Here is a 115,343-nt window from a genome sequence, read left to right as displayed (position 1 = left end):
TGACATTCGCTACTACGGAGACCCAACTGCCGTTTCGGTAAAAGATGGAGTTTCTGGAAGCGTACGAAAAATGTAATTACGAGAAGGAAACAACCCAACCAATAAAAAAGGACTAACCACCCTTTATAAAACCCCTTAGTGGAGTCCATAGCGCTTTGGGGTTTTCCCTTTTTTAAAACTGAATATTATGAGAAGACATTATATCATGGTCTTAGCCTTGCTATTGACCTCCCTATCCCTCCATGCCCAACGTGAAGTTTCGGAAGAACTGAAACAAACCTTTATGAAAAAGGACAGCATCCTGTTTGATGAGGGCTTTAATAAATGCAACCTGAAATTATTGGAAACGCAGCTTACCGACGATTTGGAGTTTTATCACGACATCGGTGGTCTTTCCGACAAACAAGGTTTCATGGATGCCATGGCCAAAAACATTTGTGGAAACCCACAACGTACCTACAAAAGAAAGTTGATTCCCGAGACCCATGAATTATTTCCTTTATACAATAATGGTAAACTTTATGGAATGATTCAACGAGGAAAGCATGAGTTCTTTGAGGCAGAAAAAGGCGGTACAGAATTCCGGAGAACCGGTTCTGCCCTTTTTACCTCCCTTTGGATAAAGATAGAAGACAAGTGGTTGTTAAAGCGGGCCTATAGTTTTGATCATGGCCCCAATTAAAAAAAGCCGAAGCAAATGCTTCGGCTTTTTCTTTATTTCAAATCACCAGACTTTAATTAAGCGTCTACCGGTTCTTTACTTTCTACAGCTGCCAAATAACGCTCAGCATCCAAGGCTGCCATACAACCGGTTCCTGCAGCGGTAACGGCTTGACGGTATTCCTTATCCTGAACATCTCCACTGGCAAAAACACCGGGCTTGTTGGTCTTGGTCGACTTTCCTTCGGTGATAATGTATCCCGTGTCGTCCATGTCTATCTGTCCTTTAAAAATATCGGTATTGGGTTTGTGACCAATCGCGATAAATAATCCGGTAATTTCTATTTCCTCCTTTTCACCTGTTGCATTGTTCTTCATGCGAAGTCCTTCCACAACCATATCTCCGATTACCTCATCTACTTCGGTATTGTATCTAAGGTCGATATTCTTCATAGCGTTTACCCTGTGCTGCATAGCTTTAGAAGCTCTCATTTCATCACGACGCACTAACATAGTTACCTTGTTACAAATATTGGCAAGATAAGTGGCCTCTTCGGCTGCGGTATCTCCTCCTCCTACAATGGCAACATCTTGTCCCTTGTAAAAGAATCCATCGCAAACAGCGCAGGCAGAAACACCTCCACCACGCAGTCGTTGTTCACTTTCCAATCCTAAGTACTTCGCAGTAGCTCCCGTGGAAATGATCACAGTTTCAGCTTCGATTTCGGTTTTACCGTCTACGGTCACTTTATGGATCCCTCCCATTTCATCGCTCAAATCAACGGAAGTTACCATTCCTATGCGTACTTCGGTACCGAAGCGCTCTGCTTGTTGTTGCAACTGTACCATCATGGTAGGACCATCGATCCCCTCGGGGTATCCCGGGAAGTTATCTACCTCTGTAGTAGTGGTTAACTGTCCACCTGGCTCCATTCCCGTGTACATAATAGGTTTAAGATCTGCTCGGGCGGCATAAATAGCAGCTGTATATCCAGCGGGTCCCGAACCTATAATCAAACATTTTATTCTTTCGATTGTATCTGACATAACATTAAATTCTTCAGTAAAATATTACGATGTAAAAGTAGTAACTTTAGGCAAAACCTTACACGAAAGTTATTAAGAAAAACAATGGGGTTATTAATAATTGCTATGACCTTCTTTTCGGAAAAAACCGGCCCGTAGATTTCATATAATCCTTATAATCGACAAAACGTTCATTGAGCAAGCGTTCCTCGAAACTACTTTTAAAATATAGCACTACCCAAAGGATCGCCGTCACCAACAATTTAAAAACAGAAATAAGATATATAGCATACGCCATCATGGACAATAGTATTCCGGCGTAAATGGGGTGTCGAATGTATTTGTAGATCCCCGAGGATATCATGGTAGAATTCGATTTGGGTGAGGGAAACGGGGTAAGGTTTTCATTCAAATTGAGGATTCCAAAAAAGAGAATAACGATTCCCAATGCAATGACACCAATGAGAATATAACACACCCAAGAGGGCCAATAGGCAAAGAAAAGAGGCCATTCGATCCCAAAATAGGCAGCAAAAAGCAGGAACTGGGTGATAACGAAAAGGATATCCTTTTTCAACGATTTCAAAATTTGAAAAACCAAAAATAACCAAATTTGTTAAAATTTAAGTGCGGTATCCCCTCACATTCAATTCTTCCCAATAACTCTATAGTTTCTATGGGTTTACGCGGCTTAGATTTCTTTACCCCATATAACTACCACTTATCGAAAACACAAATACGGCGGGTACAGCCTGCCGGATATCTACGGATATTGATTTCCGATAAAAAGTAACTCCAAAAAGTGACTTTTATTGGAAGACTTGTGTCTAAACTAGAATAATGGAAAGAAAGACCCTTTGAGATTGCCCTATGCAGATACGTCCATAACCGATGAAGAACTGGTATCGAAAATCGTGGCTACCAAGGACTCCGAACTATTTGCAGTCCTTTACGATAGATATGCCAAGCTGGTTTATAATAAATGCCTCAGTTTTTCGAAATCCAAGGAAGAAGCCCATGACCTTACACATGACATTTTTGTGCTGCTCTTTGTGAAGTTGAAGACATTCAAGGGAAAATCGAAGTTTTCCACTTGGCTTTATTCCATGACCTATAATTTCTGTGTGAACTATGTACAAAGGGAAAAAAAGAAAAGAGAAGAAAAAATCTTGGTTACCGATTCCATTGGGGACTACGAAAAGGCTCAAGTGAGCGATTTAGAATTGTTTTCGGTTCCTGCGGAAACCTTGGAAAAGGCATTGAATCTATGCAAACCGGAAGACAAAATGATTTTACTGTTGAAGTACCAAGACGAATTGCCCATTAAAGAAATAGCAACGGCGTTAGGATTGGGAGAAAGCGCGGTTAAAATGAGAATTAATCGAGCCAAAGCCCGAATTATCGAAATATATAAATCCCTCTAAAATGACAAACCCCTTCAAAAAATTAATACGCAACGAGGAACTTCCAGAATTCCTGAAGCAGAAAGTCATGGACGATTTAGAGTTCATTAAGCTGTCCATGGAATTTGCGGATCTCTTCGCTATTAAGTACCCAGAAACCATTAATAGCATTCTGAAGACGACCCGAAATAATCCGAACAATCAATAACCATCCCATTATGAAAGACCTGTTTAATGTAGAATCATTGGACAAATTGATGTCCCAATTAAAAGAAATACTTCCGTTGATCCTTGGTGCCCTCCTTTTCTTCATTGGCTCTTGGATCCTTTTAAAAATCATCCTCTTTATCGTGCGAAAATCACTGAAGATAGCGAAGATCGACACCCTCACTTCCCGAATCATAGAGAACGAAAACCTATTCGGCTCCTCTTTGCAGTTTAGCCCTTCCACGATCATTTTGGGATTTGTGAAATGGTTTATGATTTTGGTTCTTATCATTTTGGGTTCCGATCTGCTAGGGCTTACGATGGTATCGCAAGAAGTGGGAAAATTGGTAAGTTATCTACCTAGAATATTCAGTGCTTTTGTCATTTTAGGCTTTGGCTTATACCTTGCGACTTTGGCAAAAAGATCCATTCAAGGGATTATGAAGTCCTTCGATCTAAGTGGTTCCCGAATTGTGAGTGCTCTTATATTCTATGTTATTGTAATCATTACTGGGATTACGTCCTTAAATCAGGCAGGGATAAATACCGAAATCATTACCAAGAACCTTTCCATCATTTTAGGAGCCATTCTGGCTACGTTTACCATCGCTATGGGATTGGGTTCCCGCGATATCGTAACACGTCTCATCCTTGGTTTCTACACCCGCAAAAACTTTACTGTAGGCCAGCATATTAAAATCGATGGATTTGTAGGCAAGATAGAATCAATAGACAATATCTGTATTACCCTTTCTAATGGGGAAGAAAGAAAAATTTACCCCATTAAAATGGTAGCGAACAAGAAGATTGAAGTGTTGAACAGACAGGAACAGAAAAAAAATTTGGAGTAGTATGTGACTTTTGGGTAAACCCCGTGTCACAATAATTAAAGAGCTTAACCTACGGAGTTGAATATGGTGTTGACGATTATTCTGATATGTTTTCAATTTGTTGCAATGATCATTCTTATTGTGTGGTTGGTGGGAATAGGAAAGCAAAATGTTGCTTTTAAGAAAGACCTCAATGAAGAGCCTACCGCATTTAAGGATACTACCGTAAACAAGACGAATAATGACTTTTCATAGTCACTCTACTTTTTAGGTTAATTACTTCTTTTCATGGGTCAAGTTAAGAAGTGTGTGAGAGGATCCGGCACCCAGCTGGATCCTTTTTTTATTTATATCATTAGTTATATTGCCGAACTCCATAAAATGATTATTTTTGCTGACGTTTTTCACAAACTGGGGATCGAAGATTCCTTAGTGAAAATTAATTTTTTCGGGATGTGGCGCAGCCCGGTTAGCGCACACGCCTGGGGGGCGTGGGGTCGCAGGTTCAAATCCTGTCATCCCGACCAATAAAAGTCGAGCATAATGCTCGACTTTTTTATTTCCACGAACTACGAAAGCTCGCTTTCTAAACTGAGTTGGAATAAAAATGCTGAAAAACAAAGTTCTTCTGCTTTTGTTAAGCAACAATCCACTATTGTACCCCTGACAAACGCACCATTTCCTTCAAATTTTGCTCAATGGATTCTTCTTCCATAGCGTTCAATATGGTTGTGATATAAAACCGTCTACGAGCTATCATATTCAAAAAACGAAGGTCCTTGCAAAGGGCTATATTTTTAGGATTCGATGGATCTGTAAAATCCCCATGGGTAATGATGAAAGGTTCTACTTGATTTTTCCAAAGGGTACGGGAGTTATCCTCCTCTTCCTTAAAATCTTTCAATACATCCCTCCAAGTAATAATGTAATTGCGCAAGGAATCATTCCGTATGAGTTGAATCTCCCCTGTACTTAAAAGAGATGCTACCACACCATTGGAAGGGTCGAACGTAATACCGCGAAACATCCCAGGGCCGTACCTCATGATAGAATCAAGAGAAGCTTTCTCTTCCATCGTATCAACATTGCGCAACACTACCCTGCATGCGTTCAAAGATTGCAGGTAGGCCTGTTTGTTTTCTTCGAATTGTTTGAGGTTTTCTTTGGATTCCTTATGAAGTTCGGCCAACAAAGCCCTTTCCTTGGATCTGTTTTTCCGTTCTTCATTCCATCCATTAATTTGTATGGCAATGAGAATACCGATAACAACAAGGACAATTTCACCCAAAGCATAGAGAACATACCTATTAAACTTGTTCTTGGACAACAAACCTCTTCTAATTTTTCGAAAAAAAGCAATCATAACACTTCAAAATAGAGCCTCCAAAATACAACTCTTGAAATTAGCAAGCCTAGCGAAACTCCAAAAGATCCCGATAAATAACACTTAGAAAAATAACGAATCTGAAATCCGACTTGTAAGTTTTTACGTACATGATCATGTAACCCTATCGAAAACATGTACAAAATGGAAACAAATGCAACAAAGTTTATTTACGTACTTATCGCTTTATTCATTACATGCTCCTCCCTATTTGCACAGGTAGGTATAGGTACCACAATGCCTGATGCAAGTTCTGCCTTAGACATTAACGTGGCTAACAAAGGATTACTCATACCCCGTATTGCTTTAACGGGAACAGATGATACCACGACCATTGTTAGTCCAGCCACTTCACTACTGGTTTACAATACAGTTACTTCAGGAAGTGGTGCTACGGCTGTGTCACCCGGTTTTTATTTCTTCGATGGAACGGAATGGAGTTCTTTTTCCAATGCGACCACCAATGAGGATTGGAGCCTTAACGGAAATGCAGGAACGAATGTAAATACAAACTATTTGGGCACCTCGGACGATCAAGAACTTAACCTTGCGACCAATGCCACTCCCAGACTGCGTATAGACAACAATAATTTTCAGGTAAAGGCGATGGGAAATGGTTCCCAAAACCGTCCTTTCTATACATGGTTCAATGATGTGAATACAGGAATATGGCGGAAAGGGGTCGATCAACTTGCGTTGGGTGCAGGAAACTTGGAGTTCATCACACTTTCCGAAAGTAATAGTAACCCTAGTGAATTGATCATTAACGAAAACAGTGATTCCGATTTCGATGTAAACATAAAAGGCGCTACCGAAGACAACCTATTTGTCGTTGATGGTTCTGCTAACACAATCGGAATTGGCAAATCGAACCCTACAAGCCGATTGGATGTATATTCCGACTCTGGGTTTGCGATTAACAGCAGTGGCCGCATTAAAGGGATTTTCTCCAGATCCCAAACCGCGAATATCGGATCCTCGGGAGGCTCTTTTATTTTGGACACAGATGCCAGTACCAGTAATGGCCATCTTGCCGAAGGAGTCATGGCGGGGGTATTGGTAGATGGCAGTATAGTAGGCGCCTACGGAAGGGTATACCGTCCAGACAACAACTGGGGCGTATATACCGTAAACAATTCGGTTGCCTTGCAATACTTCACCTTTTCCGATAGAAGACTGAAAACCAATATTGCTTCCCTAGAGAATGCTACAGAAAAAATTATGTCCCTGCGGCCGGTAACCTACCTGTGGGACTCGAAAAAGCATCCTTCCTTTGGAGGGGATACCCGAAAACAAATAGGGTTCATTGCCCAGGAAATGGAAGAAGTGTTCCCGGAGTTGATCAATAAATCTTCTGTAGTGCTGCCCGATGAAAATGGTAATCACACCGAAGAAAAATTCGATGCCGTAAGCTATGATGGGCTTATTCCGGTGCTAACCAAAGCTCTTCAGGAGCAGCAAAAGTTAATCGAAGAGCTTACCGCTCGTATCGAAGCATTGGAAAAGTAACGATCACCCTTTTTTGCCCTTTTTGCCCGTTGGTCCTTGCCAACGGGTTTTCTTTTCAGAAAAACTTAACAGCGCATTGTCCTTTCAACAAGGGCATATTTGTTACTTTTAGGTGATACAATAAAAACCACAATGAAATCCCTTTCCTTGTTTTTGCTTTTGGCCTTTGCACTTCAGGGCTGTGCCCAACCGAAAAAGAACGAATCGGTGGCCATATCTTCAGAAAACATTCAAAAATACACCATAGAGACTGTGGTTAGTGGGCTGAACAATCCTTGGGGCATGACATGGCTCCCGGATGGCAGTATGCTTATTACCGAAAAAAGCGGTTCCCTGATTCACTTTGAAAACGGCACCAAAACAAAAATTGAAAACGTACCGGATATCTATGTACGAGGACAGGGCGGATTTATGGATGTAGAGTTGCATCCCAACTACGCCGAAAATGGATGGATCTATTTTACCCATGCTTCTTCGGAAGGTAGCGGACAAGGAGGGAATACCAAGGTCATTCGCGCACAATTGAACAATAATCAACTTACCAATATAGAAAGCCTTTACAAAGCCGAACCCAATAGCCGAAGGGGGCAGCACTTTGGCTCACGGATTGAATTCGACAATGAAGGATACCTTTATTTCTCTGTCGGGGATCGTGGCAATCGGGATGTAAATCCGCAAGACATTACTCGCGACAATGGGAAAATCTATCGTCTAAATGATGATGGAAGCATTCCCAACGACAATCCCTTTGTGGACGAAGCCAATGCCGTAAAAGCCATTTACTCCTATGGACATAGAAATCCGCAGGGAATGGCCAAACATCCCAAAACAGGAAAAATATGGACGCATGAACATGGGCCTAAAGGTGGTGATGAAATCAATGTGATAAAGAAAGGTGCCAATTTTGGATGGCCGGTTATTTCTTATGGCGTGAACTATAGTGGCTCCAAATTTACCGAAGAAACCGCTCGGCCGGGCATGGAACAGCCCGTATATTACTGGACACCTTCTATCGCTCCATGCGGAATGGACTTCGTAACAGGTGGAAAGTATCCCGAATGGGAAGGTCATCTCTTGGTGGGATCGCTTAAGTTCAACTATGTGGAATTGGTAAAACTGAACGGGGAAACCGTTACGGGCCGTGAAAAAATCGCCGACGGTGTGGGGCGTGTTCGGAATGTAAAAATGGGACCCGATGGTTTTGTGTACATTGCAATAGAAGGGCAGGGAATTGTTCGACTCCTTCCAAAATAGAATTCATGAAATTACTACTTATCATAGGGCTACCCATAACACTGTTGGCCTGCAAATTTAATAGTGAAGACACTTCGCAAACGACCACTTCCACTACCCCTATATCGAATATTCAGAACCCTTCACTAAAAGAGAGTATGGAGCGCGGCGGATTGGTCTACACGGACTTTTGCATGCAATGCCACCTGGCCAATGGTTATGGCGTACCGGGAAGCTTTCCTCCTTTGGCACAATCGGATTGGCTTACCGAAAAAAGAACCGAAAGCATTCATGCGGTAAAGTATGGACAGCAGGGGGAAATCACCGTAAATGGAAAAAAGTACAACAGTTACATGGCACCCATGGGATTGACCGATGAAGAGGTGGCCGACGTAATGAACTACATCATGAATTCGTGGGGCAATACCCAAACAAAAATGGTGACTCCAGCGGAGGTAAAAGCTGTTGAAAAATAAGAAATGCGGGCATAGGCATACATTTGCAAATCTCATTACCTTTGCACAAACGAATAATCTATGCTCATTATTGGTATAGCGGGTGGAACGGGAAGCGGAAAGACGACGGTTGTAGAACAAATTGTTGAAGAGTTCCCAAAAAATGAAGTCTGTGTTATTTCTCAGGATTCTTACTACCGAGACACTTCTCACCTTACGTATGACGAACGGGTACGTATCAATTTCGATCACCCGCAATCCATCGACTTCGAATTGCTGGTACAGCATTTAAGGGATCTAAAGAAAGGGAACGCCGTAGAGCAACCCGTGTATTCTTTTGTGGAACACAATAGAACAGGGGAAACAGTTACCTTCGAGCCTAAGAAAGTAGTCATCGTAGAAGGCATCCTAATTCTAACAAATAAAGATTTGAGAGAACTTTGCGATGTCAAGTTATACGTCCACGCCGATAGTGACGAGCGCTTAATACGACGCTTACGAAGGGACATGGCAGAAAGAGGAAGGGATTTAAACGAAGTGCTAAACCGTTACCAGAGCACACTAAAACCTATGCACGAGCAGTTTATAGAACCAACCAAGGAGTTTGCCGATATTATCATTCCGACGAATCGATACAATACGGTGGCCGTGCAGTTGTTGCGTAACATTATTCATCAAAAATTGGTGTAGCAAACAGTGAAGTTTTCCAAAATCTCAAAAAACAAATGGTTCAAGGTGCTAAGCGGCACTTATATTATTGTGGCCATTCTTTTTTTGGTTTGGAATTTTTACTTCGACGCCAACTCCTATTTCCTTCATAAAGAATTGCGGGAAGAGATTAATTCTTTGGAAGAGACCAAGGAATTCTATGAGGAAGAGATTAAGAAAGATAGAGCTTTTATAGAAAAAATGAAGGATAGTAATGAAGTGGAGAAATATGCGCGGGAAAAGTACTATCTGAAACGTGAAAATGAGGATATTTACATCATTGAACACGAAGACAGCCTAAAATTGAAATCGAAAAATGAGTAATTCGCTATTTCAGGAATTCGATGCAGTTTCTGCCAAGGCGTGGAAACAGAAAATACAGGTAGACTTAAAGGGTGCCGATTATAACGAAACCCTTATCTGGCAAAGCTTGGAAGGTATCCATGTAAAGCCCTTCTACCATGCCGATGAAGCCGAAACCCCAACCACTGGGATACCCGGACATCCCGGACATTGGGACATCGGGCAATCCATCTTTATAGATAAAGAGGAAGTCGCCTGCACTTTGGCATTAGATGCTGTTGCCAGAGGTGCAGAAGCCATTATTTTCCATGCAGACAAGGAGTTCCAAGTAGAAAAAGTATTGAAAGGATTCCCTTTTCAAGAAACCTCCCTTCATTTTCAGCTCAATTTCCTGAACAAGGACTTCTTTGCTTCCTTGATCAGTTACCTCACAAAAAACAAGGCGAAGGCTTTTTACCATGTGGATATTCTTGGGAATTTGGCACGAAGTGGTAATTGGTTTCATAACCTTACACAGGATCATGAAATCGTGGGAGCACTCCTAACGCAGTTTCCGGATGAAGCCTTGCTATCCATCGATACCTCCTTGTATCAAAATGCGGGAGCAAATAGGGTTCAGCAATTGGCCTATGGTATAGCCCATCTTAATGAATACCTGAATCATTATTTTGGAACGGGTTCCACGAATAACAATTTGAAAGTAACCTTCAACCTAGCCATTGGTCCCAATTACTTTTTTGAAATTGCCAAGATTAGGGCCCTTAGAAAACTGGTCTCCCTATTGGCTGCTGAATATGGGATTGCCATAGATTGTCATGTGGTTGCTATTCCGTCCAAACGGAATAAAACCCTGTATGACTACAATGTAAATATGCTACGTACCACCACCGAATGCATGAGTGCGGTCTTAGGCGGTGCCGATACAGTAAGCAATTTACCTTATGACGCTATCTATCATAAAAGCAACGAATTTGGAGAGCGCATTTCCCGCAATCAGTTGCTCATTCTAAAGGCCGAAAGCTATTTCGATATGGTAAGCAACGTGGCGGATGGTAGTTATTATGTGGAAAGCCTTACCGATCAGTTGGGCGAAAAAGCATTGGAACTGTTCAAGGAAATTGAAAAGAACGGAGGGCTTTTTCAGCAATTAAAGGCGGGAACCCTTCAGAAAAAAATAAAGGAAAGCGGCCAAAAAGAAGCACAACTGTTCGAAGATGGAACGTTGGTATTGGTAGGAACCAATAAGTACGAAAACCCCAACGACCGAATGGGCAATGACTTAGAATTGTTCCCTTTTGTAAAAACCAATCCCCGAAAGACACTCATCGAACCCATAATTGAAAGACGAATCCCCGAAACTCTGGAAAAACAACGACTGGAAAATGAATAAACTGCAATTCTGCCTAGTACTATTGGCAGCCCTATTTCTATTCCCCCAATGCGAAGAGCCATTGGAATACAAATACAAGGAAAGGCCCCTAAACATAAGCTGCGCCTCTGTAGATAATGACTTATTGCGTGAAGCCCTATATAGCTTTCAAGATGACATGGCCAAGAAATATAACGATCCCGACATCATTCTGGGAACAAAGAGTTCCTATATTCACTCCTACAGGCAGTACATTTATCGTGGAATGAATGGCCAAGCCCCTTACAAAGAAATGGCTTCTCCGTACACCCTTGAAATATTGGAAAAGTTGAAGAACGTGGAAGGCCTATGGGATATGGAACGTGAAGGTTCCCATCTTGATTATACAGGCGAATTCATGTCCTGTATTTTTGAAAATATTAAAGACGAAGAATTAAGAACAAGAATTAATAGCCTCGTAGAGGTAAATTACTTAACCCCTAAGAATGTAGCAGAAATAATGCGCCAAAATGTGAACAAAGCTTTTAACGATGAATATCTTGCTATTTACATTGCATTAGACGGCTACTACCAATACTTATTAGATATACCTACAGAAAATGAATAAACGAATATTACAAATCGCTAGTGGATTAATGATCCTTCTTTTTGCAAGTTCATGTCAGAACTTGGATAAAGAAATGAAGAACCTATGGGAAGAAGACGAAAAAGGAGAAGTGGTAGGCACCTACCACTATCTGGATGACCGCGGTATCAAACTATTTTTACCCGAAGCCTTTAAAAAGACTTCCATTTCAGAATACCAAACCATCCTCGACACTATTTTGGACAAAGAGTCGTATCGCTATGAAATTAAGCGCATCAACAAACTACAGGACATGGAAGGTGGATTTCACTTGTTTTTCGACAAGTACAGCAACTCTACCCTTTCAGTTAACAGTGTAGATTTTATGCCGCTGTCCAAAGATGAAGCCCAGCAATTTTTGAGCATCATGCGAAAGTCGCTGGAACAAGGTTTCGAGCATAAGAAGTTCAGCATTGAGAAAAAAAGTGCCAAATACAACGGAAACAGTAAAGAGCACATTTTCAAGGGAATTTATTTGGTCGAGGATAAGAAAATGAAAAGGGAGTTTTATAGCACTACCTACATTGTTACCTCGAATGAAAAAACTGTGATCTTCCAAATAACAACACCATATAAGGGTAACTTCGATCCGTTTATCACCAAAATCAATATGTAATGGGCAGAAAAGACCTGCAACACATACATTGGGAAAAGAATACCGATACTGCCAAATCCAACAATACTGTTGAAACTTTTAATACGGCAGAGGATATAGCGGTAAAATCTAAATATGAGGCAACGGACCTATCGTCTTTGGAACACCTCAACTTCGTAGCGGGAATTGCTCCCAATTTACGGGGACCCTATTCTACCATGTACGTGCGCAGGCCTTGGACCATTAGGCAATACGCTGGGTTCTCAACGGCAGAAGACAGTAACGCTTTCTACCGAAGAAATCTTGCCGCTGGGCAGAAAGGACTCTCTGTGGCCTTCGATTTGGCCACGCACCGCGGATATGATAGTGATCATCCGCGTGTGGTTGGCGATGTGGGAAAAGCCGGGGTTGCTATAGATAGTGTAGAGGACATGAAGATTTTGTTCGATCAGATTCCATTGGACAAAATGAGCGTTTCCATGACCATGAACGGAGCGGTTTTGCCCATCATGGCTTTTTATATCGTCGCTGCGGAAGAACAAGGGGTACCACATGAAGCCTTAGCGGGGACCATTCAGAATGACATTTTGAAGGAATTCATGGTGCGGAACACGTACATCTACCCACCTACACCTTCCATGAAGATCATCAGTGATATTTTCGAGTTCACCTCTCAAAATATGCCCAAGTTCAATTCCATATCCATTTCAGGATATCATATGCAGGAAGCTGGGGCTACCTGCGATATTGAATTGGCTTATACCCTAGCCGATGGATTGGAGTACATACGCACTGGAATTGCTGCAGGCATGGACATTGACAGCTTCGCGCCAAGACTATCCTTCTTTTGGGCCATAGGAATGAATCATTTCATGGAAATTGCAAAAATGAGAGCGGCACGTATGCTTTGGGCCAAATTGGTGAAACAATTCAATCCCAAGAATCCGAAGTCCCTTTCCCTAAGAACGCATTGCCAAACCAGTGGATGGAGTCTTACCGAGCAGGACCCTTTCAACAATGTGGCGCGGACGTGTATAGAAGCAGCGGCGGCGGCTTTTGGAGGTACCCAATCCTTGCATACCAATGCTTTGGATGAGGCCATTGCGCTTCCAACGGACTTTTCGGCACGAATCGCAAGAAATACGCAGATTTATCTTCAGGAGGAAACCCACATTACACGTACGGTAGACCCTTGGGCAGGTAGCTATTATATAGAATCCCTTACCCACGAAATAGCGGAAAAAGCTTGGAAGCTCATACAGGAGGTGGAAGAATTGGGCGGAATGACCAAGGCAATTGAAGCTGGTATTCCCAAATTGCGAATTGAAGAAGCTGCCGCCAGAAAACAGGCGCGTATCGATAGTGGACAGGATATCATTGTGGGGGTAAATCAATATCGTCTTGAAAAGGAAGATCCTTTACAGATTTTGGATGTGGACAACCAAAAGGTGCGTAAAGGACAAATGGAGCGATTGGAGCGTATCAAAGCCGAAAGAAACAGTGAAAAAGTAACGGAATGTTTGGCCCGTCTCACCGAATGTGCCAAGACAGGTGAAGGAAATTTACTAGCTTTAGCGGTAGATGCAGCCCGAGAACGGGCTACCTTAGGTGAAATAAGTGATGCCTTAGAAAGTGTTTTCGGCAGGTACAAGGCACAAATAAAATCATTTAGCGGCGTGTATAGCAAAGAAATAAAGAAGGACCCCTCATTTGAAAAGGCACGGGAATTGGCCAATAAATTTGCCGAACTGGAAGGCCGTCGTCCCCGTATCATGATTGCCAAAATGGGACAGGACGGACATGACCGTGGCGCCAAAGTAGTGGCTACTGGCTATGCCGATGTTGGATTCGATGTAGACATAGGCCCCTTATTCCAAACCCCTGCAGAAGCTGCACAACAAGCCATAGAGAATGACGTTCACATTCTAGGGGTGTCTTCGCTAGCAGCGGGACATAAGACCTTGGTTCCACAGGTGATTGCAGAAATGAAGAAATTGGGCCGTGAGGACATCATGGTGATCGTGGGTGGCGTGATTCCTGTTCAGGATTATGAATTCCTTTTCGAAGCAGGAGCCGTGGCCGTGTATGGCCCAGGAACCAAGATTAGCGATGCCGCTATCGAAATGTTAGAAATTTTAATCGATTCCGTAGCTTAAATCCGAGCAACCTTTTTCAATAACAAGAATCTCCTACGCAGTACGGAGACAAAACCGCATGTATGAATAATCCCAAAATAAACATCACCAAAACAGAGGTGCTATCGGATAATTGGTATACCCTTCGAAAAGTCACTTATGAATACCAAAAGGACGATGGAACGGTAGAAACACACGCACGTGAAGCCTACGATCGTGGAAATGGAGCTGTTATTCTACTTTACAACAAAGAAAAAGGAACCGTGATCCTTACCCGACAGTTTAGAATGCCTACCTATGTAAATGGAAACGAAAATGGCATGATGATCGAGGCTTGTGCCGGACTATTGGACGAGGACAATCCCGAAGATTGCATAAAAAAAGAGACCCAAGAAGAGACCGGATATCAGATCAAGGAAGTGCAAAAAGTGTTCGAATCGTATATGTCTCCCGGTTCGGTTACCGAAATCCTTTACTTCTTCGTAGCCGAATACACCGACGACATGAAAACGAGTGAAGGGGGCGGCTTGGCCGAAGAAGAGGAGAATATTGAAGTCTTGGAGTTGGCATTCGAAGAAGCCCTTAAAATGATGGATAATGGGGAGATTAGGGACGCCAAGACCATTATGTTACTTCAATATGCCCAAATCCATAACTTGCTGTAAGGAATTCAAGATTTAAGACTTATATCGATCAACCGTTTCATAATAAATAAATTACACTCTCCGTTTTCATAGCAACACTAACGTTTAGCTATGAAAAAATTTCGCATTCACCATCAACTACTTATTGTTTTATTGTTCCTAACTGCTTGTTCCAGCGATGACTCTAGTAGCGCGTCATCAGAACAAGAACAGAACCTTCCTCCGACGATTACCTCTTATACTGCAAGTGTGTTATTTGAACCCGATGATCCAGAAATTGCGGTACGGGAGCTGGTATCCACTGGAATTTTTGAAGAAAATAAGTTGACGGCGCTATCCGAGCAGTTATTTATTGAAGGAGAACCCCAAGAGGCAAGAATTAGTAGAAAGCTTACGTACACCAATGGATTGGTCACCCTATTCGAAAGAAGGGATCAAGACATCCTAGAAATGATTTATGATGAATTGGGTAATATGACAGCCATTAATTGGTCCATACAGGGCTCCGAGCGCTTTTTTAGGTTCGTACATCTTTCGGACACAGAAGTATATTTTGAAGTGATCAGCTTACCTCATGACGATCCGCAAACAGAAGTCGGTCAACGTATTATTTTGCGGTTTGATGCAAGCGACAATGTCATTGCCGCAGGGAAAGATTTGGATTTAGACGGCATCATGGATGCTGAAAATCAATTTTCCTATACCAATAATAGTCTGACCCAAATCACTTTAGCTTCGGGAGAAACCTTTAACTATGAATATACAGAGATCCTAGATTCCTTTGTGTACATGTACGATCAAGCGATTGGCAAAAAAATAAATAGAATTCTTTGTGCAGAGTTATATGCCGGTGCAAGTGCCGATGGGATTTTTGCTTGTCAAAATTCTGAATTTATTTCCACTATTGCATTAACCGAAAATGACTATGAAACTGGGAGTAACAACTTCTTCACCAAGCGTACTAATGTGTCTGCTATGCAGAATAATACCGGTACCCAAACAGAAGTAGTAGAGTTTACATTCGAATAGGACTCGCAAAATTTGAAGCAACAAACTATTTATTATGCTTGCATAACAAATAAAGGGACTGTACCTTTACAGAAATCAAAACTGTACTATGGATTTAAAGGCCAAAATGCTTCGCGATAATGCCCTAGAGGGCAAGACCATTGTTGTTACCGGTGGTGGTAGTGGATTAGGAAAATCGATGACCACCTATTTCTTGGAACTAGGGGCCAAAGTTGTGATCACTTCCCGAAACCTGGAAAAACTGCAAACCACAGCCAAAGAGTTGGAGGCGCAAACCGGAGGCACCGTTTTACCTCTTCAATGTGATGTTCGTCATTACGATCAGGTTGAGGCAATGTTAAAAGCTTCCGTAGAGGCATTCGGCACCGTAGATGTACTTTTGAACAACGCTGCAGGAAACTTTATTTCCCCTACCGAGCGCTTATCGGCCAATGCTTTCGATACCATCATTGATATCGTATTGAAGGGGACCAAAAACTGTACGTTAGCCTTTGGAAAACATTGGATCGACAATAATGAAACCAATAAAACGGTCTTGAATATCGTAACGACCTACGCATGGACGGGTTCTGCATATGTGGTACCAAGTGCCACGGCCAAAGCAGGGGTGTTGGCCATGACGAGATCCCTTGCCGTAGAATGGGCCAAGTATGGGATGCGATTTAATGCCATTGCTCCAGGCCCCTTTCCCACCAAAGGTGCTTGGGACCGATTACTACCAGGAGATCTTAAGGAGAAGTTTGATATGGCCAAGAAAGTGCCTTTGGGCCGTGTGGGAGATCATCAGGAATTGGCCAATCTGGCCGCCTATCTGGTTTCCGATTTCTCTGGATACATCAATGGAGAGGTCATTACCTTAGATGGTGGTGAATGGTTAAAGGGTGCCGGGCAGTTCAATCTATTGGAACAAGTCCCAGAGCAAATGTGGGATATGTTGGAAATGATGATCCGTTCCAAGAAAAAGTAATCCCTGTATTTCAGACACATACTAGCTAGGTATTGATTTAATTCTTATATTAGCGATATACGATTTATAAATAAATTGTTCGCTATGAAAAGACTAACCCTCCTCCTATTGCTGCTATCTACATGGGTATCGGCACAGGAATTTTATGTGATCGATGCTACGAATCGGCTGTACACCGTAGATCCTCAAAACAATTTTTCGAAAACCGAACTCTTCCAGATCGATGTGAACGATGTGGGTGGCATCGTGGCCGAAATTGCCTTCTCTTCCGAAGGTTTACTATATGGCATTACTTTCGAATCCAAACGGATCATTGAAATCGATTTAGTGAATGAAACAGCCGCTCCTATTGGCGATCAGCCGTTTATTTGGGAAAAGTACCGAACCTTGGTAGGTACCGACGACAACCGCTTACTGTTTGGCTCGTACACCAGTGGGGAATTGTACTCCTTCGATATTCCCAGTGGTACCATCACTACGGTAGCCAGCGGAATATTCTCTTCGGCAGATTTCACATTCTACAAAGGAAATTTAATTTTCCCCTTCGTTTCCGATCCATACGTAATGAAGGCATTCGATGGGTCTTCCATAGTAACCATAGGCTGCGATGGAACCGACGGAAATGGATCCCTTAACGGTTTTATTAACTACTTTGACTCTTGCAACTCCGATCTTGTCTATGCGATTGCCAACAATGGAGTGGTTTATGAATTCAATTTTGAAACAGAAGCTTTGGACGAAGTGGGACAAATACCGGATATCATCGTAGTAAACGGTGCTGCTTTCCCTTCAGAATACATGGCAGATTCCTGTCTATTGGAAAATCTATCCATTTCCGATTGTGATATTCTCAGTACTGATGACCTGAATGCCCCTAGAATTTCGATAGCACCTAATCCTGCTGCATTCGAGGTACGGCTATCGAGCTCCCTTCCCCTACCCGATTCGTCCTACATGTTATTTGATATAAATGGACGGAAATTACTTTCTGGCTCGGTGGCACAAGAACAAGCACTTCCACTAGGCACACTGCATTCTGGAATGTACTTTTTACGGGTGTTCGATGGGGAAAACAAGACAATCTTTCAAGAGAAAATCATTAAAAACTAACCCTTTACCTACATTCGTTATTGGGTTGTACAATATTCGGAAAAGCTTTGAGGTTTATTACATATGCTGGTAAAAGTCTTAAAGCTTTTTCTTCATATTGTTCTTATACTCCTACTCACTGCTATTACGCAAGTAGGCGGTTTGCTGTATCTGTGTTGTTTGTTGATTTTTAGAAAAAAAGGAAAGTACAAGTATCTTTATTTTGCTGGAATATATCTGTTCTTCACCTTTCTCGTTGTCCCTTGGCTGGCTCCACTTAACGGTAGGGAACGAATTGAGAATTCGGATACCATTCGGCCTTGTAATTATTTTTATGTGCTTGCCAATCGCAATTACGTTAGCCCGCAGATGAACGAGACATTGCAAACAGTATCCCACCAGCTTAACTTAACCTACCCTGGATTGGAATTGGTGTATCTGGATGCTAATTTTCCATTTTTCGACGGTTTTCCCTTGCCTCCGCACCTAAGCCATAGCGATGGTAAGAAAATAGATATCAATTTCATTTATCAAAAAGAGGGAACCCTTAGCAATAAGAAACCTTCCCTTAGTGGATATGGTGTATACGAAGCACCTAAAAGCAATGAATGGGACCAGCCTTCCCATTGCGAAGAAAAAGGGCATTGGCAGTATAGTTTTCCACAGTTTTTGACCTTCGGCACGTGGAATGAGGAGCTGCAATTCGCTGATGCTGCTACCAAAGACCTATTGAATACCATGTTACGGCATCCCAACACACAGAAAGTATTTATAGAACCACATTTGAAACAACGATTGCGATTGGAACACAAACGGCTTCGGTACCATGGATGCCAGGCTGTAAGACACGACGATCACATTCATTTACAGGTTCATTAACTGTTTTACTATGATTCTAGGGTATAAATGTTCACTTTCTGTTAACAAATTACATTTTCTATCCGCATAATTAATCGTATTTTTAGTCCTTAAAATTGTAGGAAAATTAATGGGTAAAATTATTGCTATTGCCAACCAAAAAGGAGGTGTTGGAAAGACTACCACTTCCGTAAATCTTGCAGCATCGTTGGGCGTACTTGAGAAGAAAGTCCTTTTAATCGATGCCGATCCCCAAGCAAATGCAACTTCTGGTCTAGGAATAGATGTAGAAAGTGTTGAGCAGGGCACCTACCAACTATTGGAACATACCGTGGGAGCTAGAGAGTCTATTATAGAAACTACCTCTCCCAATGTTTCCCTTATTCCGGCCCACATCGATCTGGTGGCCATCGAAATAGAACTGGTAGACAAGGAACAGCGTGAGTACATGCTCAAGAACGCTATTGCCGACCTAAAAAACGATTACGATTTCATTCTTATAGATTGTGCACCGTCCCTAGGGCTTCTTACCCTAAATGCCTTAACGGCAGCAGACAGTGTGATGATCCCCATTCAGTGTGAATATTTTGCTTTGGAAGGATTGGGTAAACTGCTCAATACCATAAAAAGCGTACAGAAAATACACAATGAGAGTCTCGATATCGAGGGGCTATTGCTTACCATGTACGATTCCCGCTTGCGACTTTCCAATCAGGTAGTGGAAGAGGTGAAAAAACACTTTGATGAGATGGTTTTTGAGACCATAATTCAGAGAAATGTACGTTTAAGTGAGGCACCCAGTTACGGAGAAAGTATTATTAGTTACGACGCGGGTAGTAAAGGAGCCAATAATTACTTAAGTTTGGCAAATGAATTAATTGAGAAAAACGCGTAGGATTTATGGCGAAAGCAACAAAAAAACAAGCATTGGGACGTGGGCTTTCAGCATTGCTGAAGGATCCGGACAATGATATTAAATCGGTTGAAGATAAAAATGCCGACAAAGTAGTTGGTAATATCGTGGAATTGGAACTCGATACCATCGAGATGAACCCTTTTCAGCCACGAACCAGTTTTAATGAGGAAACTCTTCGTGAATTGGCTTCCTCCATTCGTGAATTGGGCGTTATTCAGCCTATAACAGTTCGTAAACTTGGTTTCAACAAATACCAATTGGTTAGTGGGGAACGTAGGTACCGAGCTTCAAAATTAATCGGATTAAAAACCATTCCTGCTTACATTCGTATCGCGAACGATCAAGAATCGTTAGAGATGGCGCTGGTAGAGAACATCCAACGACAGGACTTAGATCCTATCGAAATTGCACTCTCCTATCAAAGACTTATCGAAGAGATTAAGGTAACGCAGGAAGAACTGAGCGATCGCGTAGGTAAAAATCGTAGTACGGTAACCAACTATTTACGCCTATTAAAGTTAGATCCCATTGTACAGACTGGCATGCGTGATGGTTTCATTTCTATGGGACACGGTCGTGCTTTGATCAATGTGGAGAATACAAGCGATCAATTGGATATCTACGAAAAAATTGTTTCGGATTCCCTATCGGTACGGGAAACAGAAGCCGCTGTTCGCAAATACAAAAACCCTGAGGCACCTAAAGAAACCCCTAAAAAGACAACGCCTCATTTTGCCAACAAAGGCAGTCGTGAACTTTCAGATTTTTTGGATGTAAAGGTGACTATTAAGACCAATGCCAAAGGAAAAGGACAATTGGTCGTTCCTTTTCACGATGAAGACGACTTTAAACGCATACTGAACCTCATAAAAAGTGAAAAGTAAGCTTTTCCATATTTTTTTCCTCTTTAGCGGTATCCTCTTTGCGCAAACTACAGATTCCTTAACGGTAGAACAGGAACGCATTATTGTTGCCAAAGACACAGTTACCGTTGCCTATGATCCCCTTGCCCCGTCGCGAGCTGCATTTTATTCGGCAGTACTTCCAGGATTGGGACAGGCTTACAATAAGCGCTATTGGAAGATTCCCTTGGTATATGCTGGTATCGGTACCGGGGTCTATTTTTACCTTCAAAACACAGACGATTACAATCGGTTCCGGGATGCTTATAAAAGGCGCTTGGCCGGATTTACAGATGATGAGTTCCAAGGAATTTCGGATGATCGACTCATCGATGCTCAGCGAACCGCCAGTAGAAACAGGGACGTGAGTATTATTGTTTCCATCGTATTCTATATCCTGAATATCATAGACGCCAATGTAGATGCCCATTTACGGCAATACAACGTAAGTGAAGATTTATCCATTCAGCCCGGTATCCTTCGGGATCCGACTTCCTTTAATTCGCAAGGGAATTACGGTTTGTCATTAAAATTGAACTTAAAATGAAAATCGCATTGCTAGGATATGGTAAGATGGGAAAGACCATTGAACGATTGGCTTTGCAGAAAGGCCATACCATAGTCTATACGCTTTCCAGCACCGGTGAAACGGGAAATTTGGCAGACGCCGACTGTGCTATCGAATTCTCGGTTCCTACTACAGCTGTTGCCAATATAAGCAAGTGTTTCGAACTTAATATTCCCGTGGTAAGTGGGACTACTGGCTGGTTAGATCATTACCAGGAAGTGCTAAAGTTATGTGAAACCAGTAACGGAAGTTTTATCTACGCGTCCAATTTCAGCATTGGAGTGAACCTATTTTTTACGATGAATGAATATCTTGCGAAGCTCATGCGGCCCTGGAAGGAATATGAGCCTTCCATAGAAGAGATTCATCATACCCAAAAATTGGATGCCCCCAGTGGCACTGCGATTTCCATTGCTAAGGGCATTTTGAAACATTCGGATAAAACCCAATGGAAACTGGATAGTGATGATAAGAACGATCTTAACATTACTGCCAAACGGATTGATGATGTGAAAGGAACGCACAGTATTGATTATACCTCTGCTATAGATACCATTACCCTAAAACACGAAGCTCATACAAGGGATGGTTTCGCTATGGGAGCGATTTTAGCTGCCGAATGGCTGGTAGGCAAAAAGGGCGTTTTTAGCATGAAAGACGTTTTAAATTTGAAATAAACTAACACAAAACGCCAAAGACATAGATTTTGGCCGATAAAATATAGAATCATGACTTGGACCGATTTACTTCTTTTAATACTCGTAGTACAAGTAATTCATTTTGCAGGAACCTGGAAGTTATATGTGGCGGCAGGCCGTAAAGCTTGGGAAGCAGCAGTACCTGTTTATAATGCCGTAGTGTTAATGAAGATCATTAACCGTCCATGGTGGTGGGTTTTCCTATTGTTCATCCCCATTGTTCACTTAATTATGTTCCCAGTACTTTGGGTGGAGACCCTACGAAGTTTTGGAAGAAACAATGCCAAGGAAACTTTCTTGGTGCTCTTTACTTTAGGATTCTATCTATACTATGTAAACTATACTCAAAAGGTAACCCATATCCCAGACCGTGATTTAAAACCACGCACGTCGACCGGAGAATGGGTAAGCTCTATTTTGTTTGCTGTGGTGGCGGCGACCATTGTACACAACTATTTCATGCAGCCGTACACCATCCCCACCTCCTCGTTGGAAAAGACCTTATTGGTGGGTGATTATCTCTTTGTGAGTAAATTTCATTATGGGGCTAAAGCACCTATGACTGCCGTTTCCTTGCCCATGGTACACGATACCCTGCCTGGCCCAAGGGTAAAGTCATATTACAAAGGCATTCAATACCCCTTTTTACGTATTCCCGGAATTCAGAAAATAAAGCAGAATGATATTGTGGTTTTCGGATGGCCTGTGGATACGCTTACGAAAATTACAGATCCAAGCAGTAAGGTAGACATTAAGCCTATGGACAAGAAGTCCAACTACGTTAAGCGTTGTGTAGGACTGCCAGGGGATTCATTAGAGATAAGAGATGGCTACGTTTGGGTGAATGGCGCTAAAAACGATTTACCCGATCGAGCGAAATTACAGTTTGCCTATGACTTCACTTCTAAAAACGTGTTGGTGAAGCGAACGCAAGATGGCAATTACACAAACATTCCTACAGACTCATTCCACGAAAGATATCAAATATCCGACATGGGAATTACGGGGATGAATGCCGATAGAAGCGCCTATACCTATCGCGTTTTCACCACAGATGAAACCATTGAAAAACTCAAAAACCTTCCGGGAATCGAAAACGTGACTAGAGTTACTAAGGAACCCGGCGCACCGGAATCCAATATCTTCCCACACGATCCGAGATATCCTTGGAATACAAGAAATTTTGGTCCTATTTACATTCCACAAGCAGGCGCTACGGTAGAAATCAATAGTGCGACAATCCCGTTCTACGAGCGTATTATCGAAGTATATGAGGGAAGCGAGTTAGGCATTGAAAATAATATTACCCAATCCGGAACCCAAGTATTGCTCAACGGACAACCCATAACCCAATACACCTTTAAACAGGATTACTACTGGATGATGGGAGATAACCGCGACAATTCTCAAGATGCGAGAATGTGGGGATATGTGCCGTTTAATCATGTGGTAGGGAAGCCTGTATTTATCTGGATGAGTTTCGATAAGTTCAAGAAGTTCCCGTCCAACATCCGTTGGGACCGTGTATTCACTACCGTAGGTGGAAGCGGAGAACCAGTTTCCTATTTCCGTTACTTCCTGATCGTTTTAGTAGGTTGGATTGGTTTTAATTACTTCAGAAAGAGACGGAAGGGGAAGAAGAAAGCTGTGTAGACCGGTTTAATCGTTTAACTGTTTAATAGTTTAAGCGATAGCTCGTGCTTGATAAAGCCCTTTAAAGTTCGTATATGGCTTTTTTTAGAAAATATAGGATCCCCATTTTAGTTGTACTTGGGGCCATTGTAGCCATCTTTGTATTTAGAATGCAATACTTGGCCAAGTTGTATTCTATTCCGACCACATCTAATGAGCCAGCCTTGAAATTGCACTCATCTCAATTTGCTTCAAGTCTCTACAAACATGAAATAAACGATTTTATCATTTTTAAAAGATATGATTCCATATTTCTAAAAGATGAGGCACATTTCGTTTATCGGCTCATCGCACAAGAAGGAGACACTGTTCATATTGACAAAGGCATTACCTATGTAAACGGAGTGAATGTAGACAAACGGATGATTTTAAAACATGCCTATTTGGTATCTAGGGATGAATTTGCCAAACATTTTCAAAATGAGAATCACGAATGCTATCCCATGGGCAATGACAGTCATCTATGTCATATAGAAGACCGAATTGCTAGGGAACTCGGGCTTACTAGGAGAATGGAAGAACCAGATGCACGCAACGATGAGATCTTTGCTACGTACAAAGCCCGTTGGAACGCCAATTATTTTGGCCCCCTTGTAATTCAAAAAGGCCATGTTTTTGTTATGGGCGATAATCGTGACAATGCCCATGATTCAAGATATATAGGTACCATCCCTGTTTCGGATATAGTCGGCGTCATAAAAAACAAATAACAACTCATCAGTTAAACGATTAAACATCTAAACAGTTAAACCCAGAACCCATGTCCATCCTCATTCATCCCAGCTATTTTCCTTCCATCGCGCAAATGATTGCCACGGTACAGGCAGATCAGGTGGTATTCGAAGTAGAGGATAACTATCAGAAACAGACCTACCGAAATAGGGCACATATCGCCCATGCCAATGGGAAGCTCTTATTGAATGTGCCTATTAAACATTCCAAAAGCAAGGAACGCCAGAAAACCAAGGAAGTTGTCGTAGAAGATAATTTTCAATGGCAAGTGCAACATTGGAAATCCTTACAAAGTGCCTATCGTACCTCTCCCTTCTTCGAATATTACGAAGATGATATCTATCCCCTTTTTCACAATTCCGTTTCTGGACTTATGGATCATAATTTGGCCATTTTCGAAATGATATGTGAACTTCTGGGAGCGGACATTTCAATCCAAACAACTTCAAAATATGAGAAAGAGACTCCGCTCAAAGACCTACGGTTTATGATTGAGTCCAAAAAGGAAAAAGAATATCCTTTGGCAACCTATACCCAGGTACATGAAAAGAACCATGGGTTTCTTCCCAATCTTTCCATTTTAGATTTACTCTTTAATGAAGGGCCGAATGCACTTACTTACTTAGAGAGTCAGCAGCTTGAATTTTAACGCTCGCCCCAACCCAATTGTGCGCTTATTGGATAGTGATCTGAGAACGTTTCGTCTAGGGTTTTAAATCGGATAACATCCATTCCCTTGGACGCCATAATGTAGTCAATACGCATGGGGTAGCCTTGAAAAGAATAGGTGCTTCCTAATCCATTACCACGCTCCAAAAATGCATCTTGCATTTCCTTTTTCAGCTTTCTGTACACATAGGAAAAAGAAGTGTTATTGAAATCGCCCGCCAATATTACCGGATAAGGAGACTGTTCCTTATGTCCCAATATTTTACGCATTTGGGACTCCTGTTGTACGAAACGTTCGGAAAAGCGTTCTTTTAATTGTTCTGTTCCCCGGTCCTGAAGGAAATCGACCGTAGGAAGTATGCCGATGGATTGTAAATGAAGATTGTATACGCGAATGGTATCGTTCCCTACAACGGCATCGGCATAAATACTGTTGTTGTACGACTTTTCGAAATCAAAACCTCCCTTATTCAATAAAGGATACTTTGAGAATATCGCATGCCCCAAGTTATGATCGGAGTCCTGAAAGTGAATAAATGTATGAGGGTATTTTGAGAAGTCTACTTTATGGTCGGCATAGTACTCCTGAATGAAAAGCATATCAGGATCGTCAGCACTTAAAATTTCATTCATTTTTTGCGACACAGCATCTGCATTGTTCTCTTTTTCATAGGCATTGAACAGACGAACGTTATACGATAAAACCGATAGCGTGGTGTTGTACTTTGATGCATCCCCTTCCGAAGATATTTCGAAAAAAGGATTAAAGTGAAAAAAAGCGATGATCAAAACGATCAATGAGACCCAAACCTGCTTTCGGAGGCGAAGCAACCAATACAATGCAAATAGGATGTTAATGAATAACAGAGGTGAAACCGCTAAACTAAGAATAGAAAGTGTGGGAAAGGTAGAAGGTGGCAAATAGGGCAATACAAAGGAAATGACCAGTAATAATGCTACTAGCACATTGCCCCAATAGATAAGTTTCCCCAAAAACCTGAGCTTCTTCAAAATGCTTGTGTACGTATTGGTTAGTTGTCGTTACCCGCCTTGAAAAGGAAATCCTTCTCGGCCTTTGTAAGGCTTTCGTAACCACTCTTACTAATCTTATCCAGAATAGCATCGACTTTCTTCTGGTGGTCACTCTTGCTGTCGACAGGTTTAGAACGTTTAGTTTTGGATTGTGTTGCCTTGTTCCTATGTACTTTTTTAAACGGCTTTTGTTTTCTTGTTTTGAAGAGATCGGCCACCCAATCCATGAATCTTTCGAACCAAGCACCAATGTCATTTCCTTTGGCCATTTGTCGGGCATATACATACCCAAAAATAGCACCTCCTAAATGTGTTAATAACCCACCCGCATTGTCTGAGAGAGGTAGTTGAATTAAATCTTTCAGGACGAAAAACACGGCAATCCACCAGATTTTCAGATTGAACATAAAAATCCGAACCACCGTATTGGGTGTATAGGTGGCAATAAAAACCATAATGGCCGTCACCGCCCCAGAAGCACCTAAAAGGTAGCCCTTAGAACTGGCAAAGGCTGGGAAGATATTATAGCTAAGAACAAATAGTAACCCTCCCGCGAGTGCACCAAGCAAGTAAATTGCAAGAAATCGTTTTTCACTAAATAAATTGAGGATGATCCTTCCGAACATATACAAAAAGATCATATTAAAGAGAATATGGAAAATCCCTGAATGTAAAAAGCTGTATGAGAAAAAGGACCAAGGTTGCCATATGACCTCACTTATGCTATCGGGAAGTACAAACCATCGGGTGAGATAAGAAGGCTCCATTTGCATGAGGAATGCGACAATATTGACCCCAATGAAAACAACTGCATTGATCACAATGAGCTTTACGACGACACTGGCCGTTTTAAACTGATATGATAAGCTTCCTCCTGTCATAGTTAATTCAATCGATGACTATTAAAACTGTTCTTCTTCCAGTACCAAGCGCAAATAAGCCCAATGATTCCTCCGCCTATATGTGCCCAGAATCCTGTACTGGGATCTCCAATGATGGCAATACCCGAAAAGGCAGATATTACGTTTAAAGCGAAATAACCTCCAATTAAGTATTTGGCCTTAATAGGTATAGGCAAGAAAAGCAAAAATATTTGCAAATTGGGAAAATAGACCGCAAAAGCCATTAGTATTCCAAAAATGGCACCTGAAGCCCCAGCTGCTGAAGTATGGAAGGAGTTGAACATTCGCTGAATCGTGCTTTCATCCGCAACCTCCCAAACCCGGGTATTGTATTGTCCTTCGTTCATAAATTGAAGAATCTCGGCCTTTGAAAATCCAGATACACTGAAGGCTTCATATCCGGGAAAGTACCCCAAATACAATATTAAAAAGTGCAAAGCCGTTGCGCCCAAACCAGCCGAAAAATAAATAAACAAAAACTTCTTCTGTCCTAAATAGGCCTCTAACTGGCTCCCGAACATAAATAGCATGAGCATATTGAACAAAATATGTCCAATAGACCTCATATCATGCATCCACATACTTGTTAAAATCTGCCACACCCTGAAATTAGGATGTTCGGGAAATTGTAAAGCGAATAATTTATACGCCCCTTCTCCTAAGGTCAATGCCCCTACATAAAAGAGGACATTGGTGATAATTAATACCTTGACAGTCTCTGTTATTCGAAACATTTACATAAACTTTTTATCCAAATCATTGGCATTCAACATTACAAGTACAGGCCTATTGTCTGGGGAAACACTGGGTTCCTTGCAAGCAAACAATTGGTGTATGAGATGCTCTTGCTCTTCTTTCTCTAAAGCCGTACCTGTTTTTATGGCCATACTTTTGGCCAAGGACTTCGCCAACAGATCGTTCTGGCTAAATCCAGCCTCTGGCACCTGATGTTCCAAATCGCTCAATACCTGCTCCAAAATCCCTTCTACATTGCTTTCCTTTACACCGGCAGGGATGCCATTAATGCCTATTTCTTCCTCTTCCCAAGAGGAAAATACAAATCCTGTATGTTCCAGTTGTTCTCGTATCGTCTCCAACAATTCAATCTTGGGTTTGGAAAAGGTTACCTGAACAGGAAATAACAACTGTTGGCTCACCGCTTCCTGCACGGTCATATTCTTCAGTAATTCTTCGTACATGATTCGCTGATGCGCCAAATGTTGATGTACGATCATCATCCCGCTCTTTACGGCACTTACGATGTACTTATTTTGTATTTGAAAGGTAATCTGTCCGGCATGCACCTTTTCTTCGGTAAAGAGATTACCCGTAAACTCGTCGCTTTCAACCTGCATCTCACCGAAGGGTTCGGCTTCGATTGAAGGGTTATCATCATCCTTCAAACCTACATATAACGACTCCCATGCCGTTGTCGACTCTTTTTTAAAGGATACCTTACTGGGTTTAGAAGTACTCCCTTCCTTAAAAGGATTGAAGGTCCTATCTACTTCGATGGTAGGAACCACGGGGTCCTTCTTACTGTACTCATAGGGGGTGTCGAAACTAGAGTCCTTATTGAAATCCAATACTGGAGCAATACTGAATTGCCCTAAACTGTGCTTTATGGTAGCCCGCAACATAGCGTAAATGGAATGCTCGTCGTCGAACTTTATTTCGGTCTTCGTTGGGTGAATATTGATATCTATAGACTTAGACGGCACGTCCAAATACAGAAAATAGCCTGGATGCGTGCCATCCTTAACAAGGCCTTCGAAAGCCGATACTACCGCATGGTTCAAATAAGGACTTTTAATGAACCTATCGTTCACAAAAAAGAACTGCTCTCCCCTACTCTTTTTGGCAAATTCGGGTTTCAGTACAAACCCATCTACCTTTACGATCTCCGTTTCCTCAGTAACAGGCACCAACTTCTCATTGGATTTCGTACCGAAAATATTCACGATACGCTGTCGTACGTTACTCTCGGGGAGGTCGAACACATCACTACCATTGTGAATCATTTTAAAAGCTACTTGCGGATGTGCTAGTGCTACTCTATGAAATTCATCAATAATATGCCGGGTTTCTACCGGATTGCTTTTTAAGAAATTACGTCGGGCGGGAATATTATAGAAGAGGTTCTTTACCGATAAAGTGGTTCCCTTGGGAACCACAGCTACTTCTTGCGAAATCACTTTGCTTCCTTCTATGGTTACATGCGTCCCAATTTCGGCCTCTTCGGTTTTGGTTTTAAGCTCCACATGGGCAATAGCCGCAATGGAAGCCAAAGCTTCCCCACGAAATCCTTTGGTATGTAGATTGAAGAGATCGTCCGCACTTTGAATTTTGGAAGTCGCATGACGGTCAAAACAAAGTCGTGCATCGATATCGGACATTCCTTTTCCGTTATCAATTACCTGTATCAGGGTTTTCCCTGCGTCCTTTACGACTAATTTTATGGAAGTTGCCTCAGCATCAATCGCGTTTTCCAAGAGTTCCTTCACTACAGAAGCGGGTCGCTGTACCACCTCTCCTGCTGCAATTTGGTTGGCAACGTGATCGGGTAATAACTTAATAATATTAGACATTCACTAAGTCTGGGTAAAAATGGTTAGGTCAAAATCTATTAACCAAAGGAATACAAATGCAAGAATAGCTGCTATAATGAGTACGGTCTTGTTCAACTCATAATTTCCCCGGTTTCGCTTGGCTTTTCTAGCCTCACTCCAATGCGATCCGAAATCATTCTTATTGTAACTCTCATTGTACGCATCCAATCTCGTGGCAAACTTACCTTCCTCAACATCTTCCTTTCCTTTGTAATAGCGGGGGGTGTAGTTAAACCGGTTGTTGGTTTTAAGTTTCTTTATTATTGTGAATTTAATCGGTCCCATAAGCTAACTTTTCAAAGTTAGTTAAAATCAAAAACAATGCCGAGTGTGTCCCGTTAATTTTTTGCAAAAGGGATTTACCGAAAATCGACTGTTTTTTAATGTATTAGAACCGAGCGTCCTTTCGTAGTTGTGCCATTTTTATGGCAGCTATGGCAGCTTCGGTCCCTTTGTTTCCATGCTTGCCCCCACTTCGTTCTTTGGCTTGCTGCCAATTGTTGTCGGTAAGCACACAGAAAATGACTGGGATATCGCCTTGTATGTTTAGGTCCTTAATTCCCTGAGAAACGGCCTCGCAAACGTAATCGAAATGTTTGGTTTCTCCTTGAATGACACTACCAATGACAATAACCGCATCTAACATATCGAAAGCTTGGGTCATTTTCTTGGCTCCGTAGATGAGTTCGAAACTACCGGGAACATTCCAACGTACGATATTTTCCTTGATTCCCCCGCAATCTATAATTGCGTCGAAAGCACCTTGGAACATGCCTTGGGTGATCTCTTCATTCCATTCAGAAACAACAATCCCAAACCGAAAGTCCTTCGCATTTGGGATTGTACTTTTATCGTAGGCCGATAAATTTGTATTTGCTGTCGCCATATTTATTGCATTGCTTCAGCCTGTCCTTTATATAGCTTAGCCTTTTCGGCTTCTTCAGAATCTTTGTAATCTTCTGCAATGATGTTGAAATACTCCAAAGCCTTCACAGACTGTCCTAATTGAAGGGCTGTAATTCCTGCCTTCAAATAGAAACGTGGCGAAGTAACGTCATTGGTTTTCATGGTAGCTGCATCTACATAGTACTTCAATGCTTGGTCGGGCTGGTTCAACTGAACAAACGCATCTCCAATAGCTCCTTTGGCCAAAGGCCCCGTAGCTTCGTCCTTCCCCTTGTAGTCATCTAGGTAGTTGATGGCTTCTTGGTAATTGTTAAGGTTTAAATACGCCATCCCTGCATAGTACTTTGCAATATTCCCAGCTGCAGTTCCGCTGTATTTGTCCGCAATGTCTACCAAACCATATTTCCCTGCAGACCCCATTAATGCAAGGTTGTACAAGGAATCTTTTTGTGTAGTTGCATTCAATGCAGCTGCGTAATGCGATTGTGCTTGGAACATCTCGCTAGTCGCTTCTGCTTGTTTAGGCTCCTGGATAAAGTTTTGATATGCCAAGAATCCTAGGATACTAAGCGCTACAATTCCAACAAATCCTATAATATATTTTTGGTTCTTCTCTACCCAAGCCTCAGTCTTGGAAGCTCCTTCGTCTAAGGTCTTAAATACCTCTGCCGTTGCACTTCCGTCTTCGATTTCTACTTCCTTCTCTGCTTTTGTTTTGGGTTTATAACCTCTTTTCTTGTAGGTTGCCATATTCTATGGTTTAATGAAGCGCAAAAATAAAATTTTTATTACAATTTAAAAGGGAAAAATCAATATTTTGCACTATGAAAAGCACCCAAATAAGCGCGCATGTTTTTCATTTCAAGCCATCCTCAACACTTTAATTTTGATGCAGTTACAAACACTATCCTTACTCAATTACAAAAACTTCGATTCCCGAACGTTCGATTTTGATTCAAGGATTAACTGCTTTGTGGGTCTAAATGGAGTAGGAAAAACCAATGTGTTGGATGCGATCTATCATCTTTCCTACGGCAAAAGCTACTTCAATCCCATCACCACACAAAATATTAAACATGGGGAAGAATTTTTCGTGATCGAAGGGCAATATGAAAAACAGGAACGCCCAGAAAAAATCGTGGTAAGCGCCAAACGTGGACAGAAAAAAATCATTAAACGAAATGGGAAGGCCTATGAAAAATTCAGTGAACATATTGGGTTCCTCCCGCTTGTCATTATTTCCCCTAGCGATCGCGATCTTATCGTAGAAGGAAGCGATACCCGTCGTAAATTTATGGATGGGGTCATCTCTCAAGGAGATTCCGAATACCTGCGTGCGCTCATCGCCTATAAAAAAGTGCTTGAGCAACGTAATTCGCTGTTGAAGTATTTCGCAGCCAACCAAACCTTCAATCAAGATACCCTGGATATCTACAATATGCAATTGGAGGAATATGGCTCTTTGATCCATGCAAGGCGGGTTGACTTTATTGCAGAATTCTCGCCAATTTTCTTGAAACGCTACGAAGTGATAAGCAATAGCAAGGAAGAGGTTCAGCTCGTTTACAAAAGTCAATTGCACGATACCAAACTGCTGGATTTGCTGCAACAAAACCTTCAGAAAGATAAAATAACCCAGTATACCAACTTCGGAACGCACAAGGATGATTTGCTGTTTCAAATAGATGGACATCCCATTAAAAAATTTGGCTCGCAAGGCCAACAAAAGTCGTTTTTAATCGCCCTGAAATTGGCTCAATTCGACTTCCTGAAAGCTCAGAGCAAAGAACAACCCATCTTGCTTTTGGACGATATATTCGACAAATTGGATGAAGACCGCGTGGCACAGATCATTAGTCTGGTAGATAATGAAGATTTTGGTCAATTATTTATAAGCGACACCCATGCCTCCCGCACGGAGGCGGTGGTGAAAGAAGTGAGTAAATCCTATAAAATGTTTGCCCTATGAGATTTGTGTATGTAGCCCTTCTTCTTATCTGTATTTCCTGTGGAAGGCAATCTCCAGAGGAACACATTCCTCGTTTATCGGGCTATTGGGAAATAGACCAGGTGACTTTACCCGATGGAACTGTTAAAGATTTTCAGATAAACACACTTATTGACTATATTGAAGTGCTTGGCGATAGTGGAACCCGAAAGAAATTAGCACCCAAATTGGATGGCACCTTTCAAACCACAAAAGCAGCAGAACAATTCCTTTTGAAAATTGAAAAGGATCACCTTCATTTGTACTACAAAACGCCTTATGCGCAATGGAAGGAAACCGTTATACAAAGTAGCGACAGTCTTTTAACGGTGCAAAATGAAGATGGAAACACATATACCTACAAACGATTTAAACCTCTTAACCTCAACCTATAATCATGGCCAAACGAAATAGGGAACACAGTACCTTGGGCGATGTCCTGAAAGATTTTATTGCGTCGAGCCGAAAGCTACAAAAGGGAATGGACAAAGTTTCCGCCCAACAGGCTTGGTATTCGGTCATGGGAGAGGCTATTTCCAAATACACAGACAATGTCTTATTGGATCGTGATACGCTGTATGTTCAGCTAACCTCTTCGGTATTGCGGGAGGAATTGAGCTACGGAAAAGAAAAAATAATTCGCCTACTCAATGAAGAATTGGGAAGTGACCTCATTAAGAAAGTAGTCCTACGATAAATAAAAAAGCCGTGTTCCTTCGACAAGCTTAGGATAACACGGCTTACTTTCTAAATATCTTTGGTCGATTAGAAAATCTCTCTTCCGGCGAAATGGAATTGACTTTCAATCTCAGCGTTTTCGTCGCTATCACTTCCGTGAACTGCATTTTCACCAATAGACGCAGCATACAGCTTACGAATGGTTCCCTCTGCAGCCTCTGCTGGGTTCGTAGCACCAATTAAGGTACGGAAATCTTCAACAGCGTTATCTTTTTCAAGAACAGCAGCCACAATAGGACCTCTTGTCATGTATTCTACCAACTCTCCAAAGAACGGACGCTCCTTGTGGATTGCATAGAAAGCCTCGGCATCTGCCTTGGTCATTTGAGTTAATTTCATGGCAGCAATTCTGAATCCAGCTGCAGTGATTTTTTCAAGAATAGGCCCTACGTTTCCTTTTTCAACGCTATCAGGCTTTAACATGGTAAAAGTTCTATCTGTTCTCATAGATGTTTTTAATTTGGGTGCAAAAGTAGCATTTTGGAAAGCAAAAAACAATCCTTAACCATTCTTTAATAGTGGACATCATGCCGTTCGTACAAAAAGTTGTCTTCCCCACGAATCTCGAAAGCCACCTTTTGGGCGTCCAGATCAAACCGAATCACTCCAAAGTTAAGACGCTTCACCACATTGCTTATTCTATATGGATTGGACTCAGTAGTATTTGTAATCCAAGTATGGGTCATGCCACTGGTAGTAAAATCGATTAAAGGATAGGAAAGTCCATGAGTGTTTTTTCTAGACACTTCTGCCATGTGTCGATCTCCGCTAAGCAGGAAGATATTTTTGGCCTTGGCATTGTATATGAGATGCTCCAACTTTTTCGCTTCGGCTGGCATATTTCCCCAGCGCTCCCAGCCATGTCTATCGTTCAGGTATTGTATACTGGTTACGATGATGGTAAAATCTGCCGTTTCATCTGCTAACTCCCCTTTCAGCCATTGCCATTGGGCTTCTCCCAAAATGGTTTTTGTAGTATCCTCTATTGGCCAAGCTTCGTATCGTCTGCCCTTAACCGTACTTTTTAGCAAGGAGTCGCGAAAGGTTCGGGTATCGAGAAGAATGAATTTTAACTTCTTACCCTGTGCTTCGGTACTATAAGAGGAATATACTCCTTCCCGCTGGTAACGGTCATCGTCTTCCGGTACTTTCAGAAAATCCAAAAATAACTGCTTCGCCTCTTCCTTTTTGGGCCATTCACTACCCGCATCGTTTTTACCATAATCATGGTCATCCCAGGTTCCGATAATGGTGGTCGATTCCATTAGTTTTTGATATCCCGGATGGGCCAAAACCTTATCGTAATCGGCCTTCATTTTATCCATATCCTTCGTATCTGCATAGATATTGTCGCCTCCCCAAATGAAAAGATCGGGCGAATGGCTTACAATAGGCTCCCAAAGGGGTTGCGGACGATCTTGATCACTACAACTGGCAAAAACCAAGGTGAAATCCCAAGTACTTTCTGAAGGGATTTCCGAAGTACTTCCCTGAGCGGTTTTCGCTTGTTTACAGGAAAGTCCTACAAACGGCAGTAGTAGGAATAATAGGTATTTCATAATACACGTGTTAGATTGTTCAAATTTAGTTAAAGCCACATTACTGAACTATTAAGAAATCGTATCTTCGCATCGCTTATGAATAAAGATACCCTAGAAACGGTAAATACCTTGCTTGCCAACCCTAAAAACATAGTGGTGATTGGCCATAAAAACCCAGATGGTGACGCCGTGGGTTCCTGTTTGGGACTCTCTTTTTTTCTAAAACAACGCGGACATACGACCCAAGTGATCATGCCCAATGATTTCCCGGAGTTCCTGAAATGGATTCCAGGATGCTCCGATATTCTGAATTTCGACAAACATACAGATCAGGTGACCAAGGCGATAGAAGCCGCGGATATTGTATTTACGCTAGACTTTAATGCCTTGAACCGTACGGGTAATCTTACCGAAACGTTGGAAAACGTAAAGGCTCCTTTTGTGATGATAGACCATCACCTTTCGCCAGATGATTATGCGGTCGCGACCTATAGTGATACTTCCATGAGTTCTACAGCGCAAATGGTGTTTCACTTTATTGAAGCATTGAAGGGTGTGGATGAAATTTCACCGGAAATCGCCACCCAATTGTATGTGGGGATCATGACCGATACTGGATCGTTCCGATTTCCAGCCACCACAGCTACAACACACAGAGTCATCGCGTCCCTTATTGAAAAAGGGGCAAAGAACAGCTCCATACACCAGAACATCTACGATACCAACAGTCAGGATCGGATGAAGCTATTAGGGACCGCACTGAATAATCTACATGTGCTTCCCGAATATCGTACAGCCTATATCTCCCTGTCCCAGCAGGAACTGGATGATAACAATTTCAAGAAGGGAGATACCGAAGGATTTGTAAACTATGCCCTCTCCTTAAAGGACATTGTTTTCGCCATTATTTTTATTGAAAATAAGCAGGAAGGCATTACCAAAATCTCCTTTAGAAGCACGGGGTCTTTCTCCGTAAATGAGTTTGCCCGTGCACATTTCAATGGTGGCGGCCACACCAATGCGGCTGGTGGAAGAAGCGAAAAACCGTTACAAAAAGCGATACAACATTTTATTAGTATATTGCCAGCCTATAAAAATGCCCTAAACCATGACGCGTAATCTACTCCTTTTGAGTATTGCTGCATTGTCTTTGTTCGCCTGTAAGGGACCAGAGGCAAGAAGGCCCGTAAGGACCACTTCGGGCACATTCATTAAGGAGTCTGCCGAAAGGAACAAAATCCTACTGGAACAGGAGGAAAAAATGATCGCTACTATTATAGAGCAGGATACGGCTAAGACCTATTTAACCTCAGATAGTGGTTTTTGGTATTACTACAATGTGAAGGACTCCTTACCATCTAATCCGCCTAAGTTTGGGGACGATGTTACCTTCACGTATGATATCAAAACCCTAAACGGGAAACTGATCCTGTCCGAATCGGATAATGGAGTTCAGAACTATAAGATCGATCAATCCAACCAAGAATTAATCTCTGGTATCCGTGATGGGTTAAAACTGATGAAAGTTGGCGAAACGGTCACCTTTCTTTTCCCTTCATACAAGGCCTATGGATACTACGGTATAGAAAATAAATTGGGTACCAACGTACCTGTACGAAGCACTGTAACCTTAAAAACGATAACAACTCAAGAAAATGAATAATACCATGAAAAATCTGACACTTTTGGCGGTTTTCCTGATCGCTGTTTCTTTTACTTCCTGTAAAAGCAAATACCCAGATCTCGACAAGGGATTGTACGCAGAATTTATAACCAATAAAGGGACGTTTGTAGCCAAGTTCTATGAAAAGGCTACCCCGCTTACCGTTGCCAATTTTGTGGAATTGGCCGAAGGTTCCCACGAAATGGTCGACTCTGTATATAAAGGAAAGCCTTATTTCAACAACCTTACCTTCCACAGGGTAATTAAGGATTTCATGATTCAAGGAGGAGATCCTAAAGGAGATGGCACTGGAAATCCAGGATACCGTTTCCCTGATGAGTTTGTAGACTCCTTAAAGCACGACAGGAAAGGGCTTCTTTCTATGGCTAATTCTGGAGCTGCTACCAATGGAAGTCAGTTTTTCATCACATTAAAGGAAACACCTTGGTTGGACGGAAAGCACACAGTTTTTGGTGAAATCGTAGTAGGACAGCAAATTGTTGACACTATTGGAAGTGTGGAGACTAGTAAGCCTGGAGACAAGCCAGTAGAGCCTGTAATCATTCAAGAAGTAAACATCATCAACAAAGGAGCTACCGTACCTTCTTTTGCTGCTGAAATGGAGAACATTGAAAAAGCTAAGAAAGAAAAAGAAGAGCGTCTTGCGAAAGTTGCCGAGACGACCATGGCCGAATTGAACGAGCTGAAAACCAAATCAGAAACTACGGAGTCTGGACTTCAGATTCATTGGAACAACAAAGCGGGTGGAGCAAGACCAACCGAAGCTGACCAAGTAAAATTAAACTACGTAGGATACTTTGCAGACGGAAGACTTTTGGATACCAACGTACTTGAGGTGGCTGAAAAATATGAAAGAGTAGATCAAAGAAGATTGGCTGCTGGACAGTATGCGCCAATTCAGAGCCCTTACAATACACAAGCAACTTTCATCGCCGGATTCGAGGAAGGAATGCTACAAATGTCTGTAGGAGATAAAGTAACCTTATTCATTCCATCACACTTGGCTTGGGGTGAGCAAGGAGCACCTAGAGGTGGTATTCCACCCAACACAGATGTGATCTTTGAATTGGAATTGACCGAGATCGTAAATAATGCTGAATAAGTAAAAAATACAAGCTAAAAAAAACCTCCGTTTAAACGGAGGTTTTTTTATTGAAGCCATTCGTAATAACTTACTCTTTTCTTGCCATCAATGATCTCGAAGGAACGGCCTTTCATAAACTGCTCGCCTTCATAAGACATGGTGTCTACTTGTACTTCCAAAGGCAGGTCATACTCCAAACTGAATGAATAATCAGGAAGAAAACCATCGTAATCATAACTATAGGAAATACGACTAGCCGCCTCGGGAACTTCTGGAAACCAATTCAACTCGGTGATATACATGTATTCTTCGTATGTAAGATTCTCTGCTTTATGTCCATTGGCCAAACCACCCTCTACCTCTGTAATCTTGTTGTTAAGGCTTTCCCGCACCTCGACATTTACAATCTTATTTTCGTATACTTTCCCCAAATAGCGGTAATACAAAGAACTACTCGCCAATAATGTTACCAAAACACTGATGATCATTTTCTTTCTAAGGGAACCAAATTTTCGCCATCGAAAAAAGGATACCAATAATCGTAGTACCACTAAATTGGAAAGCGTATAGAGAAATAGCCAAAATAAATCAATAAAGACCTGCCATTCGTCGAAGGTTATCTCTATTAAATCCACCCAATAAAATAGCAAAAACAAAAGCATCCCAGCATTTAGAAAGGTAATAACGAAGTACTTTAGCGACTTTCTAAGAGTGGTGATCATGTATGCAATAAACGGCTATTGTTTCGGAATGCTCTTCAGTATTTCAACAACATATTTCCAATACTTCTGGGTTGAGGAAATACTCGCTCTTTCGTCAGGGGAATGTGCTCCTTTAATGGTAGGGCCAAAAGAAATCATATCCATTTCGGGATAGTTTTGCCCCAGGATACCACATTCCAGACCTGCGTGACAAGCAGCCACATGTGGTTTTTCATTATTGAGCTCTTCATAAAGTTGCTCCATCACTTTCAGGATAGGACTGTCCATATTGGGTGCCCAACCAGGATAGGCGCCAGAAAGGCTAACGGTGTATCCTGCCATTTCAAATACTGCTCTTAGGGTATTGGCAACATCGTCCTTGGAAGATTCCACCGAAGAACGGGTAAGGCATTCAACTTTTATGTTGCCTTCAGCTACCGTAACCTTAGCAATATTATTGGAGGCTTCCACCAACCCTTCGATCGCTGGGCTCATTCTGTACACGCCATTGTGAGCGGCATAGATAGCATTGATCAATTTTGTTTGATCTTCCTTGCCCATTACTGAAGCAGGCATAGCAGTCTTTTCAGTTTCAATGGAAAGCTCTGGTTCCAACAACTTGTACTCTTCAACAATACTAAATTGTGCTGCCTCTACCTTAGAAACAAAATCGGACACCTTTTCCATAGGCACTACCACAGTAGCAACGCTTTCCCTTGGGATCGCATTCCTAAGACTTCCTCCGGCTATTTCAGCAATATGACATTCGTTATTTACAGCGGCTAAGATGCGGTTCATTAACTTATTGGCATTTCCCAATCCTTTAATGATATCCATTCCACTGTGTCCGCCTTGCAATCCTTTTAAGGTAATGGTATAGGCTTGGCTATTTTCAGGAACTTCAACCACAGCATAAGTCCCTTCGGCAGTCACATCTACCCCACCAGCACATCCCACGCCAATTTCGTCGTCTTCTTCCGTATCGAGGTTAAGCAGTATGCCTCCTTTCAGTAAACCACCTTTCAGCCCCATGGCACCCGTCATCCCCGTTTCTTCGTCGATGGTAAACAAGGCTTCCAAATCGGGATGAGCAATTTCCTTACTCGCCAAAACAGCCATGATCGTAGCTACACCCAAGCCATTATCGGCTCCAAGCGTAGTTCCGTTGGCTTTCACCCAATCCCCATCGATAAACATATCGATTCCCTGTGTGTCGAAATCGAATACGGTGTCGTTATTCTTTTGGTGCACCATGTCTAAATGCGACTGCATTACGATGGGCGTTCTATCTTCCATTCCTGTGGTTGCGGGCTTACGGATAATGACATTTCCTACTTCATCTTCATAGGTTTCCAGCCCCAATCCCGCTCCGAAATCTTTCATGAATTGAATGACTCTCTCTTCTTTTTTAGATGCTCGGGGTACTGCGTTTAAATCTGCAAAATGGTTCCAAAGTGCTTTGGGTTCTAGGGCTCTTACTGCTTCGCTCATATGCTTTTTTGAATTAATTTTTCAAAAATAAGGCTTCTCCTGCTTTCGATAAACGAATGATCGAATAATTCTTTGTATGTTTGATTCATGCGAAAAAGAACCAAAGTAATTTTAGCCCTGTTACTGCCCGTTCAATACTTTTCGCTCCTTATCTTAAGGAACTTCCCCGCGTTTATCGAAAAGTACTATAGTCAAGGCATTTACCCAATCCTTTCGAAGATATCGAGAACCGTTTTTGGGTGGATTCCCTTTTCCTTTGGGGATCTTATCTATCTATTCTTAGTGCTTTTCCTCATTCGCTGGTTGTACAAAAACTTTCTGCGCATACGCACCGAACCCGTTCTGTTCGTGGTAGACATCATGGCGTCACTTTCTGTTATTTATTTGGTGTTCAATCTAATTTGGGGGCTTAATTACCTAAGGACCCCGTTGCATGAAACCTTGCAATTGGATCGGGATTATACCACCGAGGAACTCATTGAAACCACCAAACGCCTTATCGACAAATCCAACGAACTGCACCGCCAACTCGGTTTTGCAGACAGTACAAAAATAGATTTACCTTATTCCCAGAAGGAAATATTCGATAAATCCGTGAACGGCTACAAAAATCTAGAAAAAGAATATCCCAACCTCCGCTATTCGCCAAAGAGTATTAAAAAGAGTGGTTGGAGCCTTGGACTTACGTATATGGGATATAGTGGGTATTACAATCCGCTAACAGGAGAAGCACAGGTTAATAATCTCATCAAAACCTATAAGTTTCCTGTGGTGAGTTGCCACGAACAGGCGCATCAAATTGGGTATGCCGCAGAGAACGAAGCAAATTTTATCGCGACGCTGGCTACCCTTCACAATGACGATCCTTTCATACAATACACGGGCTATATCTTCGCCTTACGCTATTGCATTAATGAGATTGCCCGAAGGGACATGGATATGTACAAGGCCATGTTGCCGACCATAAATTATGGTATCCTTGAAAGTTATCGTGAAATGCGAGATTTCTGGGAGAGCTATGAAAACCCGTTCGAGGACCTTTCAAAAGCTTTCTGGGATCAATTCTTAAAAGCCAACAATCAATCCAAAGGCATCATGAGTTATAGTTACATGGTTGCCCTGGTGGTGAATTACTTCGAAGACAGACCCCTTTAAGGTTTTCTTAACAGCGTGTTAAACTCAGGGTTACATTCGCGCATAACCAACGTAACCACTATCTTTAAAAAAGATAAATAACCAATTATTCACTAATGAAAAAATCCCTTTTTTTTCTGCTATGCTTAAGCATGGTAGGATTCGTTCATGGCCAAGATTATTTTCCGAAAAATGACGGTGTCAAGGAAGAAAATAACAATTACACGGCCTTCACCAATGCAACCCTGCACATTAGCCCAGGAAATGTCGTAAAAAAAGGAACACTGCTTATCCAGAACGGAAAAGTAGTCGAGGCCGGAAAAAAGGTCACGGTTCCTGCCAATTCGGTAACCGTCGATATGGATGGGAAACACATTTACCCCTCTTTCATTGAAAGCTACTCTGGTTTCGGTCTCAAGAAGCCCGAAAGAAAACCAAGCAATGGTCGTGGACCGCAATACGATGCTTCTCGTGAAGGATTCTATTGGAATGACCACATCATGCCTGAAACCCATAGTATCGAAAAATTTAAGTACGATAAAAAGAAAGCGAAAGAATTCCGTAAGGCTGGTTTTGGGACCGTAAATACACATCTTATGGATGGTATTGCACGAGGAACAGGAGTTCTGGTAGCACTTAATGATAAGGGAGGCGATCAAGATCGTATTCTGGAAGATGCTTCCGGACAGTTCTTTAGCTTTTCCAAAAGTGTTGCCAGTAGGCAGTCCTACCCTACTTCCCTAATGGGATCTATGGCCTTGCTTCGACAGATGTACAGCGATATGGATTGGTACGCTAAGGGAAATTCCAAAACGAAGGACCGTTCACTAGAAGCCATGATCGAAAACAAAGATTTGATTCCGTTTTTCTATGCCGGGAACAAAGGAAACAATCTTCGAGCTGATAAAATTGGTGATCAATTTGGGATCAATTATGTTATCGTAGGTGGTGGTGATGAATTTGAAGCCATTGAGAGTATCAAGGCCACAAACGCTCGATACATCATTCCATTGGACTTCCCTGCCGCTTTCGACGTAAGTGATCCATTCCACGCCAAGTATGTCGCCCTAGAAGATATGCGTGAGTGGAATCAGGCACCTACCAATCCGAAGGTATTGGCCGAAAACGGTGTGACCTTTTCTCTAACCACGCACGATCTGGATAAAATGTCGGAGTTTAAAACCAACCTTATGAAAGCCATTAAATATGGTCTTTCAGAAACCAAGGCATTAGAAGCTTTAACTACGGTTCCCGCTCAACTACTTGGAAAAAGCAATGTGTTGGGTACTTTGGAAAAAGGAAAATATGCCAACTTCCTAATCACTTCGGGAAATATATTCGAAAAGGAAACCACCCTTTATGAAAACTGGGTACAAGGACATAAGCACGTAATTAACGACATGACCCAAAGGGACATTCGAGGGAAATACTCCCTTTCTGCCAATGGAGTTACGTATGAAATGATTTTGAAAGGGGAAGCAACCAAGCCTAAATTAGAAATGAAGCAAGGCGCTACCAAGTTAAAGGCAAAGGCAACGTATAAAAACGATTGGATCACTTTTTCCTTTACGGATGAAGACAAAAATGAAACCCACACCGCCGCTGCACTAATACCTGCTTCAGGAACTACTTTCTCTGGGAAATTAGTTCAGCCCAATGGAACCGAAAGCACCTTTACCGCGACACGTGCGGGAGATGCCGATAAGGAAGATAAAGACAAGAAGGATAAAGACAAAAAGCCCGAAATCGTCCCCACTACCTACCCTAACGTAGGGTACGGTTTTGCCAGCAAACCCAAATCCCAGAATATGCTATTCCAAAATGCAACGGTTTGGACCAGTGAAGACGCTGGGATCTTAGAAAATACCGATGTATTGGTAAAAGACGGTAAGATCGTAGCCATTGGCAAAGGACTAAGCGCTAGTGGAGCCAAGAAAATTGATGCTACAGGAAAACACCTTACCGCAGGAATTATTGATGAGCACTCACATATTGCAGCTTTCTCCATTAACGAAGCGGGACATAATTCATCTGCCGAAGTTTCCATTGAAGATGTAGTGAATCCAGAGGATATCGACATCTACCGAAATATTGCGGGTGGAGTTACCACCATTCAGATATTACACGGTTCGGCCAATCCCATAGGTGGAAGGTCGGCCATCTTGAAGCTGAAATGGGGCGAAGATGTGGATGGTCTTATTTATGATAACAGTCCGAAGTTCATCAAGTTTGCTTTGGGGGAAAATGTAAAGCAGTCTAACTGGCAAAGTTTCGCCCGTTTCCCACAAACCCGTATGGGAGTAGAGCAAGTGTACGTGAATTATTTCAACCGTGCGAAAGAATACGACGCCAAAAAGAAAAGCGGACAACCTTTCCGATATGACGAAGAACTGGAAGTATTGGCGGAAATTCTTAATGGAGAACGTTTCATTAGCTGCCATAGTTATGTGCAGAGTGAGATCAATATGCTGATGAAAGTAGCAGAACAATTCAATTTTAAGGTAAACACATTCACACATATTTTGGAAGGATACAAGGTAGCCGACAAAATGGCCGAACATGGCGCGGGTGGATCTACCTTTAGCGATTGGTGGGCGTACAAATACGAGGTAAATGATGCTATTCCCCATAACGCAGCCATTATGGCGAGCCAAGGAGTGGTGACGGCCATTAATAGTGACGACAACGAGATGTCCCGTAGATTGAACCAAGAAGCTGCTAAGGGAATTAAGTATGGTGGCATGAGCGAAGAAGAGGCTTGGAAAATGGTAACGATTAACCCAGCTATTCTGCTTCATTTAGATGATCGTACCGGGAGTATTAAAGAGGGGAAAGATGCCGACTTGGTATTGTGGTCGGACAATCCGCTTTCCGTTTACGCCAAGGCTGAGAAGACTATTATCGATGGTACTGTCTATTTCGATATAGATGCAGATAAAGCGAAACGTGAAGCCATTAAAGAGGAGCGCAACAAGCTGATGAATTTAATGCGTGATGAGAAAAATGGCGGTGGAAAAACCACCCCACCCAAAAAGAAAGAGAAGATCCATATGCATTGTGACACCGTAAACTAATCCAACCATGAAGACTTTAAAAAACATATTACTAGCTACAATTATCAGTGTTGGATTACAAGCTTGGGCACAACAAACGCCCGCTCCAGCACAATCGGAAACCATAACCATTACAGGTGCAACGGCCCATTTAGGAAATGGTTCGGTCATAGAAAACAGTGTCATCGTATTCAGTGACGGAAAGATAACCGCCATTGGCGATGCCAGTACCCCAACCCAGGGAAATGTAGTGAATGCCAATGGAAAGCATATATATCCTGGATTCATTGCTCCCGTAAGTACTTTAGGATTGGGAGAAGTAGATGCCCTAAGACAAACCCGTGATTTTGATGAGATCGGGGAATTCATTCCCAACATTAGAAGTATTATAGCCTATAATTCTGAAAGCAAGGTGGTAGAATCCCTGCGTCCCAATGGAGTATTATTGGCTCAGGTAACGCCACAAGGCGGACGTATTTCGGGAACTTCCTCTATCGTACAATTGGATGCCTGGAACTGGGAAGATGCGGCCATTAAAACCGATGACGGTATTCACCTAAGATGGCCCAATAGTTTCAAGCGTGGCCGCTGGTGGTTGGGCGAAGACCCCGCTTGGAAACCAGATGAAAAATACAATGAGCGTATTGAAGAAGTTCGATCGTATTTGAACGAAGCAAAGGCTTACGGAAAGGCCAGTGCATCTTCCAAGAACGAAGGGTTTGCTGCCATGCAAGGACTTTACAACGGAAGCAAAAAACTGTATTTATATGCACAGGGCGAACGTGAAATCGTTGATGCGATCACTACGGCTAAAGAGGCCGGGATTAACCAGGTGGTGCTTGTAGGAGGTTATGAAGCCTATAAGGTTATTCCTTTCCTTAAAAAACACAATATTCCCGTATTGGTAAATCGCGTACATACGACTCCCATGGGTGATGACGACGACTACGATCTGCCTTATAAACTACCAAAGCTTTTAGCTGAGGGAGGTTTATTGGTAGGATTGAATGCCAAAGGACAGATGGAACGCATGAACACCCGTAACCTTCCCTTTTATGCCGGGCATTTAGTAGGCCAAGGGGTAGATAAGGAAACCGCCTTGCAAATGATCACCCTAAATACGGCAAAGATCTTGGGGATCGACTCCAACTACGGAAGCTTGGAAGTAGGTAAAAGTGCCACTTTCTTTGTGAGTGAAGGCGATGCCTTGGATATGCGTGGCAATATGTTGACACATGCTTTTATCGATGGTCGGAAGATTTCGTTAGAAACCCACCAAACCAAGCTCTGGAAGCGGTATATGGACAAGTATTCAGGAAATTAACGAAAGAGGGGTTGCTTTGAAAGCAGCCCCTTTTTGTATACGCATATTATGAATTCGAATAAAGAATATTCCATTTATCATGACCTCGTTATTTTGGGCACTCCAAAACGGGTATATGATGCCGTAAGCCTTCCTGAACACCTCAATAATTGGTGGACACTTAAATGTACGGGAACCCCAAAACAAGGGACCGTTTACAACCTTTACTTTGCTCCGGAATATGATTGGATGGCAGAAGTGGTTTCTGCAACGTCCAATGAATCCTTTCACCTTAGAATGACCCGATCCAGTGAGGATTGGAGCACCACTACTTTTGGCTTTGATCTGGAAGAAAAGAACGAAGGGGTTTTACTTAAATTCTCACATCTAGGATGGTTGCACTGTAATAACGAATTCCGAAATTCCTCTTTCTGTTGGGCTATGCTTCTCAATGGCCTAAAGCAATATGTGGAGAACGGGCATATAGTCCCTTTTGAGGAAAGGAATTAAATTAACCCTTCGACTGCGCTCAGGGTGACATTTTCTGGGGTGATCGAGTGATTTTCGAAGAAAATTGTATCGAGAGCACCTAAGTACGTGCCATCTTGTTCATGCCTCAGGATTCGTTAGACTTCTCGATACATTCCGCCTGAGGCGGAACACTCGAAGTCCGTTTATTACCAATCAAGAAGCCTTACGTCATGACTAAATCATCGCTCCACCACTTCAGCTCCTTCCGGCATAGCAAACACACTTTCTTGTGGCATAGTAGTATATAGTTTTGCATTTTGGAATTCCATACTGCTTCGTACGTCTTTAGGACTGTTCTCTTCAGAAGTATACCAAGTAAGCTTTTTGGGGAGCAATACATCATTCACAGTCTCCCATTTTTCGTAGTGGATAAAACTCCATCGATCGCTTTTTTCATTGCTTCGATAGGTTACCGTATACGCCAACCATTCCATTTTGTGCGTCGTCGGATCAAAATAGAGGATGTATTCATCCTTGGGCGAATCTCCAATACCGTCGTCATAGGAAACTTTAATCCCTTCGTATTCTTTGCCTAACAACTTAGTGTTAGGGATGAGCTCATATTGAATTCCATCATCCCCCAGAACAAAGGGCATGGCGTAGAAATAAAAATATAAGTTGTGGTAAAAACGGGCATTCCCTTCATAGGCATCTTCCATGTTTTGTAAGAGCCAAACTTGGGTCCCATCGTATCCTATGGACCAATCGGGTTGATTTATCCTCACACGTCGGTCCTTTAAAGAAACCGTATGTAATTCTGGAGTCTCCCCTTTCATGACCTCATAAGAAAGGGTATTCATTTGGTTCCATTGTTCCATGCCTCCATGGGCTTCAAAAACTTGGGATACTTTATCAGGATAGGTAACCAAAGCTACATTTTCAACTTCTTCCGGGGGAAGGGCCGTATCTTCAACTTCTGGATTCGATGTGGTATTCTTGCAGGAAATGAAAAAGATTGAAGCAAGAATGGAAAGGACAAATAGTTTTTTCATGATGGTTTGTTTTTAATGTGTATTGGACGAAGGAATTTGCAATCCTTACATTCTGAATCACAGAGATTGGCACTTTACTTCAAAAAACTTATTTTTAAGCTACCAACAAATATACGATCGTGAAAAAAGCCTTTCTCCTAATCTGTTTATTGCCCTTTATTAGTTGTCAAAATTCCGAAGAAAAACCCCTAAGCTTTGCTGAGCTTTCCGAAGGGAGCCCTTCCATTACGGGAAAGGAGTCGTACCTCGAATCGCCTTACGTTACGGCAGGGGATCGGGTATATATCGTAGGACATCAAGACGGGTCTTTCCCCGATCTGGGATGGCACATTAAAGGGGAAATGGGAGGTATTTGGAACCATCCCATTAAGCTGATGGATGGGTTCGAAATTTCATTACAGCTAGAGGACTCAAATCATGTATTAAAAAAAGCCGATTCGTTCTCAAATTATCCCTATGCCAATAAAATGAACTATTCCTTAAATGAAGACTTGTCCGTGGAACGTTGGCAATTTGTACCTGACGGAAAAGAAGGTGTGGTGATACAACTTCATATTACCAATCGAGGATCAAAAGGGAAGGGCGTAGTAAATTTTACGGCACAATCAGACCTTCGCCCAACCTGGTTAGGAGAGCGAACCCAAATGATAGATGGACCCGATTTGGCGAGCTACGATAGTACCAAAGGACTACTTACTTTCAAGGATAGTCTTAACCCCTGGTATTCCATCATAGGAATGGACGCAAGGGTAACAGGGTATTCGGAAGCTGAGAAAGAAGCTAGTGCTAGCAATGCCAAAACTTTAAGCTATGAAATTGAATTACCGGAAAATGGATCTACCCTTGTGAATTTTGTGATTGCTGGCTCTTATCTTTCCGAAGAATCAGCCTTGGAGAATCATAGATCGATTAGACAAAATCTTTACAACGATTTTACAGCGAAAAAAGAACGCTACGAAGCCCTTTCCGAAAAAACCAAATTAACGGTCCCAGACAAAGACATTGAAGAAGCTTTTGAATGGGTAAAGTACAACTGTGATTGGCTGGTTCGTACGGTTCCAGAAATAGGCACGGGCATTGGCGCAGGTATTCCCGACTACCCATGGTGGTTCGGGGTAGATAGCGAATATGCCCTGCAAGGGTATATGGCCATAGGGCAAAGGGATCCTGTTTATAGCACTATCAAGCTATTGGACAGTGTTTCTGAAGCGGTAAATAGCAATGGACGCATTATACACGAAATGTCTACCAATGGAGCTGTTTTCAATCCGGGAAATATCAACGAAACCCCTCAGTTTGCTACCCTCATTTGGAAGATTTATCAATGGAATGGCGACAAGGCTTTCTTGGAAAAGTACTTCCCAACTATTGAAAAAGGACTCAACTGGCTCATGAACGAGAACGATGCCGATAAAAATCAGTTTCCAGATGGCTATGGTATGATGGAAGTGCATGGAATGGACAGCGAAATGATCGATGTAGCCGCCTATACCCAAAAAGCCTTTGCCGATGCTTCCAAAATCGCAGCCGAGATCGGAAAAGATGGATTGAGCAAAGGCTACGCCTACATCGCAGAACAGATTAAGGGTAAGATCAACGAACAATTCTGGAGCGAAGAGTTTAATTCTTATGCAGATTTCATTGGATCTGACGAGCAAGCCCTTCATCTCATCGAAGACGCTATTGTTCGTGCCGATACCTTGGGAAAACCTTGGGCGGTGGAAGAACTGAAACAAACACGCGAGGCAATATTGGCGAACCCTTCTTCGGAATCGCGTCCTTTCGTCATGCACCACAATTGGGTAGTGAACACGCCTATGGAAGTAGGTATTGCACCAGAAGACAAAGCCATTAAAGCCTTGAATACCGCTGAAAAGTTCGTGAATCCTTTCGGGGTGTTCGTCACAGGGATTGACCGTGACGAATCGGCTGGAAGTGATGACGGCTCCTTTCAAGGAAGTAAGGTATTCTCCTATACAGGTGCCGTGATGACCTTACCCACAGGAGTACAGATCGTTTCTGAAAACAACTATGGAAGACCGGATAAAGCATTAAATTATATGAAACGGATGACACGTACTTTCAGTTATGCACTACCCGGCAGTATTTATGAAGTGTCCCCCGATTACGGAATGGTCACCCAAGCTTGGAACATATACGGTTATGCTGTTCCCATCGTAGAGCAGTTTTTCGGCATTCAGCCAGATGCGGCCAACAAAAAGGTCTTCATTAAACCACAAATGCCGTCCTCTTGGGATGATGCCGCTTTGGAAAACGTTCAGGTGGGCGATAACGAAATATCGGTGTACTTCACCAATAAAAATGGTGTTACCGAAGTTAGGGTGACTCAAACACAGGACGATTGGGAAATAGTGGTCCAATTACCGAAAGTCGAAGGTTCCAGCTTTTCAGTAGACGGAACACGAATCAGTTCTGAAGTATCCCCGAGTTACTATCGTATTTCTTCAGAACAAAAGGAGGCCGCCCTTATCGTGAAACAGAAATAGCTTAGTTTTTCACAAAAGGCTTCACAAGTTTATTGCCATCGGTAAGGATTTGAATCCAATACATTCCTGAAGGGAATTGAGATACATCGATTGTCTGTTTTGACTTTTCAGAAATAAGCTGTCTACCATGCATATCGAACACCTTCAACTCGATTTCCGAAAATTCAGCGTTTGATTGAATGTGAATTTCCTGACGAGCTGGATTAGGATACAGCACGAAACTTTCAGCAGAAAAAGTATCCAAACTTAGGGTTCCATCGGTTTCAATCTGAAAGTTGGTTAACACATAACTTCCATTGTCCGTATTGGTCATACGCACATAAATGGTCTGTGGATTGGCAATGTTTTGATAAGCCGTTGGATTGGCTATGGGATTGGTCCCTGCATCCGAATCGGCCATGGTTTCGTGATAGGCAAACTCGAACAGCGAAGGATCCTGGCTTCCTAGCATGAGCGCTTCGTTTGCCGTAAGATCGAAGATAGCCAGTCCATTATCGTCCCCTTCATTTACAAAGATATCTACCGGATCGGTATCTATGGCAGGGCAATCTACCCAAACGATGAGTTCTAGTTCCACAATGGCAAAGCACCCAGTAATGATGTCTTCTACCCTAACGTATAGTATTTCAGAAAATGGAGTTGTATTTGTATAAGGGCTCGCTAAGGGGTTCTGGTTTGTTTCGGCATCAGCCAAATTAGTATGATAGGAGATACTAACATTTGGATCTCCGTCAGCTATTTCTGCATCTTTACTAACTAAATCGAATTCAAAGAATATCCCATCATCATCTGTGTCACAAGCTATGAGTGGTGTAGGTTGAACCGCAGCGGGCTGGGGAAGTACAATCAAAGCAAAATTTGTAGTATCAAAATTTCCATTGATCACACTTTCCAATCGTGCAAAAATAGATTGAGGGTTGGATACATTTATATAGGATGTGGGTATTGCGATGGCATTAATTCCGGCATTGGCATCCGCCTCAACTTCATAGTACGTCACAAAGAAGTCAGTAGGAGACTGAGCGCCTAAAATTTGAGACTCGGTTATCGTAAGATCGAATATCTGAAAACTATCGTCATTGTCATCGCATAGCTGTATATCATCCGGTTGATTGGCCACTTGGGCATGGAGGCCTACCACAAAAAATAACAAGACATAAAGAGGTAAAGTTCTGATCATACTATCAATTTTTTCCGAAAGGTAGTTAATTAATTCATTTTGAATGTCTCTTGCCTCTAATTCCACCCGATATTCTTGAAATCCATAAAAAGCTATCTTTGCTCCGTGAATAAGTCCATTTCCAGTCTTCAGAACCCTTTGGTAAAACAGGTGGTCCAACTCATGGAAAAATCCCGCGAACGTAGGAAACAAGGTTTGTTTGTGGTGGAAGGCCAACGGGAAATACAATTGGCCCTTTCTGGTGGATATTCTATAGAAACACTTTTGTACTGTACGGATATCATTGGGTATCTGGCTTTGGAAATGCTCGTTGATTCATTGGACGAGGCTACCGAAAGCATACAAATTTCGAAAGAAATTTATCAAAAACTGGCCTATCGTGGTTCTACCGAAGGCGTTATTGCTATCGCAAAAACAAAGGATCTGAACCTTGAAAACCTAACGTTTTCCAATAAAAACCCATTGATTCTTGTAGCAGAAGCCCCCGAAAAACCAGGCAATATTGGAGCCCTTTTACGAACGGCCGATGCAGCCAATGTAGATGCCGTAATTATCGCTAGTCCCAAAACCGATCTATACAACCCTAATATATTGCGAAGTAGTGTAGGTTGCGCTTTTACCAATGCCATAGGTATGGCTACTTCAGAAGAAATCATTGCTTTTTTAAAGGAAAAAAACATCGCAATTTATAGTGCTATCCTTCAGGAAGCCGTTCCTTATCATACACAAGATTACACCCAAGCAAGCGCTATTGTAGTGGGTACAGAAGCGGATGGACTTTCAGAAATATGGCGGGAACACAGCACCAAAAATATCATCATTCCCATGCAGGGCGCTATCGATTCCATGAACGTTTCGGTAGCTGCAGGAATTCTTATCTTTGAAGCTAAGAGACAACGACAATTTCAGTAACCCCAAATTATGATCCCAGAAACTCTCTTCTACATTCTTATCGCAATCTTAGTGGTTAATTTTGTCATCGACAAACTTTTGGATGCGCTCAATGCCAAGCGATTTTCCGATGCACTACCCGAAGAATTGAGCGATGTATACGATGCACAAGCCTATGAAAAATCGCAGAATTACAAGAAGGAAAAATACCGCTTCGGACTACTAACTTCATCCATTTCCCTAATAACCACCCTCCTATTTTTCTTTTTAGATGGCTTCGTCTTTGTAGATGAGCTCGCGAGAAGTTTTTCGGATAATGAGATTTTGGTAGCGCTACTATTCTTCGGAATTATCATGCTAGCCAGCAGTCTTGTGAGTGCCCCATTTTCCTATTACAATACGTTCGTGATTGAAGAGAAGTACGGATTCAATAAAACTACGCGAAAGACCTTCTTTTTGGATAAACTGAAAGGCGGAATTATGGCCGCTGTAATTGGTGGGGGAATCCTGGCCGCCATCCTTTGGTTCTACCAAAAGACCGGCACGAATTTCTGGTTGTATGCTTGGGGCGTCATCGCTTTCTTTTCTTTATTTATGAATATGTTTTACGCACGACTTATTGTGCCCATATTCAATAAACAAACCCCGTTGGAAACTGGGGAACTACGGGAGCAAATTGAAGCTTATGCTTCTAAAGTTGGTTTTAGTCTTAAAAACATATTCGTAATCGATGGTTCTAAGCGAAGCACCAAAGCAAATGCTTACTTCTCAGGCTTCGGAAGGGAAAAACGAATTACACTCTACGATACACTGATTAATGATTTGGAACAAGATGAAATCGTTGCAGTGCTGGCGCACGAAGTAGGTCACTACAAAAGAAACCACATTATCTACAACCTTTTTGCCACCATTCTTATTACGGGATTTACGTTTTGGCTGCTGTCTTTGTTTATAGGAAGTGACACTTTAAGTCAGGCCCTAGGAGTGCCACAAGCGTCTTTCCATATAGGGCTAGTGGCCTTCGGAATCTTATACACGCCTATTTCGGAAATAACAGGATTGTTTATGAACTTGCTTTCCCGAAAATTTGAGTATCAGGCAGACGATTATGCCAAAATGACGTATTCGGCCGGGCCGCTCATTTCGGCACTTAAAAAACTGTCTAAGAATAGCTTGAGTAACCTTACGCCACACCCAGCCTACGTTTTCGTTCACTACTCTCACCCTACCTTACTGCAGCGTTTTAGAAATCTGCGACAAACGGATTAGATAAAGCTTCCTAAAACGTTTTTGCTTAAGATTCATCATTTCTAGCACATTTTTTGTTGTTGTTAAGGTGCAATTCATTAATTTTAGTTTATGACTGAGGCACTCATAGAAGCAGAAAACAAGGAAATTGCAAAGCAATACAAGGAGCTATTAAAGATTAGCTACCGTACCCTGTCTGCGGCCGATAAGAAATTGATTCGGTCTGCATTCGACGTGGCGGTAGACGCACACAAAGATCAGCGTAGAAAAAGTGGAGAAGCCTATATCTTCCATCCCATCGCTGTTGCTAAGATTGTAGCTTCCGAAATTGGTTTGGATGCGACTTCTATTGCCGCTGCCCTGCTTCATGATGTTGTTGAAGATACCGAATACACCTTGGTGGATCTGGAACAAATGTTCGGTGAAACTGTAGCTCGTATTGTTGATGGATTGACCAAGATTTCGGCTTTGGAGTACGATGGCGATGTTTCCATACAGGCTGAGAACTTCCGTAAAATGCTGTTAACCCTTAATGAAGACATTAGGGTAATCATCATTAAAATCGCGGACCGTCTGCACAATATGCAGACGATGGATTCCATGCCTGGACATAAACAAGTGAAGATCGCATCAGAAACCCTATACATTTATGCGCCTTTGGCACATCGTATTGGGCTTTATAATATTAAAACCGAGTTGGAGGATTTAGGATTAAAATATACCGAACCCGAGGTATACCAGGACATCCTAAGTAAAATGAAGGAGAGCAAGGAAGATCAGGATGCCTATATAGAAGACTTTTCGAAGGTGCTCCGTGATTCATTGGATGCCGAAAAATTGAGCTACGAAATTAAGGGGCGACCTAAGTCTATCTTTTCCATACGCAGGAAAATGATCGGCCAAAATGTAAGCTTCGACGAAGTATACGATAAGTTTGCCGTACGAATCATCTACCAAAGTAAACCCGAGAATGAAAAATTCTTGGCGTGGAAGATCTATTCTATCGTTACCGATCACTTTAGACCCAACCCTATCCGATTACGGGATTGGATTTCCTCTCCCAAATCTACTGGATATGAAGCCTTACACATCACGGTCATGGGGCCGAAAGGACGATGGGTTGAAGTTCAGATTCGAAGTGAACGCATGAACGAGATTGCCGAAAAAGGGTACGCCGCCCATTATAAATACAAGAATACCGAAAAAGAAGACCAAGGATTGGACGACTGGCTCAACAAATTACAGGTGACCCTGGAAAATGCCGAGATCAATGCAGTCGATTTTGTAGAAGAATTCAAGTTGAATCTATACGCCAAGGAAATCTTTGTCTTCTCACCCAAAGGGGATCTGTATTCCCTTCCGAAAGGAGCCACCGCTTTGGATTTTGGATTCCATGTTCATACCGAAGTGGGATTACATACCCGTGGAGCTAAAGTAAATGGCAAATTAAAGCCCTTAAGCCATGAATTGAAAAGTGGCGATCAGGTAGAGATTATTACTTCCGAAAAGAGCAAACCCTCTGCCAACTGGTTAGATTATGTAACCACCGGTAAGGCTCGTTCCAAGATTAAATCTTCGCTTAAGGAAGAACAAAAGCAGATTGCGGCCGAAGGTAAAGTCGTATTGGCGCGAAAACTGAAGTCACTCAAGATTACTTTAGACGAGAAAACGGTGAACCAACTGGTGGTTTATTTTAAACTGAAAACCAGTTTGGATCTCTTCTACCGTGTAGGTGCTGGTATTATAGACAACCAACAGTTGAAGGACTTCGCGGCTTCCAGGAACAATGCGCTTATTAGTTTCTTCAAAAACAGAATCCGAAGACCGCAGACACCAGAGGATGTTAACAAGGATGAGATTACCGTAAAATACGATCAATTGGTGTTTGGTAAGGACGAACAGCATCTGGATTACAAGATGTCCAATTGTTGCAACCCAATTCCTGGGGATGACGTATTTGGGTTTACTACGGTAAATGAGGGAATTAAAATACATAAGAAAAACTGTCCCAACGCGCTGCAAATGCAGAGCAACTATGGCTATCGCGTGATGCAAGCCAAATGGATCGATTCTACACAACAGGAATTCCAAGCAGAATTGCTCATTACAGGTATCGACACCATTGGGTTGGTAAACGAAGTAACCCGTGTCATTTCTAACAACCTCCATATCGATATGAAAAGCGTTCATTTCGATACGGATGACGGCACCTTTAGCGGGAAAATTATCGTGGTGGTAAAGAACAAGTCCATTCTTGATAATTTGGTTAAAAACATTAAAAAAATAAACGGAATAGATAAAGTTTCTCGACTTTAATTTCAGTAACTTTGCACCTTGGTAATGAGTGCAACAGAGCAAAATAATCAGGCAATTGTAAAGAATGTTTTCACCGGGTTCCTTGAAGAGAAGGGACACAGGAAAACCCCGGAACGCTACGCCATTCTTCAGGAGATTTATGACCATGATGATCATTTCGATATAGAATCGCTCTATATCAATATGAAAAACAAAAACTATCGTGTAAGTCGTGCCACCCTCTACAATACCATCGAATTATTGTTAGAATGTGGATTGGTTCGTAAGCACCAGTTTGGCCAGAGCCAGGCCCACTACGAGAAATCCTATTTCGATCGGCAACACGATCATGTTATTTTGGAAAATGGTGAGGTTATCGAATTTTGCGACCCCCGCATTCAGAGCATTAAAAAGACCATTGAAGAAGTTTTTGATATTGAAATAACCAACCATTCCCTGTATTTCTACGGAAACAGGAAGAAATCCAACACTTAAATACATATGGCAGTAGACTTACTACTAGGACTACAATGGGGAGATGAAGGAAAAGGAAAAATCGTCGACGTACTTACCCAAAATTATGACATTATTGCGCGTTTTCAAGGAGGCCCCAATGCTGGGCACACCTTAGAATTCGATGGTATTAAACACGTACTGCATACCATTCCCAGTGGGATCTTTCACGAAAGTGCCATCAATTTGGTGGGGAACGGTGTGGTTATCGACCCAGTCATCTTCAAAAAAGAGTTGGACAATCTAGAGAAGTTCAATATCGACATCAAACAAAAATTACTCATTTCAAGAAAGGCCCATCTTATCTTGCCAACGCACCGTCTATTGGATGCCGCAAGTGAAGCTTCTAAAGGAAAGGCCAAAATTGGCTCCACCCTTAAAGGGATTGGCCCCACGTATATGGACAAAACCGGAAGAAACGGAATCCGTGTAGGGGATATTGAAATGGACGACTGGAAAGAAAAATACCGTGCCTTGGCCAACAAGCATGAGGCAATGATTTCTTTCTACAAAGCAGAAATAGAATACGATCTACAAGAATTGGAAGGTGAATTCTTCGAAGCGGTTGAAGTTTTGAAACAATTAACTTTCATCGATAGTGAAGAATACCTACATCAAGCACAAAAGGATGGTAAAAAGATATTGGCCGAAGGTGCACAAGGATCCCTACTCGATATCGACTTCGGAACCTACCCTTACGTAACTTCTTCCAACACCACTGCCGCAGGAGCTTGTACTGGTTTGGGAGTAGCTCCGAATAAGATCAAGGATGTTTTCGGGATATTCAAAGCCTATGCTACCCGTGTAGGAAGCGGCCCCTTCCCTACCGAACTTTTCGATAGCTACGGAGAAACGATGGGACGTGTTGGGAATGAGTTTGGTGCAACTACCGGACGCCCAAGAAGGTGCGGTTGGCTGGATTTGGTTGCCCTTAAATATGCTGTGCATGTAAATGGAGTAACCCAATTAATGATGATGAAAGGTGATGTATTGAGCGGTTTCGATATGCTGAAAGTATGTACTGCCTATAAATACAAGGGAGAAACCATTCAGCATTTACCGTACAACATTGAATCCGAGAATGTAACTCCAGTGTATTCAGAATTGAAAGGTTGGAAGGAAGACCTTACCAAAATGACAGATGCTTCACAGTTTCCACAGGAATTAAACGATTACATCGCTTTCTTGGAAAAAGAACTGGAAGTTCCTATTACTATTGTATCCGTAGGTCCTGACCGAACCCAGACGATTCACAGATCATAGCCATTAGGATTTCTGGCATTTTGGGGTGAGTCATTTTTTAATATACAATTAGCACCCTATTTTTGCGGTAATCCTTATTATTGCTTCTTTGAGACGCACCTACTACATATTCCTATTATTGTTTTTTACCATTTCAATGGGATATGGTCAGGTAACTGTAATTGAAAGGGATACCACACAAACTACCCAAGTTTCCGTAAAATCAGGGTATTTCGAAAAGAAACCCGAATTCCCCGATGCTGTTATCTACACCATGGATAGTGACGGACAGGTGTATATCGTACATGAAGGGGTTGAAATGTGGTGTAACCAAGCCTACGTATACTTTAAAGACAACTTTGTAAAAGCTTATGGTGATGTGAAACTCCTACAGGGAGATACCGTTTCCATGCAAAGCAAATATGCCGAATACAACGGAAACACTTCTTTTGCATTTGCTAGTGGCGATGTGGTATTAAAAGAACCCAAGACTACGCTTAAAACCGACACGCTTTATTTCGATAGAGTAAAACAACAGGCCTATTACCGTAGTGGTGGAACCGTTCAGGATACGGCGAGCACCTTGACCAGCTGGATTGGTCGCTACTATGCCGACACCAAGAAATACCAGTTCCTTTCAGAAGTAATCATTAAAAATCCCGAATACACCGTGAAATCCCCTCAATTGGATTTCTATTCTGAAACAGGAGGTGCTTATCTCTATGGACCTTCGACCATTGAAAGTGAAACGAGCACGGTTTATTGCGAAAGAGGCTATTATAACACCCGTGCCAATACGGGGCATTTTGTAAAGAATTCCCGCATCGATTATGAAAATAGAACTCTGTACGGGGATAGCATCTATTTCGATCGTGGACAAAGCTTCGCTTCCGCTACCAACAATATCAGGGTTTTGGATACCATTAATAAAAGTATTATCCGTGGGCATTATGCCGAAGTGTTTCGCGCAAAGGATTCGGTATTCATTACCAAACGTGCCGTTGCCGTGACCCTTCAGGAGCAGGACTCTGTTTATGTGCATGCCGACACCCTTCAAGTAACGGGGAAGCCTGAAAATCGTGTCATTAAGGGCTTTTATCGCGCCCGAATGTTCAAACAAGGACTGGAAGGCGAACAACCCACTAGTGGTAAATGCGATTCTATTTTTATTGATGAAAAGTTAGGGATTACCAAACTTCTCCGGGAACCGATTCTTTGGAGCGGGGAAAATCAGATGACTGGGGATACCATTCACCTGCTCAATAACAAAGTGACAGATGAGTTGGACACCTTGAAGGTCTTCAATAATTCCTTTCTCATTCAAAAAGACACTTTAGAGGCGAATGCCTATAATCAGGTGAAGGGCGAGCGGTTGATAGGGTTGTTCACCAACAATCAGTTGGATACCGTAAACATCATCAAGAATACTGAAGTGATCTACTACTTCCGAAATGATAAAAACGAATTGGTGGGGATCGACAATACCTTATCGAGCTCTATTCAATTGTATTTGGAAGAACAGAAAATCACAGGGATGAAATTCATTAATAAAGTACCGGGAAAGGTATATCCAGAAAGCGAGTTCCCTGAAAATGCACGTTTACTACCGGGGTTTAAATGGCGGGGCGATGAACGACTTTTCAGCAAAGAAGATCTGTTCGCTGGTAAACCGAAGCCCATCTTACCTAAAATCAAGGGAATTCCTTTACCTGAAGATGAAGGGGAATTCTTCGAGGAAATAGATGAAGAAGAACTGGAAATCCCGGAATATTCCAAACTGAAAGTGAAGGACCTGAAAGACCGTGAGGATGATCCCAAATTCCGCACACAGAAAACAGATTCCTTAGAACAAAAGATAAAGGAAGAAGAGGAATTGATAAAAGAGCAATAGCATGCTTTCCGATTTCTTTACATACCAAGCACAAACCACTCCCCATCCTTTGGGAATGGAGATTTCGCATGCCAATGGTTGCTACATCTATGACACACAAGGAAATGCCCATCTAGATTTTGTAGCCGGGGTTTCGGCCTGTTCCTTGGGGCACGGTCACCCCAAAGTAATCCAAGCTGTTACCGAACAATTGGAAAAGTATGCCCATGTCATGGTTTACGGGGAATATGCTCAAGGCCCAGCGGTGGAATTGTGCAAATTATTGGCTTCCCTCCTTCCCGACCCATTAGACACTACCTATTTGGTAAATAGCGGTACCGAAGCTATTGAAGGTTCTTTGAAGTTAGCACGGCGAGCCACGGGAAGAAGTGAAATTTTATATGCCCATCATGCGTATCATGGTAATACCATGGGATCGCTAAGTGTTATGGGGTACGAAGAGCGAAAAGAACCATTTGGCCCATTGATACCCGATTGCCATGCCATTACCTTCAATTCTTTAGAAGATATTGATCGCATTACCGAATCGACGGCTGCTGTGATTCTGGAAACCATTCAGGGAGGAGCGGGATTCATTCTACCCGAAAACAATTATCTAAAAAAGGTTAAGGAGCGCTGTGAAAAAGTGGGTGCCTTGCTTATTCTGGATGAGATTCAGCCAGGCTTTGGTCGTACAGGAACACTCTTCGGTTTTCAACATTTTGACGTCGTTCCAGATATCTTAGTCATGGGTAAAGGTATGGGAGGTGGTCTGCCTATAGGTGCTTTTACCGCCTCGCAAGCGCTTATGTCCTTGCTAAAGGATCGACCCAAATTAGGGCATATTACCACCTTCGGTGGAAACCCTGTCATAGCGGCAGCTGCATTGGCCACGCTTAAAGAAATTGCCGAAAGAGATTTCATGAGGCAGATGAATGCCAAGGAAGCTCTTTTTAGAAAACATCTTGAACATCCTCTTATTAAGGAAATTAGAGGCAAAGGCCTTATGCTTGCTGCTTTCGTGGAGGATGGAGATCTAGCCACAGAAGCCATTCTAGCTTGTAAAAAGGAAAATCTCATCCTTTTTTGGTTATTATTTGAACCCCGTGCCATCCGAATTACACCGCCCCTCACAATAACAGAGGAGGAAATCATAAAAGGGTGTGAAATTTTGACAGGTGTACTAGATGAAATCCATTCCAAAAACAAAGGGTAAAACACACTGTATATCAAATTGTTAAACCCCCGTTAAAGCTGTTGATAAGCTTGTTAACAAGAAAAAGGGCACGACTCTTGAAGGCTACAATACATTAGTATCTTTAATTGGAGAAACAGTTAAAACGCTTATATGCATTTAAGCCCTAACGAGCATAACAACTTTTCACTTTCCCGTTTCGAATCCATGTTAAAGACCAATGACGTTTATTTCTTCGACTCCGAAGAGTTCGAGGAGATTATTCAGCATTACTTGGAAAACGGAAAGGTAGCCCTTGCCAAAAAGGCAACTAGGATGGGATTGGAGCAACATCCAAGCTCCACCAATCTTAAGTTGTTTCAGGTAGAAATGCACATATTTGAAAACGAACTGGATAAGGCGGAAGAAATCCTGGATGAACTCTATGTACTGGAAAAGTCGAACGAGGAAATCTACATTCAGAAAGCCAATGTGTATTCTAGAAGGGACGAACATAAAAAAGCGATTTCCTTATTAGAAAAAGCCCTAGAAATTACGGCCGATGAAGCTGACGTGCTTTCGCTTATGGGAATGGAGTATCTGTTCATGGAGGATTTTGAGCACGCCAAATACTACTTTATGAAGTGCTTGGAGCAGGACGAACAGGACTATTCTGCCCTTTACAATATTATATACTGTTTCGATTACCTTCAGGAGCACGAGGCCGCTATCGATTACCTGAATGATTTCTTGAACAAAAATCCTTACTGCGAAGTTGCTTGGCATCAAGTAGGAAAACAATACTATACCCTAGAGGAATACGAAAAGGCCCTCGCTGCTTTTGATTTTGCCGTGATTAGTGACGACCGATTCATCGGAGCTTATCTCGAAAAAGGTAAGGTCTTGGAAAAGCTGAAGCAATACGAAAGAGCTATTGAAAGTTATTCCATCACACTTGGCTTGGACGAGCCTACTTCCTTTGCCCTATTGCGAATTGGTAAATGTTATGAAAAACTGGAGAATTACGAATTGGCCCTTCAGTTTTATAATAAATGTGTGGAGGAAGATGCCTTATTGGATAAAGGCTGGATTGCCATTACCGATTTCTATTTCAAAAAGAAAAACTATCAGAAGGCCCTGTATTATATAGAGAAAGCGATCAATATAGATACGGAAAATGTATTGTATTGGAAACGCTATGCCAAGATCAATAAACGATTAAGTCTCTTTGAAGAAGCCGAGCATGGTTTCCGTAGAACCATAGAGTTGGGCAACTACGAAATGGAGACTTGGTTATCCCGCTGTGATATTCTTATCGAACTGGGAGAGTATGATGCAGGTATCAATAATTTACTTCAGGCGGCCGAATTCTATCCCGAAAATGCCGAAATAGAATACCGGTTGGCAGGGCTTTACTACAAGCTTTTGGAGGACAACAAAGCAGAATTCCACCTTAAGAATGCTTTAAATCTTGACGACGAATTTGCCATGATCATAGAGGAGTTGTTCCCTAAGGTGTACAACAAAAAAAGGGTACAAGAATTAATCAAAGATCACAAGAAGCCTTCGTTATAAAATGCGTATTTTTGGGCTTGTCAAAAAAACGAAGTCCTGTTTATGCCTTCCCGTAACTTATTTCAATACTTGGTTATTTCCCTAAAAGGAATCGCCATGGGTGCCGCAGACGTCGTTCCTGGGGTTTCTGGAGGAACAATCGCCTTTATTTCTGGAATCTATGAAGAGCTTATAGAGACCATTCACAAATTGGATTTAGGGTTTTTCAAAGTCTGGAAAAAAGAGGGGCTAAAAAGTGCTTGGAAGCAATACAATCTCGCTTTTCTTATCGCACTTTTTGGAGGTGTTTTGGTGAGTATTCTCTCTTTGGCAAAATTGATTAGTTGGTTATTGGATAATCATCCCATTGCCGTTTGGTCGTTCTTTTTCGGTCTTATCATTGCGAGCATTGTATATGTAGGCAAACAGATAAACCGTTGGAATGCACAAGCAATTATCGCCATCATTGTGGCGACCGTAGTATCCTATTTCATCACGATTATGGAACCTGTAGGATCTCCAGAAAGTACGTGGTTCCTGTTCTTTGCAGGATGCATCGCTATTATTGCTATGATTCTCCCCGGTATTTCAGGATCGTTCATCCTATTATTATTGGGGGCATACGAAGCGGTTATCGGCACGATTACACAGTTCATAGATAGCATCCGAAATCTAGACGGTTCCCTTTTTATGGACGCTTTTGTTAAGATGTTGGTGTTCGCATTAGGAGCTGTGGTAGGACTCAAAGCATTTTCGAAGGTATTGAATTGGATGTTCTCGAACCACAAGAACCTCACCCTTGCCATTCTCACCGGATTTATGATCGGGGCCCTAAACAAAATATGGCCGTGGAAGGAAGTACTCTCCTACCGAACCAATCATGACGGGGAGCAGGTTCCCTTCTTGGAAAAAAGTATACTCCCAACACATTTTGATGGCGACGCCAAATTATGGTTGGCCATTTTATTTCTAATCATAGGATTTTTAACCATTTTCATCTTAGAACGCATAGCAGTTGCCAAAAAAACCGAATAAATGACCGAAACCCGAACCCTAAGCGATAAAATCTGGCTTGTTCTTAAAGGATTGGCTATGGGTGCGGCCAATAAGGTTCCAGGGGTTTCTGGAGGGATGGTAGCTTTTGTGGCGGGATTCTATGAAGAGTTTATCTATTCCCTTCAGAAAGTAAACGGAACAGCCTTTAAATTGCTCATTAATGGAAGGTTTGCTAGCTTCTGGAGGTACATTAATGGAAGATTCCTAGGTCTTCTCATTTTGGGAATGGTAATAAGTTACTTCAGTGTTTCCAAATTGTTGGATTACCTACTTGTTCATTTCGAATTGTATGTTTGGAGTTCTTTTTTTGGAATGATCATCGGCTCTATCTATTATGTAGGTAAGGATTTCGGAAAATGGAATCGTAAATATCTAGGGTATCTCATCATCGGGGCTGTCATCGGAATTAGTATTAGTTTCTTGGAACCCGCCAAGCAAAATGACCAGTTATGGTTCGTTTTCTTTTGCGGAATTATAGGGGTAAGCGGAATGACCCTTCCAGGACTTTCCGGCTCCTTCATTTTAATCCTTTTAGGAAATTACGTACTTCTTTTGGTCGATTCGGTAAACGCTTTGTACGATACCATTGCCGATTTTTTCCGCTGGGATTTTACCTTTATGGACGACCCTTTGCGCATTAATCTGCTCGTTGTATTGGCTGTTTTTGCCATAGGCTCCTTAACAGGCTTAGTCTCCCTTTCCCACTTTCTCGGTTATCTCCTAAAACGCTATAAGCAAGCAACTTTTGCTGTAATAATTGGATTCATTACCGGCTCCCTGGGAGTGGTTTGGCCTTGGAAAAACACCTTATACGAAGAGGATGCAATAGGCAACATTTTATTGGATGCGAACGGACAGGAAATCGTCACGGGATACAGCCGTTATTGGCCATCAGAATTTTCTTTCGATACACTTCTGGCGATTTTTTTTATCATTGTAGGCGTATTGATCGTACTTAGTTTAGATTGGTACCAAAAGAAGACGACCCCCTAACCACATGGCACGATACGGACTTATAGGCAAGAATATTGACTATTCATTTTCGAAGGCTTACTTCACCTCAAAATTCGAAAAGGAGAAACGACGGGACACTTATCAAAATTTCGATTTAGAACATATTGACCTCCTTCCAGACATCGTAGCCCAATATCCCGATGCCAAAGGATTTAATGTAACCATTCCCTACAAGGAATCGGTGATGGAACTTCTAGATCGGATCGATAAGGAAGCTTTAGAGATTGGAGCGGTAAACACCATTAAGAAATTAAAAGATGGCCGTTTGGCTGGATACAATACAGATCATTATGGTTTTGCCAAATCCTTGGCAGATTTCCTTCCTTTAGAAGCCAAAACAGGGTTGGTGCTTGGAACGGGGGGTGCCGCCAAAGCTGTTCGATATGTGCTAAAAGCCATGGGCTTCGAGTACCTTTCGGTATCCCGCCAAAAGACCGAAGAAACCATCACTTACAAAGAGCTTACGCCAGAAATCATGGCGAGTCACTTTCTCATAGTGAATTGTACACCCTTGGGGACCTATCCCAATGTGGATGAATGTCCTAGCATTCCATACCAACAAATTACCGACAAACACTTCCTTTTCGACCTCATCTACAACCCTAGTGAAACCGAATTCCTAAAACGTGGATTTGCCAAAGGGGCGAAAGTGTGTAACGGCCTTAAAATGTTGGAGTATCAAGCCGAAAAAGCTTGGACCATCTGGAAATCCTAAATCTACAGGCTTTAACACTTAAAGTCCTTTGCCATGTGCAAGGTTGTTAGTATCTTTCACGTTCCTATAGTATGAACCCTAACATCGAAATAGATGTCTGACAAAGAATTGCAAAACGAAAAAGAAAAGGAAACTGCCGAAAATCAGCCTGTTGAACAACCTACTGAAGAAACTGCAGCAGAAACCCCTACCGAAAATCCTGAAGTCCCCGAAGCTCCTGCTCCGGAAAAAAGTGGTGACGACTCCGAAGGTACAGTAGCCGAAGAAACCACTCCTGAAGAGACGGTTGCCGAAGATACTTCGGAAGAAAAAGCCGAGGAAGCTGTCGAAGTAAAAGAAGAGAAAACCACCGAGGAAAAAGTAGAGGAACCAGCTGCATCTGAACCTCAAGAAGAGACAGAAGCGGAAGAAGAAGCACAGGAAGAAGTCGCGGCTCCCCAAGCCAAGGAGGAAGAATCTGAAGAAAAAGAGGAATCGGAAGAAGAAGAAATCGAATCTTCTGACGAAGAACACGAAGCACCGCTTGAAGAAGAAGAGGATGTAGACTATCACTCGTTAAGCAAGGAAGAACTGATCTCACATTTTCAGAAGTTGCTGAAGGAAGGGGACGTTCAAAAAATAAAGAACAGCGTTGAAGAAATAAAGACAGAGTTCAATGCTAAGTTTGCCGAAGAATTACAGCAGAAAAAGGATGAATTCTTGGCCGAAGGAGGAAATATTATAGATTTCCATTACACCACTCCTTTAAAGAAGCAATTCAATTCTTTGTATTTCGATTACAAGGAAAAAAGAAATAATTACTACCAGAATCTTAAAAGGGATCTTCAGGCCAATTTCAAGAAAAGAGAGGAACTTATTGAGGAGCTGAAAGGATTGCTGAATGCTGAAGAAAACATCAATACTACCTATCGTCATTTCAAAGATATTCAGGAACGCTGGCATACGGCAGGACCGATTCCAAGGGACAAATACAATACCGTTTGGAACACCTATCGCCACCATGTGGAGAACTTCTATGATTTTCTTCACCTAAACCGTGAGTTCCGTGATCTTGACTTCAAGCATAACCTAGAGCAAAAGTTAAAGCTCATTGGCCGTGCCGAAGAATTGGCACAAGAAGTTGATCTTAGTAAAGCTTTCCGCGAATTGCAGATGTTGCATAAAATGTGGAAAGAAGATATTGGTCCTGTAGCCAAAGAGTTTAGGGAAGACGTTTGGGAAAAGTTCAGTGCTGCTACCAAAATCATCCACGAAAAAAGACAGGACTATTTAAAGGAACAAGAGTCTCAATTCGAGGATAATTACAATCTAAAAAATGAGATCGTTACCAAGATCAATGAGGTAACCCAATCTACCCACTCCAGCCATAAAGCATGGCAAAATGGAATAAAAGAGGTTCAGAAATTGCGGGATGCCTATTTCGAAGTCGGGAAAGTACCCCGTTCCAAAGCCAAAGAAATTTGGAATACCTTCAAGGAAGCCACCCGAGGATTTAACCGAGAGAAAAACAGCTTTTATAAAAACCAGAAGAAAGAACAATACACCAATCTCGAGAAGAAATTAGAGCTCATTAAGATTGCTGAAGAGAACAAGGATAGTGACGATTTTGAAGTGATTACTCCTTTGATGAAGAAAATTCAAAGTGATTGGAAATCTATTGGCCACGTACCACGAAAGGAAAGTGACAAAATCTGGAAGCAATTCAAGGATGCCTGTAACCATTACTTCGATCGTGTTCATGCCGAGCGCAATGAGGCCAACAAAGAAGAAATGGCACATTTCGAAGCCAAAGAGACACTATTGAATGCCTTGGAAGGTCTCGAAATGAGCGGTGATCATAATGCCGATCTGGAAACCATCAAAGGTAAGATAGCCGAATGGAAAGCTATAGGCCGTGTTCCTTTCAACAAAAGAAACATTGAACGTAAATTCAATAAAGTATTGGACGGACTGTTTGGAAAGTTGAATCTTGGTAAGCAAGAGGCCGAGATGATTCGCTTTGAGAATAAGCTGAGCACATTGGCGTCTCAAGAAGATCGTAGAAAGCTTCAGAATGAGGAGTTCTTCATTTCTAAGAAGATCAACGAAGTACAGCAGGAAATCCGTCAATTGGAAAACAACCTAGGGTTCTTCCAAAACGCCAAAGAGGACAATCCATTTGTGAAGGATGTGCATAATAACATAAACAAACACAAGGAACAATTAGCCCTTTGGAAAACCAAACTGCAAAAAATACGTTCCCTGCGTAAAAAAGAAGAATAGATGATATGCCCGCTGTGTAAGAACACCAACATACATCAGCGGGAAGATGTCGCACAATTCCTAAACTGTTCCCATTGCGGAACCGTTTTCAAGAATCCCTATCATTTTCTAGATCTAGAACAGGAAAAGGAACGCTATCTATTGCACGAAAACAATGTAGAGGATCCAAACTATCAGCAGTTTGTAGCTCCTATTGTAACCGCCGTGACCCAATCGTTTCCGCCGTCCAGCCTTGGTTTGGATTTTGGTGCGGGAACCGGCCCAGTCATTTCAAAACTGCTAGGGGATAAAGGATATATCATGAAACTTTGGGATCCCTTCTTTCATCCCGATGCCAGCGTCTTACACGAAACCTATGATTTTATTGTGTGCTGTGAGGTGATTGAACATTTTCATAGACCCCAAAAGGAATTTCGATTGATGCACAAACTACTTCGACCCAAAGGAATGTTATTTTGTATGAGCGAGACCCTACCAGAGGATTCGGAGTTTTCGTCCTGGTATTACAAAAACGATCCCACACATGTAGTTTTTTATTCTGAAAAGAATTTAAAATGGATACAAGAGCAATTGAATTTCAAAAACCTTGAAATTAATGGAAAGCTCATTGTCCTAACAAAAGGTTAGAGCTGTTTGGCTTCGTTCCAATACACATCCATCTCGGCCAACGTCATCTCCTTAAGACTTTTGCCTTTTTCCTTTGCCTTGCCTTCTAGATACTGAAAGCGTTTCATGAATTTCTTGTTGGTACGTTCTAAAGCACTTTCAGGGTCTACTTTCAGAAAACGTGCGTAGTTGATCATAGAAAATAACACATCGCCGAATTCCTGTTCTATCTTTTCCGAATTATTTTCGGACACTTCTTCCTGAAGTTCTTCCAATTCCTCTTTTAGTTTTTCGAACACCTGATGCGGTTCTTCCCAATCGAAACCTACGCCAGCTACTTTGTCCTGAATGCGATTGGCTTTTACCATGGCAGGTAAGGATTTTGGAACGCCTTCCAAGACGCTTTTCTTACCCTCTTTCAGCTTCAGGTTCTCCCAATTCTGTTTTACCTCTTCCTCATCGGCCACATCAATATCCCCATAAATATGCGGATGTCGGGAAATCAACTTTTCGCAAATATCATTGGCCACATCGGCCATATCGAAATCGCCCGTTTCGCTTCCAATTTTGGCATAGAAAACAATGTGCAACAACAGATCGCCCAATTCTTTTTTCACCTCTTCCAAGTCATTCTCCAAAATGGCATCCCCCAGTTCGTAGGTCTCTTCAATAGTAAGGTGACGCAGGGTTTGCATGGTTTGTTTTCGGTCCCACGGACATTGCTCCCGAAGCTCGTCCATTATGGTGAGCAGACGATCGTAAGCAGCTAATTGTTGTTCCCTAGAATTTTGCATGTCTAAAACTAAAAAATCCTTACGACGGTAAGGATTCTTTTGGGTTTATTTTATCGAAAAGTTATTAAGGTTATTCCTCCTCGGAAGTGTCTTCATCGGTTTCAGAAAAATCCTTAATTCCATTCTTATTCAACAGATTGTACCACTGTACTACCTTCTTGATGTCACTGGGATACACGCGATCCTCATCATAGTCGGGTAATACATTGAAAAAGTATTCTTCCAATTCATCTTTGGAAGACTTGTGGCTTATGGCCTCCCCTCCTTCTTCCTTATCATGGATCTTTTGGAACACCTCACGCAAAGGTACTTCTTCGGTAAGGGTATAGATGGCTATTTCTGAAAGCAAACTCACATTGTGACGGGCACTTACTGTGATTTTCCTTCCATCCATAAGAGATTCTGCCAACAATCCGGTTCTTGTTTGTGTCTTTAATAAGTACAAACCGGGTTTTCCTGAAATTGATAATACTTTTTCTAAGCTCATTCGTTTTTTTACGTTTGAAGGGCGCAAATATGCAGCCTTATCATGAGTAATCCAAAAGGATTAACGTTTCTTTTTGGCTTGTGGAAATCGCATGCGATAGTCCACTTTTACCTTCCCTTTGGAAATATTTGCAAGCTTGCCTTTTATCAAACGCTTTTTTAGTGGGGAAAGTTTATCGGTGAACAAAATTCCTTCGATGTGGTCGTATTCATGCTGAATGATACGTGCTGCAATCCCACCCACGGTCTCTTTCTGTTTTTTGAAATTTTCGTCCAGATATTCAATGGTAATGGTGCTTTGTCTAAACACATCTTCTCGTACATCGGGGATACTCAAACAACCTTCATTAAAGGCCCATTCGTCCCCCGTTTCCTCAACGATTTTCGCATTAATGAATACTCTTTTAAAAGTAGAGACAAACTGTTGTTCTTCTTCAGATAGATCTTCATCATCTTCAAACGGAGTAGCATCTACAATAAACAGGCGGATTGGCAATCCAATTTGCGGGGCGGCCAAACCAATCCCATGGGCGGCATACATGGTTTCGAACATGTTCTCGATCAGTTCGGGAAACTTTGGATAGTCTTCAGAAATCTCTTTGGTCTCTTTCCGCAACACGGGATCTCCGTATGCAACTATTGGGTATATCATTTTTTTACTTAGTCTTTAGTCTATAGACATTAGTCTTTAGTCTCTTTTTTATTTTCTTTTTTTCTCGGAGTCCATTGAACCTGGAACTCATCAACTGCCTACTGCTACTGCCAACTGATACTTCGATATGTCCAACTTCGCTTCATAGAATACTCAGTGTCCACATCACTCTTCACTCATCACTCTTCACTCATCACTCTTCACTCATCACTCTTCACCCCTCACCTATTTCCTATTCAAATAGTCCTGAAGGATGATGGTAGCACTAATTTCATCTACCAAGGCTTTATTTTGGCGTTGTTTTTTCTTCAGTCCACTATCGATCATGGTTTGGAAGGCCATTTTGCTCGTAAATCGCTCGTCCACTCGCTCAACAGGAACGTTCGGGAATTCATTGGCATACACTTCCAAGAACTTCTGAATGTGTTCCTCTACCTGCGAATGGTTTCCGTCCCGTTGTTTAGGCTCGCCTACAAGGACCAATTCTACCTTTTCGGCAGTAAGGTATTCCTTCAAAAAATTCATTAAATCTTCTGTAGGAACCGTAGTTAGTCCCGAAGCAATAATCTGCAATTCGTCCGTTACGGCAACACCCGTTCGTTTCGTTCCATAATCCAATGCCAGTATCCTTGCCATAATTAGTTTGCAAAAATAGCGGTTTACAAAATAGTATGCTAAAAATGCGCCCTGATTTCAATGAGCGGATTATCTTTGTAGTTCTTATAAAAACCGAGTTTTACACCATGACTGGATTACAACAAATCATAGAAAACGCTTGGGAAGATCGTTCCCTACTTCAGAATCAAGAAACCCAAGACGCCATTCGCGAAGTAGTTCGCCTTTGCGATGAAGGAGAACTTCGTTGTGCCGAGCCTACCGAGGATGGATGGCAGGTAAATGAGTGGGTTAAAAAAGCTGTGGTGTTGTACTTCCCCATTCAAAAAATGGAAACCATGGAAGCCGGTATTTTTGAATACCACGACAAAATTCCATTGAAAAGAGGATATGAAGAAAAGGGAATTCGTGTAGTACCCCATGCTGTAGCGCGTCATGGCGCTTATGTTTCCAAAGGTGTGATTATGATGCCTAGTTATGTGAATATCGGTGCCTATGTAGATGAAGGTACTATGGTAGACACTTGGGCCACTGTGGGAAGTTGTGCACAAATTGGTAAAAACGTGCACTTAAGTGGTGGTGTAGGGATTGGAGGTGTATTGGAACCTTTACAAGCCGCTCCTGTAATTATTGAAGATAATGCCTTTATCGGTTCCCGTTGCATTGTGGTAGAAGGTGTCCGAGTAGAAAAAGAAGCTGTATTAGGGGCCAATGTAGTATTGACGGCCTCCACTAAAATCATTGATGTTACGGGCGACGAACCTATAGAGATGAAAGGTCGAGTTCCTGCAAGATCTGTCGTAATTCCCGGGAGCTATACCAAGAAATTCCCTTCGGGAGAATATCAAGTATCCTGTGCCTTGATCATCGGAAAACGAAAGGAAAGTACCAATAAAAAAACCTCATTGAATGACGCACTGCGCGAGCATGATGTGGCGGTGTAGGCGGTAGTTGATAGTCTATAGTCTATAGTCGATGGTTGATAGTTTTGGAGGTTTGGTTTCACCGAGTTCGTCAACCTTGAACCCGAAACCCGCCAACAGAAAACTGTCTAATGAAAACTGACACTTCGATACAATCCTACGGCTTGCAGGCTATTCTACTTCACCTCGATCCTCTCAGCTTCGTAGAACACTCAGTGTCCACATAACCTAGAACTCGGAACCGATTACTTCCTCCGTCTTCGCCTTCTCAACTTCTTCGCATTGACCTTCCTCTGAAAATTTCGGGAATAGTAGGTCATCCAATGATGAACCTCGTCTTCGGACATACCACAAAGCTTTGCGTATACAGGCGACATGATATTGATCATGGTTTTGGAAAGCCACAGTCGCCTAAAATTATGCATGCGCTTTTTGAACCCCATATCCTCAAAACGCATGCGGTTCAGGTCGATTAGGTAGAAATTATAGTTTCCATTTCCAGCTTCGCAGATGAGTGTATTCCCTGGGGAATGATCCAAGAAATTGATTCCTTTTTCGTGCATTTGAAAGGTAAAGGCCGCGAATTGCTCCAGAATCTCCTTTCGATTGGGCCATAACGGATTATGGTTTAGCACTCGGAAATCGAAATCATATTCCATGTGTTTGGAAATGTAGTAGCTTTCCTTTAATCCGAATCCGAATCGTTCAAAATAAGCCACGGGAGCAGGAGTACCAATACCCAACTCTTCCAGTTTTTTGGCGTACTCAAAGGAACGTTTGGCCTTTCCCTTCCTAAGGAATCGGTATACCAAACTTTGAAATGCATTCGGGGTTTTGAACTTTTTGATATTGAACACCGTATCGCCCACCTCAAATTTCTTGATAGCATTCCGTTCTCCCTTTACCACATATTCCCCAGCAGTATCGAAATTCTTCAATAACCCCAACAGCATATCTTGTTGATCTTGGTATTCGGGATGTACAACGAAGTTCGTCGGCATTTTAATTTTTAAAAATTCAAAAAAAAGATACCTTGCGAAGGTAATGCAACCAAAGAAAATTCTTGTCATACAGAACAAAAGAATTGGCGATGTCCTTATCGCATCGGTTCTGGCCAATAATCTTAAATCGCATTTCCCAAACTCGCATATCACCTATTTCGTTTACGATTATACAGCGGGTGTGTTGGAGCAAAATCCCAACATAGACAGGATCATTTTGGCCAAGGATGCAGAACTGAAAAAAATATCTGTATTGCTCAAAACCATTCGCCAAATACGAAAAGAAAAGTACGACATTATCATCGATCCCTACGCCAAGTTTCAAAGCCGGATGATGTGCTTGTTTTCCAAGGCGCCTATTCGTGTTGGATTCAAGCGAAAGAACAAAAAACTGAAGTTCCGCTTCTATACCCAAACCGTTACTTTTTTAGACAAGGCCACTTTACCCTGTGGAAAAGCGCTGGAAGATAGAATGAATTTGTTGGAAGAAGCCTTTGGTATGGAGAGCCCAGATCCTATGTATCGCATTTTCCTGAATGAAGAAGAACAAAATTACAATCGGATTGATTCGTTTGAACGTCCCGTGATTATGTTAGGCGTTTTGGGCAGTACTCCGAACAAGTCCCTGCCCTACGAATATACTGCAGAACTCATCGATTATCTGGCCGAAAACCACAAGGCAACTTTACTCTTCAACTATGCACCGCATCAGAAAGAAGAAGCCTTGAAGATTTATGAGATGTGTAAATTCAAAGAACAGATCGATTTGGATATCTATGAAGATTCCATCCGTGGATTCGTCACCTTAATGAACAAATGCGATCTCCTTATTTCTAATGAAGGCGGAAGCGTACACATTGCCAAGGCACTGGATCGCCCCACCTTTACAATCTATTCTCCCTATATCACAAAATCGCATTGGAATAGTTTTGAAGATGGAAAGAAGCACGATTCCATTCATTTATTCGAAGACGATGAAGATTATTTCGAAAGTTTGTCCCGGGAAGAAAAAAAGGAAATAGAAAGCAATCCTGAACAATTATACCGTAAATTGACCCCAAAACGCATTCTAGATAAACTTAAGCCGTATTTGAAACACCATCTAAACCCTCCCAAAAATGAAGTTTAAGGACCGATTTCGGCATTGGAAACGGAAAATGAAATTCAATAGCCAATACCTGCGTGGTAAGTGGGATAAGTTGGGTGGTGAAAAAGAGCGTGTGCGCTATGAACAGATCGATAATTACCTACAGCGCTTTCAGCCAAAAAGTATATTGGATTTAGGTTGTGGCGACGGAGTGCTTAACCGCAGATTGACCTATGATGGATTTGAATCCTTTCTCGGAGTTGACTATGCCGAGGTTTCCGTAAAAATGGCCAAAAAGCAAAACTTCCCCAAGTCCGATTTTGAAACCCATGACCTGCTTAATTTTAAGCCCAAGGAAATTTATGACGCTATTATTCTGAATGAGGCCTTCTACTACATTCACGATTCGGAACGTACTCGTGTACTGAATAATATTCTCTCCGGACTGCATGAAAACGGAATCCTCATTGTTTCCATTTTCCGGGAAGGCGCTACCTGTTGGGAATACTTCAAGGAAAACCCCAAATTAAAGGAAGAAGCCTTCGAAGTGGTGCACAGTACTACCGACGATACGTATTGGAAGGTGGGAGCATATTCTCAGTTGTAAGTTTTAAATGCTGAGTTTTAAGTGCTAAGTACTAGCTACGTTTTACATTTCAACTTTTACATTATACAATTTTCGGTTTGAAGGTTGCAGGTTCCGAGTTAGCGGGTTGAAATCGGGACACCGAGTGTTTTACGAAGTAAAACGTATCGAGGTGCCCTAAGAGCAAGCTATATAAGGAAAGTCGGACGTGTCGACACCTCGATACAACCCTTCGTGTCACTCAGCGTCCCAAATGCCAATTTCTACAATGACAAAAAAATTACAGTGGTAAAAATTTCACGCCGTATCCCAAAAGGCTATAGACCAAAGACTATCGACTAAAGCCTACTCAGGCTTTGGTCCTTTTACAATTCCATGTTCCGTCCACTTCTTGTTTTCGTCCTTTACGGCTTTACGAATGGCGAGATTTCGCTCTAACGATTCTTTGGTTTTGTATCCACGGGCGTGGTCTAAATGAAGTACTATAGCCTTATGGCGGATTTGCTTTGATTTAAGGCCGAAATTTTCCAAGCGTTCACCCAACTCACGATCCGGTCCACCGTATTGCATACGCTCATCGTATCCATTTATGGCAATGAGATCTTCCTTCCAAGCACTGGAATTACAGTTATTGAAACTGGCATTGGTAGGCGTAAGATAATCCAAAATAGAAGCCATGACAGGACCACTATTCAATTTAAGGGATTGGGTACCTTTCAGTTTATCTTGTTTTTTCAACCAAGAAACATCGAAACAACGCTCAGTACGGATATCATCCTCATCGATCACCTCACTGGTTTTCATCGGAAGCTTGCAGTATCCTCCAGATAGGAAATAACCCTCTTCAGCATATTTGGCATGTACTTCCACAAAATCCCTACGGGGAATGCAATCACCGTCGGTAAAAAGGATGTAGGGCATATTCGCTTCGGTAATCGCAATGTTTAGAATACGCTGTCTGCGGTAGCCATCGTCCTCGTGCCATATGTGACGTAACGGAACGGGATAATCTTTCTGAAAGGACTCGATAAGCTCTCGAGTAGTATCGCGGGAACCATCATCGGCCACGATCACTTCATAATGATTATAGGTCTGGTATTTATAGCCTTCCAACACCTTACGAAGCCAATCTTCCTTATTGTATGTACTAACGACAACCGAAATTCCTAAACTATCCAAAATGCGTTGTTTTAATGGAATGCAAAGGTAACGAACTTTCCCCTTTCAACCGCAAAATGATTACCTTTGAGCCGTGCCTACACTAAGTGTCATCATACCCACTTTTAACGAAGAAGCCTATCTGGAAGCAGCCATACGATCGGCTCGGTTTGCAGATGAGATTATTGTGATCGATAGTTTTAGCACCGACCGCACTCCAGAAATCGCCCAAAAATATGCTAAGGTCTTCTTGCAAAGAGAATTCGACAACTTTTCGAACCAGAAAAACCATGCTTTGGAGCATGCTACCTGTGATTGGGTATTGTTTTTGGATGCCGATGAACGCATTACCTATCTCCTTCAATTGGAAATAAAAAAGGCCATGACCGAAGGGAAATACCAAGGCTACAAATTGAATTTCCCACACTTCTACATGAACCGCTTCCTTTACCACCATAGCAGTAATGTATTGCGCTTGGTAAAACGAGAAGGCACTAAATACACTGGATTGGTGCACGAGAAATTGCATGTGGAAGGAAGTATTGGCACCTTGAAAAACCCAGTGCTTCACTTCACCTACAAAGGGCTCGAACATTATATTCAAAAGCGGGAAAACTATGCTTGGTTCCAGGCGGAGCAACTTCAGAAAAAAGGAAAAAAGGCCAATCTCTTCCTATTATTCTTTAAACCTACGTGGCGATTTTTCAGTTCCTATGTTTTAAAAGGAGGATTTAAGGATGGAATCCCGGGATTGAGCATTTCGGCTATTAATGCCTATGGAGTTTTTCAGCGATATGCAAAATTAATCCTACTGAAAAAAGGAATGCGCTAAAACCACTTCCCGTAGCGAAGTCTTCTTTTGAATTTAGCCAGGCTCCACTCCCCTTTCACATCAATCCTATTGATTTCGAAAGGATCCGAAAACGGAAAGGAATTCACCCGATTTCCAATACGCAATCCAAATTGAAAGCCATTGTCCTCTAAATGCTGAAAGAATACCTTTTTGCCTTCAGCATCCCTTGGGAATTTCCCGTACGGATAGGCAACCGAAGGATGCAACTTCAGTTCTTTTTCTGAAACTACACGGAATGCTTCACGAGTATCCTCTTCGGTTTCCGAAGGCGAAAGCGCATTGTATTTCTTATGGGCATAGCTGTGATAGGCCAATTCTATAAGGCCTGTAGGAAGGTTTTTCAAAGATTCTACATCCATAATAGATTCGGGAGTGTCGTTCCAGCGGTCTTTATCGCCTATATATTTCAGCGGGATGAAGAAGGTAGCCTTCATTTGGTACTTCTCTAAAAGGGGTACGGCATACTCCATCTGATTCACATAGGTGTCATCGAACGTAAGGACGATATTCTTCTTTTGAGGGAGCTGCGAAAGGGATTGCAATTCGGACAAATGGTAACTTTTGTATCCCTGCTGAGACAAATAGTGTAGCTGAGCTTCCAATTTTGAGGTAGCAATGGTTAACCCAACACTATGCTGTGGGTCTACTTTGTGATACATTAAAATAGGGAGTTTTGCCAAAATCCGTATCCTTCAAATTTATATGAATTACTTCGAGACAAGCCTCGGAGCATTTCACGCTCGCTTTGCGAGTAAAATTATTACTTTTACCCAAATTAAACACCACCTTTGGAGCAGGAGACTAAAATCAGTGCAGTTGCCATTACCCTGAACGAAGGCCCCGTGATCGAGGGCTTTATAAAAAGTCTCCATTTCGTAGATGAAATCATCATCGTAGATTCCTATAGCACAGACGATACTGTATCGTTAGCTTCCCAATTTGACAAGGTAAAAGTCGTAGAACGCGCTTTCGATAATTTCAGTGAACAGAAAAACTTTGCAATTGCCCAAGCTTCGAACGATTGGATCCTCTTTTTTGATCCTGATGAGGAAATCACCGAGGCCTTGGCAAACGAAATTCAAAACGTACTAAAAAACCCAAAAGCAGTCGCTTATAGTGTAAAACGGCAACTCCACTTTATGGGAAAGCGTATTAAATACAGTGGGTTTCAGACAGATTGGGTGGTTCGCGTTTTCAAAAAGGAACACGGGAGATACAATGGAAATTTGGTGCACGAAACACTGGATGTTAATGGCACTATTGGGAAATTAAAGGCCCGACTTCCGCACCACACCTACAAAAGTTTGGATGACTATACGGGGAAATTGCATCGATATAGTACCCTGCAAGCAAGAATGTTGTACAAAAGGGGTAAAAAACCCAACTTGTACCACTTCCTTTTCCGTCCATGGTATCGGTTTTGGCATCAGTATTTGCTTCGATTGGGCATTCTAGATGGCAAAGAAGGTTTTATCCTAGCCTATATTAATGCCTTTTCGGTATTTAAACGGTACGTCAACCTCTGGTTGTTGTATCGTAAAATCAACTAACACCTGCTAAACATATGGCCAACGAAGAGTCCAAACAAATGTACCTGTATTGTTCGTCCCTGTTTTTGGATAGGGCGGCATACTATGGATTAAGAGCCATTCTCGTCCTTTACATGATAGAAGGGGCTTTGGATATGCCCCGGGAAAAGGCATTAAGAGTGTATGGATATGTAACGGCCTTTCTTATTCTTTCGGAAATCGTGGGCGCTTTGTTGGGTGATCTGGTCGCCGGAAATAAAAACACAGGGCTTTTTGGGGGACTGTTATTTATGTTGGGCTCATTTTTATTGTGTATTGAAGTCCAATGGATATTCTACCTCGGCTTAGGTTTCGTTCTATTGGGAAGTGGTTTTTATGGCCCGAACCTATTTGCCTTGTTCGGAAAAACGATTTCCAATAAAGATAAGCTTATGGATAGCCGAACAACCTTATACTATCTGGCTTCCAATCTTGGAGCAGTCTTCGGAATTATAGCTATAGGATACTTGAGTGAAAGAGTATTTAATTACAAAATGGGCTTCGTTTTAAGTGGTTTCCTGATGCTAGTTTCAACACTCATTCTATTCATAACCAAACTTCCAAATTTGAAACCTATTCAGACCAAAGTAAAGGGGTATTTCTCCAATAATTATCTGAACCTTTTACTCATTATTGGTTTTGGGAGTTTATACTGGTTCTTTCAAAATATGGGAGAAGGAGCCACTATGGGTAAAATCATTGAGGTGAGTGCCGCATTTTCGGAACTCATACCATCGTCTTTATTTATGTCCATAAAATCCTATCCTGCTTTTATCATAGGGCTTATAGCGGTTTTCGTTTGGTATGCCAAGTACATGCATCGTTTCATTAAGTTGTTTTTCGGCTTTCTTTCTTTGGCTATAGCATTTATACTTTTCAGGTTTCTTCCAGAAGCATCAAGTGAATTGAGCTTGATTGTTACTTTTCTTTCATTTGTGTTCTTTGGACTGGGTGAGACCTTAGTAATACCGACCATAAGCTCTCTCATCATAAAATATACTCCTGAGAGATTCTATGCCATTGTATCCAGCCTAAGGGTGTTGCCTAGCCAGATTTTGCTTGTGCTAGGTGCTTTCTTGCCTTATATGCCAGAAGGTTCTAACTTTAATCTACACCTTTGCATCCTTGGATTGTTGATTTTCGGTGTATTGATATACTCCTTGCGGAAGTTTTTCAAGGATGAACCGCTTACTCCAAAAGAAATAGAAGAGATAGGGAAAGAATCGTAAAAATCAACTAGGTTTTGCCCTTGCCACGGTGGCGTATTGCAAGTTCCTCATGTCCATTTGGGTGAAGAAAACAAACATATTGAATAGAATGGGTCGTAGCGATTTGGTTTTGTTGATTCCTTCGTGCAGCATAATCTCATAACCTAAGTCCTCATACATCCGCCGAATGCTTTTCCCCGTAAAAAATCGGAGATGGGTATGGTCTAAAATCCCATTCTTTTCATACCTCCAATCTTTTTTTAGGGCCAATTTCATAAAAGTATCGTACGATCGGATATTGGGAATAGAACTTATAATCACCCCATTGGGACTAAGTTTTGGTTTTATTTTTTGAAGCACTTCATAGGGGTCTACCATATGCTCGAGAACATCGTTAAAGAAAATCGCATCGAAATAGTCATTAGGCAGCATATCTAAAAAATCCTCACACGGGCCAGAAAATGCCCTATCCAATACTTTAGAAGCCTCTTGTGCGTGTTCATTCACATATTCAATACCCCAAGCTTCCACTCCAAAAGTTTCCTTTAAATGAAGGGCGAAGCTTCCTGTACCACATCCTATATCCATAATTTTTCTCGCTTCGGAAGGAAGATATCTTACCATTTCTTGGCGAATGGTATCAAAATACCCGTCGGGCTTATTGTTGTAATCCATATAGCTCTCGTTAAGTTGAAGGGACAACGGTACACGGTAAAATCATCTATGAATAATAGACGATTTACAATTGAAAGATTAGACGACGGCAAGGTAAAAAAATTATTCGATCTTTGTCAAAGCATGCCAAAAACGATTTACGTACTGCACAAAAATGGAGCTCCAAGCCATTACTACGCACTGGAACATCTCGCTTCTAAAAACGGTTATACAGTGGCCTACCGTGAGTTTTCCATCTTTAGTAAGTGGTACAAAGGCATTGTAAAAGGAAAATGGAAGCTCTTTTCAAAACAGTTCACAAACGCAGGGTTTATGCTATCCCTGCTCCTTTCAAAAAACAAAAAGGTCGTAGTGGGAATCGCTCCTTTCGACCCAAAATTGAAATCATTACTTCCTCTCCTAAAGAAACAACAAATCTATTACCATACCTCTTGGACTTATTGGGACGGAAGTTTTCATCCCAAACGCAAAAAAAATACACCTCAAGTGATGAAAGCTTGGGGATCGTTTTTGGAAAACCATTGCAAGCACATATTCGCGGTAAACCAACAAGGGAAATCGCAGCTTGTTGCCAACTATAATCTTGAGGATAGTAAGGTTAGTGTCGTACACCATTCCTTGCATCCCGACTTTACAAATAAGGTGGTCGAAGAACGAAGGAAAAATAGCTTCGTCTATGTAGGTCGACTTACTTCTGATAAAGGCATACAGGAACTGTTGGCGTTCTTCTCGGAGAACCCTTCTGCTTCCCTTACCATCATAGGAGATGGGAAAATGGCATCACAGGTCACAGTATATTCCGAAAAGCATCCTAACATCATTTTTAAAGGATATGTTTCAGGAAAAGAGGCCTTGAAAAAGGAATTCGCCTCGCACCAATACATGTTACTGAATTCAAAAAAGACCTCGAAATGGGAAGAGCTTTTCGGAATTATTATCATTGAAGCCATGTCCCAGGGCACCTTACCTATTGCTTCCAACCACAGTGGCCCTAAGGAAATCATAGACGAGAGCTTTGGGTTCTTATTTGAAGAGGGCAAATTAAAACACACTTTGGCCTCCCTATTGGAAAGCCCTACTTTTACCGAAGAAAAATCGGAAAAAGCCATAGTGGCCTCACAATCCTATACGATTGAAAATGTATCCAAACATTGGCAAGCCATAGTAAGATGATCGACGTTAGCTGTATCCTTATCAATTACAATTCCAGCGAATACACCATAAAATGCGTGGCCTCCATTCTGGAAAACACCCAAGAGGACATCACCTATGAAATCGTAGTTGTAGATAATGCGTCGACTCCGGAGAACTATGATATTGTGGTTAAAGGGATTGAAAAAATCAATTCGCCCAAGGTGAAGCTCATCCGTAGTCTTAAAAACACGGGCTTTGGTGGAGGAAATATGACGGGTGTACAACATGCAAGCCTCTGTCGTTACTTTGCTTTCATCAACAATGACACTCTGATGGTAAGCCCGAATACCTTGAAGGAACTGGTGCACTTCATGGAAACACATCCCAATGCTGGTATGTCTTCACCACAAATGTTGGATCATGAAAAGGGATTTAGAAGAACCATCGATCATTTTGCATCTCCTGCACGGGAAATCCTGAAAAGGGGATTTTTGGAATTCGTCAACCCAAAACGTTACCCGAATAGAAAGAGGACCTACAAACAACCCTTGAAGGTGGATTATGTGCAGGGTGCTTTTATGTTTGCAGATGCCGAAATATTCAATGCGGTGGGTGGATTCGACACCAACCTATTCCTGTATTATGAAGAAAGTGACGTTTGCAGAAGGATGTGGAAGCAAAAACAGAAAATAGCCTATTTGGTGCCCCATTTGGAGTACATTCACTATGAAAGTGCTAGTTCGAGTAGCAATATCACCATGAAGATTGAACAGAAAATCTCATTGTTCTATTACCTTCGGAAACACTACGGTGCTTTTTGGACCAAAATCGTGCAAATCTATTTCTGTGTTCGTTATTTCTTTCGGGCGATTTTCAAACCCAAGTATTGGAAACTCTTCCGATTACTCTTGGCAGGCATGCCGCTCTCCCATTCCCTAAAACAAAAACAACCTGTGCTCGATGCGTAAGGTCGCTCTCATAGAAGCAGGTGCCTTTCACGATGAATGCTTGCACAGTCAGATTCAATATTTGAAGGAATCGGCTCAGGTAACGCTGTTTTGCCATCCCAAGTTAGAGTCACGGGTAAAGGATTTACCAGATGTACATAAGATCGTTTATTTTGATCTGAGCTCTAAGATGAAAAAGTACCAGAGTTGGTTCAGCACTTGGCGGAGAATCGTAAAGGGAGGTTTCGAAGTGGTTATCTTCAATAGTGCGGAAAGCAATATCATTAAACTCATTTCTTTCCCGTTTCCCAAACGTATTCGATTAGTGGGAACACTTCACAATGCGCATAATCTGTTTGAAAAAGCCAAGCAGAAGAAGGTGACAAAAAAAATAGACGCCTACCTCACGTTGAATGATTTCGTAGCCGAAAATGTTAGGGCCGAAAAATTAACAACTAAAACAGTGGGTTCCTACTATCCCATTCAATTTCCCGAATTTCCCGGTTCGTTGAAAAAGCCAGAAGGTGAAGTTTGGGTTACTGTACCAGGCGTGATTTCCTTAGACAAAAGGGATTATAGCGTTTTTAAGGAATGGAAGATACCCGATCATGTAAAGGTCATCTTCTTGGGAAGGCCAGAAAATGAAGAAGCCAAGGCATTTGTAAAAGAAGCGAAGCAGTATCCGTCCGCCAATCAATTTTTATTTTTCGATTCCTTCGTGTCTAATGAATTGTTCCATGATTACATTCGGAATAGCGATTATATCATGCCGCTGATTCATCCAAATAACGCGTTTTTCTCCCGTTTTCGTAAGTACAAGATTTCGGGGAGTTACAATTTGGCATTCGGATACCGCATTCCACTGCTCATGGAACAATCCTTCAATGACATCGCTGATTTTAAAGAAAATGCGGTTTTCTACGATTACGATCATATAGAAAACCTATTCGATACTATTTCTAAAACCCAAAAGAAGTACTATCAACATCCTAAATGGGACTTCGAATTTCAGAAAGAAAACTATTTACGGCTTATCTTTGGCAATTCAAATTAAAAGCCATGTACGAAGAGATTGAAAAGGCCATTTCAGTATTAAAAAAAGGAGGCGTCATCCTCTATCCCACCGACACCGTTTGGGGAATAGGCTGCGATGCTACCAACGAAGAAGCCATTGAGGCCGTTTACCAACTAAAAAAGCGTGTCGAAAGCAAGGCTTTGATCTGTTTGGTGAGCGATTTTAAAATGCTGAATCAGTACGTGGAAGATGTACCCGAGGTAGCCTATGACATCCTCAAATACGCGGCTAAGCCAACGACCATTATCTATGATGATCCTATTCGCGTGGCTTTAAATTTAATCGCAGAGGACAATTCGTTAGCCATACGCGTGACTAAGGATGATTTTTGTAAAAAATTGATCCGGAAATTCAGACGTCCCATTGTCTCTACTTCGGCCAATATAAGTGGCGAGAAAACCCCAGCAACCTTCAAAGAAATAAGCCCAGAGATTTTGGAAGGCGTGGACTATGTCGTAAATTTGCAAAAGAATAAAAAACCCGCAAAACCGTCAGCAATCATTAAACTGAAAAACGACGGTACGGTCAAGGTTATCCGAGATTAATGTCCACAGTTCCAAACTACAGAAACGCACTTCAGCATCCTATTTTCAACACCGTATCCAGAGCTGCTTCCCTTCAGAAAGTAGACTGTTACGTTATTGGAGGTTTTGTGCGTGATTATCTTTTGAAACGGGGTAATGCCAAAGATGTAGATATCGTGGCAGTAGGCAGCGGTATTGAATTGGCCAAACAGGTATCGGATCTTTTACCGAACAAACCCAAGGTATCCATTTTCAAAAATTATGGTACGGCCATGCTGAAGAGCCAGGATATTGAACTGGAATTCGTGGGTGCCCGAAAGGAAAGCTACCAAGAGGATAGCCGCAACCCCGCTGTGGAAGGTGGCACTTTGCAGGATGACCAAAACCGTAGGGATTTTACCATCAACGCGCTGGCGATTAGCCTGAATGAAGAAAACTACGGCGCCCTATTAGATCCTTTCGACGGTATAAAGGACCTGAACAACAAATGCATACGGACCCCATTGGATCCCGACATTACCTATAGTGATGATCCTTTACGCATGCTACGAGCCATTCGTTTTGCTACGCAACTAGACTTTCAAATTGAAAAAGAATCCTTGGAGGCCATTAAACGGAATGCAGATCGAATAAAGATCATTTCGAAGGAGCGCATTGTAGATGAAGTTCATAAAATACTGGCGGCACCGGTTCCTTCTATTGGATTTACCCTATTGCACAATACAGGATTGCTGCCATACATCTTTCCGGAGTTGATGGCACTGAAGGGGATTGAAGAAAAAGAAGGTCAAAAACACAAAGACAATTTCTGGCATACGCTGGAGGTAGTTGATAATATTGCCCATACGACAGATAATCTTTGGCTACGTTGGTCCGCCCTTTTGCACGATATTGGCAAAGCACCAACCAAACGATTTGACAAACGCAATGGATGGACCTTTCATGGGCACGAGTTTGTAGGATCTAAAATGGTATACAAGCTCTTCAAAAGGATGCGCATGCCACTGAATGAGAAGATGAAATTTGTTCAGAAAATGGTGCTTATGAGTTCGCGACCTATAGTATTGGCCACCGAAGTGACCGACAGTGCCGTACGGCGGTTGGTATTCGATGCCGGGGATTACGTAGATGACCTAATGACGCTTTGCGAAGCAGATATCACCACCAAAAACCCAAAAAGATTTAAAAAGTACCACAACAATTTTAAGGTAGTACGTCGTAAAATAAAGGAAGTTGAGGAGCGAGATCGTATCAGAAACTTCCAACCTCCTGTGTCTGGGGAAGAGATTATGAAAACTTTTGGTTTGAAACCTTCCCGGGAAATCGGAATCATTAAGGAAGCGATTAAAGAAGCCATCCTTGAAGGAGAAATCCCCAATGAATACGAAGCAGCACGGGAATATATGCTAAGAAAAGGAGAAGAAATAGGACTAAAAGAGACAAAGCAGTAAAGTGGCAAAGAGACAAAGAGGCAAAGAGACGAAGGAACTGGTAAAACTCTGTGACTTTGAAATTTTGAATCTTTACAACTCTGAAACTCATCATCTTTGAAACTTTGGAACTCTAAAGCTCTGTAACTCACGAAACCCATGAAAGACAACAAAAAAGTAATCTACTGGCTATTAACGGGATGTATATTGATTTTCATTATGGTGGTAGTCGGGGGGATTACACGTCTTACACACTCCGGGCTTTCCATTTCCAATTATAAACTTATTTCGGGGACGCTTCCGCCAATGAACGAGACCGAATGGCAAGAGGCTTTCGAATTGTACAAGCAGTATCCCGAATACCAAAAAATAAACTACAACTTTACGTTAGAGGACTTTAAGGACATTTACTTTTGGGAGTGGATTCACAGGGTAATCGGTCGACTTATCGGTTTGGTATTCTTTATCCCTTTTGTCTACTTCTTGATCCGAAAACAACTAACAAAACCTACCATACGAAAATGCATTGTGCTAATGGGACTTGGAGCTTTTCAAGGTTTCTTGGGTTGGTATATGGTGAAAAGTGGATTGGTAGATCGACCAGATGTAAGTCATTATCGTTTGGCAATGCACCTCACCACGGCTTTCATCACCTTTGCCTATACGCTATGGGTGGCTTTGGATTTAATGTTTCCCGAAAAGAAAACTATTGTCAAAGGTTTTCGGAATCTTATGAGGTGGGGTATGGCAGTATTGCTCCTGCAGATCATCTATGGAGCCTTTGTGGCAGGACTTGATGCCGGATGGATTCACAACCATTGGCCTTTAATGAGCGATGGCAAGCTAATCCATGAAACAGTGACTATAGAACAGGAACCCGTTTGGAAGAACTTTGTGGAAGGAAAAAGTGGGGTCCAATTCGTTCATCGTTACTTAGCTTATGTAGTGGTTATTCTTATTGGGGTTATCGCATACCGAAGTCGAAAATTGACCCTTACAAATTTCCAAAACAAGGGAGTTCAGGCTTTGGTTGCTCTAGTGATCGCACAATTCGTGCTTGGCGTATTTACCCTTATTCTACAGGTGCCACTTTGGTTAGGGGTATTACATCAAGTTATGGCATTCTTCTTATTGGCAGCCATGACCTTTACCTTGCATCGATTCAGTAAATAGGTTTGTTTAAAAAACACCACTGCGATCTTCTTAGAAAAGGAATATATCGTAACTTTGCCGTCCTAATTTTTACGAGATGATTTATCGATTCAGAGCCATATTGGATACGCATGAAGACGTGTTTCGCGACATCGAGATTGAAGCGTCCAATACCTTAGAGGACCTGCATAATGTAATTACCCAATCCTTTGGTTTTGGGGGACAGGAAATGGCTTCTTTTTATGTGAGTAACGATCTATGGGAACAAGGGGAAGAAATTGCCCTATTCGACATGAGTGATGAGCCCGGAAGCGTTCGTGTGATGAGCGAGACCCTTTTGGAGGACGTGGTAGATGAAGACCAAACCAAGCTTATCTACGTGTATGATTTCCTTAATATGTGGACTTTTATGGTAGAACTGGCCGAAATTGCTGAGTACGAAGAAGGTCGTTCCTATCCAAACCTTATGTTCGCCCATGGACAGATACCCGAGGAAGCACCTGATAAGGAATTTGTGGCCGAAAACATGGAAGGAGAGGATGACGATGATGAATACGGATTGAATCCAGAAGATTACGACACCCTAGATTTCGACGAGAACTGGAACTAACGCTGAAACCCAAAAAACACCATGATCAATTTATACGGAACCCATATCACTTCACTTTCCATTCACCGCGTAGGAAATAAAAGCCGAAACGAAGGCATACTATTGTCCGGCGCTCCTTATGAAATGGATGATGAATTAACGCCTTTGATGAAAGAATTCTTTTTGAAGCCATTTAGGGATAAGGAAGAGAATTACTTTCAGTTTGCGCACGATGCTGACTTGGAGTTCCATGATCTATTTAATTATGTTTCCCAAGTTTTCGATTCACCAGACGACATACACGAGGTAAGCAAGAAGATCGCCAAACATTTGTTCGATCAATCCATGCATCCACACATTAAGAGCGGAGAAGTGTATGTGGCCTACTTGGAGAACCTTCAGATCGACAATGAACGCGTAGATGGAATTGGGATCTTTAAGTCAGAATTGAAGCATGATTTCCTTCAATTTTCGGAAAAGGAGAACCAGTTGGATGCCTTTTTGCAACAAGGAGTCAACCTTAATAAATTAGATAAGGGAGCACTCATCTTCAATGTAAAAAAAGAAGAAGGCTATAAGGTATTATCCATTGATAGTAATCGTTATGACGCCAGGTATTGGTTGGAAAGCTTTTTAGGAGTAGAGGCTTTTGAAGATGAGAATTTCTTCACCAAAAAGTACCTAAAATTCTGTCAGGACTTTGCCAAGGATGTGGTATTGCCTGCCGAGGACAAGAAAGAAGAGGTGTTGTTCATGAACCGTGCGGTAAATCACTTTGCCAAAAATGAATTGTTCGAAGAATCGGCTTTCGTAAATGAAGTGATCGATAATCCTGATCTTATTCCTGAATTTAAACATTACAAGACCGAACAAGCTCCTAAATACAAAATTGAAGACCTAACCTCCTTCCCCATTGCCAATACAGCGGTATCGGCAGCGCGAAAAAAGATCAAAAATGTGATCCAATTGGATACTAACATCCAGATAAAGATGGATTTCATTAATCCTGAAAGTGCCGAAAAGTTTGTGGAAAAAGGATGGGACGAGGAAAAACAGATGTACTACTACCTCGTATATTTTAATAAGGAACAGAAGTCCTAACTATCTTACATATTTTAGTATAAATTGAACCAACGGGCTATCCATTTGTCCTAGTTTATGGATAATTTGATAATGGTTTAGCCCTTCGTATTCGAGGTATTCCAAAGGAGCTTTCGATTTGTTGTTGAGATAAAGATTCTTGGATTCGGTAATAAAAAAATCAGTTTCACGGGAACCTACACTTAGTAGCGTAGGACATTCCAAAACGGACAAATCCTTATTTGAAACACTGAAATCGAACACATCCTTTTCATTCAAGCCCAGGACATCATTGAGATAACTGTTTTTAATGAAACTTAAATCGAATATTCCGCTAAGGCTACAAACGGCTCGAATGCTTGGTCGTAACTTTTCATTCATTAGATACGCCATTAACGCTAAATGTCCGCCAGCAGAATGACCCGATAGCACCATTTTATTTGGGTCTCCATTAAAACAAGAGGCTTGTCGTTGGATCCAATGGATTCCATCGTAGATATCATCCAAAAGCGTTGCCATATTCACTTCGGGTATTAACCGATAATTCACGACACAAACCGTAACATTGTTTTTCACAAAAGGTTCGGCCACAAAGCTGTAACTTCTTTTATCCAATGCCCGCCAATATCCGCCGTGAATAAATACGAATATTGGTGATTCACTCACATGGGAAGGAAAAACATCTATTGCTTGAAGTTTCGACGCTCCGAATTTTTGATCTAAATGGCAGTAATATTCATTCCTAACCCTTTCCGATTCCCTTTCATTGAAATCTAAAAAGGTTTGGAAATCGGGATGTTGTGCTCTAAGGTTTAGTTGATTATTGGGAGTTCTCATGTCCATTTTAAAGGCCCATATAGATTATTTGTAAAGATACCCAATAGCATCCCTATTGCCACCTACCTATCTTATGAATTCTTGACATCGCAAGTAGCTGAAGTCGTAGAGGTATTTCTGCATGATATTATTATCTGTTTCAGTCAAGAAAAAAGTCGGTAGTATCTTTTTTCAAGAGTTGTGAAACGTCTAAATCTTTATACTGATAGAATCTATATACATTCCATGCTCCAGATTTAAAGGCTACAATTCGACTTCGAGAGGTAAAGAAATATCCTTCTTCATCATATTCATTTTCAATATCATAATAGTATTTTCGCACAACTAAATTTTGCTTTTCGAAAGCATACTCCTTTTCAGTAATCAGTTTCGCTGAAACCTCACCAATTTGAATTTGAGACTTAGTTTTTTCATGTATTTGGAACGTTGGCCATTGTATTGACTCATTTTCTCCAGTTTTCTTTAGCCCAAAGATGTGAGTATGCAAACTATTTCTCTTTTTGATGGTTAAAGTCGTAGTGTCCGAATGATGAATTTCATTGTGTGCGAACTCGGTTATTGTAACTGGAAAGACTTTGGCAGAGAATTCTTCTTCATTGTCCATTTTACAGGAAATAATGAAAGAAACCATAATAGTCAATGAAAATAAGTAAATGCTTATCCTTTTAATCAAACTTCGTAATGTTATGGTTTACGACAACAGCAAAGATCATTCCTCAAACTTCCCAATCCTCTCCAACTCCTTACCAAACTTGATTTCGGCTTCTATCTGTCCGAGTAACTCCCTTACTTTACTCAAGGGATGATCCGGGAATTGGGCATCGTATGTAGTCGCTTCCGATTTATTCATTAAAATCCCCTCCTTTATTTCTGGATCATAAGGATCCTGAAACCAGCCTTCGTACCCCTTGTCACCTAAGGATATTGTTCCTTCGGTTAATAATTGCATCGCTACCACATTATCCCGCATTCCTGTGGTTCCAATTTCGGGAGCAATAACTTTTACGACATAACTACAACTTTCAAAAGGAATGGTTAAGGAAGCAATGTATGCCATTCCGAAGGGTTCCTGCGGAAATTTAAAAATGGTTCTAATGGTATCGTATCCCTTCAATTGTATCTTATCCACTTCGACAATACCTCCGTTGGCCTGTGCAATCACCTGTCGATAGAAGTTTCGGACCTCATCGATGTTTTTTATAGAAGGTAGATCGGGTTGAAGATTGAAAAAATTAACCGAAACGGTCATCCCTTTTTGCGTATTCACCCATTCCTTCACCATTTGATTACTCTTTTCTTCAAACCACCCAAAATGGGGTATGGAAATGGAATGTATACTGACTTTTTTCCGATTGAACAATCGTATCATAAGGTGTAGTCTGTAGTTGAATTAAACAAATATACCTGCTAATTACGAACAAATTCTAAAGCTGGACCATCCACCTCGGGCTGATCCGTTATAAAAAGTGTTTCTCCTTCAAAAAAGTAATCGTAAGGAACCGATAGTATAGTTATTGTATTATCGGTAAGGGAAAAGTCATAATTGCCTGTTTCCAAAATTTGCAAGTCTTCATCTGGATTGTTGACAACCCTCACGTTGTTGTCTACCACATTGAAGGTCCAAACGTGCTCTCCTATCTGAAAGTCAACGGGTGGGCATTCGCAGGTTACATTGATTAGATTCCACCTTCCTTGCAAACTGTTCGTTTCAGAAGTATCGTCTTCTTTACAGGAGAAAAATACCATCAAAACCAAAATTGGAAGAAATATCTTTTTCATATTTTTTTGTTTAAGATACTACAAAAAAGCCAAGGTTAACTATCATTTAAGGCGTTACAAATGAAAAATGGATAAACAACATTCCTTAAAAATCCTGAGCATCCATTAACCCTTTATTTATGTTCCACGACATCATAGGCACTTCTTTTGTACAGAATTCCGTATCTTAGGAATGATTTTTGCTTATTGAGAAAAGAAAAAGACACTATGAAAACAATTACGAAATTCCTTCTTATTTGTGCTGTTGTACTTGCTGGGGTAAGTTGCTCCAACGACGACGATGGCAAATCGACCACCCTTATTTTTACACCCCTAGCCGAAGTAGACAACTCCAGTACCCTTATTTATGATCTGGGTGTTTTTGGTGATCCTGAGCTTACGACCATTATTTTTCAGGCAGAAAATGCCCGTATCAGTGAATTACGCCAAAACGAGGAAACAGGCGATATAGAGTACGTTTATTTGGCAGAAGAAGGCTTTATCGGTACGGACCGTGTGCACATTCAGACCGAAACAGGCCCACTGGGAAGTCCGGAAAGTTCTCCGGTGATGATCGCTCAAATCACGATCAAAGTATCCGAATAGCAAAACGTTAGATTTTTCTGAAAATTTAGTCTGGGTTGTAACATAACTTGGGATGGTTCGTCATATGGACAACTAATCAACAAAAACCATTTTTGTGCAGCCCATACTTACAATAAATAACCTTACCAAACGGTTTGGTCCCATTACGGCAGTGAAAGACCTGTCTTTCACCATAGAAAAAGGAAATGTTTACGGAATTCTTGGTCCCAATGGTAGTGGAAAGTCAACTACGCTGGGAATCGTTCTCAATGTAGTAAACCGAACCTCTGGGGATTTCTCCTGGTTCGACGGAACAGAAACTACCCACGACGCCCTAAAGCGCGTAGGTGCTATCATTGAGCGTCCCAACTTTTACCCCTACATGACGGCAGTTCAGAACCTAGAATTGGTCTGCAAGATTAAGGGAGTGGATAACTCTAAAGTAAACGAAACCTTAGAAGTCGTGGGGCTTCTTGAACGTAAGGACAGTAAATTCCGCACCTTTTCTTTGGGGATGAAGCAGCGCTTGGCGATTGCCTCTGCCCTGCTCAACGAACCTGAAATTCTTATTCTAGATGAGCCTACCAATGGACTGGATCCGCAGGGAATCCATCAGATTCGGCAAATCATTAAAAAAATTGCATCACAAGGAACCACTATTCTACTAGCATCACATTTGTTGGATGAAGTAGAGAAAGTATGTAGTCATGTAGTGATTCTTCGCAAAGGGGAAAGTTTGTATACGGGAAGTGTGGACGGTATGCAAGCCAGTCATGGATTTATGACATTAGAAAGCAAGGATAATGGTGCATTGCAAAGGGAGTTAGAAGCTATGAACGCTTTTACTTCTATAAAACAAGAGGGCGATCGACTGGTGGCCTACCTCAACAAACCCATGGATGCTGGGGCTTTGAACGAACATTTATTTTCGAAAGGGATAGCGTTATCGCATCTCGAAAAGCGCAAAGAAAGCCTAGAAGAACTATTCCTTGAAATCACCCAAAACAACTAACCGCCATGCTTCGATTACTTAATATAGAACTCCATAAATTAAAATACAACAAATCGGCAAAGGCCATTTCCATTGTATATTTTTCGCTCATATTATTCATCTCCCTCATTGTTTCTATAGAATTCAACTTTGGAGGAGTGAAGTTTCGCGTGGCAGATCAAGGGATCTTTAATTTCCCCTTTATCTGGCATTTTAACTCTTGGGTAGCAGCATGGCTAAAGATTTTCTTCGCGGTGGTGATCGTTTCCATTGTAGCCAACGAATACAGTTATCGCACCCTGAAGCAAAATCTCATCGACGGACTTAGCAAGAAGGAATTCTTGACTTCTAAGTTCCTTACAGTGCTATTATTTTCGGCAGTTTCCACCATTTTCCTTTTTGTGGTTTCCATGATTCTGGGGCTCATTTTCTCGGATTACAAAGAGATTGGAATCATTTTCAGTGACATGCAATACATCTTGGCATACTTCCTGAAATTGGTCTGTTTCTTCAGTTTCTGTATGTTCTTGGGAATTTGGGTCAAGCGATCCGCATTTGCCCTAGGGTTCCTTGGACTCTGGCAGGTTGTAGAAGGGATTATAGCCATGATCTTTCAATGGATTCGCGTAAAGACCGATGTAAATCTTTTCGAAACAGTATATAACTTCTTACCACTCAATGCAATGTCCGACCTTCTTGTAGAGCCCTTTACCCGATTCGGCGCGGTACAATCTGCCGCCAATCAATTAGGTGAAAGTTTTGACAAGGACTACGACCTCTCCCCTTTAAATGTGGTTATCGTGCTTTGTTGGACGGCTTTGTTCATATACTGGTCCTATGCAATTTTGAAGAAGAGAGACCTGTAGACCTCAAGTTCTGAGATAGGTTTTAACAAAGGCGATAGTAAATATTTGTATATTTAACTATCAATACAATTGCTATGAACCTAATCAAGAAATTGATCCTCCCTGTATTGTTATTACTTCCCGTGCTGGTATATTCTCAGGAAGAAGTGGTACTTTTTCAACAGTTTGAAGGGCGATATACCTACCTTTCCTTTGGAAACACGTTAAATACTGGTGAAAATACAGGAGGTACCACCGACTGTGAAATCCTGGAGGAAAGCAGTGCCGATTATTTTTTGGAGACGGATCAAACCATGATAGCGGCTTATATCTATTGGGGAGGCTCCGGAACGGGCGATACCGAAGTAGCATTAAATGGGACCCCCATAACCGCAGAGCGAACTTTTGCCTACGATCTGGACGGAACACATATGTATGCGGGAGGATATGCCGATATCACAGCATTGATTGCCAGCACAGGCAATGGCACGTATACCTTTTCTGAATTCACCCCAGATATTACACCCGATGTGTACTGTGCATTCCCCGGAAATACAACCAACTTTGGGGGTTGGGCGGTAACGATCGTTTTTGAAGATCCCGACCTACCCTTGAATCAAGTAAGCATCTTTGATGGTTTTGAATCGGTTTCTGCCCAAAATCCAAGTTTAGATATTCAATTAACCGATCTGGAAGTAGTGGACAATGCCGAAGCTAAGATTGGATTCCTAGCTTGGGAAGGAGATGAAATTTTAGCCAATAACGAAACCCTTAGGCTAAACGGAACTTTATTGAGCAATCCGTTAAATCCGGCCGACAATGCCTTTAACGGGACCAATACCTTTACGGGAAGTTCGGATTTGTATAATATGGATATCGATCAGTACAGCGTGGAGAACTTGATCCAACCGGGCGATACAGAAGCACTTATTGAGTTGACCTCCAACCAAGATTTGGTGATCGTACAAAACATCGTAACCGTTCTTAACGTAGCCTTGCCCGAAGCAACCATTAGTATTGACAATATCGTAGGAGGAACCGAATGCGGCAATCGTGAACTTACAATAGATTATACCGTGTTTAATACCAATGGCACAGATCGTTTACCTCCTGCCGAAGTTGCCTTTTTTGGGGATAACGTCCTAATGGCAGAAACCATGACGACGGCAATCATCAACTTTGGGGAATCGGAAAGCGAGTCGATTACATTTACTGTTCCAGACGGTATTCCTTCCGACTTTTTATTACGTGCGTTTGTAGACCCTTTCGATGAGATCAACGAGTTGGATGATGACAATAATGAGGACAATACCGAATTCCATTTGCTGGTTTTCCCCGATGTTGGAACCCTTCAGGATTTGGAACTTTGTGATGTAGTAGGCACAGAGCTATTCGATCTTACCGAAGCTACCACTTCTATAGACCCTGAGGATACATTGAGTTACCACCCAACACAGGCCGATGCCGAAAACAATACGAATCCTATTGAAGGCGATATCACAGCTTATGAAAATACGAGCAATCCAGAAACCATTTGGATTCGTGTATCCAATCCCGATTGTTTTGTAACCGATAGTTTTGAAGTGGAAGTAATTGTTTGCCCCCTTCCCGATGCGACTGTTTCTATAGACAATCAGATTTACGCCTGTCGCTTGCGCGATCTTGTAGTCGAGTATACGGTCTATAATACCGAGGGAACCGACGATCTACCTGCCGGCACGAATGTGGCCTTTTATGCAGACTTGCAGCTCATCGCACAAACCCAAACGCTGAATGTTATTCCCATAGGAGGAAGCGAATCTGGAAGTTTTGAAGTAACCCTTCCGGAAAGCCTTCCAAATAATTTTGTATTGGCAGCGGTGGTGGATGATGATGGAACTGGACTTGGTACTGTTGAAGAGTTGAATGAATTTAATAATGAATTCGATTTGGCTATAGAATTCGGAACCATTCCTCCTATTACCCAATTACCTACCCTTACAGAATGTGACAAAGGTTTTGAAATGGCCTTTTTCGATTTGACCGCTCAAGACGAACTCATTACCCAGAATACCGCCGGAGAATTCAATTACTTCCTTACACAGGAAGATGCCACGGCTAATGTGAATCCGATTACCGATCCTGCACAGTTCGAAAATACGAGCAATCCACAAATGATTTATGTGCGATTGGAAAATGAAATATGTTTTACCACTTCTTCCTTTCAATTGGTGGTAGAACAATGCCCTCCCATCATTTACGAAGGGATCTCTCCCAATGGGGACACCCTAAATGATGTATTGCACATGGATTATGTGGTGAATGTATTTCCTAATTTTAACTTGAAGATATATAGTCGTGAAGGAAATCTCATTTATGAAGGAGGCAACGATGAAGGCGAATGGGATGCCATACCCAACACTGGGATTCTCTACCAAGATAAGTTCGTTCCTGTAGGCACCTATTACTACGTTTTGGTATTGAATCACCCTAATTTCCCGGAACCCTACATTGGTGATGTCTATGTAAACTACTGATGGTTCTCTTGATAAAAATTTCCCTATTTTTATAGGTAGACAAAACCTTCCAAAATGAAAGAAAAGAATGCCTATATCCTTGGGACCGACGCCCAAGAGTTACATCGTTTAGGAATACAACATCAAATTTGGGCCGAAGAAGCGCAAAAAGGTTGGCGTTTGGCTAATTTCAAGGCAGGACAAACACTTTTGGATTTGGGATGCGGGCCTGGATTTTGTACCAAGGAGATGGCATATTTGGCAGGAGAAGAAGGTCGTGTAATCGGCGTGGATAAGTCTGAAGGATATATTGAACATCTTAAGCATATTTCAGAATTATACCATTTGAACATTACGCCTTTGTTGGCCGATTTCAATGAAATGCAATTGGAACCGAACAGCCTGGACGGAATGTATTGCAGATGGGCCATGGCATGGTTGCCCAATCCGAAGGAAATTCTAAAAAAGGTATACGACGCCCTTAAACCCGGTGGAAGAATGGTGATCCATGAATATTACGATTGGTCTACCCACCAAACCGAACCCGAATTGCCCGGACTGAAAAAAGCCATTACCGCTGCCCTGAAAAGCTTTAAGGATTCCCCTGCCGAAATAGACATAGGAAGGGAACTCCCAACTACCCTTTCTAATATGGGAATGAAAATTAATAACCTACGCCTTATGTCCAAGCTTGCCACACCGGACAACGTAACCTGGCAATGGCCCAAGACGTTTTATTACAGTTACTTCCCAAGAATAAAAGAAATGGGCTTCTTAAATGAAGAAGATGTGCAATTGGCATTACAGGAAGTGAATATCTTAGAAAACACTCCTGGAGCCACACTTTGTTGCCCGATTATGATCGAGGTAATTGCGGAAAAGTAATAAACAAGCCATGTTCGATGCATTAATTTCTTCCCTTCACACGTTTGGAATTCAATCTGAAAAGGATATTGCCGAATTCACCAAACGCTTAAAGCCCTTAACTATTCAGAAGAAGGATAGCTTACTGGATTTGGGGGAAACCTGTAGTTTTATGGTGTTTGTAGAACAAGGAAATCTGATTCACTATTATGAAAATGAGGAAGGCGAGGAAGTCATAGTCAAACTATGGATGGAAAACGATTGGGTGGTAGATCACCAAAGTTTTACAACTCAAAGTCCTTCCAAAAATCGAATAGAAGCCTACGAAGATTGCAAAATCTGGCAAATAGGTCTATGCGATATTCATGAGGTCATAGGAATCTCTCCATCTTTTTTTGCGTTGGGCAGAATTTTGGGTAAAGCTTCTTTTGATCCCTCTGGAAGAAGTAAAAAAACCTCTCCTGAAGAAAAATACCGTTCTCTTTTGCAAAATGAGCCCAAACTCCTTCAAAGGTTTCCTTTAAAACTCATTGCCTCCTATTTGGGAATCACCCCGGAAACCCTTAGCCGCGTAAGACAAAAAGTTGTTAGATCCTAATTTCTTGATTTCAATCAAGTGATTTAGCCTTCGGGCGCTTTTAATTTTGTAGTTCATCAAAGAACATTCCCATGAACCAAAAAATTGAAAAAGCGGCTGGCCTTTCCTTGCTTATTGGAGCCTTTCTCATGTTTGTAACAATGGCCCTTCATCCTACCGGAGGAAACTTCGAACACCTCCTTAAAGTAAGGGTTATGGGCACCGTTGTGCATTCCATTGCTTTAGTTTCCATCCCTTTTACATGGATTGGGTTCCGAGGAATTACCAGTAGATTATCCGACGCTACTTTCCTTTCACAGGTAGCCTACGCTTTTATCACCTTTGCCTTGATTGCGGTTATGTTTGCGGCTGCCGCAAATGGATTGGTTCTTTCTGGTTTTATAGGATACTATGCAGATGCTACTCCAGAAGTAGTAGAAACCATTAAGCCAATCCTGTACTACGGCAGCGCTTTTAATCATGCGTGCGACTTTATTTTTATCGCTGGAATATGCATCTCCGTACTTCTTTGGTCCATTGCAATACTTAAAACCAGAGCCTTTCCCATCTGGTTGGGATGGCTTGGATTACCGCTGGCCATAGTGGCATTGCTCCTATGGGCCGCTGGCTTTATTTTCGTAGATCTACATGGTTTCCGGTTATTTATATTCGGAACCGTAGTTTGGATCGTTTGTGCAGGATTTCTTTTGATGCGAACATCGAAAACTACGTAACAACTACTATTCTATATATCCCAATTTCGTTAGGAAAGCATCAGTCATTTCGCCTACAGTCTCACGAGCGGCAGGATCGTTAAAGAAATGGCCCACATTCTCGAATATTTTGTATTCATAATCATTACCCAGTGCATCCATTTTGTCCCTAAACTCAGTAAATTCAGAAATGGGCGCTAAATGATCATTGGTTCCATGAAAAAAGATGGAAGGAACCAGACCCTTATCTACTTGATGAAAGGTAGAAATGGATTCCGCTTTCTGCTCTGATTTTCGAGAGAACCATTCCCCTTTCAGTGTATTGTATGAGGCAGAGTGTACAATAATGGCGTTGGGCTTAGAGCTCAGTCCAGAATTATCCTGTTCTTCATACTCGTCTAAAATGGCCGTACATGCCGCCAAATGCCCTCCAGCTGAAAATCCAGCTGCTACTATCTTATCGGGATCTATACCCAGTGATTCGGCTTCTTTTCGGGTCCACAGAATAGCGGATTTCGCATCTCTCACGCAATCCAAAAGATTGGAGTTGTGAATATCGATGAGTCGGTACTCGAACGAAATAGCCACCATTCCCTTATCACGATATTTCTTACAATTTTTATAGCCCCATTCTGGTATTCCCATAGACCATCCGCCTCCATGAAAAAACAGGTAGGCAGGCCTCTGATCGCCTTCCTTAAAATCTTCAGGATAAAAGATATGCGCTTCAAGCTCAACATTCCCTACGGTCTTGTAGATTTTAATGGCACTGGACTGCTGTTTCCTTTCAGTAGCGGTTTGAACTCGCTCATCGATACGTCTTATGAATTCAGGATTCTTACAATCTTCCCTAAACTGTGGGATTAGGTCTTCTAAATAACTAATACCATAATTATCGATACTCTTATGAAGATGTTCATGGTACAAGTAATCCTTGATGTCTTGATGGGCTTCCAATTGTTGAATCTGCTCATACTTTGGGTGGATTTTTTCTATGGGAGCATCCATATAATATCCAAATTTATAGTCGCCCGTGGATTGCACATCCATATACCCATCTAAGAACAAAACATAATCAAGGGATTTCAATAGATCGGGATTATCAAAAGTTCCTTGGGCAATAGCTTCAAAATAGGTTTTCTCCACAGGAAGCTTTTCATTGGTTTGATAATTGAATAAGGAAGGGTGAACAATTTGGTAGAGTTTCTTTCTATAGCTGATGTCCGCCATTACTTTATCTTCAAAAACCGGGTCGACATGATGCATATCCCTAAATTCATGGTGTGCATTGAGGTAGACTTGTTCCAAGGAATCCAGCACTGCATTGTACGCAGCAGATGGTTGACTAAAAAAATCATCCTTCCCGTTGATATATCTGCGGTTGGCATTAATGATGTCCCGCAAAGACTTCATATGATTGTTTAGTTGTCCCCCTATACCAGAAAACAAAGTTTCAGAAGTAAAGTCGACATGAAGAGAATCGCCCGGTGAGAGGAATAATTCAACCGAATTGGTTTCGTGAGAGAGGCTATGGAAGTTGGGTTTGTCTACCAGTAGCTCAATCTTAAAGGTACCATCCTCGTTTAAGTCGATGATGGAATCCCCTACGCTAAGTCTATCGATCCAAGAATCGGTAAGGGTTACTGGCCCGCTAGCCAATTTGATCGTGTTGGACCAATAGATATTCACTTTTCCTGTGATAATGGCCGGTTCTGCTTCTTGTTGGGTCGTGCACGAAGTTAAGGCGATGCACACCCCTATTAGGAGGTATAAGATTTTGGTGTTCACTTTGTTTAGTTTCTTCTAAGGACTAAACTTTGTTTCAAGTGTTACAGTTAATTGAAAATAGAGATTAAAGAGAAAGGTTGGTAATAACCTAAAAGAGCTTAGGTTAGGAGACTATAGTATCATTCAGACAATCTTTTAGGATATCCCTACCCTATATTATTGATACAAAACATATCTCGGAGGTTTTAGTCCATTTAGTCGCATATAAACAAGCATTTGTCCTCTGTGGTGCGTTATGTGGTCTGCGAGTAATAACAAAACTTGCCTTTTTGTTCTATCCAACCCGAAATAATCCAATCTTTCATCTAGTTTATTTATATCGAATTTTGAAATGAATTCAATGGTTTTGTAGAATGTCTCATCGATTTTAGCAATCATTTCTTTTTTAGATTTATGATCCACCTTTAGTTCAGTATCGGTATTCCAATCACGGGCTATTCGTCCACCCATTAATGATTGACTGTGCCAATCCATTGCCCAGCCAATATGCATTAGGTTTTCTGCAAAACTCAAAGACTCGGGGGTTGCCTTGAAGCTATATTTGTCCTCGGGCATTTCTTCTGCCACGAGAATTAGATACTTCCTTGAATTTTCTAGTCGTTCCAAGTACTCTTTAATAAAAACATCTTGCTGCGCGAAAAGTGGTGCTAAAATTGAAGAAAACAGCACCGTCAAAGTGATTAGGAATACGCTATTCGAGTGTTTCATTTGTTCCGTCTTAGACAACAAATAAAATATTTTAACCGAAGGATTTCAATACTTCTGGGGTGGATTTAAAGGACTAGTCCTTTAATTAGGGCTTTTCCGAATTAAAAGGTCAAAACATTCGACCACTTCAAAACATATATAATTAAAGCGGTGCTTGCCATACTTGAAAATAAGAGGCTTTGCCAGAAATAAAGCTTATTCCCCCAAACAGTCAGCCACTTTTTACCGTATGTTTTTCGCACATAAGCTCTCATACTCTTGTATATAAGAAAACCCAATATCAAAAAAATGACTCCTGCTATGATCCAAACGTTTTCCATATATCGAATTTTTACTGTTACTAAAAGCAATAGGTAACAGTAATATAGTGAATTATATCCAATTCTGAATGAGAAATCAAACCTGTATGAGCCTTATAAGTTATTGACAACCATTTTATTCTCCGTTTTCAATAATAATGACTCCCTTTTTCACTCTAATTAGCCACATAAACCAATAGTCAACTGGTTGATTTTTGTAATTGGTTATATTCCAATCAGAGAGGTGAGGAATTAAACCTATTACCCTTTAGCTTTTGTAGCTAGTTATTTCCATTCGTTTTATTTGATTTTTCACCTCTAATTCAGTGTTATTAATTTCATTTTGGTCAAGTCCATTATAAATTGAAAAGAAGTTCTCTTTATCAGATTCAGATTCCTTTTCCAAAACGAACTCTACACCAATTAAAACATATTCAGATTCATTATTCTCTTCGTAAAAATCATAGGTCAAAATATTGATTCCTTTAATTGTTCTATTCAGACTATTTCTTAGTTCTGCTTTTGGGTTTTCTTTCCAAGCCAATGGTATTTCATCTCCACCTCCATACCAATCTAGTTTTTCAGACAGTTCAAACGAGTTAATAGTCATGCTGAATTCGTCCAATTGGTAGGCCGTAAATTCAAATCTCTTTTCGTCAATTTCGAGTACTACTGGTCCATCAGCAAGCCATTCATCTTTTTTAATATTCCACATTAACCAAAATTTTTCAATTTTTTTCCCCATAAGTTCAGATAGAGTTTTGTCAAACTCATTCTTGAAACTTTCAGCATTATTGTGAAATTTTGGTTTAAAAGATGGAATTCCAAGCATTTTTTTTATTGACTATAACTGTTGGATATTTAAAAACGTTCGCGTATAAATGTAACAGTTTTATGTTGGAATGCTTAACCTTTAAGACAGCTATAGCAAACCTGAGATTCCACAGACTAAAGCTTCAAGGAAAATGCTACTTCCCTGTTTACTAGAGTCAACCAAAACATCACACTATACATTTTTTCTATATTTGTTTGTTTTTAATTTAAAATGTACAGCCGTTCAAGGCAGAATGTCAAACTTGATGTATTGATATATAATCTGTTTTCGTAAGGTTAAAAAGATCAAGTTTTCATAAAATTATTTCGTTATATGCCAAAACCATCAATTTTCAGGATTTGCATTACTCCAACTATTATTTCATTCCTATTTCTAATTTCTAGTTGTACGGATTCTAAATTAGAGTATTCATTAGAAGCAAAATTAAATCCTAATGGGATTTCTCCATTAACAGCAGTAATTAAAGTTGTATCTGACAAGGAGTGCAGCGCAACAATTAAAGTTTTGGGAGAAAGTCCAATGGAACAATCTTTTGAAACACTTGCAAAAAACCTCGATATACCTGTTGTAGGTTTATACGCGAATAGAACTAATGAAGTTGTTGTTACCCTCAAATATGAAGGGGGAATGGTTACCGATACTTTGAAAATAGATACAGAAAAATTGCCAGATTATTTTCCTAGAATTGAAATCAATAAAATAGACCGATCCAACATGGAAGCGGGGATGCATTTATGTGATATTCATTATGCTAAAAATGGTACGTACGATTCGCGACCTTTCATTTTCGACGATCAAGGAGAAGTACGTTGGTATTTAGACTTAAGCTTTTTTGGTGATATTATTTGGCCTATCCAACGGTTAAATGACGGAGTATTGTTAGTTGGCGGGACCAATGAAATTCACGAATATGATATGCTGGGAAAAACGCTTAAAAAGAGCGCTATTGATAAAAAGTATCGTATACATCACGATATTATCGAGCTCCCGGATGGTAAATTGTTGATTCCAGTACGAAAGGATGGCGCACTTATACAAGTTAATGGAAAACTCATCCCCTCTTTTAATGATTTTATTATACTATACAATAGGGATACTAATAAAGTTGAAAAGGAATGGGATCTTGCTAAACATTTAGATGTAAGTCGACAGTTAATAAATAAAATGACATCTAGTGATTGGTTGCATATGAATGGAATTGCCTATGATTCATCGGACAATTCAATTATAGTATCAGGTAAAAATCAAGGACTCATAAAAATATCTTGGGAAGATGAACTGCAATGGATTATGGCACCTAAAAAAGGTTGGGGTGTATCTGGTAGGAACGAAGATGGATTTGACACGAATCCTTATTTGTTAACGGCTGTAAATTCTGAAGGAAAGCCTTATAATGATAAAGTTCAAAATGGTATTGAAAGCGCGCCAAACTTTGATTTTCCTTGGGGACAACATGCTCCGAAATTATTACCAAACGGCAATATAATTCTATATGATAATGGATTCTCTCGGAATTTTATACAAAAAGTGAATTACTCTCGTGCCGTAGAATATGAAGTAGACAAAGAGAGTTTGACAGTAAAACAAAACTGGCAATATGGTAAGGAAAGAGGATCTAAATTTTTCTCCATGCTTATAAGTGACGTAGATTATTTATCAACTTCAAAAAACATTTTGGTTACTTCCGGATTTATATATCATAATGCTAAAATCGTCGAAGTAAGCTATCCTAATAACGAAGAGATCTTTGAAGCAACACTTTATTTTAGTAGCCTTAATGGTAATAAAACCTTTAACTGGGGTCAGCTGGATATTTTATACCGTTCTGAACGATTTAAACTTCAATATTAATTTCTTAGTGGTAAGGAATTATGGGCTATTCAATCGCAACTAGAAGAATTTATATTTAAAATATGAATAGCTACATCACCAATGGAGAAAAGTAGTGTTCATTAAAATAATTGACTAAAACCAAAATAGTATGTCTATTAAAATAATAGGAGCAGGATTTCCAAGAACAGGAACAACAACCCTTAAAAGATGTTTAGAAATTCTAGGTCATTCTAAAGTTTATCATATGAAAGAGCTTATTGTAAACCCAGAAAGACTACATCATTGGAAAACACTTGCCGAAACTGGAGATACAGATTGGGAGGCATTGTACAGTGGGTATGATGCTACTGTAGATTTCCCAGGCTATCCTTGGTATAAAAATCATATGAAACGTTATCCAGATGCCAAGGTAATTCTTACTGTAAGAGATTTTGAAAGCTGGTATAAAAGCGTGGATAAAACTGTTTTTAGAGCAGGACCGCAAACACCCGCAGAAAAAATTATGATGATGGGCAAATTGTTAATGAATTCTCGTGTTAGAAATGTTGTAAAATGCATTAAATTTTTTAAAAAAATATTTTTTGCGGGTGAACTTAAAGGAAGATTTGAAGACAAAGCTTATGCAGAAAAAGTATGGAACGATCACATTGCAGAAGTTAAAGATTATGTTCCAGCTGATAAATTATTGGTATATGATGTACGGGATGGTTGGGAACCATTATGTAAATTTTTGGGCGTTGAAGAACCTGCAGATCCACTTCCGCATTTAAACAAAAAGGAAAATTTTAAAGAAATGCTTCCAAAGCTAATGAAAGGTGAAATGGTATAAATGAATACGGATAGCGGGAAAGTTAAATTAGCATTATTATTGGTTAGTTGTTTAACCATAATGTCAATGATTACCATATCTGCATCTTTACCTGATATGGCCGATACATTTTCTGATATACCTAAAGGAAAAAAACTTGTAAAACTTGTATTGTCATTTCCAGGATTATTCATTGCATTAAGCGCTATTTTTGCTGGAATAGTCATTGATAAATTTGGAAGACTTAAACTTTTAAGTGTAGCATTAGTTATTTATGCTATTGCTGGAAGTTCTGGATACTGGTTAAAGAATATTTATCTTATTTTGACCGGTAGAGCACTACTTGGAATATGTGTAGGTATTACCATGACAATTGCAACAACATTGGTAGCCGATTATTATCAAGGAAAGGAAAGGCAAAAATTTGCGGGAATCCAAATCGCAGTCATGTCTTTGGGAGGGATTATTTTTATTACCCTAGGTGGAATTTTAGCTGATATAAGTTGGAGAGTGCCATTTTTACTGTATTTATTTTCTTTACTTATTATTCCATTTACCTATTTGTTCTTAAAAGAACCAAACAAAAATGTAGAGGCTAAATCAGATGTAAAACGAACAAAATCACCAAGAACTATTTGGTTTGTGTTTGTAAACATCATGCTCATGTGGATTTTGTTTTTCATCATTCCAATTCAAATTCCATTCTATTTAAAATCAATAGGTGTTGAAAAAAACGCACTAATAGGTATTGCAGTAGCATCAAGTACTTTCTTTTCAGCAATCGGAGCCATTTCATTTTCAAAAATAAAAGATACGTTTTCATTTAAACAAATTTTTGGATTTGGGTATTTGTTAATGGCATTGTCATTTTTTTGTATTACTTATGGAGATTCTTATAACTCGGTTATGATGGCAATGATTCTTGCAGGATTAGGAATGGGAGTTATGATACCAAACGCAAATGTTTGGGTAATGCAACTTGCTCCTCCTGAGATACGAGGTAGGGAAATTGGAAGATTAACAACCTTTTGGTTTATGGGTCAATTTTTATCGCCAATAATTTTCATTCCTTTTTTAGATTGGCTTACCCAAGCACAATTGTTTTTTATGATTTCTTGCTTTCTTTTAGTCTTAAGTATTCTTATGTTCTCATTTGGCTACATAAAAAGTGAGAAGATTTAATGAAATACGAAGACCTACACACATATTCTGTAGAGAAATTATTTGGCTCAATAAGGTTAAATGTTTTAAGGCAAGATCATCATATTAGAATGCACGAATTTCTTTGAACTCGAACTTCACGGAAAACGATATTTTCGTCAATGAATGGAGTTAAGGACATGTTTCAATCACTGACAATGCAAAATCCACCAGAAATTGATACTTGTCCGTATTATTTGTGGTTCCAATACTATGAACAAGGGTCGCCCGTTCTCCAATGCCTAAACTTTCATATTGATTCAGGATAGTGATTCCATTATTAGGATCATGAATATCGGGATTTACTGGATCTGTGGAAGAACCTGGTTCCCTTTTGTATACAAAATAAATGGGGGGTGAAACATTCGTAACATCATTGGGTGGATACCACCAACTGGGAAAGCTCCAAGCATTGCCAGGAAGCGCATTGTACATATAAAGCCCTTTGACGTTAGGGTTTTCCCTATGCCCATATTTCCAACTTAAAATACTCCCCCGCGAAGAACCTCCGATAATAAAATTAGACGTATCAAGATTGTAGGTAGTTGCATTATCAATAACCCACTGAAACATAAGTTCTGCATCATTCCATCCCGTTTCGACTTCATCCGATGTATTTACCGACGTAAGGGATTCCCAAGCAATAACGGTGATACCCTGTGCATTCAAATCTTCAACGATGGAGTTTGGCATCGATGTATTTCCGCCATTTCCGTGAGCATCAAAATAAACTGGGGTTGGACAATCGGATGCTGCTTTGTAAAGATCGAGGAACTGTCTCGGTTCGGTACCATACTGCAATCCCTTTAAGACTAGACTTTCAGTTAATGGAGGATTAGTAGTTCCTTCCTCTTCCGCATTACATGAGACAAAGCACAAAGCGAAAAGTAGAATCTTCAAAAGTATTTTCATGTGTGTGCGTGGTTTTGAATAACCATTGGACTACAGAAATGGTAAAAGGTTTAGTGTTACTTATCAAAATCCTTAAGTTCAAAAGGACATTTTAGAATGCCCAAGTTTCCGTAAATTTGCACCTCACAAAAGAATTATGAAATTCAAAATCGTTTCCGATTTTAAACCCACAGGAGATCAGCCTGAAGCCATTGCTTCCTTGGTAGACGGCATCACCTCTGGAGAACCCTATCAGACTTTGTTAGGGGTTACTGGTAGTGGAAAAACATTTACGGTGGCCAATGTGGTGGAACGCGTACAAAAGCCCACTTTGGTCTTGGCGCACAACAAGACTCTAGCGGCTCAATTGTACAGTGAGTTTAAGCAGTTCTTCCCAGATAATGCGGTGGAATATTTTGTTTCCTACTACGATTACTATCAACCAGAAGCTTATATTCCAACGAGCGGAACTTATATAGAAAAGGACCTTTCCATTAATGAGGAAATCGAAAAAATGCGACTGAGCACCACTTCTTCCCTACTTTCAGGAAGAAGGGATGTTATAGTAGTCGCCTCGGTTTCCTGCCTATATGGTATTGGAAACCCTGCAGAATTTCAGAAAAACGTAATCTCTCTAAAGCAAGGACAGGTTATTTCCAGAACCAAGCTATTACATCAATTGGTGCAAGGACTCTATTCGCGTACCGAAGCAGAGTTCAGCAATGGACGTTTCCGAATTAAAGGGGACACCGTAGATGTGTACCCAGGGTATGCCGATGATGCCTTCAGGATTCACTTCTTTGGAGATGAAATTGAAGAAATTGAAGCTTTTCGACCAGCCACCAACGAGGTTATCGAAAAATATGACCGATTGAATATTTATCCGGCTAACATGTTTGTGACTTCGCCAGATGTATTACAAGGAGCCATTCGCAACATTCAGGATGATTTGGTGAAGCAGATCGATTATTTCAAGGAAATTGGAAAGCATTTGGAAGCAAAACGCTTGGAAGAACGTACCAATTTTGATCTGGAAATGATCCGTGAGTTGGGTTATTGTAGTGGAATTGAGAACTATTCGCGATATCTAGATCAACGACTACCGGGAACTCGTCCCTTCTGTCTTTTGGACTACTTCCCAGACGATTATTTAATGGTGGTTGATGAAAGTCACGTATCCATTCCACAGGTAGGCGCCATGTATGGAGGGGATCGCAGCAGAAAGGAGAATTTGGTGGAATACGGTTTCCGACTTCCGGCAGCCATGGATAACCGCCCCTTAAAATTTGAAGAGTTTGAAGCCTTGCAGAATCAAGTGATTTACGTAAGTGCCACACCTGCGGACTATGAGTTGGAAAAAACAGGAGGGGTTTATATTGAACAGATCATACGTCCTACGGGATTATTGGATCCACCCATTGAGGTGCGTCCCAGTTTGAATCAGATAGATGATTTACTGGAAGAAATCCAGCAACGTGTGGAAAAGGACGAACGGGTGCTGGTTACTACCTTGACCAAACGCATGGCAGAAGAGTTGACCAAATATATGGCCAGAGTTCAGATTCGCTGTCGATATATTCACAGCGATGTAGATACCTTAGAACGAGTAGAGATCATGCAGGACCTGCGATTGGGATTGTTTGATGTTCTTGTTGGGGTCAATTTATTAAGGGAAGGATTGGATTTACCCGAAGTATCCTTGGTCGCCATCTTGGATGCGGACAAAGAAGGTTTTTTGAGAAGTAACCGATCCCTTACCCAAACTGTGGGGCGCGCCGCGCGTAATATAAATGGAAAGGCGATCATGTATGCGGATAAGATTACTAAAAGCATGCAGGGCACTATTGATGGCACCAATTACAGAAGAAGCAAGCAGATTGCCTATAATGAGGCCAATGGAATAACACCACAGGCGATTAAGAAGAGTTTGGATAATGCATTGACCAAGGCGAAGACCAATTCCTACTCCTTGGAAACGGCAGAAAGTCTTTTGGCAGCAGAGCCCGAAAATGAATATTTAACCCGTCCGCAATTGGAAAAGAAAATCCGTGACACGCGAAAAGAAATGGAAAAAGCGGCCAAAGAATTGGACTTTATGATGGCGGCAAGGTTGCGGGATAAAATAAAAGTGTTTCAAAAGCAACTTGAGGAAGTGCAGTAACTTACCCTATCCCCTCGAGCATTGTCGAGGCAGAAAGCAAAGCTTTAGGCCGAAGATAGTAAGCGTAGCTTATCGAGAGGTTAATAGAAATGAACAAATTTAGGTCTCGACTGCGTTCGACCTGACATTCTAAAAGTTTACCATAAACAAGTACCCGAGGAGACAACATATAAATGAACGATTACCACCCAGATTCCATTCGACTAAATAAGGCCATAAGTGATAGTGGCTTCTGCTCGCGCAGACAGGCAGACAGCTTCATTGAAAAAGGAGAGGTAACCATAAATGGAACCGTCGCAGGTTTGGGCGATAGGGTCATGCCCAATGATGAAATTCGGGTGAAGGGTGCCCTCATTACCGACAATGAGAACCTTGTCTACATCATGCTTAACAAACCTGTTGGAATCACCTGCACTACAGATCAGCGGGTAAAAGGCAATGTGGTAGATTTTATTGGTCACGAGGAGCGTATATTTCACATAGGCCGTTTAGACAAACCCAGTGAAGGACTTTTGTTGATGACCAATGATGGGGACATCGTGAATAAAATCCTTAGGGCCGGTAATAAACACGAAAAAGAATATATCGTAAAGGTAGACCGTCCTATTTCGGATGAATTTATTAGAAGAATGTCCAATGGTGTACCCATTTTGGATACCATTACTAAAAAGTGCAAAGTGGAACGGATAAGCCGTTATGTATTCCGGATCATACTGGTGCAAGGGTTGAACCGTCAAATCCGTCGTATGTGTGAGTACCTGGGTTATGAAGTGACTAGCTTGAAGCGGATCCGTATCATGAACATGAAATTGGGGAACCTTCCCGTGGGTAAATGGAGGGACTTGACCCAGGATGAACTAAAAGGCCTTAAGGCGTCATTACAAGATTCGGATAATAGTTCCTTTGTAGACCAGATGGAAAAAGGAACGGGCGGAAAAAGAAGGAGAAAGAGATAAAATTGAAGGTTTCAAACTACCCCATTTAGATTTCGTAATTGCTCTCCAGATCATTAACCCTTTTCTTTAATTCCTCTTTTAATTCCTTTATTTTATCGGCATATTTTGGGTCATCGATTAAATTATGTTTCTCCTCAGGATCATTTGTTAAATCATAGAATTGATCCGGCTCAAAGAAATGAGGCATATTCGTATAGGCCTCGCACTCTGCCCAATCTCCTCCTGGCACCATAACCAACTGCCCAAAAGGTTTGTTAGGATCTGTATTTATGACTGGACGACCATTTCTTTCCTTAAATCGATTGTACTCATCCAAAATTGCTTTCCGTTTTTTGTACGACAAATCCCTTCCCGACTCTGGATACCTAACGGTATAATATTTAAAACCATCCTTAACAATAGCCCTAGCATATCCCAATTCGTGGTACATGGCTGCTCTTTCTTTGTATTTCTTCTTCTCTAATGCCGATTTAAAACTATAACCATCGAAGTCCGCCGCTCCTTTATAACCTGCATACTCCAGAAGAGTGGGCAAAAAGTCCACGTTACTCACCGGCGTTTCCAAGACATTTCCTACTTTGAAGCCACCACTCCTCCATATAAAGGCTTCCGAATTAATACCCTTTTCATATAGTGACCCTTTCAATTCCTGTCCATGATCATTAAAAAAAACTATAATCGTATTGTCCAGAAGTTCCTCTTGCTCTAGTTTGGCAAATAATGCGCTTAAGGCATCATCCAACCACAACAAATTTTCTTTTTCCCTATCTCGTAACCCTTTTTGTCGCAACCTTACTTTAAGGGACATAACATTTCTATAAGTAGGTTCCAAGCCAGGATCCCCTTTCATCAATTCTTGATAATATTTGTCTATTATGCCTTCATGGCGAGGTAATACATCGGGAGCCTTTTCTAAAATTCCCTTGGGTGTAATTCTCCTATCCGACATCCAAGAACGTTCGGGGATGTGCGGACCATGAGGTAATGTAGTCGCGAAGTAGAGCATAAAGGGTTCGCTTTTATTTTGATCTATAAACTCCAAACCCTTTTCGGTGATCCAATCCATATTATGGCTAGCCAGTTTTCTAACTCCTAACCAATTGGGATTATTATGGTATAGCGCATCTGCATAATCGAACCCGCAATTTCTAATATCTTCTTGGAGCTTCTCGTATTTGTCCTCTAGTCTTTTTTTCACCAAGGAATCATAGGGATCTGCAGCCAAATTTATAGCAGGATATTTTTTCTCCTGGGAGGAACTTTCAATTACGTGATTCTTACCTACAAAACCTGTGTTGTAGCCTAACTCTTTAAAATAATGCCCCATGGTTTTTTGGCCTCCGGGCACTATAAAGCTATTCCATTGGACCACCTTTTGTCCATCATTGCTGGATGTCGTCTTAAGAAAACTCTCGTTGGTAGCCCTGCTAGCATAATTTCCTGTTAAACAACTATACCTACTGGGCGTACAAACAGGAGAAACAACCTTCATATTATCCAGCCACACCCCTTCTAGGGCCAAACGATCTATAGCCGGTGTAAGATTGGCAGGCGCCCCCGAAGTAGTAACCCCTGCGGCAATGTTATTGAACATTTCAGGGTACATATCATCGACAATGAAAAAAATTACATTGGGTTTCTCGGGTTCATTGTTACATCCCAACAGGACACAAAAACCACATAAAGCAATGATTTTCAATGAAATAGACCTCATAACACTTTTTCTTAAGCAATAGGTATTTGCCAACGAATGTAATAATAGACACTTGCTTCGCGAACAACCTATTTCAAATTAATAAAAAGTATTTACAATTGCTTTATTTTCAGGTCAGAAATACGGAAGATTTAATAAAAAAATAACCGCGCATCGATTGAGTAATGCGCGGCCTTTTTCAACTAACTAACCAAATTAAATTTCAATTATGAAATCTCAACCATTTTTTTAATATCTTCTTTCCCTTCTTTTTTAGGAAGTGTGATGGATAAAATTCCATCTGTATATTCAGCTTTTATATCTTCTACGTTCACCGTTTCAGGTAAGGTAAAAGTACGGGTAAACTTACCGTAACTAAATTCTTTTCTAGTAAACTGGTTTTTGTTGTTTTCAGTGTCTGCAGAGTCTCGCTTTGGGGCAAACTTCGAGGACACTTTCAATACATCTTTTTCAATTTCGATAGCAAAATGTTCCTTCTTATAACCGGGAACAGCTAAATCGATGACAAAGGTCGTAAAATTTTCCGAAATATTTACAGCGGGTTTCCTAAAGTTTTCATAATTAGGGACATCCAACCGATTTTCAGTAAAAAATTCATCAAAAATTGATGGAAACCAAAAGTCATTCTTCTTAACTATTTTCATGATATTTTATTGTTTAAAGTTCCTATTATTTTGCAGAGTTTATTGCAAAAGGAATTCCAAACGGGAAAACAGGTCATTTTGTCCGTTTTATGGGGTAAATGAATGACTTTTTGTCTTATTTAGCTATAAAATTAGTTATAGTAGGCCTGGAAAATCTGAATCAATTCCTGAGGAGGGATGACTCTATCTTCATATTTCTCCATTTTCTGAAGAATTTGGTCAATGGCCGCTGGGCGAATACCCATTTTTAAACCGAAGTTCTTTAAAACGATCACTTCATTTTCATGAATTTCGCGATCCACATTCATCACCAATACCAATTTGTGGAAATGTGTAATTCGCTGTAATTCGGATAGAATGGGTTGTGAAGGAATGGGATGCTCCAATAAATCCCTGAAGTCGGCTTCCGAAATTTCCATGCGCTTCGATAAGCGATAAATAAAATCGAACTCCGATTGGGTAAACTTTTCATCGGCCTTGGCTAGGACGATTAAATCACTTAAAAGGGCTTTGCTGTGTTCGTTTTGCATACTTCAAAAATAAAAAATCCCGATGACATGAGCCATCGGGATGTTCTGTTGTTTTTGAAAAACCTACTTACCGGAGATTAATCTAATCGGCACTTTATACTTTTTACCTTCGTCCAATTTGTTGGAAAGCTTCTGGTAATTCAGTCTGCTCTTCACAAATCGCTCAATTCTTTGGTTATCTGTATCTACAGAAAGTACTACCAATTCGCCATCTTCATTGAACATGACTACGGCAGTGGTGTTAATCTCTTTTTTAATCTCAAAAGAAGGGTTCTCTAAAAGGTACCCAATTTCTTCAGTTACGGTCGTCGGTTTTTTCTTGTCTACCAAGCCATTGCTTGCAGATAAAGTGGTAGCTACTAATAGCACCATGGCTAACATAATTGATTTGATTGTTTTCATAACAGTTCGTTTTATGATGAATAATTAAGTGATTGATGAACACCTATATAGACGATAGCTTTGGAAGAAATGTTACTCGACCATGCTCATTTTAACTATTTATTAACCGACGTTAACCTTGCTTAACACAAAAGCATAAAAAAACCCTTGTTTTGATAACAAGGGCTTCTTTTATATATATTTTCTGAACTGTTATGCCAGTACCGCCTGAACTTTATCGGCAGCTTCCTGAAACTGAATCGCAGATTGCACATCCAATCCACTGTTGTCGATCAATTCCTTCGCAATATCCGCATTGGTTCCTTGCAAGCGCACGATGATCGGCACGTTGATGGTTCCCATGTTTTTGTAAGCATCTACAATTCCTTGGGCTACACGATCGCAACGTACAATTCCCCCGAAGATATTTACCAGAATAGCTTTTACATTAGGATCCTTAAGGATTAAGTTGAAAGCCGTTTCCACACGCTCAGCATCGGCTGTTCCTCCAACATCCAAGAAGTTAGCTGGCTCTCCACCTGCTTGCTTAATAAGATCCATGGTTGCCATGGCCAATCCTGCTCCGTTTACCATACAGCCTACATTACCATCAAGATCAACGTAGTTTAATCCTACTTCTCCCGCTTCTACTTCCACTGGGTTTTCCTCACGCTTATCGCGCATTGCCAGATAATCTTTGTGACGGTACAACGCATTTCCATCTAAAGTTACCTTGGCATCTACGGCTATTACCTTATCATCACTGGTCTTTAAAACCGGATTGATTTCAAATAAGGAAGAATCCGACTTAACGTATGCCGTGTATAATGCGTTCACAAACTTTACCATCCCTTTAAAAGCCGTTCCGCTCAATCCGAGATTAAAAGCAATTCTTCTCGCTTGGAAAGGCAACAAACCTGTCGCGGGATCGATCTCCTCCGTAAAGATAAGGTGTGGGGTTTCTTCGGCAACAGTTTCAATGTCCATTCCTCCCTCAGTAGAATACATAATCATATTCTTACCGGTTGCACGATTTAGCAATACACTCATGTAATACTCTTCCGGCTCACTGTCGCCAGGATAATAAACGTCCTCTGCAACCAACACTTGATGCACTTTCTTTCCTTCCGCACTGGTTTGTGGTGTAATTAGGTTCATCCCAATAATCTGGCCAGCCAATTCCTTCACCTCATCCAAATTCTTGGCTAATTTTACACCTCCACCTTTTCCGCGTCCACCTGCATGAACCTGGGCTTTGATTACATGCCACCCGGTTCCGGTATCTTCGGTTAATTTTTTTGCTGCTTCCACAGCTTCATCCGCAGTTTGTGCTACAATACCACGTTGGATTTCTACTCCAAAACTGTTCAATATCTGTTTTCCTTGATATTCGTGTAAGTTCATTGTGCGTCTATTTTTTTAGCAGCCACAAAAGTAATAAATGTTGTCGAGAGAATGTGTTTGAAAAGGTGATTTTTGTGGGTTGGTGGGTTGATTCGTCGATTTTTTGATTTTTTGATTTGTTGATGGATTGAAACGTTTGACTGTTTAATCGTTGAAATGCTTAATTGAATAACATCTTGCTCCTCACTCCTCACTCATCACTCTTCACTCATCACTCTTCACCCTTCACTCCTCACCCTTCGCTCTTCACCCTTCACTCTTCACCCCTCACTTCCACCTCCTTTCACAAAATTTTATGCCGCCATCTCCTTTTAATTGAATCTTACCTACTACTTTTACAGCTTCAAAAATTTTTAAACCTTTAAAAAACCTGAGTTAAAATGACAAATCAAGACCTTTTAGCGATCGCTCGGGAGTTCGGAAGTCCCGTGTACGTGTATGATGCCCAAAAAATGGCAGGGCAGTATAAACGCTTACAAGATGCCTTCAAAAAGGTCAAACAGGTTAAAATAAATTATGCAGTAAAAGCACTTTCCAACATTAGCGTATTGAAATACTTGAAATCATTGGGAGCGGGTATGGATACGGTCTCCATTCAAGAAGTACGGCTGGCATTGGAAGCAGGTACAGCACCTGAAGATATTATTTATACACCCAATGGCGTTTCATTGGAAGAAATAGAAACCGCAGTAACATTAGGTGTACAGATAAACATCGATAATCTTTCCATACTGGAACAGTTCGGGGCCAAATATCCGAGCGTCCCTGTATGCATCCGCATAAACCCCCATGTAATGGCGGGCGGTAACACCAATATTTCAGTAGGGCATATTGACAGTAAGTTTGGTATTTCCATTCATCAATTACCCCATATCAATCGAATTGTGGAAAACACGGGGATGCGAATTAACGGCATTCACATGCATACGGGAAGTGATATTCTTGATATCGATGTGTTCTTGTATGCTTCAGAAATTTTATTCGATACGGCTAAGCATTTCAGCGAATTGGAATTTATTGATTTCGGAAGTGGATTCAAGGTTCCCTACAAAGAAGGAGACATTGAAACCAATGTAGAAGAAATGGGGAAGAAACTGAGCAAACGTTTCAATGAGTTCTGTAAAGAATATGGCAAAGAACTTACCTTGGCTTTCGAGCCTGGAAAGTTTTTGGTGAGCGAGGCAGGAAAATTTCTGGTGCAAGTGAATGTAGTGAAGCAAACCACCTCTACCGTTTTTGCCCAAGTGGACAGTGGATTCAACCATTTAATTCGCCCCATGTTGTATGGCAGCAGACATGAAATTGCAAACATTAGCCACACCAATGGCCGCGAGCGCTTTTATAGTGTGGTAGGGTATATCTGTGAAACGGACACCTTTGCAAACAATCGAAGAATCTCCGAAATAAGCGAGGGGGATATCCTTGCCTTCAGCAATGCCGGGGCTTATTGTTTTAGCATGGCGAGCAACTACAATAGTCGCTACCGTCCGGCCGAAGTACTTTGGTATAATGACAAAGCCCATCTCATTAGAAAACGGGAAACATTCGACGACCTGATTAAAAATCAGGTTGCCGTAGCGTTATAGCATAAGCCCTCAGATGAGGGCTTTTTTTATGGTTTTCAATTATTTGAAGTACATTTAGGGAAACATCTTATCGATGAATAGTAGACTTCGACTTTTCCTCCTTCCTTTACTCCTGCTTATTTTTGGTTCGGGTGTGGCACAAACAAAACCTACATACGAGAAGGAACTTTTCGTTTCGCAAAAGGATACGCTCCCCTATCGTATTCTATTTCCAAAAGACTTTAATGAACAAAAGTCATATCCACTACTCGTTTTCCTACATGGCTCTGGCGAACGTGGAAATGACAATGAAGCCCAGTTGGTGCATGGTTCGTATTTATTTTTGGAAGCATCCGTTCGTAAGACGTATCCCGCTATCGTCGTTTTTCCACAATGCCCTACAGGCAAGTCTTGGAACAATGCCACAACAAGGGAATCTTTTCAAGGACGTATTTTTGATTACCCTGAAACGATTGAAGAGAATGAAACCCTGGATCTTCTGGAAGGCTTGCTCAAAGATATTCAGCAAAGACATCTTATAGACGAACAGAGAATATATCTAGGTGGATTGTCTATGGGCGGCATGGGTACTTTTGAAATGCTCCACAGAAACCCGGAGCTTTTTGCGGCAGCATTCGCCATTTGTGGGGGTGCCAATCCCAAAATTGCCGAAAAGATCAAAGACACTCCTATTTGGATTTTTCATGGAAAAAAGGACGATGTCGTTCCTGCACACTATTCAGAGAAAATGCACGAAGCCTTAAAAGCTGCAGGGGGGAATTCTACAATCACCTTATATCCTAAAGTGAAACATGATAGTTGGACAAATACTTTTGAAGAGCCACAGCTTTTACCTTGGCTTTTTTCAAAATCTCTATAACTAACCAAAACCACCTGACATGAAAAACTTGTATTATCTAGGCATTGCCATTGGACTAGGGCTTCTTATCTATTTCTACGGATTCAATTTTGATAATATGTCCGAGACAGAACTCGTAAATGCAGTTCTATATTGGTATGTTCCCCTCATATTCGGAATTTATGGTATCGCGGCACTTTACATTAAAAAGAAGATGAAGGATCACAGCTTGAGTCCCGTTAAGTATGTTTTTTCTGGCAAAGACGGCGCGTTAATTATTCTGGTAGCGCTCATTGGCTGTGGCGGATTGATAGGCCTTTTTCTCTTTCTCATCCCCTTAGCCTTGGTGAAGGTAGCGGATATGCGATTTGACTTGAAAGTAGCCCTTTTGGGGACTGCGCTGTGCCTATTGCTATTATATTTATTCTTCAAGGTATTATGGCCTGCGCTATAAATTCAATAAAAAATCGAAGTCATGAAATTCACTTGTACAATAGAAATTGATCGGCCACAACAGAAGGTTGCCGAATTATTTGCCGATCCT

At 41.3% G+C, this 115,343-nt stretch carries 118 protein-coding genes and 1 tRNA gene (2 of these 119 cut by a window edge); 82 read left to right on the top strand and 37 right to left on the bottom strand.

The window, feature by feature from the left end:
• Nucleotides 1-76, top strand: partial view of a head GIN domain-containing protein gene (locus POV27_RS05595; RefSeq protein WP_272861757.1) — the final stretch only. It extends 653 nt beyond the left edge of the window; the window shows 76 of its 729 coding nt (coding positions 654-729); the start codon falls outside the window, past its left edge; the stop codon is at nucleotides 74-76.
• A 111-nt stretch (nucleotides 77-187) separates the two neighbouring features.
• Nucleotides 188-682 (top strand): nuclear transport factor 2 family protein, encoded by a 495-nt coding sequence (locus tag POV27_RS05590; RefSeq protein WP_272861756.1) that lies wholly within the window; start codon nucleotides 188-190, stop codon nucleotides 680-682.
• A gap of 56 nt (nucleotides 683-738) precedes the next feature.
• Here the strand turns inward: POV27_RS05590 and trxB are convergent, their stop codons facing one another.
• Nucleotides 739-1,707 (bottom strand): thioredoxin-disulfide reductase, encoded by a 969-nt coding sequence (gene trxB, locus POV27_RS05585; RefSeq protein WP_272861755.1) that lies wholly within the window; start codon nucleotides 1,705-1,707, stop codon nucleotides 739-741.
• 103 nt (nucleotides 1,708-1,810) lie between these two features.
• A complete protein-coding gene (locus POV27_RS05580) occupies nucleotides 1,811-2,263 on the bottom strand; it encodes a methyltransferase family protein (protein ID WP_272861754.1) in 453 nt (150 codons plus the stop codon).
• Nucleotides 2,264-2,543: 280 nt separating this feature from the next.
• On the opposite strand from POV27_RS05580, the gene POV27_RS05575 reads away from it, so the two are divergent.
• From POV27_RS05575 to POV27_RS05555, 5 genes are all read left to right on the top strand, one after another.
• Complete coding sequence (locus tag POV27_RS05575) at nucleotides 2,544-3,110, top strand: RNA polymerase sigma factor (protein ID WP_272861753.1); 567 nt, start codon at nucleotides 2,544-2,546, stop codon at nucleotides 3,108-3,110.
• Between the two features lies 1 nt (nucleotide 3,111).
• Nucleotides 3,112-3,297, top strand: a complete 186-nt coding sequence (locus POV27_RS05570; RefSeq protein ID WP_272861752.1) for a hypothetical protein — start codon at nucleotides 3,112-3,114, stop codon at nucleotides 3,295-3,297.
• A gap of 10 nt (nucleotides 3,298-3,307) precedes the next feature.
• Nucleotides 3,308-4,147 (top strand): mechanosensitive ion channel family protein, encoded by an 840-nt coding sequence (locus POV27_RS05565; RefSeq protein WP_272861751.1) that lies wholly within the window; start codon nucleotides 3,308-3,310, stop codon nucleotides 4,145-4,147.
• 105 nt (nucleotides 4,148-4,252) lie between these two features.
• The gene (locus tag POV27_RS05560) at nucleotides 4,253-4,381 is read left to right on the top strand and encodes a hypothetical protein (RefSeq protein WP_272861750.1); all 129 of its coding nucleotides are present in this window, start codon (nucleotides 4,253-4,255) and stop codon (nucleotides 4,379-4,381) included.
• Between the two features lie 194 nt (nucleotides 4,382-4,575).
• Nucleotides 4,576-4,653 (top strand) — tRNA-Pro (locus POV27_RS05555).
• 125 nt (nucleotides 4,654-4,778) lie between these two features.
• Here the strand turns inward: POV27_RS05555 and POV27_RS05550 are convergent.
• A complete protein-coding gene (locus POV27_RS05550; protein ID WP_272861749.1) occupies nucleotides 4,779-5,453 on the bottom strand; it encodes a DUF6090 family protein in 675 nt (224 codons plus the stop codon).
• A 201-nt stretch (nucleotides 5,454-5,654) separates the two neighbouring features.
• Here POV27_RS05550 and POV27_RS05545 point away from each other — a divergent pair, with 201 nt between their 5' ends.
• The 21 genes from POV27_RS05545 to POV27_RS05445 all read left to right on the top strand — a co-directional run bounded on the left by POV27_RS05545 (nucleotide 5,655) and on the right by POV27_RS05445 (nucleotide 25,186).
• Entirely contained in the window at nucleotides 5,655-7,019 is a 1,365-nt protein-coding gene (locus POV27_RS05545; protein ID WP_272861748.1) for a tail fiber domain-containing protein, read from the top strand.
• A 132-nt stretch (nucleotides 7,020-7,151) separates the two neighbouring features.
• Nucleotides 7,152-8,273, top strand: coding sequence for a PQQ-dependent sugar dehydrogenase (locus POV27_RS05540; RefSeq protein ID WP_272861747.1), 1,122 nt, complete (start codon nucleotides 7,152-7,154; stop codon nucleotides 8,271-8,273).
• A 5-nt stretch (nucleotides 8,274-8,278) separates the two neighbouring features.
• On the top strand, nucleotides 8,279-8,728 hold the full coding sequence (locus POV27_RS05535) for a c-type cytochrome (protein WP_272861746.1): 450 nt from the start codon (nucleotides 8,279-8,281) through the stop codon (nucleotides 8,726-8,728).
• Nucleotides 8,729-8,788: 60 nt separating this feature from the next.
• Nucleotides 8,789-9,397, top strand: a complete 609-nt coding sequence (gene udk / locus POV27_RS05530; protein WP_272861745.1) for a uridine kinase — start codon at nucleotides 8,789-8,791, stop codon at nucleotides 9,395-9,397.
• A gap of 6 nt (nucleotides 9,398-9,403) precedes the next feature.
• Nucleotides 9,404-9,739, top strand: a complete 336-nt coding sequence (locus tag POV27_RS05525) for an FtsB family cell division protein (RefSeq protein ID WP_272861744.1) — start codon at nucleotides 9,404-9,406, stop codon at nucleotides 9,737-9,739.
• Nucleotides 9,732-11,108, top strand: a complete 1,377-nt coding sequence (locus POV27_RS05520) for a methylmalonyl-CoA mutase subunit beta (RefSeq protein WP_272861743.1) — start codon at nucleotides 9,732-9,734, stop codon at nucleotides 11,106-11,108. The genes POV27_RS05525 and POV27_RS05520 overlap by 8 nt, the downstream gene beginning before the upstream one ends.
• Nucleotides 11,101-11,694 (top strand): hypothetical protein, encoded by a 594-nt coding sequence (locus POV27_RS05515; protein ID WP_272861742.1) that lies wholly within the window; start codon nucleotides 11,101-11,103, stop codon nucleotides 11,692-11,694. The genes POV27_RS05520 and POV27_RS05515 overlap by 8 nt, the downstream gene beginning before the upstream one ends.
• Entirely contained in the window at nucleotides 11,687-12,328 is a 642-nt protein-coding gene (locus POV27_RS05510) for a hypothetical protein (protein WP_272861741.1), read from the top strand. The genes POV27_RS05515 and POV27_RS05510 overlap by 8 nt, the downstream gene beginning before the upstream one ends.
• Entirely contained in the window at nucleotides 12,328-14,463 is a 2,136-nt protein-coding gene (scpA, locus tag POV27_RS05505) for a methylmalonyl-CoA mutase (RefSeq protein ID WP_272861740.1), read from the top strand. Before POV27_RS05510 ends, scpA begins: the two co-directional genes overlap by 1 nt.
• Nucleotides 14,464-14,525: 62 nt before the next feature.
• Entirely contained in the window at nucleotides 14,526-15,107 is a 582-nt protein-coding gene (nudK, locus tag POV27_RS05500) for a GDP-mannose pyrophosphatase NudK (RefSeq protein ID WP_272861739.1), read from the top strand.
• A 90-nt stretch (nucleotides 15,108-15,197) separates the two neighbouring features.
• The gene (locus POV27_RS05495; protein WP_272861738.1) at nucleotides 15,198-16,115 is read left to right on the top strand and encodes a hypothetical protein; all 918 of its coding nucleotides are present in this window, start codon (nucleotides 15,198-15,200) and stop codon (nucleotides 16,113-16,115) included.
• An 88-nt stretch (nucleotides 16,116-16,203) separates the two neighbouring features.
• A complete protein-coding gene (locus tag POV27_RS05490) occupies nucleotides 16,204-17,082 on the top strand; it encodes an SDR family oxidoreductase (RefSeq protein WP_272861737.1) in 879 nt (292 codons plus the stop codon).
• A gap of 84 nt (nucleotides 17,083-17,166) precedes the next feature.
• Nucleotides 17,167-18,192, top strand: a complete 1,026-nt coding sequence (locus tag POV27_RS05485; RefSeq protein ID WP_272861736.1) for a T9SS type A sorting domain-containing protein — start codon at nucleotides 17,167-17,169, stop codon at nucleotides 18,190-18,192.
• Between the two features lie 63 nt (nucleotides 18,193-18,255).
• A complete protein-coding gene (locus POV27_RS05480) occupies nucleotides 18,256-19,050 on the top strand; it encodes a hypothetical protein (protein ID WP_272861735.1) in 795 nt (264 codons plus the stop codon).
• A gap of 109 nt (nucleotides 19,051-19,159) precedes the next feature.
• Nucleotides 19,160-19,924: a ParA family protein gene (locus POV27_RS05475; protein ID WP_272861734.1), complete on the top strand. Its 765-nt coding sequence runs from the start codon at nucleotides 19,160-19,162 to the stop codon at nucleotides 19,922-19,924.
• 5 nt (nucleotides 19,925-19,929) lie between these two features.
• Nucleotides 19,930-20,829 carry a ParB/RepB/Spo0J family partition protein gene (locus tag POV27_RS05470; RefSeq protein ID WP_272861733.1) on the top strand — a complete coding sequence of 300 codons (900 nt, stop codon included), beginning with the start codon at nucleotides 19,930-19,932 and terminating at the stop codon, nucleotides 20,827-20,829.
• On the top strand, nucleotides 20,819-21,394 hold the full coding sequence (locus POV27_RS05465) for a DUF5683 domain-containing protein (RefSeq protein WP_272861732.1): 576 nt from the start codon (nucleotides 20,819-20,821) through the stop codon (nucleotides 21,392-21,394). The genes POV27_RS05470 and POV27_RS05465 overlap by 11 nt, the downstream gene beginning before the upstream one ends.
• A complete protein-coding gene (gene dapB, locus POV27_RS05460) occupies nucleotides 21,391-22,092 on the top strand; it encodes a 4-hydroxy-tetrahydrodipicolinate reductase (protein ID WP_272861731.1) in 702 nt (233 codons plus the stop codon). The genes POV27_RS05465 and dapB overlap by 4 nt, the downstream gene beginning before the upstream one ends.
• A 51-nt stretch (nucleotides 22,093-22,143) precedes the next feature.
• Nucleotides 22,144-23,766 carry a signal peptidase I gene (gene lepB / locus POV27_RS05455; RefSeq protein ID WP_272861730.1) on the top strand — a complete coding sequence of 541 codons (1,623 nt, stop codon included), beginning with the start codon at nucleotides 22,144-22,146 and terminating at the stop codon, nucleotides 23,764-23,766.
• A gap of 74 nt (nucleotides 23,767-23,840) precedes the next feature.
• The gene (lepB, locus tag POV27_RS05450) at nucleotides 23,841-24,515 is read left to right on the top strand and encodes a signal peptidase I (protein ID WP_272861729.1); all 675 of its coding nucleotides are present in this window, start codon (nucleotides 23,841-23,843) and stop codon (nucleotides 24,513-24,515) included.
• A gap of 50 nt (nucleotides 24,516-24,565) precedes the next feature.
• Nucleotides 24,566-25,186, top strand: coding sequence for a WbqC family protein (locus POV27_RS05445; RefSeq protein ID WP_272861728.1), 621 nt, complete (start codon nucleotides 24,566-24,568; stop codon nucleotides 25,184-25,186).
• On the opposite strand, the gene POV27_RS05440 is transcribed toward POV27_RS05445, so the two are convergent.
• From POV27_RS05440 to POV27_RS05410, 7 genes are all read right to left on the bottom strand, one after another.
• Entirely contained in the window at nucleotides 25,183-26,217 is a 1,035-nt protein-coding gene (locus POV27_RS05440; RefSeq protein WP_272861727.1) for an endonuclease/exonuclease/phosphatase family protein, read from the bottom strand. The genes POV27_RS05445 and POV27_RS05440 overlap by 4 nt on opposite strands.
• 20 nt (nucleotides 26,218-26,237) lie before the next feature.
• Nucleotides 26,238-27,119, bottom strand: a complete 882-nt coding sequence (locus tag POV27_RS05435; protein ID WP_272861726.1) for a rhomboid family intramembrane serine protease — start codon at nucleotides 27,117-27,119, stop codon at nucleotides 26,238-26,240.
• A 2-nt stretch (nucleotides 27,120-27,121) separates the two neighbouring features.
• A complete protein-coding gene (locus POV27_RS05430; protein WP_272861725.1) occupies nucleotides 27,122-27,874 on the bottom strand; it encodes a rhomboid family intramembrane serine protease in 753 nt (250 codons plus the stop codon).
• A complete protein-coding gene (gene mutL / locus POV27_RS05425; RefSeq protein ID WP_272861724.1) occupies nucleotides 27,875-29,728 on the bottom strand; it encodes a DNA mismatch repair endonuclease MutL in 1,854 nt (617 codons plus the stop codon). It abuts the gene before it with no gap.
• 3 nt (nucleotides 29,729-29,731) lie between these two features.
• On the bottom strand, nucleotides 29,732-30,034 hold the full coding sequence (locus tag POV27_RS05420) for a hypothetical protein (RefSeq protein WP_272861723.1): 303 nt from the start codon (nucleotides 30,032-30,034) through the stop codon (nucleotides 29,732-29,734).
• A 103-nt stretch (nucleotides 30,035-30,137) separates the two neighbouring features.
• Complete coding sequence (gene ribH, locus POV27_RS05415) at nucleotides 30,138-30,635, bottom strand: 6,7-dimethyl-8-ribityllumazine synthase (protein ID WP_272861722.1); 498 nt, start codon at nucleotides 30,633-30,635, stop codon at nucleotides 30,138-30,140.
• 2 nt (nucleotides 30,636-30,637) lie between these two features.
• Nucleotides 30,638-31,405 (bottom strand): tetratricopeptide repeat protein, encoded by a 768-nt coding sequence (locus tag POV27_RS05410; protein ID WP_272861721.1) that lies wholly within the window; start codon nucleotides 31,403-31,405, stop codon nucleotides 30,638-30,640.
• 139 nt (nucleotides 31,406-31,544) lie between these two features.
• Between POV27_RS05410 and recF the strand changes: the two genes are divergently transcribed.
• From recF to POV27_RS05395, 3 genes are read left to right on the top strand one after another with little or no spacing between them, the layout of a single operon-like run.
• On the top strand, nucleotides 31,545-32,624 hold the full coding sequence (recF, locus tag POV27_RS05405) for a DNA replication/repair protein RecF (protein ID WP_272862649.1): 1,080 nt from the start codon (nucleotides 31,545-31,547) through the stop codon (nucleotides 32,622-32,624).
• Nucleotides 32,621-33,037: a hypothetical protein gene (locus POV27_RS05400; RefSeq protein WP_272861720.1), complete on the top strand. Its 417-nt coding sequence runs from the start codon at nucleotides 32,621-32,623 to the stop codon at nucleotides 33,035-33,037. Before recF ends, POV27_RS05400 begins: the two co-directional genes overlap by 4 nt.
• A 2-nt stretch (nucleotides 33,038-33,039) precedes the next feature.
• Nucleotides 33,040-33,339 carry a DciA family protein gene (locus POV27_RS05395; protein ID WP_272861719.1) on the top strand — a complete coding sequence of 100 codons (300 nt, stop codon included), beginning with the start codon at nucleotides 33,040-33,042 and terminating at the stop codon, nucleotides 33,337-33,339.
• 68 nt (nucleotides 33,340-33,407) lie between these two features.
• Here the strand turns inward: POV27_RS05395 and POV27_RS05390 are convergent, their stop codons facing one another.
• Both POV27_RS05390 and POV27_RS05385 read right to left on the bottom strand, forming a co-directional pair.
• Nucleotides 33,408-33,827, bottom strand: coding sequence for a nucleoside-diphosphate kinase (locus POV27_RS05390; protein ID WP_272861718.1), 420 nt, complete (start codon nucleotides 33,825-33,827; stop codon nucleotides 33,408-33,410).
• Between the two features lie 65 nt (nucleotides 33,828-33,892).
• A complete protein-coding gene (locus POV27_RS05385; RefSeq protein ID WP_272861717.1) occupies nucleotides 33,893-34,939 on the bottom strand; it encodes an alkaline phosphatase D family protein in 1,047 nt (348 codons plus the stop codon).
• Nucleotides 34,940-35,017: 78 nt separating this feature from the next.
• Between POV27_RS05385 and POV27_RS05380 the strand changes: the two genes are divergently transcribed.
• Genes POV27_RS05380 through POV27_RS05370 form a run of 3 tightly spaced genes read left to right on the top strand, consistent with a single transcriptional unit; the run spans nucleotide 35,018 to nucleotide 37,707 of the window.
• On the top strand, nucleotides 35,018-36,040 hold the full coding sequence (locus POV27_RS05380) for a DHH family phosphoesterase (protein ID WP_272861716.1): 1,023 nt from the start codon (nucleotides 35,018-35,020) through the stop codon (nucleotides 36,038-36,040).
• On the top strand, nucleotides 36,030-36,584 hold the full coding sequence (gene gldI / locus POV27_RS05375) for a gliding motility-associated peptidyl-prolyl isomerase GldI (protein ID WP_272861715.1): 555 nt from the start codon (nucleotides 36,030-36,032) through the stop codon (nucleotides 36,582-36,584). Before POV27_RS05380 ends, gldI begins: the two co-directional genes overlap by 11 nt.
• A 4-nt stretch (nucleotides 36,585-36,588) precedes the next feature.
• On the top strand, nucleotides 36,589-37,707 hold the full coding sequence (locus tag POV27_RS05370) for a peptidylprolyl isomerase (RefSeq protein ID WP_272861714.1): 1,119 nt from the start codon (nucleotides 36,589-36,591) through the stop codon (nucleotides 37,705-37,707).
• Between the two features lie 47 nt (nucleotides 37,708-37,754).
• On the opposite strand, the gene POV27_RS05365 is transcribed toward POV27_RS05370, so the two are convergent.
• Together POV27_RS05365 and POV27_RS05360 are read right to left on the bottom strand one after the other, a co-directional pair.
• Nucleotides 37,755-38,411, bottom strand: coding sequence for a hypothetical protein (locus POV27_RS05365; RefSeq protein ID WP_272861713.1), 657 nt, complete (start codon nucleotides 38,409-38,411; stop codon nucleotides 37,755-37,757).
• Nucleotides 38,412-38,426: 15 nt separating this feature from the next.
• Nucleotides 38,427-39,881, bottom strand: coding sequence for an aminoacyl-histidine dipeptidase (locus POV27_RS05360; protein ID WP_272861712.1), 1,455 nt, complete (start codon nucleotides 39,879-39,881; stop codon nucleotides 38,427-38,429).
• Nucleotides 39,882-39,968: 87 nt separating this feature from the next.
• Here POV27_RS05360 and POV27_RS05355 point away from each other — a divergent pair, with 87 nt between their 5' ends.
• The 4 genes from POV27_RS05355 to POV27_RS05340 all read left to right on the top strand — a co-directional run bounded on the left by POV27_RS05355 (nucleotide 39,969) and on the right by POV27_RS05340 (nucleotide 45,881).
• Nucleotides 39,969-41,036: a DUF3810 domain-containing protein gene (locus tag POV27_RS05355; protein WP_272861711.1), complete on the top strand. Its 1,068-nt coding sequence runs from the start codon at nucleotides 39,969-39,971 to the stop codon at nucleotides 41,034-41,036.
• 95 nt (nucleotides 41,037-41,131) lie between these two features.
• Nucleotides 41,132-44,089: an amidohydrolase family protein gene (locus POV27_RS05350; RefSeq protein ID WP_272861710.1), complete on the top strand. Its 2,958-nt coding sequence runs from the start codon at nucleotides 41,132-41,134 to the stop codon at nucleotides 44,087-44,089.
• 7 nt (nucleotides 44,090-44,096) lie between these two features.
• A complete protein-coding gene (locus tag POV27_RS05345) occupies nucleotides 44,097-45,392 on the top strand; it encodes an amidohydrolase family protein (RefSeq protein WP_272861709.1) in 1,296 nt (431 codons plus the stop codon).
• Nucleotides 45,393-45,440: 48 nt separating this feature from the next.
• Nucleotides 45,441-45,881: an SRPBCC family protein gene (locus POV27_RS05340; protein WP_272861708.1), complete on the top strand. Its 441-nt coding sequence runs from the start codon at nucleotides 45,441-45,443 to the stop codon at nucleotides 45,879-45,881.
• Between the two features lie 200 nt (nucleotides 45,882-46,081).
• Here POV27_RS05340 and POV27_RS05335 read toward each other — a convergent pair whose 3' ends face one another.
• Nucleotides 46,082-46,894: a DUF6503 family protein gene (locus POV27_RS05335; protein WP_272861707.1), complete on the bottom strand. Its 813-nt coding sequence runs from the start codon at nucleotides 46,892-46,894 to the stop codon at nucleotides 46,082-46,084.
• 119 nt (nucleotides 46,895-47,013) lie between these two features.
• Here POV27_RS05335 and POV27_RS05330 point away from each other — a divergent pair, with 119 nt between their 5' ends.
• Nucleotides 47,014-49,401 (top strand): alpha-L-rhamnosidase-related protein, encoded by a 2,388-nt coding sequence (locus POV27_RS05330; RefSeq protein ID WP_272861706.1) that lies wholly within the window; start codon nucleotides 47,014-47,016, stop codon nucleotides 49,399-49,401.
• Between the two features lies 1 nt (nucleotide 49,402).
• On the opposite strand, the gene POV27_RS05325 is transcribed toward POV27_RS05330, so the two are convergent.
• Nucleotides 49,403-50,581, bottom strand: a complete 1,179-nt coding sequence (locus POV27_RS05325; RefSeq protein WP_272861705.1) for a T9SS type A sorting domain-containing protein — start codon at nucleotides 50,579-50,581, stop codon at nucleotides 49,403-49,405.
• Nucleotides 50,582-50,686: 105 nt separating this feature from the next.
• On the opposite strand from POV27_RS05325, the gene POV27_RS05320 reads away from it, so the two are divergent.
• From POV27_RS05320 to POV27_RS05260, 13 genes are all read left to right on the top strand, one after another.
• Complete coding sequence (locus POV27_RS05320) at nucleotides 50,687-51,493, top strand: TrmH family RNA methyltransferase (RefSeq protein ID WP_272861704.1); 807 nt, start codon at nucleotides 50,687-50,689, stop codon at nucleotides 51,491-51,493.
• A 9-nt stretch (nucleotides 51,494-51,502) separates the two neighbouring features.
• On the top strand, nucleotides 51,503-52,741 hold the full coding sequence (locus POV27_RS05315) for a M48 family metallopeptidase (protein WP_272861703.1): 1,239 nt from the start codon (nucleotides 51,503-51,505) through the stop codon (nucleotides 52,739-52,741).
• A 90-nt stretch (nucleotides 52,742-52,831) separates the two neighbouring features.
• Nucleotides 52,832-55,036 carry a RelA/SpoT family protein gene (locus POV27_RS05310; protein ID WP_272861702.1) on the top strand — a complete coding sequence of 735 codons (2,205 nt, stop codon included), beginning with the start codon at nucleotides 52,832-52,834 and terminating at the stop codon, nucleotides 55,034-55,036.
• Between the two features lie 24 nt (nucleotides 55,037-55,060).
• On the top strand, nucleotides 55,061-55,510 hold the full coding sequence (locus POV27_RS05305; RefSeq protein ID WP_272861701.1) for a Fur family transcriptional regulator: 450 nt from the start codon (nucleotides 55,061-55,063) through the stop codon (nucleotides 55,508-55,510).
• A gap of 6 nt (nucleotides 55,511-55,516) precedes the next feature.
• Entirely contained in the window at nucleotides 55,517-56,791 is a 1,275-nt protein-coding gene (locus tag POV27_RS05300; protein WP_272861700.1) for an adenylosuccinate synthase, read from the top strand.
• Nucleotides 56,792-56,879: 88 nt separating this feature from the next.
• A complete protein-coding gene (locus POV27_RS05295; protein ID WP_272861699.1) occupies nucleotides 56,880-58,661 on the top strand; it encodes an OstA-like protein in 1,782 nt (593 codons plus the stop codon).
• 1 nt (nucleotide 58,662) lies between these two features.
• On the top strand, nucleotides 58,663-59,856 hold the full coding sequence (locus tag POV27_RS05290; protein WP_272861698.1) for an aspartate aminotransferase family protein: 1,194 nt from the start codon (nucleotides 58,663-58,665) through the stop codon (nucleotides 59,854-59,856).
• A 132-nt stretch (nucleotides 59,857-59,988) separates the two neighbouring features.
• On the top strand, nucleotides 59,989-61,389 hold the full coding sequence (locus tag POV27_RS05285) for a tetratricopeptide repeat protein (protein ID WP_272861697.1): 1,401 nt from the start codon (nucleotides 59,989-59,991) through the stop codon (nucleotides 61,387-61,389).
• A 42-nt stretch (nucleotides 61,390-61,431) separates the two neighbouring features.
• On the top strand, nucleotides 61,432-62,403 hold the full coding sequence (locus POV27_RS05280) for a DUF368 domain-containing protein (protein ID WP_272861696.1): 972 nt from the start codon (nucleotides 61,432-61,434) through the stop codon (nucleotides 62,401-62,403).
• Nucleotides 62,404-63,417, top strand: coding sequence for a DUF368 domain-containing protein (locus POV27_RS05275; RefSeq protein WP_272861695.1), 1,014 nt, complete (start codon nucleotides 62,404-62,406; stop codon nucleotides 63,415-63,417).
• Nucleotides 63,418-63,421: 4 nt separating this feature from the next.
• On the top strand, nucleotides 63,422-64,153 hold the full coding sequence (locus POV27_RS05270; protein WP_272861694.1) for a shikimate dehydrogenase family protein: 732 nt from the start codon (nucleotides 63,422-63,424) through the stop codon (nucleotides 64,151-64,153).
• A gap of 93 nt (nucleotides 64,154-64,246) precedes the next feature.
• Nucleotides 64,247-66,415 (top strand): DUF349 domain-containing protein, encoded by a 2,169-nt coding sequence (locus tag POV27_RS05265; RefSeq protein ID WP_272861693.1) that lies wholly within the window; start codon nucleotides 64,247-64,249, stop codon nucleotides 66,413-66,415.
• Nucleotides 66,416-67,042: a class I SAM-dependent methyltransferase gene (locus POV27_RS05260; protein ID WP_272861692.1), complete on the top strand. Its 627-nt coding sequence runs from the start codon at nucleotides 66,416-66,418 to the stop codon at nucleotides 67,040-67,042.
• Here POV27_RS05260 and mazG read toward each other — a convergent pair.
• The 4 genes from mazG to ruvX form a co-directional block, all read right to left on the bottom strand.
• Nucleotides 67,039-67,815 carry a nucleoside triphosphate pyrophosphohydrolase gene (gene mazG, locus POV27_RS05255; protein ID WP_272861691.1) on the bottom strand — a complete coding sequence of 259 codons (777 nt, stop codon included), beginning with the start codon at nucleotides 67,813-67,815 and terminating at the stop codon, nucleotides 67,039-67,041. The genes POV27_RS05260 and mazG overlap by 4 nt on opposite strands.
• 70 nt (nucleotides 67,816-67,885) lie before the next feature.
• The gene (locus tag POV27_RS05250; RefSeq protein ID WP_272861690.1) at nucleotides 67,886-68,302 is read right to left on the bottom strand and encodes a DUF5606 family protein; all 417 of its coding nucleotides are present in this window, start codon (nucleotides 68,300-68,302) and stop codon (nucleotides 67,886-67,888) included.
• Nucleotides 68,303-68,362: 60 nt separating this feature from the next.
• The gene (gene def, locus POV27_RS05245) at nucleotides 68,363-68,953 is read right to left on the bottom strand and encodes a peptide deformylase (protein WP_272861689.1); all 591 of its coding nucleotides are present in this window, start codon (nucleotides 68,951-68,953) and stop codon (nucleotides 68,363-68,365) included.
• 225 nt (nucleotides 68,954-69,178) lie between these two features.
• On the bottom strand, nucleotides 69,179-69,589 hold the full coding sequence (gene ruvX, locus POV27_RS05240; protein ID WP_272861688.1) for a Holliday junction resolvase RuvX: 411 nt from the start codon (nucleotides 69,587-69,589) through the stop codon (nucleotides 69,179-69,181).
• Between the two features lie 107 nt (nucleotides 69,590-69,696).
• Between ruvX and POV27_RS05235 the strand changes: the two genes are divergently transcribed.
• Complete coding sequence (locus POV27_RS05235) at nucleotides 69,697-70,512, top strand: 2,3,4,5-tetrahydropyridine-2,6-dicarboxylate N-succinyltransferase (RefSeq protein WP_272862648.1); 816 nt, start codon at nucleotides 69,697-69,699, stop codon at nucleotides 70,510-70,512.
• Nucleotides 70,513-70,736: 224 nt separating this feature from the next.
• On the opposite strand, the gene POV27_RS05230 is transcribed toward POV27_RS05235, so the two are convergent.
• Nucleotides 70,737-71,492 (bottom strand): lipopolysaccharide kinase InaA family protein, encoded by a 756-nt coding sequence (locus tag POV27_RS05230; protein WP_272861687.1) that lies wholly within the window; start codon nucleotides 71,490-71,492, stop codon nucleotides 70,737-70,739.
• Between the two features lie 43 nt (nucleotides 71,493-71,535).
• On the opposite strand from POV27_RS05230, the gene POV27_RS05225 reads away from it, so the two are divergent.
• Nucleotides 71,536-72,621, top strand: a complete 1,086-nt coding sequence (locus POV27_RS05225) for a glycosyltransferase family 9 protein (RefSeq protein ID WP_272861686.1) — start codon at nucleotides 71,536-71,538, stop codon at nucleotides 72,619-72,621.
• Complete coding sequence (locus POV27_RS05220; RefSeq protein ID WP_272861685.1) at nucleotides 72,611-73,186, top strand: class I SAM-dependent methyltransferase; 576 nt, start codon at nucleotides 72,611-72,613, stop codon at nucleotides 73,184-73,186. Before POV27_RS05225 ends, POV27_RS05220 begins: the two co-directional genes overlap by 11 nt.
• A gap of 324 nt (nucleotides 73,187-73,510) precedes the next feature.
• On the opposite strand, the gene POV27_RS05215 is transcribed toward POV27_RS05220, so the two are convergent.
• Entirely contained in the window at nucleotides 73,511-74,344 is an 834-nt protein-coding gene (locus POV27_RS05215; RefSeq protein WP_272861684.1) for a glycosyltransferase family 2 protein, read from the bottom strand.
• A 73-nt stretch (nucleotides 74,345-74,417) separates the two neighbouring features.
• Here POV27_RS05215 and POV27_RS05210 point away from each other — a divergent pair, with 73 nt between their 5' ends.
• Complete coding sequence (locus POV27_RS05210; protein WP_272861683.1) at nucleotides 74,418-75,155, top strand: glycosyltransferase family 2 protein; 738 nt, start codon at nucleotides 74,418-74,420, stop codon at nucleotides 75,153-75,155.
• On the opposite strand, the gene POV27_RS05205 is transcribed toward POV27_RS05210, so the two are convergent.
• Nucleotides 75,152-75,835 (bottom strand): polysaccharide deacetylase family protein, encoded by a 684-nt coding sequence (locus tag POV27_RS05205; RefSeq protein ID WP_272861682.1) that lies wholly within the window; start codon nucleotides 75,833-75,835, stop codon nucleotides 75,152-75,154. The genes POV27_RS05210 and POV27_RS05205 overlap by 4 nt on opposite strands.
• A gap of 129 nt (nucleotides 75,836-75,964) precedes the next feature.
• Between POV27_RS05205 and POV27_RS05200 the strand changes: the two genes are divergently transcribed.
• Nucleotides 75,965-76,726, top strand: a complete 762-nt coding sequence (locus POV27_RS05200; protein WP_272861681.1) for a glycosyltransferase family 2 protein — start codon at nucleotides 75,965-75,967, stop codon at nucleotides 76,724-76,726.
• Between the two features lie 14 nt (nucleotides 76,727-76,740).
• A complete protein-coding gene (locus tag POV27_RS05195) occupies nucleotides 76,741-77,973 on the top strand; it encodes an MFS transporter (protein WP_272861680.1) in 1,233 nt (410 codons plus the stop codon).
• A 3-nt stretch (nucleotides 77,974-77,976) separates the two neighbouring features.
• Here POV27_RS05195 and POV27_RS05190 read toward each other — a convergent pair whose 3' ends face one another.
• Nucleotides 77,977-78,627, bottom strand: a complete 651-nt coding sequence (locus POV27_RS05190; protein WP_272861679.1) for a class I SAM-dependent methyltransferase — start codon at nucleotides 78,625-78,627, stop codon at nucleotides 77,977-77,979.
• 123 nt (nucleotides 78,628-78,750) lie between these two features.
• On the opposite strand from POV27_RS05190, the gene POV27_RS05185 reads away from it, so the two are divergent.
• The 8 genes from POV27_RS05185 to POV27_RS05150 all read left to right on the top strand — a co-directional run bounded on the left by POV27_RS05185 (nucleotide 78,751) and on the right by POV27_RS05150 (nucleotide 86,579).
• On the top strand, nucleotides 78,751-79,800 hold the full coding sequence (locus tag POV27_RS05185) for a glycosyltransferase family 4 protein (protein ID WP_272861678.1): 1,050 nt from the start codon (nucleotides 78,751-78,753) through the stop codon (nucleotides 79,798-79,800).
• Nucleotides 79,797-80,729 (top strand): glycosyltransferase family 2 protein, encoded by a 933-nt coding sequence (locus tag POV27_RS05180; RefSeq protein WP_272861677.1) that lies wholly within the window; start codon nucleotides 79,797-79,799, stop codon nucleotides 80,727-80,729. Before POV27_RS05185 ends, POV27_RS05180 begins: the two co-directional genes overlap by 4 nt.
• Nucleotides 80,722-81,762, top strand: coding sequence for a glycosyltransferase family protein (locus POV27_RS05175; protein WP_272861676.1), 1,041 nt, complete (start codon nucleotides 80,722-80,724; stop codon nucleotides 81,760-81,762). The genes POV27_RS05180 and POV27_RS05175 overlap by 8 nt, the downstream gene beginning before the upstream one ends.
• 5 nt (nucleotides 81,763-81,767) lie before the next feature.
• On the top strand, nucleotides 81,768-82,328 hold the full coding sequence (locus POV27_RS05170; protein WP_272861675.1) for an L-threonylcarbamoyladenylate synthase: 561 nt from the start codon (nucleotides 81,768-81,770) through the stop codon (nucleotides 82,326-82,328).
• On the top strand, nucleotides 82,328-83,758 hold the full coding sequence (locus tag POV27_RS05165) for a CCA tRNA nucleotidyltransferase (protein WP_272861674.1): 1,431 nt from the start codon (nucleotides 82,328-82,330) through the stop codon (nucleotides 83,756-83,758). Before POV27_RS05170 ends, POV27_RS05165 begins: the two co-directional genes overlap by 1 nt.
• 138 nt (nucleotides 83,759-83,896) lie before the next feature.
• Nucleotides 83,897-84,910: a COX15/CtaA family protein gene (locus POV27_RS05160; protein ID WP_272861673.1), complete on the top strand. Its 1,014-nt coding sequence runs from the start codon at nucleotides 83,897-83,899 to the stop codon at nucleotides 84,908-84,910.
• A gap of 76 nt (nucleotides 84,911-84,986) precedes the next feature.
• Nucleotides 84,987-85,499: an IS1096 element passenger TnpR family protein gene (locus POV27_RS05155; protein WP_272861672.1), complete on the top strand. Its 513-nt coding sequence runs from the start codon at nucleotides 84,987-84,989 to the stop codon at nucleotides 85,497-85,499.
• A gap of 21 nt (nucleotides 85,500-85,520) precedes the next feature.
• On the top strand, nucleotides 85,521-86,579 hold the full coding sequence (locus POV27_RS05150; RefSeq protein WP_272861671.1) for a nucleoid-associated protein: 1,059 nt from the start codon (nucleotides 85,521-85,523) through the stop codon (nucleotides 86,577-86,579).
• Here the strand turns inward: POV27_RS05150 and POV27_RS05145 are convergent, their stop codons facing one another.
• The 4 genes from POV27_RS05145 to POV27_RS05130 form a co-directional block, all read right to left on the bottom strand.
• Nucleotides 86,580-87,395, bottom strand: coding sequence for an alpha/beta hydrolase (locus POV27_RS05145; protein ID WP_272861670.1), 816 nt, complete (start codon nucleotides 87,393-87,395; stop codon nucleotides 86,580-86,582).
• 139 nt (nucleotides 87,396-87,534) lie between these two features.
• Nucleotides 87,535-87,999 (bottom strand): hypothetical protein, encoded by a 465-nt coding sequence (locus tag POV27_RS05140; protein ID WP_272861669.1) that lies wholly within the window; start codon nucleotides 87,997-87,999, stop codon nucleotides 87,535-87,537.
• A 105-nt stretch (nucleotides 88,000-88,104) separates the two neighbouring features.
• Nucleotides 88,105-88,764, bottom strand: a complete 660-nt coding sequence (locus POV27_RS05135; protein ID WP_272861668.1) for a hypothetical protein — start codon at nucleotides 88,762-88,764, stop codon at nucleotides 88,105-88,107.
• A 38-nt stretch (nucleotides 88,765-88,802) separates the two neighbouring features.
• A complete protein-coding gene (locus tag POV27_RS05130; RefSeq protein WP_272861667.1) occupies nucleotides 88,803-89,174 on the bottom strand; it encodes a hypothetical protein in 372 nt (123 codons plus the stop codon).
• 207 nt (nucleotides 89,175-89,381) lie between these two features.
• Here POV27_RS05130 and POV27_RS05125 point away from each other — a divergent pair, with 207 nt between their 5' ends.
• The 7 genes from POV27_RS05125 to POV27_RS05095 all read left to right on the top strand — a co-directional run bounded on the left by POV27_RS05125 (nucleotide 89,382) and on the right by POV27_RS05095 (nucleotide 96,244).
• Entirely contained in the window at nucleotides 89,382-89,759 is a 378-nt protein-coding gene (locus POV27_RS05125; RefSeq protein ID WP_272861666.1) for a hypothetical protein, read from the top strand.
• A gap of 94 nt (nucleotides 89,760-89,853) precedes the next feature.
• On the top strand, nucleotides 89,854-90,750 hold the full coding sequence (locus POV27_RS05120) for an ABC transporter ATP-binding protein (RefSeq protein ID WP_272861665.1): 897 nt from the start codon (nucleotides 89,854-89,856) through the stop codon (nucleotides 90,748-90,750).
• Nucleotides 90,751-90,755: 5 nt separating this feature from the next.
• Nucleotides 90,756-91,595 carry an ABC transporter permease gene (locus POV27_RS05115; protein ID WP_272861664.1) on the top strand — a complete coding sequence of 280 codons (840 nt, stop codon included), beginning with the start codon at nucleotides 90,756-90,758 and terminating at the stop codon, nucleotides 91,593-91,595.
• A gap of 74 nt (nucleotides 91,596-91,669) precedes the next feature.
• Nucleotides 91,670-94,090: a T9SS type B sorting domain-containing protein gene (locus POV27_RS05110; protein WP_272861663.1), complete on the top strand. Its 2,421-nt coding sequence runs from the start codon at nucleotides 91,670-91,672 to the stop codon at nucleotides 94,088-94,090.
• A 54-nt stretch (nucleotides 94,091-94,144) separates the two neighbouring features.
• The gene (locus POV27_RS05105; protein WP_272861662.1) at nucleotides 94,145-94,954 is read left to right on the top strand and encodes a class I SAM-dependent methyltransferase; all 810 of its coding nucleotides are present in this window, start codon (nucleotides 94,145-94,147) and stop codon (nucleotides 94,952-94,954) included.
• Between the two features lie 10 nt (nucleotides 94,955-94,964).
• Nucleotides 94,965-95,531, top strand: coding sequence for a Crp/Fnr family transcriptional regulator (locus POV27_RS05100; RefSeq protein WP_272861661.1), 567 nt, complete (start codon nucleotides 94,965-94,967; stop codon nucleotides 95,529-95,531).
• A 71-nt stretch (nucleotides 95,532-95,602) separates the two neighbouring features.
• Nucleotides 95,603-96,244, top strand: a complete 642-nt coding sequence (locus POV27_RS05095; RefSeq protein ID WP_272861660.1) for a hypothetical protein — start codon at nucleotides 95,603-95,605, stop codon at nucleotides 96,242-96,244.
• A gap of 6 nt (nucleotides 96,245-96,250) precedes the next feature.
• On the opposite strand, the gene POV27_RS05090 is transcribed toward POV27_RS05095, so the two are convergent.
• The 3 genes from POV27_RS05090 to POV27_RS05080 form a co-directional block, all read right to left on the bottom strand.
• Nucleotides 96,251-98,011 (bottom strand): alpha/beta hydrolase, encoded by a 1,761-nt coding sequence (locus POV27_RS05090; protein ID WP_272861659.1) that lies wholly within the window; start codon nucleotides 98,009-98,011, stop codon nucleotides 96,251-96,253.
• Nucleotides 98,012-98,167: 156 nt separating this feature from the next.
• Nucleotides 98,168-98,719, bottom strand: a complete 552-nt coding sequence (locus POV27_RS05085) for a DinB family protein (RefSeq protein ID WP_272861658.1) — start codon at nucleotides 98,717-98,719, stop codon at nucleotides 98,168-98,170.
• A 567-nt stretch (nucleotides 98,720-99,286) separates the two neighbouring features.
• The gene (locus tag POV27_RS05080; RefSeq protein ID WP_272861657.1) at nucleotides 99,287-99,850 is read right to left on the bottom strand and encodes a hypothetical protein; all 564 of its coding nucleotides are present in this window, start codon (nucleotides 99,848-99,850) and stop codon (nucleotides 99,287-99,289) included.
• A 315-nt stretch (nucleotides 99,851-100,165) separates the two neighbouring features.
• On the opposite strand from POV27_RS05080, the gene POV27_RS05075 reads away from it, so the two are divergent.
• The 3 genes from POV27_RS05075 to POV27_RS05065 all read left to right on the top strand — a co-directional run bounded on the left by POV27_RS05075 (nucleotide 100,166) and on the right by POV27_RS05065 (nucleotide 103,676).
• The gene (locus POV27_RS05075) at nucleotides 100,166-101,704 is read left to right on the top strand and encodes an aryl-sulfate sulfotransferase (protein WP_272861656.1); all 1,539 of its coding nucleotides are present in this window, start codon (nucleotides 100,166-100,168) and stop codon (nucleotides 101,702-101,704) included.
• 130 nt (nucleotides 101,705-101,834) lie between these two features.
• The gene (locus POV27_RS05070; RefSeq protein ID WP_272861655.1) at nucleotides 101,835-102,515 is read left to right on the top strand and encodes a sulfotransferase family protein; all 681 of its coding nucleotides are present in this window, start codon (nucleotides 101,835-101,837) and stop codon (nucleotides 102,513-102,515) included.
• Nucleotides 102,516-103,676, top strand: coding sequence for an MFS transporter (locus POV27_RS05065; RefSeq protein ID WP_272861654.1), 1,161 nt, complete (start codon nucleotides 102,516-102,518; stop codon nucleotides 103,674-103,676).
• A gap of 150 nt (nucleotides 103,677-103,826) precedes the next feature.
• Here POV27_RS05065 and POV27_RS05060 read toward each other — a convergent pair whose 3' ends face one another.
• Nucleotides 103,827-104,606 carry an alpha/beta hydrolase family protein gene (locus POV27_RS05060; RefSeq protein ID WP_272861653.1) on the bottom strand — a complete coding sequence of 260 codons (780 nt, stop codon included), beginning with the start codon at nucleotides 104,604-104,606 and terminating at the stop codon, nucleotides 103,827-103,829.
• Nucleotides 104,607-104,742: 136 nt separating this feature from the next.
• Between POV27_RS05060 and uvrB the strand changes: the two genes are divergently transcribed.
• Together uvrB and rluF are read left to right on the top strand one after the other, a co-directional pair.
• Complete coding sequence (gene uvrB / locus POV27_RS05055) at nucleotides 104,743-106,746, top strand: excinuclease ABC subunit UvrB (protein ID WP_272861652.1); 2,004 nt, start codon at nucleotides 104,743-104,745, stop codon at nucleotides 106,744-106,746.
• A gap of 173 nt (nucleotides 106,747-106,919) precedes the next feature.
• A complete protein-coding gene (gene rluF, locus POV27_RS05050; protein ID WP_272861651.1) occupies nucleotides 106,920-107,702 on the top strand; it encodes a 23S rRNA pseudouridine(2604) synthase RluF in 783 nt (260 codons plus the stop codon).
• A gap of 25 nt (nucleotides 107,703-107,727) precedes the next feature.
• On the opposite strand, the gene POV27_RS05045 is transcribed toward rluF, so the two are convergent.
• From POV27_RS05045 to sucC, 5 genes are all read right to left on the bottom strand, one after another.
• Nucleotides 107,728-109,416 (bottom strand): sulfatase family protein, encoded by a 1,689-nt coding sequence (locus POV27_RS05045; RefSeq protein ID WP_272861650.1) that lies wholly within the window; start codon nucleotides 109,414-109,416, stop codon nucleotides 107,728-107,730.
• Between the two features lie 206 nt (nucleotides 109,417-109,622).
• Nucleotides 109,623-110,060: an Hsp20/alpha crystallin family protein gene (locus tag POV27_RS05040; protein ID WP_272861649.1), complete on the bottom strand. Its 438-nt coding sequence runs from the start codon at nucleotides 110,058-110,060 to the stop codon at nucleotides 109,623-109,625.
• Between the two features lie 131 nt (nucleotides 110,061-110,191).
• Complete coding sequence (locus POV27_RS05035; RefSeq protein ID WP_272861648.1) at nucleotides 110,192-110,590, bottom strand: tellurite resistance TerB family protein; 399 nt, start codon at nucleotides 110,588-110,590, stop codon at nucleotides 110,192-110,194.
• 63 nt (nucleotides 110,591-110,653) lie between these two features.
• On the bottom strand, nucleotides 110,654-110,992 hold the full coding sequence (locus POV27_RS05030) for a hypothetical protein (protein WP_272861647.1): 339 nt from the start codon (nucleotides 110,990-110,992) through the stop codon (nucleotides 110,654-110,656).
• 192 nt (nucleotides 110,993-111,184) lie between these two features.
• Nucleotides 111,185-112,375 (bottom strand): ADP-forming succinate--CoA ligase subunit beta, encoded by a 1,191-nt coding sequence (gene sucC / locus POV27_RS05025; RefSeq protein ID WP_272861646.1) that lies wholly within the window; start codon nucleotides 112,373-112,375, stop codon nucleotides 111,185-111,187.
• Nucleotides 112,376-112,755: 380 nt separating this feature from the next.
• Between sucC and lysA the strand changes: the two genes are divergently transcribed.
• The 4 genes from lysA to POV27_RS05005 all read left to right on the top strand — a co-directional run.
• Complete coding sequence (gene lysA, locus POV27_RS05020) at nucleotides 112,756-113,961, top strand: diaminopimelate decarboxylase (RefSeq protein ID WP_272861645.1); 1,206 nt, start codon at nucleotides 112,756-112,758, stop codon at nucleotides 113,959-113,961.
• Nucleotides 113,962-114,034: 73 nt separating this feature from the next.
• Nucleotides 114,035-114,820, top strand: a complete 786-nt coding sequence (locus POV27_RS05015; RefSeq protein ID WP_272861644.1) for a carboxylesterase family protein — start codon at nucleotides 114,035-114,037, stop codon at nucleotides 114,818-114,820.
• A gap of 19 nt (nucleotides 114,821-114,839) precedes the next feature.
• A complete protein-coding gene (locus tag POV27_RS05010) occupies nucleotides 114,840-115,253 on the top strand; it encodes a hypothetical protein (protein WP_272861643.1) in 414 nt (137 codons plus the stop codon).
• A gap of 21 nt (nucleotides 115,254-115,274) precedes the next feature.
• On the top strand, nucleotides 115,275-115,343 hold the beginning of the coding sequence (locus POV27_RS05005) for an SRPBCC family protein (protein WP_272861642.1). Its footprint extends 381 nt past the window's final position; 69 of the gene's 450 nt are visible here — the first part of the coding sequence; the start codon lies at nucleotides 115,275-115,277; its stop codon lies beyond the right edge, outside the window.

Source organism: Aureisphaera galaxeae (assembly GCF_028561275.1).
Taxonomy (GTDB): domain Bacteria; phylum Bacteroidota; class Bacteroidia; order Flavobacteriales; family Flavobacteriaceae; genus Aureisphaera; species Aureisphaera galaxeae.
The sequence above is the reverse complement of the archived record's forward strand: the minus strand, read 5'-3'. Positions and strand labels throughout refer to the sequence as shown.

Coding starts and splice junctions, on each gene's coding strand:
- POV27_RS05590 (WP_272861756.1), top strand. CDS start 188: ATGAGAAGACATTATATCATGGTCTTAGCCTTGCTATTGACCTCCCTA.
- trxB (WP_272861755.1), bottom strand. CDS start 1,707: ATGTCAGATACAATCGAAAGAATAAAATGTTTGATTATAGGTTCGGGA.
- POV27_RS05570 (WP_272861752.1), top strand. CDS start 3,112: ATGACAAACCCCTTCAAAAAATTAATACGCAACGAGGAACTTCCAGAA.
- POV27_RS05565 (WP_272861751.1), top strand. CDS start 3,308: ATGAAAGACCTGTTTAATGTAGAATCATTGGACAAATTGATGTCCCAA.
- POV27_RS05560 (WP_272861750.1), top strand. CDS start 4,253: ATGATCATTCTTATTGTGTGGTTGGTGGGAATAGGAAAGCAAAATGTT.
- POV27_RS05545 (WP_272861748.1), top strand. CDS start 5,655: ATGGAAACAAATGCAACAAAGTTTATTTACGTACTTATCGCTTTATTC.
- POV27_RS05540 (WP_272861747.1), top strand. CDS start 7,152: ATGAAATCCCTTTCCTTGTTTTTGCTTTTGGCCTTTGCACTTCAGGGC.
- POV27_RS05535 (WP_272861746.1), top strand. CDS start 8,279: ATGAAATTACTACTTATCATAGGGCTACCCATAACACTGTTGGCCTGC.
- udk (WP_272861745.1), top strand. CDS start 8,789: ATGCTCATTATTGGTATAGCGGGTGGAACGGGAAGCGGAAAGACGACG.
- POV27_RS05520 (WP_272861743.1), top strand. CDS start 9,732: ATGAGTAATTCGCTATTTCAGGAATTCGATGCAGTTTCTGCCAAGGCG.
- POV27_RS05515 (WP_272861742.1), top strand. CDS start 11,101: ATGAATAAACTGCAATTCTGCCTAGTACTATTGGCAGCCCTATTTCTA.
- POV27_RS05510 (WP_272861741.1), top strand. CDS start 11,687: ATGAATAAACGAATATTACAAATCGCTAGTGGATTAATGATCCTTCTT.
- scpA (WP_272861740.1), top strand. CDS start 12,328: ATGGGCAGAAAAGACCTGCAACACATACATTGGGAAAAGAATACCGAT.
- nudK (WP_272861739.1), top strand. CDS start 14,526: ATGAATAATCCCAAAATAAACATCACCAAAACAGAGGTGCTATCGGAT.
- POV27_RS05495 (WP_272861738.1), top strand. CDS start 15,198: ATGAAAAAATTTCGCATTCACCATCAACTACTTATTGTTTTATTGTTC.
- POV27_RS05490 (WP_272861737.1), top strand. CDS start 16,204: ATGGATTTAAAGGCCAAAATGCTTCGCGATAATGCCCTAGAGGGCAAG.
- POV27_RS05485 (WP_272861736.1), top strand. CDS start 17,167: ATGAAAAGACTAACCCTCCTCCTATTGCTGCTATCTACATGGGTATCG.
- POV27_RS05480 (WP_272861735.1), top strand. CDS start 18,256: ATGCTGGTAAAAGTCTTAAAGCTTTTTCTTCATATTGTTCTTATACTC.
- POV27_RS05475 (WP_272861734.1), top strand. CDS start 19,160: ATGGGTAAAATTATTGCTATTGCCAACCAAAAAGGAGGTGTTGGAAAG.
- POV27_RS05470 (WP_272861733.1), top strand. CDS start 19,930: ATGGCGAAAGCAACAAAAAAACAAGCATTGGGACGTGGGCTTTCAGCA.
- dapB (WP_272861731.1), top strand. CDS start 21,391: ATGAAAATCGCATTGCTAGGATATGGTAAGATGGGAAAGACCATTGAA.
- lepB (WP_272861730.1), top strand. CDS start 22,144: ATGACTTGGACCGATTTACTTCTTTTAATACTCGTAGTACAAGTAATT.
- lepB (WP_272861729.1), top strand. CDS start 23,841: ATGGCTTTTTTTAGAAAATATAGGATCCCCATTTTAGTTGTACTTGGG.
- POV27_RS05445 (WP_272861728.1), top strand. CDS start 24,566: ATGTCCATCCTCATTCATCCCAGCTATTTTCCTTCCATCGCGCAAATG.
- POV27_RS05435 (WP_272861726.1), bottom strand. CDS start 27,119: ATGACAGGAGGAAGCTTATCATATCAGTTTAAAACGGCCAGTGTCGTC.
- POV27_RS05430 (WP_272861725.1), bottom strand. CDS start 27,874: ATGTTTCGAATAACAGAGACTGTCAAGGTATTAATTATCACCAATGTC.
- mutL (WP_272861724.1), bottom strand. CDS start 29,728: ATGTCTAATATTATTAAGTTATTACCCGATCACGTTGCCAACCAAATT.
- POV27_RS05420 (WP_272861723.1), bottom strand. CDS start 30,034: ATGGGACCGATTAAATTCACAATAATAAAGAAACTTAAAACCAACAAC.
- ribH (WP_272861722.1), bottom strand. CDS start 30,635: ATGGCGACAGCAAATACAAATTTATCGGCCTACGATAAAAGTACAATC.
- POV27_RS05410 (WP_272861721.1), bottom strand. CDS start 31,405: ATGGCAACCTACAAGAAAAGAGGTTATAAACCCAAAACAAAAGCAGAG.
- recF (WP_272862649.1), top strand. CDS start 31,545: ATGCAGTTACAAACACTATCCTTACTCAATTACAAAAACTTCGATTCC.
- POV27_RS05400 (WP_272861720.1), top strand. CDS start 32,621: ATGAGATTTGTGTATGTAGCCCTTCTTCTTATCTGTATTTCCTGTGGA.
- POV27_RS05395 (WP_272861719.1), top strand. CDS start 33,040: ATGGCCAAACGAAATAGGGAACACAGTACCTTGGGCGATGTCCTGAAA.
- POV27_RS05390 (WP_272861718.1), bottom strand. CDS start 33,827: ATGAGAACAGATAGAACTTTTACCATGTTAAAGCCTGATAGCGTTGAA.
- POV27_RS05385 (WP_272861717.1), bottom strand. CDS start 34,939: ATGAAATACCTATTATTCCTACTACTGCCGTTTGTAGGACTTTCCTGT.
- POV27_RS05380 (WP_272861716.1), top strand. CDS start 35,018: ATGAATAAAGATACCCTAGAAACGGTAAATACCTTGCTTGCCAACCCT.
- gldI (WP_272861715.1), top strand. CDS start 36,030: ATGACGCGTAATCTACTCCTTTTGAGTATTGCTGCATTGTCTTTGTTC.
- POV27_RS05370 (WP_272861714.1), top strand. CDS start 36,589: ATGAAAAATCTGACACTTTTGGCGGTTTTCCTGATCGCTGTTTCTTTT.
- POV27_RS05365 (WP_272861713.1), bottom strand. CDS start 38,411: ATGATCACCACTCTTAGAAAGTCGCTAAAGTACTTCGTTATTACCTTT.
- POV27_RS05360 (WP_272861712.1), bottom strand. CDS start 39,881: ATGAGCGAAGCAGTAAGAGCCCTAGAACCCAAAGCACTTTGGAACCAT.
- POV27_RS05355 (WP_272861711.1), top strand. CDS start 39,969: ATGCGAAAAAGAACCAAAGTAATTTTAGCCCTGTTACTGCCCGTTCAA.
- POV27_RS05350 (WP_272861710.1), top strand. CDS start 41,132: ATGAAAAAATCCCTTTTTTTTCTGCTATGCTTAAGCATGGTAGGATTC.
- POV27_RS05345 (WP_272861709.1), top strand. CDS start 44,097: ATGAAGACTTTAAAAAACATATTACTAGCTACAATTATCAGTGTTGGA.
- POV27_RS05340 (WP_272861708.1), top strand. CDS start 45,441: ATGAATTCGAATAAAGAATATTCCATTTATCATGACCTCGTTATTTTG.
- POV27_RS05335 (WP_272861707.1), bottom strand. CDS start 46,894: ATGAAAAAACTATTTGTCCTTTCCATTCTTGCTTCAATCTTTTTCATT.
- POV27_RS05325 (WP_272861705.1), bottom strand. CDS start 50,581: ATGATCAGAACTTTACCTCTTTATGTCTTGTTATTTTTTGTGGTAGGC.
- POV27_RS05315 (WP_272861703.1), top strand. CDS start 51,503: ATGATCCCAGAAACTCTCTTCTACATTCTTATCGCAATCTTAGTGGTT.
- POV27_RS05310 (WP_272861702.1), top strand. CDS start 52,832: ATGACTGAGGCACTCATAGAAGCAGAAAACAAGGAAATTGCAAAGCAA.
- POV27_RS05305 (WP_272861701.1), top strand. CDS start 55,061: ATGAGTGCAACAGAGCAAAATAATCAGGCAATTGTAAAGAATGTTTTC.
- POV27_RS05300 (WP_272861700.1), top strand. CDS start 55,517: ATGGCAGTAGACTTACTACTAGGACTACAATGGGGAGATGAAGGAAAA.
- POV27_RS05290 (WP_272861698.1), top strand. CDS start 58,663: ATGCTTTCCGATTTCTTTACATACCAAGCACAAACCACTCCCCATCCT.
- POV27_RS05285 (WP_272861697.1), top strand. CDS start 59,989: ATGCATTTAAGCCCTAACGAGCATAACAACTTTTCACTTTCCCGTTTC.
- POV27_RS05280 (WP_272861696.1), top strand. CDS start 61,432: ATGCCTTCCCGTAACTTATTTCAATACTTGGTTATTTCCCTAAAAGGA.
- POV27_RS05275 (WP_272861695.1), top strand. CDS start 62,404: ATGACCGAAACCCGAACCCTAAGCGATAAAATCTGGCTTGTTCTTAAA.
- POV27_RS05270 (WP_272861694.1), top strand. CDS start 63,422: ATGGCACGATACGGACTTATAGGCAAGAATATTGACTATTCATTTTCG.
- POV27_RS05265 (WP_272861693.1), top strand. CDS start 64,247: ATGTCTGACAAAGAATTGCAAAACGAAAAAGAAAAGGAAACTGCCGAA.
- POV27_RS05260 (WP_272861692.1), top strand. CDS start 66,416: ATGATATGCCCGCTGTGTAAGAACACCAACATACATCAGCGGGAAGAT.
- mazG (WP_272861691.1), bottom strand. CDS start 67,815: ATGCAAAATTCTAGGGAACAACAATTAGCTGCTTACGATCGTCTGCTC.
- POV27_RS05250 (WP_272861690.1), bottom strand. CDS start 68,302: ATGAGCTTAGAAAAAGTATTATCAATTTCAGGAAAACCCGGTTTGTAC.
- def (WP_272861689.1), bottom strand. CDS start 68,953: ATGATATACCCAATAGTTGCATACGGAGATCCCGTGTTGCGGAAAGAG.
- ruvX (WP_272861688.1), bottom strand. CDS start 69,589: ATGGCAAGGATACTGGCATTGGATTATGGAACGAAACGAACGGGTGTT.
- POV27_RS05235 (WP_272862648.1), top strand. CDS start 69,697: ATGACTGGATTACAACAAATCATAGAAAACGCTTGGGAAGATCGTTCC.
- POV27_RS05230 (WP_272861687.1), bottom strand. CDS start 71,492: ATGCCGACGAACTTCGTTGTACATCCCGAATACCAAGATCAACAAGAT.
- POV27_RS05225 (WP_272861686.1), top strand. CDS start 71,536: ATGCAACCAAAGAAAATTCTTGTCATACAGAACAAAAGAATTGGCGAT.
- POV27_RS05220 (WP_272861685.1), top strand. CDS start 72,611: ATGAAGTTTAAGGACCGATTTCGGCATTGGAAACGGAAAATGAAATTC.
- POV27_RS05205 (WP_272861682.1), bottom strand. CDS start 75,835: ATGTATCACAAAGTAGACCCACAGCATAGTGTTGGGTTAACCATTGCT.
- POV27_RS05195 (WP_272861680.1), top strand. CDS start 76,741: ATGGCCAACGAAGAGTCCAAACAAATGTACCTGTATTGTTCGTCCCTG.
- POV27_RS05190 (WP_272861679.1), bottom strand. CDS start 78,627: ATGGATTACAACAATAAGCCCGACGGGTATTTTGATACCATTCGCCAA.
- POV27_RS05185 (WP_272861678.1), top strand. CDS start 78,751: ATGCCAAAAACGATTTACGTACTGCACAAAAATGGAGCTCCAAGCCAT.
- POV27_RS05180 (WP_272861677.1), top strand. CDS start 79,797: ATGATCGACGTTAGCTGTATCCTTATCAATTACAATTCCAGCGAATAC.
- POV27_RS05175 (WP_272861676.1), top strand. CDS start 80,722: ATGCGTAAGGTCGCTCTCATAGAAGCAGGTGCCTTTCACGATGAATGC.
- POV27_RS05170 (WP_272861675.1), top strand. CDS start 81,768: ATGTACGAAGAGATTGAAAAGGCCATTTCAGTATTAAAAAAAGGAGGC.
- POV27_RS05165 (WP_272861674.1), top strand. CDS start 82,328: ATGTCCACAGTTCCAAACTACAGAAACGCACTTCAGCATCCTATTTTC.
- POV27_RS05160 (WP_272861673.1), top strand. CDS start 83,897: ATGAAAGACAACAAAAAAGTAATCTACTGGCTATTAACGGGATGTATA.
- POV27_RS05155 (WP_272861672.1), top strand. CDS start 84,987: ATGATTTATCGATTCAGAGCCATATTGGATACGCATGAAGACGTGTTT.
- POV27_RS05150 (WP_272861671.1), top strand. CDS start 85,521: ATGATCAATTTATACGGAACCCATATCACTTCACTTTCCATTCACCGC.
- POV27_RS05145 (WP_272861670.1), bottom strand. CDS start 87,395: ATGAGAACTCCCAATAATCAACTAAACCTTAGAGCACAACATCCCGAT.
- POV27_RS05140 (WP_272861669.1), bottom strand. CDS start 87,999: ATGGACAATGAAGAAGAATTCTCTGCCAAAGTCTTTCCAGTTACAATA.
- POV27_RS05135 (WP_272861668.1), bottom strand. CDS start 88,764: ATGATACGATTGTTCAATCGGAAAAAAGTCAGTATACATTCCATTTCC.
- POV27_RS05130 (WP_272861667.1), bottom strand. CDS start 89,174: ATGAAAAAGATATTTCTTCCAATTTTGGTTTTGATGGTATTTTTCTCC.
- POV27_RS05125 (WP_272861666.1), top strand. CDS start 89,382: ATGAAAACAATTACGAAATTCCTTCTTATTTGTGCTGTTGTACTTGCT.
- POV27_RS05115 (WP_272861664.1), top strand. CDS start 90,756: ATGCTTCGATTACTTAATATAGAACTCCATAAATTAAAATACAACAAA.
- POV27_RS05110 (WP_272861663.1), top strand. CDS start 91,670: ATGAACCTAATCAAGAAATTGATCCTCCCTGTATTGTTATTACTTCCC.
- POV27_RS05105 (WP_272861662.1), top strand. CDS start 94,145: ATGAAAGAAAAGAATGCCTATATCCTTGGGACCGACGCCCAAGAGTTA.
- POV27_RS05100 (WP_272861661.1), top strand. CDS start 94,965: ATGTTCGATGCATTAATTTCTTCCCTTCACACGTTTGGAATTCAATCT.
- POV27_RS05095 (WP_272861660.1), top strand. CDS start 95,603: ATGAACCAAAAAATTGAAAAAGCGGCTGGCCTTTCCTTGCTTATTGGA.
- POV27_RS05085 (WP_272861658.1), bottom strand. CDS start 98,719: ATGAAACACTCGAATAGCGTATTCCTAATCACTTTGACGGTGCTGTTT.
- POV27_RS05080 (WP_272861657.1), bottom strand. CDS start 99,850: ATGCTTGGAATTCCATCTTTTAAACCAAAATTTCACAATAATGCTGAA.
- POV27_RS05075 (WP_272861656.1), top strand. CDS start 100,166: ATGCCAAAACCATCAATTTTCAGGATTTGCATTACTCCAACTATTATT.
- POV27_RS05070 (WP_272861655.1), top strand. CDS start 101,835: ATGTCTATTAAAATAATAGGAGCAGGATTTCCAAGAACAGGAACAACA.
- POV27_RS05065 (WP_272861654.1), top strand. CDS start 102,516: ATGAATACGGATAGCGGGAAAGTTAAATTAGCATTATTATTGGTTAGT.
- POV27_RS05060 (WP_272861653.1), bottom strand. CDS start 104,606: ATGAAAATACTTTTGAAGATTCTACTTTTCGCTTTGTGCTTTGTCTCA.
- uvrB (WP_272861652.1), top strand. CDS start 104,743: ATGAAATTCAAAATCGTTTCCGATTTTAAACCCACAGGAGATCAGCCT.
- rluF (WP_272861651.1), top strand. CDS start 106,920: ATGAACGATTACCACCCAGATTCCATTCGACTAAATAAGGCCATAAGT.
- POV27_RS05045 (WP_272861650.1), bottom strand. CDS start 109,416: ATGAGGTCTATTTCATTGAAAATCATTGCTTTATGTGGTTTTTGTGTC.
- POV27_RS05040 (WP_272861649.1), bottom strand. CDS start 110,060: ATGAAAATAGTTAAGAAGAATGACTTTTGGTTTCCATCAATTTTTGAT.
- POV27_RS05035 (WP_272861648.1), bottom strand. CDS start 110,590: ATGCAAAACGAACACAGCAAAGCCCTTTTAAGTGATTTAATCGTCCTA.
- POV27_RS05030 (WP_272861647.1), bottom strand. CDS start 110,992: ATGAAAACAATCAAATCAATTATGTTAGCCATGGTGCTATTAGTAGCT.
- sucC (WP_272861646.1), bottom strand. CDS start 112,375: ATGAACTTACACGAATATCAAGGAAAACAGATATTGAACAGTTTTGGA.
- lysA (WP_272861645.1), top strand. CDS start 112,756: ATGACAAATCAAGACCTTTTAGCGATCGCTCGGGAGTTCGGAAGTCCC.
- POV27_RS05015 (WP_272861644.1), top strand. CDS start 114,035: ATGAATAGTAGACTTCGACTTTTCCTCCTTCCTTTACTCCTGCTTATT.
- POV27_RS05010 (WP_272861643.1), top strand. CDS start 114,840: ATGAAAAACTTGTATTATCTAGGCATTGCCATTGGACTAGGGCTTCTT.